This window comes from Kitasatospora sp. NPDC018058, assembly GCF_044327205.1.
Lineage (GTDB): Bacteria > Actinomycetota > Actinomycetes > Streptomycetales > Streptomycetaceae > Kitasatospora.
The window spans coordinates 1-104,936 of sequence record NZ_JBIRFA010000029.1 but is presented as its reverse complement, the minus strand read 5'-3'; the positions used below and the strand labels follow the sequence as shown (position 1 = coordinate 104,936).

At 70.6% G+C, this 104,936-nt stretch carries 100 protein-coding genes and 7 pseudogenes; 53 read left to right on the top strand and 54 right to left on the bottom strand.

Annotated elements, in window-relative coordinates:
- The first annotated feature begins 102 nt into the window (after positions 1-102).
- Complete coding sequence (locus ACH4E7_RS32235) at positions 103-744, top strand: hypothetical protein (protein ID WP_396252698.1); 642 nt, start codon at positions 103-105, stop codon at positions 742-744.
- Between the two features lie 148 nt (positions 745-892).
- On the opposite strand, the gene ACH4E7_RS32230 is transcribed toward ACH4E7_RS32235, so the two are convergent.
- Positions 893-1,402, bottom strand: coding sequence for a hypothetical protein (locus ACH4E7_RS32230; RefSeq protein WP_396252697.1), 510 nt, complete (start codon positions 1,400-1,402; stop codon positions 893-895).
- On the opposite strand from ACH4E7_RS32230, the gene ACH4E7_RS32225 reads away from it, so the two are divergent.
- On the top strand, positions 1,386-1,640 hold the full coding sequence (locus tag ACH4E7_RS32225; protein WP_396252696.1) for a hypothetical protein: 255 nt from the start codon (positions 1,386-1,388) through the stop codon (positions 1,638-1,640). The genes ACH4E7_RS32230 and ACH4E7_RS32225 overlap by 17 nt on opposite strands.
- A 106-nt stretch (positions 1,641-1,746) precedes the next feature.
- On the opposite strand, the gene ACH4E7_RS32220 is transcribed toward ACH4E7_RS32225, so the two are convergent.
- Complete coding sequence (locus ACH4E7_RS32220; RefSeq protein WP_396252695.1) at positions 1,747-2,238, bottom strand: YcxB family protein; 492 nt, start codon at positions 2,236-2,238, stop codon at positions 1,747-1,749.
- 516 nt (positions 2,239-2,754) lie between these two features.
- Here ACH4E7_RS32220 and ACH4E7_RS32215 point away from each other — a divergent pair.
- A complete protein-coding gene (locus ACH4E7_RS32215; RefSeq protein ID WP_396252694.1) occupies positions 2,755-3,849 on the top strand; it encodes a hypothetical protein in 1,095 nt (364 codons plus the stop codon).
- Positions 3,850-4,164: 315 nt separating this feature from the next.
- Here ACH4E7_RS32215 and ACH4E7_RS32210 read toward each other — a convergent pair whose 3' ends face one another.
- From ACH4E7_RS32210 to ACH4E7_RS32180, 7 genes are all read right to left on the bottom strand, one after another.
- Complete coding sequence (locus tag ACH4E7_RS32210) at positions 4,165-4,572, bottom strand: hypothetical protein (protein ID WP_396252693.1); 408 nt, start codon at positions 4,570-4,572, stop codon at positions 4,165-4,167.
- Positions 4,573-4,836: 264 nt separating this feature from the next.
- Positions 4,837-5,079, bottom strand: coding sequence for a hypothetical protein (locus ACH4E7_RS32205; protein ID WP_396252692.1), 243 nt, complete (start codon positions 5,077-5,079; stop codon positions 4,837-4,839).
- Positions 5,080-5,181: 102 nt separating this feature from the next.
- Positions 5,182-5,724, bottom strand: coding sequence for a hypothetical protein (locus tag ACH4E7_RS32200; RefSeq protein WP_396252691.1), 543 nt, complete (start codon positions 5,722-5,724; stop codon positions 5,182-5,184).
- 175 nt (positions 5,725-5,899) lie between these two features.
- On the bottom strand, positions 5,900-6,073 hold the full coding sequence (locus tag ACH4E7_RS32195) for a hypothetical protein (protein WP_396252690.1): 174 nt from the start codon (positions 6,071-6,073) through the stop codon (positions 5,900-5,902).
- 107 nt (positions 6,074-6,180) lie between these two features.
- Entirely contained in the window at positions 6,181-6,366 is a 186-nt protein-coding gene (locus ACH4E7_RS32190; protein ID WP_396252689.1) for a hypothetical protein, read from the bottom strand.
- Positions 6,367-7,053: 687 nt separating this feature from the next.
- Positions 7,054-7,947: a methyltransferase domain-containing protein gene (locus ACH4E7_RS32185; protein WP_396252688.1), complete on the bottom strand. Its 894-nt coding sequence runs from the start codon at positions 7,945-7,947 to the stop codon at positions 7,054-7,056.
- 316 nt (positions 7,948-8,263) lie between these two features.
- Positions 8,264-8,731 (bottom strand): GNAT family N-acetyltransferase, encoded by a 468-nt coding sequence (locus ACH4E7_RS32180; protein WP_396252687.1) that lies wholly within the window; start codon positions 8,729-8,731, stop codon positions 8,264-8,266.
- Between the two features lie 345 nt (positions 8,732-9,076).
- Between ACH4E7_RS32180 and ACH4E7_RS32175 the strand changes: the two genes are divergently transcribed.
- The gene (locus tag ACH4E7_RS32175; protein WP_396252686.1) at positions 9,077-9,838 is read left to right on the top strand and encodes a hypothetical protein; all 762 of its coding nucleotides are present in this window, start codon (positions 9,077-9,079) and stop codon (positions 9,836-9,838) included.
- A gap of 93 nt (positions 9,839-9,931) precedes the next feature.
- Here the strand turns inward: ACH4E7_RS32175 and ACH4E7_RS32170 are convergent, their stop codons facing one another.
- The 7 genes from ACH4E7_RS32170 to ACH4E7_RS32140 form a co-directional block, all read right to left on the bottom strand.
- Positions 9,932-11,098 (bottom strand): EamA family transporter, encoded by a 1,167-nt coding sequence (locus tag ACH4E7_RS32170; RefSeq protein WP_396252685.1) that lies wholly within the window; start codon positions 11,096-11,098, stop codon positions 9,932-9,934.
- Positions 11,099-11,302: 204 nt separating this feature from the next.
- A complete protein-coding gene (locus ACH4E7_RS32165) occupies positions 11,303-11,911 on the bottom strand; it encodes a Fic family protein (RefSeq protein WP_396252684.1) in 609 nt (202 codons plus the stop codon).
- Positions 11,898-12,620, bottom strand: coding sequence for a hypothetical protein (locus tag ACH4E7_RS32160; protein ID WP_396252683.1), 723 nt, complete (start codon positions 12,618-12,620; stop codon positions 11,898-11,900). Before ACH4E7_RS32160 ends, ACH4E7_RS32165 begins: the two co-directional genes overlap by 14 nt.
- 482 nt (positions 12,621-13,102) lie before the next feature.
- Positions 13,103-13,375 carry a hypothetical protein gene (locus ACH4E7_RS32155; protein ID WP_396252701.1) on the bottom strand — a complete coding sequence of 91 codons (273 nt, stop codon included), beginning with the start codon at positions 13,373-13,375 and terminating at the stop codon, positions 13,103-13,105.
- 227 nt (positions 13,376-13,602) lie between these two features.
- Positions 13,603-13,833: a DUF1214 domain-containing protein gene (locus ACH4E7_RS32150; RefSeq protein WP_396252682.1), complete on the bottom strand. Its 231-nt coding sequence runs from the start codon at positions 13,831-13,833 to the stop codon at positions 13,603-13,605.
- A 195-nt stretch (positions 13,834-14,028) separates the two neighbouring features.
- Positions 14,029-16,602, bottom strand: coding sequence for a HEAT repeat domain-containing protein (locus tag ACH4E7_RS32145; protein ID WP_396252681.1), 2,574 nt, complete (start codon positions 16,600-16,602; stop codon positions 14,029-14,031).
- On the bottom strand, positions 16,599-16,835 hold the full coding sequence (locus ACH4E7_RS32140) for a hypothetical protein (protein ID WP_396252680.1): 237 nt from the start codon (positions 16,833-16,835) through the stop codon (positions 16,599-16,601). Before ACH4E7_RS32140 ends, ACH4E7_RS32145 begins: the two co-directional genes overlap by 4 nt.
- A gap of 245 nt (positions 16,836-17,080) precedes the next feature.
- On the opposite strand from ACH4E7_RS32140, the gene ACH4E7_RS32135 reads away from it, so the two are divergent.
- Complete coding sequence (locus ACH4E7_RS32135) at positions 17,081-18,427, top strand: cytochrome P450 (protein WP_396252679.1); 1,347 nt, start codon at positions 17,081-17,083, stop codon at positions 18,425-18,427.
- Here the strand turns inward: ACH4E7_RS32135 and ACH4E7_RS32130 are convergent.
- Positions 18,412-18,627: pseudogene (locus tag ACH4E7_RS32130) on the bottom strand (hypothetical protein); the annotation flags it as partial. The gene ACH4E7_RS32135 and the pseudogene ACH4E7_RS32130 sit on opposite strands and share 16 nt — an antisense overlap.
- Here ACH4E7_RS32130 and ACH4E7_RS32125 point away from each other — a divergent pair.
- A complete protein-coding gene (locus tag ACH4E7_RS32125; protein ID WP_396252703.1) occupies positions 18,571-20,103 on the top strand; it encodes a hypothetical protein in 1,533 nt (510 codons plus the stop codon). The pseudogene ACH4E7_RS32130 and the gene ACH4E7_RS32125 sit on opposite strands and share 57 nt — an antisense overlap.
- Positions 20,104-20,258: 155 nt before the next feature.
- Here the strand turns inward: ACH4E7_RS32125 and ACH4E7_RS32120 are convergent, their stop codons facing one another.
- The 7 genes from ACH4E7_RS32120 to ACH4E7_RS32090 all read right to left on the bottom strand — a co-directional run bounded on the left by ACH4E7_RS32120 (position 20,259) and on the right by ACH4E7_RS32090 (position 24,238).
- Positions 20,259-20,543, bottom strand: coding sequence for a hypothetical protein (locus ACH4E7_RS32120; RefSeq protein ID WP_396252678.1), 285 nt, complete (start codon positions 20,541-20,543; stop codon positions 20,259-20,261).
- A 366-nt stretch (positions 20,544-20,909) separates the two neighbouring features.
- A complete protein-coding gene (locus tag ACH4E7_RS32115; protein ID WP_396252677.1) occupies positions 20,910-21,101 on the bottom strand; it encodes a hypothetical protein in 192 nt (63 codons plus the stop codon).
- A gap of 141 nt (positions 21,102-21,242) precedes the next feature.
- Positions 21,243-21,476, bottom strand: coding sequence for a hypothetical protein (locus ACH4E7_RS32110; RefSeq protein ID WP_396252676.1), 234 nt, complete (start codon positions 21,474-21,476; stop codon positions 21,243-21,245).
- A 23-nt stretch (positions 21,477-21,499) separates the two neighbouring features.
- A complete protein-coding gene (locus ACH4E7_RS32105) occupies positions 21,500-22,786 on the bottom strand; it encodes an MFS transporter (RefSeq protein ID WP_396252675.1) in 1,287 nt (428 codons plus the stop codon).
- Positions 22,783-23,322 (bottom strand): ArsR/SmtB family transcription factor, encoded by a 540-nt coding sequence (locus ACH4E7_RS32100; RefSeq protein ID WP_396252674.1) that lies wholly within the window; start codon positions 23,320-23,322, stop codon positions 22,783-22,785. Before ACH4E7_RS32100 ends, ACH4E7_RS32105 begins: the two co-directional genes overlap by 4 nt.
- Before the next feature lie 190 nt (positions 23,323-23,512).
- Positions 23,513-23,638 (bottom strand): hypothetical protein, encoded by a 126-nt coding sequence (locus tag ACH4E7_RS32095; RefSeq protein ID WP_396252673.1) that lies wholly within the window; start codon positions 23,636-23,638, stop codon positions 23,513-23,515.
- A 225-nt stretch (positions 23,639-23,863) separates the two neighbouring features.
- A complete protein-coding gene (locus ACH4E7_RS32090; protein ID WP_396252672.1) occupies positions 23,864-24,238 on the bottom strand; it encodes a hypothetical protein in 375 nt (124 codons plus the stop codon).
- 379 nt (positions 24,239-24,617) lie between these two features.
- On the opposite strand from ACH4E7_RS32090, the pseudogene ACH4E7_RS32085 reads away from it, so the two are divergent.
- From ACH4E7_RS32085 to ACH4E7_RS32075, 3 genes and pseudogenes are all read left to right on the top strand, one after another.
- A pseudogene (locus ACH4E7_RS32085) lies at positions 24,618-24,758 on the top strand (FAD-dependent oxidoreductase); the annotation flags it as partial.
- 135 nt (positions 24,759-24,893) lie between these two features.
- Positions 24,894-25,898 carry an alpha/beta fold hydrolase gene (locus tag ACH4E7_RS32080; RefSeq protein WP_396252671.1) on the top strand — a complete coding sequence of 335 codons (1,005 nt, stop codon included), beginning with the start codon at positions 24,894-24,896 and terminating at the stop codon, positions 25,896-25,898.
- Between the two features lie 27 nt (positions 25,899-25,925).
- A complete protein-coding gene (locus ACH4E7_RS32075; RefSeq protein WP_396252670.1) occupies positions 25,926-26,396 on the top strand; it encodes a hypothetical protein in 471 nt (156 codons plus the stop codon).
- A 112-nt stretch (positions 26,397-26,508) separates the two neighbouring features.
- Here ACH4E7_RS32075 and ACH4E7_RS32070 read toward each other — a convergent pair whose 3' ends face one another.
- The gene (locus ACH4E7_RS32070) at positions 26,509-27,471 is read right to left on the bottom strand and encodes a phospholipase domain-containing protein (RefSeq protein WP_396252669.1); all 963 of its coding nucleotides are present in this window, start codon (positions 27,469-27,471) and stop codon (positions 26,509-26,511) included.
- Positions 27,472-27,837: 366 nt separating this feature from the next.
- Between ACH4E7_RS32070 and ACH4E7_RS32065 the strand changes: the two genes are divergently transcribed.
- Positions 27,838-28,614 carry a hypothetical protein gene (locus tag ACH4E7_RS32065; protein ID WP_396252668.1) on the top strand — a complete coding sequence of 259 codons (777 nt, stop codon included), beginning with the start codon at positions 27,838-27,840 and terminating at the stop codon, positions 28,612-28,614.
- A gap of 321 nt (positions 28,615-28,935) precedes the next feature.
- On the opposite strand, the gene ACH4E7_RS32060 is transcribed toward ACH4E7_RS32065, so the two are convergent.
- Complete coding sequence (locus ACH4E7_RS32060) at positions 28,936-29,688, bottom strand: hypothetical protein (RefSeq protein WP_396252667.1); 753 nt, start codon at positions 29,686-29,688, stop codon at positions 28,936-28,938.
- A gap of 167 nt (positions 29,689-29,855) precedes the next feature.
- Here ACH4E7_RS32060 and ACH4E7_RS32055 point away from each other — a divergent pair, with 167 nt between their 5' ends.
- The 3 genes from ACH4E7_RS32055 to ACH4E7_RS32045 all read left to right on the top strand — a co-directional run bounded on the left by ACH4E7_RS32055 (position 29,856) and on the right by ACH4E7_RS32045 (position 32,856).
- Entirely contained in the window at positions 29,856-30,179 is a 324-nt protein-coding gene (locus ACH4E7_RS32055; protein ID WP_396252700.1) for a MarR family winged helix-turn-helix transcriptional regulator, read from the top strand.
- An 84-nt stretch (positions 30,180-30,263) separates the two neighbouring features.
- On the top strand, positions 30,264-31,715 hold the full coding sequence (locus ACH4E7_RS32050) for an alcohol dehydrogenase catalytic domain-containing protein (RefSeq protein ID WP_396252666.1): 1,452 nt from the start codon (positions 30,264-30,266) through the stop codon (positions 31,713-31,715).
- 409 nt (positions 31,716-32,124) lie between these two features.
- Entirely contained in the window at positions 32,125-32,856 is a 732-nt protein-coding gene (locus ACH4E7_RS32045; RefSeq protein ID WP_396252665.1) for an SDR family oxidoreductase, read from the top strand.
- 476 nt (positions 32,857-33,332) lie between these two features.
- On the opposite strand, the gene ACH4E7_RS32040 is transcribed toward ACH4E7_RS32045, so the two are convergent.
- The gene (locus ACH4E7_RS32040) at positions 33,333-34,178 is read right to left on the bottom strand and encodes an SDR family NAD(P)-dependent oxidoreductase (protein ID WP_396252664.1); all 846 of its coding nucleotides are present in this window, start codon (positions 34,176-34,178) and stop codon (positions 33,333-33,335) included.
- A gap of 131 nt (positions 34,179-34,309) precedes the next feature.
- On the opposite strand from ACH4E7_RS32040, the gene ACH4E7_RS32035 reads away from it, so the two are divergent.
- Positions 34,310-34,900, top strand: a complete 591-nt coding sequence (locus ACH4E7_RS32035; RefSeq protein WP_396252663.1) for a TetR/AcrR family transcriptional regulator — start codon at positions 34,310-34,312, stop codon at positions 34,898-34,900.
- Positions 34,901-35,445: 545 nt separating this feature from the next.
- On the opposite strand, the gene ACH4E7_RS32030 is transcribed toward ACH4E7_RS32035, so the two are convergent.
- Positions 35,446-36,276 carry a MerR family transcriptional regulator gene (locus ACH4E7_RS32030; RefSeq protein ID WP_396252662.1) on the bottom strand — a complete coding sequence of 277 codons (831 nt, stop codon included), beginning with the start codon at positions 36,274-36,276 and terminating at the stop codon, positions 35,446-35,448.
- A gap of 406 nt (positions 36,277-36,682) precedes the next feature.
- On the opposite strand from ACH4E7_RS32030, the pseudogene ACH4E7_RS32025 reads away from it, so the two are divergent.
- Positions 36,683-36,959 (top strand): annotated as a pseudogene (locus tag ACH4E7_RS32025) (transposase); the annotation flags it as partial.
- Positions 36,960-37,092: 133 nt separating this feature from the next.
- Here ACH4E7_RS32025 and ACH4E7_RS32020 read toward each other — a convergent pair.
- A complete protein-coding gene (locus ACH4E7_RS32020; RefSeq protein ID WP_396252661.1) occupies positions 37,093-37,560 on the bottom strand; it encodes an SRPBCC family protein in 468 nt (155 codons plus the stop codon).
- A gap of 674 nt (positions 37,561-38,234) precedes the next feature.
- Between ACH4E7_RS32020 and ACH4E7_RS32015 the strand changes: the two genes are divergently transcribed.
- Both ACH4E7_RS32015 and ACH4E7_RS32010 read left to right on the top strand, forming a co-directional pair.
- On the top strand, positions 38,235-38,471 hold the full coding sequence (locus tag ACH4E7_RS32015; protein WP_396252660.1) for a hypothetical protein: 237 nt from the start codon (positions 38,235-38,237) through the stop codon (positions 38,469-38,471).
- 107 nt (positions 38,472-38,578) lie between these two features.
- Positions 38,579-38,872, top strand: a complete 294-nt coding sequence (locus ACH4E7_RS32010) for a hypothetical protein (RefSeq protein ID WP_396252659.1) — start codon at positions 38,579-38,581, stop codon at positions 38,870-38,872.
- A 51-nt stretch (positions 38,873-38,923) separates the two neighbouring features.
- Here the strand turns inward: ACH4E7_RS32010 and ACH4E7_RS32005 are convergent, their stop codons facing one another.
- Complete coding sequence (locus ACH4E7_RS32005) at positions 38,924-39,103, bottom strand: hypothetical protein (RefSeq protein WP_396252658.1); 180 nt, start codon at positions 39,101-39,103, stop codon at positions 38,924-38,926.
- Between the two features lie 192 nt (positions 39,104-39,295).
- On the opposite strand from ACH4E7_RS32005, the gene ACH4E7_RS32000 reads away from it, so the two are divergent.
- From ACH4E7_RS32000 to ACH4E7_RS31975, 6 genes are all read left to right on the top strand, one after another.
- Positions 39,296-39,937, top strand: coding sequence for a dihydrofolate reductase family protein (locus ACH4E7_RS32000; protein WP_396252657.1), 642 nt, complete (start codon positions 39,296-39,298; stop codon positions 39,935-39,937).
- 4 nt (positions 39,938-39,941) lie between these two features.
- On the top strand, positions 39,942-40,784 hold the full coding sequence (locus tag ACH4E7_RS31995; protein ID WP_396252656.1) for an alpha/beta fold hydrolase: 843 nt from the start codon (positions 39,942-39,944) through the stop codon (positions 40,782-40,784).
- A 263-nt stretch (positions 40,785-41,047) separates the two neighbouring features.
- Positions 41,048-41,392 (top strand): hypothetical protein, encoded by a 345-nt coding sequence (locus ACH4E7_RS31990; RefSeq protein WP_396252655.1) that lies wholly within the window; start codon positions 41,048-41,050, stop codon positions 41,390-41,392.
- Between the two features lie 316 nt (positions 41,393-41,708).
- Complete coding sequence (locus ACH4E7_RS31985) at positions 41,709-43,916, top strand: MMPL family transporter (RefSeq protein WP_396252654.1); 2,208 nt, start codon at positions 41,709-41,711, stop codon at positions 43,914-43,916.
- Positions 43,917-43,921: 5 nt separating this feature from the next.
- A complete protein-coding gene (locus ACH4E7_RS31980) occupies positions 43,922-45,109 on the top strand; it encodes a sensor histidine kinase (RefSeq protein ID WP_396252653.1) in 1,188 nt (395 codons plus the stop codon).
- A gap of 4 nt (positions 45,110-45,113) precedes the next feature.
- Complete coding sequence (locus ACH4E7_RS31975; protein WP_396252652.1) at positions 45,114-45,764, top strand: response regulator; 651 nt, start codon at positions 45,114-45,116, stop codon at positions 45,762-45,764.
- Between the two features lie 231 nt (positions 45,765-45,995).
- Here the strand turns inward: ACH4E7_RS31975 and ACH4E7_RS31970 are convergent, their stop codons facing one another.
- On the bottom strand, positions 45,996-46,859 hold the full coding sequence (locus ACH4E7_RS31970) for an LLM class flavin-dependent oxidoreductase (protein ID WP_396252651.1): 864 nt from the start codon (positions 46,857-46,859) through the stop codon (positions 45,996-45,998).
- Positions 46,860-47,299: 440 nt separating this feature from the next.
- Here ACH4E7_RS31970 and ACH4E7_RS31965 point away from each other — a divergent pair, with 440 nt between their 5' ends.
- Positions 47,300-48,550, top strand: a complete 1,251-nt coding sequence (locus tag ACH4E7_RS31965; RefSeq protein ID WP_396252650.1) for an alpha/beta hydrolase family protein — start codon at positions 47,300-47,302, stop codon at positions 48,548-48,550.
- Positions 48,551-48,604: 54 nt separating this feature from the next.
- Here the strand turns inward: ACH4E7_RS31965 and ACH4E7_RS31960 are convergent, their stop codons facing one another.
- Together ACH4E7_RS31960 and ACH4E7_RS31955 are read right to left on the bottom strand one after the other, a co-directional pair.
- Positions 48,605-48,793 carry a hypothetical protein gene (locus tag ACH4E7_RS31960; protein WP_396252649.1) on the bottom strand — a complete coding sequence of 63 codons (189 nt, stop codon included), beginning with the start codon at positions 48,791-48,793 and terminating at the stop codon, positions 48,605-48,607.
- A 240-nt stretch (positions 48,794-49,033) separates the two neighbouring features.
- Positions 49,034-49,381 (bottom strand): hypothetical protein, encoded by a 348-nt coding sequence (locus tag ACH4E7_RS31955; protein WP_396252648.1) that lies wholly within the window; start codon positions 49,379-49,381, stop codon positions 49,034-49,036.
- A gap of 33 nt (positions 49,382-49,414) precedes the next feature.
- Between ACH4E7_RS31955 and ACH4E7_RS31950 the strand changes: the two genes are divergently transcribed.
- The 3 genes from ACH4E7_RS31950 to ACH4E7_RS31940 all read left to right on the top strand — a co-directional run bounded on the left by ACH4E7_RS31950 (position 49,415) and on the right by ACH4E7_RS31940 (position 52,333).
- A complete protein-coding gene (locus ACH4E7_RS31950; RefSeq protein WP_396252647.1) occupies positions 49,415-50,326 on the top strand; it encodes a multicopper oxidase family protein in 912 nt (303 codons plus the stop codon).
- 271 nt (positions 50,327-50,597) lie between these two features.
- Positions 50,598-51,683: a peptidoglycan-binding protein gene (locus ACH4E7_RS31945; protein WP_396252646.1), complete on the top strand. Its 1,086-nt coding sequence runs from the start codon at positions 50,598-50,600 to the stop codon at positions 51,681-51,683.
- 464 nt (positions 51,684-52,147) lie between these two features.
- The gene (locus ACH4E7_RS31940) at positions 52,148-52,333 is read left to right on the top strand and encodes a hypothetical protein (RefSeq protein WP_396252645.1); all 186 of its coding nucleotides are present in this window, start codon (positions 52,148-52,150) and stop codon (positions 52,331-52,333) included.
- 28 nt (positions 52,334-52,361) lie between these two features.
- Here ACH4E7_RS31940 and ACH4E7_RS31935 read toward each other — a convergent pair whose 3' ends face one another.
- Positions 52,362-54,326 (bottom strand): glycoside hydrolase family 9 protein, encoded by a 1,965-nt coding sequence (locus tag ACH4E7_RS31935; RefSeq protein WP_396252644.1) that lies wholly within the window; start codon positions 54,324-54,326, stop codon positions 52,362-52,364.
- Between the two features lie 157 nt (positions 54,327-54,483).
- Between ACH4E7_RS31935 and ACH4E7_RS31930 the strand changes: the two genes are divergently transcribed.
- From ACH4E7_RS31930 to ACH4E7_RS31915, 4 genes are all read left to right on the top strand, one after another.
- On the top strand, positions 54,484-55,158 hold the full coding sequence (locus tag ACH4E7_RS31930) for a winged helix-turn-helix domain-containing protein (protein ID WP_396252643.1): 675 nt from the start codon (positions 54,484-54,486) through the stop codon (positions 55,156-55,158).
- The gene (locus tag ACH4E7_RS31925; RefSeq protein WP_396252642.1) at positions 55,158-56,408 is read left to right on the top strand and encodes a sensor histidine kinase; all 1,251 of its coding nucleotides are present in this window, start codon (positions 55,158-55,160) and stop codon (positions 56,406-56,408) included. The genes ACH4E7_RS31930 and ACH4E7_RS31925 overlap by 1 nt, the downstream gene beginning before the upstream one ends.
- Positions 56,409-57,264: 856 nt before the next feature.
- Complete coding sequence (locus ACH4E7_RS31920) at positions 57,265-58,494, top strand: hypothetical protein (protein WP_396252641.1); 1,230 nt, start codon at positions 57,265-57,267, stop codon at positions 58,492-58,494.
- The gene (locus tag ACH4E7_RS31915) at positions 58,478-59,248 is read left to right on the top strand and encodes a hypothetical protein (protein WP_396252640.1); all 771 of its coding nucleotides are present in this window, start codon (positions 58,478-58,480) and stop codon (positions 59,246-59,248) included. Before ACH4E7_RS31920 ends, ACH4E7_RS31915 begins: the two co-directional genes overlap by 17 nt.
- Before the next feature lie 486 nt (positions 59,249-59,734).
- Here ACH4E7_RS31915 and ACH4E7_RS31910 read toward each other — a convergent pair whose 3' ends face one another.
- Positions 59,735-60,646, bottom strand: coding sequence for a LysR family transcriptional regulator (locus tag ACH4E7_RS31910; protein WP_396252639.1), 912 nt, complete (start codon positions 60,644-60,646; stop codon positions 59,735-59,737).
- Positions 60,647-60,754: 108 nt separating this feature from the next.
- Here ACH4E7_RS31910 and ACH4E7_RS31905 point away from each other — a divergent pair, with 108 nt between their 5' ends.
- From ACH4E7_RS31905 to ACH4E7_RS31895, 3 genes are all read left to right on the top strand, one after another.
- On the top strand, positions 60,755-61,798 hold the full coding sequence (locus ACH4E7_RS31905; protein WP_396252638.1) for a zinc-dependent alcohol dehydrogenase family protein: 1,044 nt from the start codon (positions 60,755-60,757) through the stop codon (positions 61,796-61,798).
- A gap of 555 nt (positions 61,799-62,353) precedes the next feature.
- Entirely contained in the window at positions 62,354-62,830 is a 477-nt protein-coding gene (locus tag ACH4E7_RS31900) for a YcxB family protein (protein ID WP_396252637.1), read from the top strand.
- 147 nt (positions 62,831-62,977) lie between these two features.
- Positions 62,978-63,181 carry a hypothetical protein gene (locus ACH4E7_RS31895; protein WP_396252636.1) on the top strand — a complete coding sequence of 68 codons (204 nt, stop codon included), beginning with the start codon at positions 62,978-62,980 and terminating at the stop codon, positions 63,179-63,181.
- 507 nt (positions 63,182-63,688) lie between these two features.
- Here ACH4E7_RS31895 and ACH4E7_RS31890 read toward each other — a convergent pair.
- Complete coding sequence (locus tag ACH4E7_RS31890; protein ID WP_396252635.1) at positions 63,689-64,060, bottom strand: hypothetical protein; 372 nt, start codon at positions 64,058-64,060, stop codon at positions 63,689-63,691.
- A gap of 348 nt (positions 64,061-64,408) precedes the next feature.
- A complete protein-coding gene (locus ACH4E7_RS31885) occupies positions 64,409-64,810 on the bottom strand; it encodes a hypothetical protein (RefSeq protein WP_396252634.1) in 402 nt (133 codons plus the stop codon).
- Positions 64,811-65,464: 654 nt separating this feature from the next.
- On the opposite strand from ACH4E7_RS31885, the gene ACH4E7_RS31880 reads away from it, so the two are divergent.
- Positions 65,465-67,096: an alpha/beta hydrolase gene (locus ACH4E7_RS31880; RefSeq protein WP_396252633.1), complete on the top strand. Its 1,632-nt coding sequence runs from the start codon at positions 65,465-65,467 to the stop codon at positions 67,094-67,096.
- Positions 67,097-67,177: 81 nt separating this feature from the next.
- Here ACH4E7_RS31880 and ACH4E7_RS31875 read toward each other — a convergent pair whose 3' ends face one another.
- The 4 genes from ACH4E7_RS31875 to ACH4E7_RS31860 form a co-directional block, all read right to left on the bottom strand.
- Positions 67,178-70,435, bottom strand: a complete 3,258-nt coding sequence (locus ACH4E7_RS31875) for a BTAD domain-containing putative transcriptional regulator (RefSeq protein ID WP_396252632.1) — start codon at positions 70,433-70,435, stop codon at positions 67,178-67,180.
- A 232-nt stretch (positions 70,436-70,667) separates the two neighbouring features.
- Positions 70,668-71,168, bottom strand: coding sequence for a hypothetical protein (locus tag ACH4E7_RS31870; RefSeq protein WP_396252631.1), 501 nt, complete (start codon positions 71,166-71,168; stop codon positions 70,668-70,670).
- A 23-nt stretch (positions 71,169-71,191) separates the two neighbouring features.
- The gene (locus ACH4E7_RS31865) at positions 71,192-72,442 is read right to left on the bottom strand and encodes a S1 family peptidase (RefSeq protein WP_396252630.1); all 1,251 of its coding nucleotides are present in this window, start codon (positions 72,440-72,442) and stop codon (positions 71,192-71,194) included.
- A 322-nt stretch (positions 72,443-72,764) separates the two neighbouring features.
- Entirely contained in the window at positions 72,765-73,349 is a 585-nt protein-coding gene (locus ACH4E7_RS31860) for a helix-turn-helix domain-containing protein (RefSeq protein ID WP_396252699.1), read from the bottom strand.
- A gap of 179 nt (positions 73,350-73,528) precedes the next feature.
- On the opposite strand from ACH4E7_RS31860, the gene ACH4E7_RS31855 reads away from it, so the two are divergent.
- Positions 73,529-74,518, top strand: coding sequence for an alpha/beta fold hydrolase (locus tag ACH4E7_RS31855; RefSeq protein WP_396252629.1), 990 nt, complete (start codon positions 73,529-73,531; stop codon positions 74,516-74,518).
- A 259-nt stretch (positions 74,519-74,777) separates the two neighbouring features.
- Here ACH4E7_RS31855 and ACH4E7_RS31850 read toward each other — a convergent pair whose 3' ends face one another.
- Entirely contained in the window at positions 74,778-75,416 is a 639-nt protein-coding gene (locus ACH4E7_RS31850) for an MBL fold metallo-hydrolase (RefSeq protein WP_396252628.1), read from the bottom strand.
- 688 nt (positions 75,417-76,104) lie between these two features.
- Between ACH4E7_RS31850 and ACH4E7_RS31845 the strand changes: the two genes are divergently transcribed.
- Complete coding sequence (locus ACH4E7_RS31845) at positions 76,105-77,583, top strand: purine-cytosine permease family protein (RefSeq protein WP_396252627.1); 1,479 nt, start codon at positions 76,105-76,107, stop codon at positions 77,581-77,583.
- A 645-nt stretch (positions 77,584-78,228) separates the two neighbouring features.
- Positions 78,229-78,663 (top strand): hypothetical protein, encoded by a 435-nt coding sequence (locus ACH4E7_RS31840; RefSeq protein ID WP_396252626.1) that lies wholly within the window; start codon positions 78,229-78,231, stop codon positions 78,661-78,663.
- A 359-nt stretch (positions 78,664-79,022) separates the two neighbouring features.
- Here ACH4E7_RS31840 and ACH4E7_RS31835 read toward each other — a convergent pair whose 3' ends face one another.
- Positions 79,023-79,616, bottom strand: a complete 594-nt coding sequence (locus tag ACH4E7_RS31835; protein ID WP_396252625.1) for a hypothetical protein — start codon at positions 79,614-79,616, stop codon at positions 79,023-79,025.
- Positions 79,617-80,872: 1,256 nt separating this feature from the next.
- Here ACH4E7_RS31835 and ACH4E7_RS31830 point away from each other — a divergent pair.
- The 3 genes from ACH4E7_RS31830 (at position 80,873) to ACH4E7_RS31820 (ending at position 84,690) form a co-directional block, all read left to right on the top strand.
- Entirely contained in the window at positions 80,873-81,532 is a 660-nt protein-coding gene (locus ACH4E7_RS31830; protein WP_396252624.1) for a ParA family protein, read from the top strand.
- Positions 81,532-82,722 (top strand): ParB N-terminal domain-containing protein, encoded by a 1,191-nt coding sequence (locus tag ACH4E7_RS31825; protein ID WP_396252623.1) that lies wholly within the window; start codon positions 81,532-81,534, stop codon positions 82,720-82,722. The genes ACH4E7_RS31830 and ACH4E7_RS31825 overlap by 1 nt, the downstream gene beginning before the upstream one ends.
- 330 nt (positions 82,723-83,052) lie before the next feature.
- Positions 83,053-84,690, top strand: a complete 1,638-nt coding sequence (locus ACH4E7_RS31820; protein WP_396252622.1) for a PQQ-binding-like beta-propeller repeat protein — start codon at positions 83,053-83,055, stop codon at positions 84,688-84,690.
- Positions 84,691-85,123: 433 nt separating this feature from the next.
- Here the strand turns inward: ACH4E7_RS31820 and ACH4E7_RS31815 are convergent, their stop codons facing one another.
- On the bottom strand, positions 85,124-85,840 hold the full coding sequence (locus ACH4E7_RS31815) for a hypothetical protein (protein ID WP_396252621.1): 717 nt from the start codon (positions 85,838-85,840) through the stop codon (positions 85,124-85,126).
- 289 nt (positions 85,841-86,129) lie between these two features.
- Between ACH4E7_RS31815 and ACH4E7_RS31810 the strand changes: the two genes are divergently transcribed.
- The 6 genes from ACH4E7_RS31810 to ACH4E7_RS31785 all read left to right on the top strand — a co-directional run bounded on the left by ACH4E7_RS31810 (position 86,130) and on the right by ACH4E7_RS31785 (position 90,565).
- A complete protein-coding gene (locus tag ACH4E7_RS31810) occupies positions 86,130-86,342 on the top strand; it encodes a hypothetical protein (protein ID WP_396252620.1) in 213 nt (70 codons plus the stop codon).
- A gap of 348 nt (positions 86,343-86,690) precedes the next feature.
- Positions 86,691-87,026: a hypothetical protein gene (locus ACH4E7_RS31805; RefSeq protein WP_396252619.1), complete on the top strand. Its 336-nt coding sequence runs from the start codon at positions 86,691-86,693 to the stop codon at positions 87,024-87,026.
- 47 nt (positions 87,027-87,073) lie between these two features.
- The gene (locus ACH4E7_RS31800) at positions 87,074-88,654 is read left to right on the top strand and encodes a peptidoglycan-binding protein (protein ID WP_396252618.1); all 1,581 of its coding nucleotides are present in this window, start codon (positions 87,074-87,076) and stop codon (positions 88,652-88,654) included.
- Positions 88,651-89,106 (top strand): protease inhibitor I42 family protein, encoded by a 456-nt coding sequence (locus ACH4E7_RS31795; RefSeq protein ID WP_396252617.1) that lies wholly within the window; start codon positions 88,651-88,653, stop codon positions 89,104-89,106. Before ACH4E7_RS31800 ends, ACH4E7_RS31795 begins: the two co-directional genes overlap by 4 nt.
- Positions 89,103-89,522, top strand: coding sequence for a hypothetical protein (locus ACH4E7_RS31790; protein ID WP_396252616.1), 420 nt, complete (start codon positions 89,103-89,105; stop codon positions 89,520-89,522). The genes ACH4E7_RS31795 and ACH4E7_RS31790 overlap by 4 nt, the downstream gene beginning before the upstream one ends.
- 125 nt (positions 89,523-89,647) lie before the next feature.
- Positions 89,648-90,565 carry a phosphorothioated DNA-binding restriction endonuclease gene (locus tag ACH4E7_RS31785; RefSeq protein WP_396252615.1) on the top strand — a complete coding sequence of 306 codons (918 nt, stop codon included), beginning with the start codon at positions 89,648-89,650 and terminating at the stop codon, positions 90,563-90,565.
- 278 nt (positions 90,566-90,843) lie between these two features.
- Here the strand turns inward: ACH4E7_RS31785 and ACH4E7_RS31780 are convergent, their stop codons facing one another.
- The 4 genes and pseudogenes from ACH4E7_RS31780 to ACH4E7_RS31765 form a co-directional block, all read right to left on the bottom strand.
- On the bottom strand, positions 90,844-92,139 hold the full coding sequence (locus ACH4E7_RS31780) for a nucleotidyl transferase AbiEii/AbiGii toxin family protein (RefSeq protein WP_396252614.1): 1,296 nt from the start codon (positions 92,137-92,139) through the stop codon (positions 90,844-90,846).
- Positions 92,136-92,606 (bottom strand): hypothetical protein, encoded by a 471-nt coding sequence (locus ACH4E7_RS31775; protein WP_396252702.1) that lies wholly within the window; start codon positions 92,604-92,606, stop codon positions 92,136-92,138. The genes ACH4E7_RS31780 and ACH4E7_RS31775 overlap by 4 nt, the downstream gene beginning before the upstream one ends.
- A gap of 80 nt (positions 92,607-92,686) precedes the next feature.
- Positions 92,687-93,346, bottom strand: a pseudogene (locus ACH4E7_RS31770) (IS3 family transposase); the annotation flags it as partial.
- On the bottom strand, positions 93,343-93,720 hold the full coding sequence (locus tag ACH4E7_RS31765; protein WP_396252613.1) for a transposase: 378 nt from the start codon (positions 93,718-93,720) through the stop codon (positions 93,343-93,345). The gene ACH4E7_RS31765 and the pseudogene ACH4E7_RS31770, both read right to left, overlap by 4 nt.
- A 44-nt stretch (positions 93,721-93,764) precedes the next feature.
- On the opposite strand from ACH4E7_RS31765, the gene ACH4E7_RS31760 reads away from it, so the two are divergent.
- Positions 93,765-93,941, top strand: a complete 177-nt coding sequence (locus tag ACH4E7_RS31760; protein ID WP_396252612.1) for a hypothetical protein — start codon at positions 93,765-93,767, stop codon at positions 93,939-93,941.
- Between the two features lie 63 nt (positions 93,942-94,004).
- On the opposite strand, the gene ACH4E7_RS31755 is transcribed toward ACH4E7_RS31760, so the two are convergent.
- Positions 94,005-94,451: a hypothetical protein gene (locus ACH4E7_RS31755; RefSeq protein ID WP_396252611.1), complete on the bottom strand. Its 447-nt coding sequence runs from the start codon at positions 94,449-94,451 to the stop codon at positions 94,005-94,007.
- A 95-nt stretch (positions 94,452-94,546) separates the two neighbouring features.
- On the opposite strand from ACH4E7_RS31755, the gene ACH4E7_RS31750 reads away from it, so the two are divergent.
- The 5 genes and pseudogenes from ACH4E7_RS31750 (at position 94,547) to ACH4E7_RS31730 (ending at position 98,616) form a co-directional block, all read left to right on the top strand.
- Entirely contained in the window at positions 94,547-94,957 is a 411-nt protein-coding gene (locus ACH4E7_RS31750; RefSeq protein WP_396252610.1) for a hypothetical protein, read from the top strand.
- Positions 94,954-95,379 carry a hypothetical protein gene (locus ACH4E7_RS31745; protein WP_396252609.1) on the top strand — a complete coding sequence of 142 codons (426 nt, stop codon included), beginning with the start codon at positions 94,954-94,956 and terminating at the stop codon, positions 95,377-95,379. Before ACH4E7_RS31750 ends, ACH4E7_RS31745 begins: the two co-directional genes overlap by 4 nt.
- Before the next feature lie 563 nt (positions 95,380-95,942).
- Positions 95,943-96,980, top strand: a complete 1,038-nt coding sequence (locus tag ACH4E7_RS31740; protein WP_396252608.1) for an IS110 family transposase — start codon at positions 95,943-95,945, stop codon at positions 96,978-96,980.
- Positions 96,981-97,007: 27 nt separating this feature from the next.
- Complete coding sequence (locus ACH4E7_RS31735) at positions 97,008-97,271, top strand: hypothetical protein (protein WP_396252607.1); 264 nt, start codon at positions 97,008-97,010, stop codon at positions 97,269-97,271.
- A gap of 92 nt (positions 97,272-97,363) precedes the next feature.
- A pseudogene (locus tag ACH4E7_RS31730) lies at positions 97,364-98,616 on the top strand (IS3 family transposase).
- A 63-nt stretch (positions 98,617-98,679) separates the two neighbouring features.
- On the opposite strand, the gene ACH4E7_RS31725 reads toward ACH4E7_RS31730, so the two are convergent.
- The 5 genes and pseudogenes from ACH4E7_RS31725 to ACH4E7_RS31705 all read right to left on the bottom strand — a co-directional run.
- Positions 98,680-100,032, bottom strand: coding sequence for an EVE domain-containing protein (locus ACH4E7_RS31725; RefSeq protein ID WP_396252606.1), 1,353 nt, complete (start codon positions 100,030-100,032; stop codon positions 98,680-98,682).
- A gap of 211 nt (positions 100,033-100,243) precedes the next feature.
- Entirely contained in the window at positions 100,244-100,642 is a 399-nt protein-coding gene (locus ACH4E7_RS31720) for a hypothetical protein (RefSeq protein WP_396252605.1), read from the bottom strand.
- Positions 100,639-101,490: pseudogene (locus ACH4E7_RS31715) on the bottom strand (IS5 family transposase). Before ACH4E7_RS31715 ends, ACH4E7_RS31720 begins: the two are co-directional and overlap by 4 nt.
- A gap of 43 nt (positions 101,491-101,533) precedes the next feature.
- A complete protein-coding gene (gene ltrA / locus ACH4E7_RS31710; RefSeq protein WP_396252604.1) occupies positions 101,534-103,285 on the bottom strand; it encodes a group II intron reverse transcriptase/maturase in 1,752 nt (583 codons plus the stop codon).
- Positions 103,286-104,576: 1,291 nt separating this feature from the next.
- Positions 104,577-104,936, bottom strand: a pseudogene (locus ACH4E7_RS31705) (ISAzo13 family transposase); the annotation flags it as partial.

Sequence of the window (104,936 nt, the reverse complement as noted above, 5' to 3'; positions counted from 1 at the left end):
AGGCAATCTGGGCCCGGTCACTATCCCAGGACGCGCTGACCAGCACGTTCACCGCGCAACACCTGCCAGAAGGTCGATTTCCTGCGGAACCCCGGTTCCCGGGTGATCGTTTTGCAGCCCGTCCTCGAGATCTACGCCCGGGACAGCTTCACCCTCTGGCCTGTCGCCGAGTCCGAGGCCTATTGCCTTCTGCCGCTCAGCGGCGCGCTCGGCCCGGCCGAGGTCGGCACGGCGGTGATGCGTATCGCCGAGTGCAACGACATCGATCCTGAGGTCGACGGCCGCCCGCCGCGGCCCACCGATCCGCTCGGAGCCTTCCTCCACGGGCTGCTCACTATGGACGGCACGTACGCCTCCGGCGGCCTACAGGTCATCGACACCGCCGCTGGCACCACCCTGCTGCCAGGCTGCTGCAGCGGACTGGCAGAGTGGCGCAACTGGCTTGAGGTCGTCGACGGCAACGGCCGGGCTTCCTTCGGCCACACCCCCACCCCGCTCGCCGAACGCCACGGCTACTGGGTGCGATTGACCATCGACGCCGAGGAGAACGACAGCCCGGCGATCGAGCTGCCCGTCACCGAGCTGCGCGGTCTGCTCGCCGCCGCGGAGCGCGACCTGGCCGACTTCCTCGTGCTGGCCGCGGCCTGGGCCGCCCGAAACCTGCCCGACCACGCCGCCCCCGTCACCGCTGCCCTCGCCGCGGCCCTAGACATGCCCGCGCCGGCCGTGCCGTCGAAGCCGTAGCAACCTCCCCAGAGGCTTCAACGTCAAATGATCCGGGGGAAGGAGCGAGGGCGGGGAGAATCCCGCCCTTCTCAGACGCGGCCAAGAGCAGTGGCCAGGTAGCGGGAAAACCCTGGCCGTCTATGGCGCACAGTCACAAGGCAACCGGTCACAGTTGGCACACAAGGCCGACGGCGTCGATCAGGCTCTGGTCCAGGGCCTGGCGGACGAGCAGGGCCGCGGCGTCGGCGGTGTCGCAGGCGAGCGGGCGGCCGGGGGCCGTGGAGTCGACGAGGAAGGTGCCCGCGACCGGCACGGCCCAGCCGTTCACGCGGCTGGCGCCGTGCTCGATCCAGCCGAGCGCGCGGCCGTCCTTGCGGACGTAGAACAGGCCCAGGGCCCGGCTCCAGCCGACCAGGTCCCCGCCAGGGCCGAGGAGCGTTCCGGCGTGCTGGCAGGGAAGCGCGACCGGCGGAGTTGGCGGGGCCGGTTCGGCGTCGGTCGGCACCGCCGGGACGGGCTGCTCCCGGTCCTCGCCGGCGGCGGTTTCGCCCCGCGAGGCGGAAGTCTCGTCTTGGTCGTCGTCGGCCGGGTCGTCGTCGCCCCCCAGGTCGATCCGCTCGACCAGCCGTCGGCTGACGCGCTCGGAAATCGACGACTTCGTGCAGCGGGTCCGCAACGACAACCTGGTCGGCCACCGCTTCGAGGGCCTGCTGTGCAATGCCATCGGCCCCTGGGGCGAGGACGTCCTGCGCGCCCCCGTCGTCCTCGGCGGCCAACGGATCAACGAGGACGGCTCGGTCCGCCGCAGCGAGGTTCTGGAGTCCAGCGACCCCCTGCTCAGCAAGGTACTGAGCGAGACCTGGCCCGCCGCCTTCGTCCTCGGCGACCGTTTTCCCCGCTCGCCGTCAAGCTGAGGTGCCGGCAGGGGAAGCGGACCCGAGGGCGCGGAGCTCGACCCAGGCTGTCTGAGACCACACAGCGCTCCCCGCCGGTACCGGAGGCGGGCTCGCCGCGGCGGGATCAGGCGAACGGGAGGTACCAAGGGCGCTTCAGCGGCGGCAGCCGGTCGGCGAAGAAGGCCGACACCTGGGCGAGCTGCGCCTCGTCGAAGGCGTGCTGGGGAATGAAGGAGACAGCCTTGTTGGCCTGCTGCAGGTACCAGAAGCCGGACCGCGCTGTCACCTGGCGGTAGGCGCTCCAGGCGACCTCGGCCTGGCTGACGGCGGTGCTGAGGGCGTAGTTGTGCTCGGTGATCCGCACCGTCCAGGGCTCGGCGAGCAGCGGAGCGCTCTTGCGGGCGGCCTGGCGGACGACGACCAGTTCGCCGAACGCCAGGATCGCCGGGCCGAAGATCACCAGCCAGATCCTCGGCTCGGCATCGACGACCAGGGTGAGCAGGCCCAGCAGGAAGAACAGGACACCGAAGACCGAGAGGCCTCGGACCGCCGGGCTGTTGCGTATCGCTTTGCGGAAGTCGGCCTCGGTCAGCCGGAACGTCGCGGTGATGTCCATGAGGAGTCGTCGGTTTCTCTCGGTGTCGCGGTCGGTGGCGAAGGATCGCCCCGGCCCGTCCTGTCGACCACGGCTCTCCGTCGCGCGGGCTGCCCGTCGCGCGGGCTGCCCGTCGCGCAGGCTGTCCGTCGCACGGCCGGGCCGTTGCATGATCTTCAAGATCCCACGCTCGGCGCGAAACCGTCCAACGGCTTTACCCGGCCTCCCTGGACCCGGTGCGTTGAGGACCCGCCGGAGGCCGCGGAGTGCCCGGACTGCGTGGAGACCCGGGAGACCGAGTGCCTCGGACCGCTGCGTCTGTCCGTGCCCACCGGCACGGTCGGGCCCGGGCCCTGGATATGGGGGCGGTGCACCGTGCCGGTACGATCCTGCTCGCCGCGCACGCAGGTGCGAGGGCGGGGGGGTTGGGGCACGGTGCGCCCGCGCTGTCTTCTGTCTTCGTCCGTGCCCGGTGCCCGCTCAGGGACCGCTCGGTACGGGTAAGCGGTCTCTCCCCGTCAGACAGGAAAGCAGTTCGTGGTCTTTTTGTCGCTCGTGGTGCTCGTGGTGCTCGTGGTCGTCGCGGGCAGATTCGTCGTCTCGCGGGTCGCCCGGGAACGACGGAGCCTCCGGGAGACCGAGCTGCGGCGCAGGCTGGTCCCGCGCGAGCAGCTCGTGCTTCGGGGGGACGAGCCGTCCGCGGAGTTGGCGGCCGTGCTCGATGCGGCCGGGAGCGGTGACTGGCGCGCGGTGGCCGAGTACCTGGCCGAAGCCGACAGCGACAGCAAGAGCAACAGCAACAGCAACCGTGACGCGAACCGGCGCTGGATGCGGATGGAGCCGCTGAGCACGGCGGCGGCGAAGGAGGACCACTGGCTGCGGCTGTGGCGCGAGGAGGAGCCGCGCAACGCGGTGGCCGCCCTGCTGCAGACCGACGCGCTGGTCCAGCTCGCCTGGGAGATCCGCAGCGGCAGGTACGCCTCCGAGGTGACCATGGAGCAGGCCCGCGGGTTCCACCGCGTCCTGCGCGAGGCGGAGCAGGCCGCACGGGAGGCCGTTGAGCTGGCACCGTCGGAGGACCCCAACCCCTGGGTGGCGCAGATCGCCGTTGCCATGGGACTGGGCTGGTCGCACGAGGACTTCCGTGAGCTCTGGGCCGAGGTGACGACCCGTGACCCGCACCACCTGCGGGCACACGAGGGCGCGCTGCAGTACTGGTGTGCCAAGTGGCACGGCAGCCACGAGTTGATGCACGCCTTCGTCGACGCCGCACTCGCCGACGCGCCGGCCGGCAGCCTTCTGACCGCCCTGCGGGTGCGGGCGTACTTCGAACAGAACACCCGCGACAACGCAGGGGCGGCCGCCTACCGGACGCCGGAGTTCACCGCAGCAGTGGACGCCCTGCTGGCCGACCTGGAGCAGGCAGATCCGGCGCATCCGCAGCTCCAGGCCGCCCGGGGCTGGGCTGCCTGGTCACTGGTCATGAATGCCCGGGTGGTGCTGGCGTTCGAGCTGTTCCAGGTGATGGGTCATGAGGTGGCCGGCCCCTGGCGTAACTACGACGATCCGCAGACGGCCTTCGACCGAATGCGTGAGATCACCGTGCAGGCGATCGCCCGGGCGATGGTCTGATACACGCCTCGTAGCCGCGCGGTCGGGTGTGGTTCAGTGGTTCACCTGGTGATGTCGCCGTCCGATAGCTCCCGGACGGCGACCTTCTCGCGCTGTCGGCCCAGGAGCTCGGCCACCACGTCACCGATCCCCTTCGTGTCACGCGTCGGCTCGGGGGGCGACCCATCGGTGTGCCGCTCGACGGACTTCTGGAGACAGGGCCGGTCTCGCCGCCGGGGCGTCGCTCCCATGCCCCGCTCGGGCACCACCGATCGGCGGCGAACCGTGGCGTGCGCGGGCGCCCGGCAACGACCGGCAGCGCGACTTCCCGACGCTTCAGCGGGCGGCTCCGTCGGTGATCTCCAGGGCATCGCGGATCGGTCCGCAAGCTATGGTCATCGAGTCGACGAACCGCTCGGCCGAACGCCGAGAAGGGGCCTGACCACATGTCCGCCACCAGGAATCGCGCCGCTTCGCCTCGGCGGCGGCCCGCTCGCGTTCGGCTGCCTCCAGTGCCTTCTGGTCGGCGTCGGCCTGGCGGCAGCCAGCGCACAGCCCGTCGTCGTTCCAGCCCCGTTCCTTCTCGGCCCACCGCTCGTCCGAGAACGACACCTTGCAGCGGCGGCAGACCGGACGGCGCCGCTCCCACTCTGGGGCCGCCCGCTCCTGGCGGGCCTGCACCGGGCAGGGTCTTTTGAGGAGGCCGCCGGAAAACGACACAGCGACGCACCAGGCCCGGGACACCAGAGCAGAGCGTAAGGGGCGGGCCAGGCGCCGTTCAAATCGCCCCCGGCTCAGATGCGTTGGGCGTAGCAGCAAGGCTTCGCGGGAAGGATCGCGACCACCGCACACGATCTCGGGAGGCCACACGCATGTCGTACTACGAGGACGCCGCCGAGATCGCCGCCAGGCAGGCGAAGGAGCGATTCGGCGACGACCGTCAGATGAAGTGAGGTCACCACGGCGTGACTCAACGGCACCCCGGGTCAGCTGCCGTGCCTGCGACCGCTACAGGCCGCTGCGCGCGGCCTTCTTCGCGTCGGCCTTCGCCCGCAATGCCACGGCCTTGGGAGAATCGCCGTACCACCACCACGTGTAACCGGCGATTGCCACGAACAGGGCCACGAACACGAGGCCCAGCGGAGTGACTGCAAGGTGGCCCCCACGGGCGAGGCCCCAGAGCGTTGAGAAACAGAGGGCGATCGCGCCTCTGAGCAGGACCGTAAGCGTCTTCTTGGTGCGGAGATTCATGCCGCGCACTCTAGGGCCCGCAGGAACTCGTGGTCCACGACGCGAACGGCTGGTGGATCACATCTGCGCCGCGGGCGGGGTGGAGACCACAGCCATGTCCACTCAGAGCATCCGCTCGGCCCTCGCCGCCCGTGCCCGCAGCACGTCAGCCTCCTCGTGCTGCCCCCAGGCAACCAGGATCCGGGCCCGGTACTCCATCGCGTATCCGTCACCCAGCTCCTCGGCGCGCAGGAATGCCTGTACGGCGCGCTCCAGGTCGCCGCGTTCCCGGAAGGCCACGCCCAGCGCGGTGATCGGGAACGCCTCGTCCTGCGCGAGGATCACCGGCGCCCAGCGCTCGACACCAGCCGCATCGCCACGGTCGAGCGCCTGCTTGACGAGCCCCAGCATCGCGTCCGGATCGCCGAGCGCCGCGGCTTTCTCCCAGACCACCTGCGCGCGGTTCGCATCACCGGCCACCACGTGCAGCATGCCCAGGTTGAAGCCGGCAACCACGTTCCCGGCCGCCCACGCCCGGCCCCACCAGCGCAGCGCGCCGGCCCGGTCACCCTTCAGATACAGGGCCGTCGCCAGGTTCCCCATCGCCACATCGTCGCCCAGCTCCGCCTCAGCCGTCAGCTCGGCCAGCTCCTCGTCCGGCGGCATCTCGGCGGCCCTGCCAGCCGGCAGCCGTACCGATACCAACTCCTCGTCCGGCTCCGACCGCCGACGGGACCACCAAGCCATCAGCAACCACCCCGGCATGCGGGCAAACAAAGCTCTGTCACACGGCGATCATGCCAGGCCCGCCGCTGAACGCTCAGCTCGCCGACTGACGTACTCAGTCACACCTCATTTCGGCGACAAGGCCGCGGGCGCGGCGGCCGCCGTCCTTGCAGTACTCGTCCCGCAGGGCCTCGGCGAGGATCGCTCCCTGCCGGGCCTGGCTGGCTCCGGCGTCACGGGCCTCGTACAGCCGCCGCGCCACGTCGCCGGGCATCTTCTGGCTGATCATCAGCGCAATGCTCAAGACCTGTGGATCAGTTCCGGGAGGGAGACGCGGGGCGGCGAGGAGCAGCGCGGGCAGTTGGAGGCTCCAGTACTCCAGTGTGATTTCGCGATCTACGCGCTGGAGGGGACGGAGAGTCGCTGCCGGTAGTGGCTGCGACGGGCCGAAGCTTGGTGGCTTCTGCGCCAGTTCGACCAGTGCAGGAGCGCGTCCAGGGAGGTGATCGGCGGGCTGAACAGTGTGCCGATCAAGCGGTGGATCTCCGGGACGGTCAGGTCGCAGACGATTGTCCCGGCCATAGGGGCGCGGTTGGACCGCCCGTCCACGCTCTATCAGTGACACGCTCACGCAGTCGGCGTCACCGGAAACGACAATCGTCTGGCAGCACCCGATGTCATGCGGTAGCAGCACACCACCCGGCCACCACACCCGGACCGGCCTGTCCTGTCGCACATGACCTGGCCCGAAGCCGGGTCCCTGACCTGCGACGACCAGATCGATCGAGACGCGTGGCTACGCGAAGTCTCAGCTGATCCGGTCCGGTGCGTACGGATGCCGCCCAGAGTCTCAATCGATCTGGCCCCCAGCACCGAGCCTCAGCACCATGGATCGACGTCAGCGGCCCCGACTCGTAGCCTCTCGCTGTGATCGACACGACCGAGGCCGATCACGGCTTCAAGAACCGGTGTGCGAACGCGTCGCGCATCCTCGCGCCGTGCGTCGGATGGTCCGTAGGCCCCCGCTGAGCCACCTCTTGACCGCAGGTCCGATCTCATCCGGTCACAAGAGCGGCCGGGATCGGGGATGACGCCTCGGCAGGCACGGCCTTCCACTCGGATCACGGGGCGTCGAGAACTCCGTGATCTTCGAGCCCGTGCGCGGCCTGCCCCCAGCTCCGCTGACGCGCGGCGCGCACCTGCGCAAGCTGCCCGGCCTCCCTCGACGAACAGCGCCGTGGGCAGGCCGGACAACGCCTGGATCCGCACCTAACCGAGTGCCGGAGAGTGCTCGGCTGGACGGCGCCCCCAAGCCGAGATCAGCGGCGCGAGTGTCAGGTCGAGTTCGCCCGCGTGGATGGCGGCCAGGTGCGCGTCGATCTCGGCGTCGTCGGCCAGGCCGGCCGCGAGCAGCTCGCCGCGCACGTGCCGGATGGTCGCCGCCTCCAGCCGGTCGCAGGCCAGCCCGCCGACCGGGAAAGAGCCCGCCGCGGCGACATCCACCAAGCCGGCCTCACGCAATGCCCGCGGCAGTGTCCGGCCGTACCGCAGGTCCGCGCCGCGGCGCTTCAGCAGCTCCCGGACCGCGTCGCGCAGCCGGTTGGCCCGCCGCTGCGCAGGGCCGCTGTCGTCCAGGCATGCCAGTGGCTGCAGAGCGGTATCGGCGTCCTCGACCAGCAGCCAGCCGCCGGGCCGTAGCGCTGCCGCCATCGTGGCCAACGCGCGAGCCCGGTCGGGTACATGGACCAGCACGAGCCGGGCGTGCACCAGATCGAACGTCCCCGACTCCGGGGGCGGATCAGCGGCCACGTCGTGCTGGCGCACCTCGTACCCGTCGCCTGCCTTCAGCCACGACGGGTCGATGTCCGTGGCCAGCACGTGCCCGGTCGGGCCGACGGCCGCCGCGAGCGCCTCCGGGATACCGGGGCCACCGGCTCCCACTTCCCAGCAGCGCGAGCCGGCCCTGACCCCCAGTCGGTCGAAGTGCCCGCGCGTCACACCGTCGAACAGCTCGGCCAGCCAGACGAATCGCTCGCCCGCCTCGGCGCGCGCGTTGTCCAGCAGGTATCCGCGGGCGGGAGCGGACTCTCCCCCGAGCGCGGTAGGACCGTCTATCGTATCCGGTCGGCCACCGACGTGCGGCGGGCGGGGCGAGGAAGTCATGAGTACATGGTCAACCTTCCCCGGCCACCAGCGCCACTACGACGGGAGAGGGATGTCTCACACAGCCGGCGAAACCCCGCACGTCCTACAGCACGGTTCTGCACCGTGACGCGCCGGAAGGGGCAGGCCCGAGGTCGGCGGACCGGACCGCCGCCCGGCGAGCAGCCGGTGCAACACACCCGCTCGGCCCCTCCCAGCCACATAACGCCTGTTCAGAGCGCAACACGGCCCCGTGTTGAACCCCGACGCAACACCGCGTTGCGGCCCTGTTGCACCACCGGACGGCCGTGCCGCAGCACTGCGAGACGAAGGCCGGCTAACGATCAGTTGGCCCCGTGGCCGGTCGATTCACGTCAGGTGCCGGGTTCAAGATCATGAGGTTTTCGGGATGCGGGAAGGGCTCGAAGCCGACCTTCGCGTAGACCTCGTGAGCGTCGAGTGTGGCGAGCAGGACGCGCTTGAGCTTGTAGGGGGCAAGGTGGTCGCGAACAGCCCCAGCCATCCAGGTGCCAAGACCCTTGCCGCGGTGTGCCGGTGCAACGTAGACATCGCACAGCCAGGCGAAGGTTGCCCAGTCCGTGACGACACGCGCGTAAGCGACCTGAGGACCGGCGGCCTCATAGATGGCGAAGTTGAGTGAGCCACGTACCGACTGCTCGACCGTCTCCCGGCCGCGACCCAATGCCCAGAACGCATCAGTCGAGAGCCAGTGGTGCACCAGATCGACGTCCAGACGGTCCGGGTCCGTGGAGAGTTCGTATCCGTCTTCCCTGTTTGTGATCACGGCAAGGCAGCGTAGCGACACTACTCTTGTTTTCCAAGCGACTACTTGGAATGGCCAAGTAGCTGCCCCATCCGTCGGGCCTTCCACGGCCCCCGACCGCCGTGTGGAGCGAGCACCGCGCCGAGGACGGCAGCGACTGCAGACCCCAAAGCACCCGGTTGCCACGTCGTCGAGTGACGCGTTCCGTGACGACTCGGCATATACCAGTGGCCAGGCACGACACGAGGACCTGGAAGCACGCCGACCCCAGGACCGCCAGTGGTGCTGTCAGCAATCCAGCGATTCGGCCTATGGGTGATGCGGATGGGAACTGCCGTGAGCAGGACTGCTGTGAGCAAGTTGCCGATGGTCGGCGCACTGTTCTGGGCGATCAAGATCGTGGCGACCACCCTGGGCGAGTCGGCATCGAACTTCGTGTCGATGACACCGCTGCACCTCGGCTACGCCACCACCGCGGCCATCTTCCTGGTGGCGTTCGGGCTCACCCTGACGATGCAGCTGAAGATCGACCGGTTCCAGCCGGTGGTGTTCTGGTCGGTGATCCTGACCACCAGCATCGCGGGCACCGCGATGTCCGACCTCATGAACCGCACCGCCGGCCTGGGCTACGCCGGCGGCGCGACCGTGCTGACCATCCTGCTGGTTGCCGTGCTCATCGGGTGGCGGCTGACCGGGCAGACCATGGACGTGGAACGGATCGACACCATCCAAGGCGAGATCCTGTACTGGACCGCGACGCTGGTCTCCAACACGCTGGGCACCTCCAGCGGTGACTTCCTGTCGAACGGCCTGGGCCTCGGCTTCCGCGACAGCGCCCTGCTGCTTTCCGGCGCCATGCTGCTGATCCTCGCCGCGCACTATCTCACCCCGATCTCGGGCACCGTACTGTTCTGGGCGGCCTACGTCCTGACCCGGCCACTCGGGGCGGTCGCGGAGAACGCGGTGGAAAAGCCCGTCGCGCAGGGCGGACTCGGGGTGGGAACCACCATCACCTCCAGCGCTCTGCTCGCCGTGCTGGTGACTCTGGTTGGCTACCAGCTGCTCAGCGGCAACGAGCAAACCCGCACGGCGGACACCGCACTCTCGACCAGCAGCGAATACGACTGACACCATCCAGGGAGACCACGGACGGCCCACCAGGCACCCTGCGATCCCGGCGTCCAACTGCTCTTCCGCTTCCCGTTCCAGTCCCCTCATCGGCTACCTGCTGCGATGGCGTTCGCCACTGACGATCGATGCAACAGCGGCCACGATCACTGTGCCGCCAATGACGAGGTTCCAGGTGAGGGGCTCTCGGAGGACGAGGGCACCGAGAACGACCGCGACGACGGGATTGACGTAGGCGTAGGTCGACACGATCGGCAGAGGCGCCGCGTGCAGCAACCACGCGTAGCAGGTGAAGGCCCCGATGGAGCCGAATACGACGAGGTACGCGAGTGCGGCCCAGGACCGGCCCGAAACAGCATGCAGGTGGAATCCTGACGGCTCACCGTGCAGCATCGCCAGGAGCAGACAACCTGTGCCGCCGGCCAGCATCTCGTAGGCACTGGTCGCGAACACATCGCCGGGCAGTGGGAGTCGGGACGAGAGGACGGATCCGAGCGCCCACAGCAGCGTACCGACGACCATCACGACGATCCCGGTCACCGCTGTCTGACCGCTCAGGTCCGGCGCGGTGAGGACGAGCAGTCCCAACACCCCGAGTCCAACGCCGACGAGCGCCATGACGCCGGGCCGGTACCCGCTGCCGACGCGCAGCAACGTCATCCACACCGGCGTGAGCGCCACCAGCAACGCAGTCAAGCCGGAGGGCAACTGCGTCTCCGCGAGGAAGGTCAGGCCGTTGCCACCGGCCAGGAGCAACAGGCCGACAAGCGCCGCAGAGGCGAGCTGACGCGGCGCCACACGCAAGGCTGCGGCACCCCGCCGCCACGCCAGCAAAGCGATGAGCAGGGCGCCCGCGGCGATGAAGCGGGCACCGGCCGACAGCAACGGAGGCAGAGTTTCGACGGCGACCCGGATGCCGAGGTAGGTGGAACCCCACACGATGTAGACGACCGCGAGCGCGAGCCAAGCCATCCCAGACATCGATTGCGGTCGATGGGCAAGTTGCTCAAGGCCCGCCGAAGCCTTCGCGCTTGCCGCCTGTCGCCGCGTGCTCAAGCGTGCTTTCACGTTCTCTCTCGCTTTCTCCTGCACACGGCGAGAAATTAGAGGAGTCAACAGCAAGAAGCCAAGAATCCTGCCCGATATCGGGCAGGAATCCGCAGATCGGAGAGCTTCAGCGCGCAGGTCGGCACTGACGTGCTCGAAGGCGGGCGTGACGACCGCGACGTCCTGGCCATCCTCGTCCCGGCCGCCGGCCACGTCCGTCGTTGCGGGATTTCATGGACTTCCTGCGGTGAACTCCGCTCGGTCGGTCATATCGGTGGCTGCGAGGACCTGGCGGTGGCTCCGGCCCCCCGGGCAAGGGTTCGTTGATCCGTCGGGCTCGCTGGGCGCGGCGCGACCACCGCGACGGCATGAAGCTGCGGGAGATCGCACGTATGTCGTCGATCCCGGCTGAAGGCTTCAGCCTCGGCGGCGGTTGAGTACACCGATGAGAGTGGCCAGGTCGGCGGCGCCCGCCGGGTCGTCCGCATAGCGGGTGGTCTGGAGAGGACCGACCTCCGGAAGGACGATGTCCTCACGGGCCAGGACGTGGGTCAAGGTCAGCAGGGCCGCGCGGGCATTGCCGTCGGCGAAGGGGTGGAAGAACGCCACGTCGAGGTATGCGCGAGCCGCGCGGGCGGCCAGTGCGACCTCTGGGTCGGTCGCTTCACGCAAACGTACGGCGAAGTCAGACTGAGTGTGCGGGGTCAGACCGTAGCGTTCACGGCCGGCCTTCGCATAGGCGTCGTTCTCGCGGAACGGCGCCTCTGTTTCGCCGAGGACCTCGCATTGCCATGCCGCCAGCAGGGCGAAGTCCAGTGGGGCGCGGCGGGCGGCATCGGCGCGGGCTCGGGTATAGGCCAGGTGCAGGCGCTCGGCGCGGCCGGGGTCGCGTCGGCGGACTGGTCCGTCGCACCATGCCCGGAACCCGTCCCGCGCGGGCAGGTTCCGCCGCAGGGCGGGTGCTTGGTGCCAGTCGGTCTCGTGGCGTACGCGCAGCCAGGTCGAGAGGCTGTCAGTGGTGGTCATGGAGATCCTCCAGGGCTTCCCACTCGCGGTGGTCCCGGTAGGGGACATGGCCGGTGAGACCCGCGGCGAGGTCCTCGCCGACGGATTCGATCAGCGTTCGTCCGGGGTAGACCCAGCTCTTGAAGCGGCCGCCGATCGCCCTCTCCACTGCCTGCCCGGCCTCGGCCCGGCCCATACCGGTGGCGGTGAGGAACCAGTTCAGGACCATCGAGGCCTGCCCGTACCAGCCACCCTCCGCTCCCGAGTCCAGCACGTGCGTCACGAGTCGGACGCAGGCTCGCTCCAGGTACCAGCTGCGGTCCCCGGGAGAGGCTTGCGGCGGCGGCGCAAGCTCCGTGAAGCGCTGGGCCAACCGCTCCAACCACTCCCGCCACTCCAGGAGTGCGGCCACGGCCCGCGCCGCGGTCTCGTCAGGGGTCGTCACCGAGCTCGGCCCGCTGACCCAGCTACCAATGGGCCCGCCGTCGCGGTAGCACCAGCTCCACCCCCAGGCCCAGATGCCGTATCGCTCCCGGATGACCGCGTCCACCTGGCTTTCACACCAGCGCTCGCCCTGCCACCAGCCCGCCATACCGGAGAGCACAGGTGGCACCCACTCGCGGACCAGCTCGCAAAGACGGGCTTCCTCATCCTCGTCCCAGGCGAACGGGTGGCGGGCCGGATCGAGGTCATCCCAGTTCCGAATGCCCTCGTAGGTGATAGGAGGCACCCGATTCTCAGGGAAAGGCAAGGTGTCTCGGTTGTACGTCAGTGCGGTCCCACTCCTTCTGTCCGATGTGATCAGCCCACCAGTCTCGGCTCGTGGACCCCAGAGGAGCGAGCGGTTTTCCGGACCACAGGCCGCCCGCCCGGACACCACGCAGGAACCGGCGTCCTGACCATCCGCACGTCATGGCGCCGGAGAACGGGGTCGCATATCGGCAGAACGAACGGGCGGCCTCAGGCGGTGGCGGTGGGCCGAAAGAGCCGGCCCGGCTTGATCCGGGCCGGATGCTCGGAGCGATGCCGGCCAACGCCGGCTCCTGGCCGGCCGTCGCCACGCCGCTGTTCCCGGCCCGGCATGTCGAGGCCGTCCGGCACTGACGCCTGGGGACCGGTCCGCTGCCCGCTCGGGGGTTCGGGAGCGGACCGGTCCTTTCAGTGTGTGCGGGCGGGCGCGGCGGTGCCGCCGGGGTTGGTCCAGGGGTGGTGTCAGCGAGTGTCCCCCTGCCAGTCCCAGCGGCGCGGGTCGGCGGGCCGGGGTTCGTAGTGGGCGCGCCCGCCGGCGCCGTACTTGCCGATCTCGGTGGCCAGTGCGGCGCCGTCGGCGAGCTGGTCGGCGTCCCAGCCGGTGACGTCCAGGAGAAGGCCGTCGAGCGGGCCGCCGACCAGCTCGCGGTACTCGTGCCCCGACCGGGGTCCGGGGTCGGGGTCGTCGTGGTCGGCTCCGTAGACCCGGCCTCGCATCAGCGCCTCGTCGCCCATGACGCCCAGCGTCCCATCCGCCACCGACACCACACGGGACGGATCCGCAGGGCGGTTCGCTACCAGGCCGGTTCGGCGCCGCACGGCCGCCCCCTGGGCGGGGCGCTCGCGGGTCAACGCGCGGTAGGAGGCGCGGGCGCGCCGCCGGGGGCGTCTACGGTCTGCGGTGCCCGGCGGTACCCGGTCACGGGTACCGCCGGGCCTGGGGCAGTGGTTTCCCCGGCGCGTCAGGCCGGTTCTTCGGCCGGGGTGAGGGCGGGCGGCCAGTCGGCGGGGATCTCGTCGGTCTGCGGGGCGTACAGGCGCAGGGTGACGGTGAACTTGCCGCTGGTGGGGATGGGGAGCCAGTTGGCGGTCTGCAGGTCGGGCTCGGCGGGCGGCTCGGCCTGAGTCCCGGCGCTTGGGGACCACCGTCGGCGGGGCAGCTGCCGCGCCGACGGCAACCCGCGCCGTCCCATCGGCCTGACCTGAACAGTCGGCCGACCGGCGTCGCTGTCTGCACCGCGGGGTGTGGCCGCGCGTCAGGGGCGCACCGGTGGGCCCCTGACGCGCGCCGACCAGCCGGCACGAAGTGCCTGCTCTGTCGGGAGTTCGTTGTCCTCGCGGTTCAGGACGGGTGTCTTCGCGGTTCAGGACCGGTGTCATCGGGTCAGTCAGGACAGGCGGCCCAGGACGGTGCGGCAGGTGCGCTGCAGGTCCTCGTCGTTGGCGACGCGCCCGAAGCGGCCGCTGCGGCGGGCCTGTGCCAGTTCCGCCCGGATGCGGGGCAGGGCGGGTGCGGCGGCCGGGCCCATCCGGTCCAGGCAGGCCAGCACGGTGTCGGACGTCGCGTCGTTCTCCGCCCAGGCTGCCAGCACCGTCCGGACGACGACGTCGGCCTCGGCCTCGCCGGCGATGTCCCACAGGGCGGTCGCGGCATGGACACGGGTCCACTCGTACCCGGCGGTCAGCATCGTGCGCAGGCGCGGCAGCGCGGCCGCAGCGGGCGGGCCGATCAGGCCGAGGACGTCGGCCGCGTCGTGCTGTGCGTGGGTGTCGAGCAGGTCGCACAGCCGCGGCACGACGTCGGCCGGGTCACGTTCGAGCGCCCAGAGCGCAGCCGTGGCGGCCGCACGCAGGTTCACGTCCGCGGCGTCGGCCAGCGGGCGGACCACGTCCAGGGCGGACGCGGCCTCGGTGCCGAAGGCGGCGAGTGCCTTCAGCGCGGAGGCCCCGATGCGCGGCTGGTCATGGCGGATGGCGGCGGTGACGGCGTCGGTGAGCGCGGGAACGGCGGCCGCGTCACCCAGTTCGGCCAAGGCGGACATCAGGGCGCCCGTGCCCATGTCGGCCCACGGATTCGACAAGTCGGCGTCGGCCAGGTGCCGGGACAGCCGCGGCACCAGCTCACCGGCTCCCGGGCGCAGCCGGCCGGCGACCTGCACCGCGCGCCAGGCGTCGGTGCCGCCGTCCAGCGCGGTCAGCAGGCAGGGCAGGGCGCGGGGATCACCGAGGCCGGCCAGGGCCATGACGGCCTCCTGGTGCGCGCGTCGCGGAAGCGTCTTCGCGGCGGCCCAGGCGTTCGGCCCGTGGGCGGTGCGGTGCGCGGCGGCGTGGGCGGCGAGCGCCTCGCGGGCGGGCTCGCCGACCGGCCCCAGGGCCCGCAGGCCCTCGGCTGCCGCGGCGGCGGTGTACGGGTCCTCGGGCGTCAGGCAGTCGGCGAGGAGCAGGACGAGGCCGGTGTGCTCGCCCCGCCAGGACGTGATGAGGTCCTGGGCCATGCGGATCGCGTCGTAGCGGACGGCGGGGTCCGGGCTGCGGAGTTGTTCGGTGAGCAGCGCCGTACGCTCGGGCACCCGGGCGTCCAGGACGGTGTGGAAGGTGCGCAGCAGGGACGTGGTGGGGGCGTGCAGCCGGCCGTGCCGGTCGAGGTCCTCGAACGCGGCGGTGACCTGGGGCGGAACGCCGTCCCGGGCGACCGCCTCGGCGTCGCTGTCGGTCTCGTCGTCGGTCCCCGTGTCGGTCTCGCCGTCGCCCTCGCCCTCACGCCCGCTCCCGCACGCGCAGTCTCCGGAGCCGGTTCCTGACCGGCATCCGTCCTCATCGCTCCTGCGCTCCGGTGCGGTCGCGAGCCGGCGCAGCAAGGCGATCGCGGTCGGTACGGCGTCGTCGCGGTCCTCCCCGCAGCGGGCGTGGTGGACGAGGGCGGCGAGCCGGATGTCGGGTTCCGTCGTCGGGTCGTCGGCGAGGGCGGCGAGCCAGGCCGTCGCGGCGGTGCGCGCCGTGGGGAGCCGCAGTGCCAGGGTCGCCGCCGTGTGGACGACGAGCAGCCGTTCCACGATCCCGTCCTCGGCGGGCAGCCGCTCGCGCAGCGCCCCGAACGCCCGGTCGGCGTCCTCGACGAACAGGCCCAGGCCCTCGATGCCCGCCCGGCGCACCCCCGGGTCCGGGTCCTGCGCGTAGGCGAGGAAGGCGCCGGAGCACTCGCGCATCATGGCCACGCTGTCCGCGGCGGCCGTCGACTCGCTGCCGTCCGGCGCGACGATGATGTCGTCGCCGCAGTCGACGGCCTCGCGCCCGATGCTGAGCAGCAGCTGGACGACCGCGCCACGGTCGGGGGTTGCCGTGTCGTCGGCCAGGGCGAACAGGAACGGCAGGCTCGCCGCGGTGCACGGGTACACGTCCCCCTGGTGGTGGGCCGCGCTGTAGTAGTCGTCGAACGCCTTCTCCCGGGTCCCGGCGTCGGCCGATGCCATCGCCCGCAGCCACACCGGTACCTCGTGGGCCGACCCGTACGCATGGCTCATCGACGACCAGTCGACACTTTCAAGATCGTTGATCACGTGGACCACAGTGCCAGCCACCACCGACAACGACGGCCCGCGTCCCTCACTGCAGGAGCGGTCCCGCCGGGTGCGAGGCCGGGCCGTGCCGCCGGCCGGGACGGAACGCCGGGCGCGGGACGGAGCGCCGGGCGCGGGACGGAGCGCCGGGCGCGGGACGGAGCGCCGGGCGCGGGACGGAGCGCCGGGCGCGGGACGGGACGCCGTGGCCCGGCGCGGGCTCCCGGGCCGCTCCTGCGTGTATTCCGCGTGCGGGTGGTCGAAGGAGCCGGGGCAGTGGTAGAGCTGCATGCAGGAGCTCCGCCCGATCGTGATGCCGAGGTCCTGGTCGAGGTCCCGGTCCTCAACGGGGTCCCAGCCGCTCCCGTCGAGGGCGCCGGAGTCGATCGTCAGTGGCGGCCTCATGACGGATCCTCAGGCGGCCGTTCCGGCTTGGCGGCGCACCGGACCGCGTTGCCGGAGTGCGGTGATCGCCGCGACGGCCGTGAACGCGGTGAACACGGTCCGTGCCGCGCGACGGCCGCCGCGGCCAGTTCCCGGGGGTTGACCTCGCCGGCCCGCACGAGGGCGGCCAGCGCCACCGCGTCGTACGCGCCGAGGGCGTCGTCGGTGAACGCGTGGGCGCGCTCGTCGGTCATCCCAACTCCCCACTGCCTACTGACCGGTAGTCCCGCAAGGGCTTCGCAGTCCAGGCGCACTGGGGGCGCCCGTGGATAGCCTGTCGAGCGCCCCCGGTGCGCCCGTTCACGTCAACGACCGGACGGCGCACACACGTTCGGCATACGCTCCCGTGTTCACCCAGCCGCCGGGAGGCGGCCGTTTCGCCGACGATCGCGGCCGGGGAAGCTGCCGATCACCAACCCCCACACTCAAGGTGACGCCCGTGCCCACCCAGTACACTTCGACCACCGCCCCCGGCGCCCTGCCCCTGCTCGGCCACGCCCCCGCCTTCGTCCGGCGCCCGTACGAGTTCGTGGCCGGCCTGCCCGCCCACGGCGACCTCGTCCGGATCCGGCTCGGCCCGCTGGACGCCTACGTCGTCTGCCACCCCGACCTGGCCCGCCGGCTGCTCACCGAGCACCGCGTCTACGACAAGGGCGGGCTGATCTTCGACAAGGCCCGCGAGGTGTTCGGCGACGGCCTCGTCACCTGCCCCGCCTCCGACCACCAGCGCCAACGCCGCCTGCTCCAGCCCGCGTTCCACCGCGAACGGCTGCCCGGCTACGCCGCCATAATGGCCGAGGAGATCGCGGGCGCCATTGCGCCCTGGCGGGACGGCCAGGTGATCGACGTCCCCGCCGCGATGCACCGGCTCACCATCGCCGCCACTGCCCGCTGCCTCTTCGCCGCCCACGAACAGGCCGGCCCGCTGCCCGTCCACGACAGCATGAACATCGTCATCAAGGGCGTCGCCCGGCGGGTCATGATGCCGCTGCCCGGCCTCAACCGGATCCCCACTCCCGGCAACCGTCGCTACCAGCGCGCCCGCGCCGACCTCGCCGAGATCACCAAACGCCTCATCGCCGACTACCGCGCCGCCGGCACCGACCACCACGACCTGCTCTCCATACTGCTCGCCGCCCGCGACGACGACGGACGGGGCCTGTCCGACGAGGAGATCCACGACCAGATGGTCACCTTCCTGCTCGCCGGGATGGAGACCACCGCCGCCACCCTCTCCTGGACCTGGACCCTGCTCGCCACCCACCCGTCCGTCCGCGAGCGGCTGCACGCCGAGCTCGCCACCGTCCTCGACGGCCGCCCCGCCCGGCACGAGGACCTGCCCGCCCTCCCGCTGACCACCCGCATCGTCACCGAGACCCTGCGGCTCTACCCGCCCGCCTGGATACTCAGCCGGGTCGTCGCCGACGGTGACGCGGAGCTCGGCGGCCACCGCATACCGGTCGGCACCACCATCCTCTACAGCCCGTACCTGCTGCACCGCCGCGCCGACCTGTTCCCCGCCCCCGACCGCTTCGACCCGGACCGCTGGCTCGCCGACTCCCGCCCCACGCCCGGCACCTACGCCCCCTTCGGGGCCGGTGCCCGCCGCTGCATCGGCGACGCCTTCGGCACCACCGAGGCCGCCCTCGCCATCGCCACCATCGCCGCCCGCTGGTCGGTCACCCCGACCTCCGGCCGCCCGATCCGCCCGGCCCGCGGCTCCTCGATGAGCCCGCGGCCGTTCACGGCCACCCTGACCCGCCGGGTGCGGTCCGGGCCCTCGTGACCGGCCTCCTCGGCCACCGTCCAGCCGTTCTTGCGCTCCAACGGCGCCAGCAGGCCCCGCATGTAGGCCAGAGCCGACTCCCGCGGCTCGAACGTGTTCAGGTCCCTGTTCGATGTGATCGTGTTTCGTGCGACGATCCCGGCATGGCCAACCTCGCTGCTTCCTCTCCACGGCGCCGTGTGCATACGGATCGGCTGCATGGAGCGGCGCCGGTTCAACGGAATTCCGCGGTCGCCGTGCTGGGGGCGCTGCTGGACCGCTCGCTGGTGCAGATCGCTGACGCTTCCTCGGATGCGCGCGGCTTCGACCGGGAGACCATCCGCGCGGCGGCGGATGTGTGGGACAACAACACCTTTCCACTGTTTCGGGCGGCGACAGCCCGCACGCGAGGCGCGCGCGAGCGTCGTGCGCGGGCGGCCTTGGAGTGGATGGCTGGCCTCGGTGAGGATAGGCGGGCCTGGATGCTGGACCAAGCCTCGGCCGCCGGTCACTCGTTGGACGGGTTGCTTGCACCGGCGAAGCCGTACGTGCCAGGTCGCGACTATCTGGGACGGGTGATGGCCCCGGTGATGGCTGTGACGCCGCAGATCGCAGAGAGCCTCGCCACCGATTACGACCTGCCGTCGGCCGAGGTGCGCTGTCTGCAGGTCGAACGGGTCGGCAGCCGCCTCGTCGGCCATCTCGAACTGGCTGTTGCCCGTTCCTATCCCGTCGACGACGTCGCCACTCCCGAGACCGCCACGCTGGACATACGGCTGCGCGACGTCACCGAGGTCCGCTTCGACTCCCATGACGTCCGGGGCGTCGCCCTTCGAACAGAAGCAGACGGCGTGTCGATCGGCGTCGGAGACTGCGGCACACTCCGTGCGGCAACGGCCGACCTCCGCCCGGACGACCGCTGCTGGCACCTGTCCGCCGCCGGACGCCGGGCCGACGCGACCACACCGCCCCACGACGGCCAACGCGCCTTGCCCGGCTCCCCGCAGGAGGGACACTTGGGCACCAACGCCGCGGCCGCCGCGACCCTCCTCCACCGCGCCATGCTGCACATCCGCATGGTCGGCTCTGCCGAGCACGCCGACCGAGTCCCGGTGCGCGATTTCCAGCGGGCCTTCGCCGGAGCGGGCGAGGCGATCCTCACCGCGGGCAAGCACCGCCTGCCCCACCGCCGTGAAGCCGCCTTCGGCCAACTGATCGAGACCTGGGCCCGGCGCGGTGGCCCGGTTCTCGCCGACTGGTTCGCCACGGTGGTCCCAGAGACGGCCCATCAATCGGACTTCCTCGCCGGCCTCCGTGACCAGGCCCGAGTGCGCACGGCCGCCGACGCGCCACAGCAGCCCACTCCAGACCCCTCGACGGCCCCCGGCCCACCGCAGGCCGAGCTCCGATTGGCCACGTATACCTCGGCTCACACGCGCTACGGCACCCACCACAACGCCTCCGCCCTCCTGCACCTGGCCGTACCGCCCCACCTCGAGAGCGCTGACGACGCCCCCTGGCGCCTGCGCGCCGTGCAAGGTGCCAACCCGGCCCGTTTCCAGTTGCAGACCGAGGCGTTCCAGGGCGTCAGTCATCCCCGCGTCACCGTTGACGACCATGCGGCTCGCCACTTCGTCCTGGGCGATGGAGCCCTCGACATCACGAGAAGGGAGAACCGGAGCGACGATCCGTCGTGAGCACGTTCGCTCGCACGGGCCCGAGCACGTGACGCATACGTGTATGGGGCCTTGGCGAAACGACGACGCCCGCCCCGGCCCGGCAGGCGGGCGGAGCGGGCGGCGCCGATCACGCGGCGATCGTCAGAGGCGATGACCGCCGGAACCAGCGACCGTCAGAAGTGGTGGCTGGTGTCGCCCTCGGCCTTCTCCAGCTGGTCGATCCGGCGCTGCAGCGCGTCGGCCTGGGCGCGGACCCGGCGCGCCGCGTCCCGCTCGCCCTCGTGGTCCAGCCGGTTGGCCTTCTGGCGCAGCTCGTAGACCTGCTGGCGCATCTGCTTGAGGTCAACGGTGATCGAAGCGGCGGCCGCGGGCTGGGCGGTGGCGACCTGGGCGACCGTCGCCAGAGCGCCGCCGGCCAGGGCTGCGGTCAGGACGAGGGCGGACATGCGTCGACGCATGGGTGACTCCTTACGGTGGTGCGCGGTTCTCTGACTGTGCATCAATCGATTACCAGTCAGTAACCATCATGGCACGAGCTTGCGTCGCCCCTTGCCCCCGCCCCGACGCCGGTCAGGACCAGGGCTTGGGCATCTTTCGGAGCTTGTCGGATCGGCACGCGAACCTCCCAACTGCCGAGGGGCTGAGAGGTTTTCGATGTCGTGCGGTGCCACGGCCATGGGGAATGACGGGCTCTGTCGCTGATCTTGTGATGGCTCTACCTGCCCGGAGAGCTTCGGCCCCGGAATCCCCGCCCCGTGGTCAGTAGGTGTAGTGGGGCCAGTGTGGATCGTCCCAGCGGGCGGGCCCGGTGAGGCCGATCAGCCTCAGACGCAGGTCCGCCGGAGGAGGTCAGGATCGAGCTCCGTACCCGGCACCTTGAGGAGCGCGAGCTCTTCTGCGCTGCCCCAGTGGCACTCGCAGTTGTACTCCTCGGGGTGCGCGACCGCCCCGCGGAAGACGACAGCGAGGCCCTCCAGGGCGGCGTCAAGGCGAAGCTGCGCACGTCGAACGTGCATGTCGGTCATCGGTGTTCGCCTTCAGGGACTCCACCGGCCTGCGCCGGGTGAAGATCACTACGCTACCGGTCCATGGGCCGGTGTGAGCAACGGGGCTTCCCTTTTCTCCAGCCGTCTCACGGCGGTTGCCGACAGACGGCGTCACAAGGAGCCGGGCCAGGGCGTGAGGAGTATGCGCTTGCGGAGGAGGTCGAGGTTGGCTCGTCCGAATCCTTGCCTTCTGAGCGGTTTCGCCCTTGCGACCTGTCCCTCGACCTGGCCGGAGCTCCACGCGGTGGAGAGCCCGGCGGTGACGGCGTCGATGTCGCGGCCCAGTCCGTTGACGAGGGAGTGCAGGGCGGGCAGGGCGTCGGAACGCCGAGCTGGGCCCAGCACTCGCTCCACGACCTCGCGGAGTCCTACATGGCACCCGCCTGGACGAGATCCCCGGATTCCGGGTGCTCTGGATCACCGGCCGGAGCGGCGGCACGCAACGCCGCCTCAACCCGGCGGTTGCTCGTCATGGTCGACGTGACGGCGGTCATGGTGAGGAGGAGGCCGGCGGCGGTGTAGAGCGGGGTGCGTACGTCGTAGGTGGTGGCCAGCCAGCCGCCGAGGAAGGCGCCGAACGGGGCGGCGCACATGGCGAGCATGCGGGAGGTGGAGGCGACCCGGCCCATCAGGTGGGCGGGGACGATCGCCTGTCGGAGGGAGGGGCCGAGCACCATCGTGGCGCCCATGCCCGCTCCGCAGACGGCGAGCGCGAGGCCGGCGACGTACGGGTTCGGGGCGGCGGCGAGGCCCAGGATGGCGAGTCCCTCGACGGCGGCCGTGCAGGTCAGTGCGGTACCGGTGCCGAGTCGTCGGCCGAGGAAGGAGGCGATGCCCGCGCCGAGCAGACCGCCGGTGGCCTCCGCCGTGAGGAGCAGGCCGAAGCCGAAGGTGTCGACGCCGAGACGATCGTGCGTGAAGAGGGCGAGGACGGTCTCCACGGCGAGGAAGGCGATGTTCCCGACCGCCGGACGCAGCGCGAGCCCGAGCAGCAACCGGTCCTGGAAAACGTACGAGGCGCCGGTCCGCGCCTGCCGCAGCAGCGACTCACGGACCTGCGGTACGGGCCGGGGCATGGCGGGCAGCGACCGTACGAGCAGGGCGGAGAGCGCGAACGACACCGCGTCGGCGAGCAGCGGAAACGCCCGCCCGAGTGCGAGCAGGGCACTGCCCGCGGGCGGCCCGGCGAAGCCGGACGCGGCGGTCTGGGTGCCGCGCAGGCGGGAGTTGGCGCGCTCCAGGAGCGCGGGGTCGCGGCCGAGCAGATCCGGCAGATAGGCCGTGGCGGCCGTGTCGAAGAAGAGTCCGCCGAGGCCCAGCAGGAAGGCGACGGCCGCGAGCAGTGGAATGCTCAGCACGTCGAGCGCGGCCGCTGCCGCCGGTATCGCGAGTAACACTGCACGCGCCGCGTCCGTGACCCACATCGTGCGCCGACGGTCCCAGCGGTCCACCAGCGCACCGCCGAGCACCCCGAAGAGCAGCCACGGCAGCGTTCCGGCGGCCGTGACGACGGCGAGCGCCATCGGATCCCGCGTCGACGTCAACGCGAGCAGTGGCAGCGCGGCATGCGACACCCCGTCACCGAGCGAGGACACCGTCTGCGCAGTCCACAGCCGCCCGAACCCGGTCGGCAACTTCCGAACGTCCGAGGTCACTTGGCGTCCCCTTCGGCCTGCTCGCGCGCTGCCGGGTGGAACAGTGCGAAGACGAGCGACGCGTCCGGCAGCGACGGATCGGACAGCTCCCGGTACTCGTCCGCCAGTGCCTGCAGCCGCGACCCCAGCTCCGCGAACTGCTCCTCGGTGAGCCGCAGATGCGCCATCCGTACGTGCCGCTCGCCGTCCACCGGCGACGCCTCCAGGTCCGCCACGGCGTGCCGCATCAGCACATCCGGCCCGCCCTCGCCCGGATCCGGCAGCACGATCGCCCGCGCGGCCATCGCGTAGTACCGCTCGTTGACTCCCCGGACCTTCCGCGTTCGTACCACCTTCACCAGGCCGGCCCGTTCGAGCAGCCGTACGTGGTAGCTGGAACTCCCCTTCGCGAGGCCCACTCGCTCGGCGATCTGCGTAATCGTCGCGGGCTCGAAGCGGAGCACGGCCATGATCCGGTGGCGCGTGAGATTGGAGACGGCGCGTAGCTGCTCGTCCGTGGTGACGTGGAACGTCTCGGGAAGATCATCGGTAGGCATGCCCCAATGGTCAACACTTCTTGACCATTAGTCAAGGTGGTTTGGTTCGGGCTTCCGGAATCGGCTGTCCACCACGTCAAGCCTCGGCTCCTGCACTCGCGTACTCGGCCGGAGTAGCGCGGCCGCTGCTTGAGGGGGATCCACAACAGCAGGACGAGAACACCTACGAGTGCGGTCACCGTGCCGAAACTCAGTGAGGTGCGGTGGCGCGGGCGACGGCCGTCCCGTCCGCGCGGTCGATGGCGTCGGAGAACCCGGCGCATGACACTCCGGTGACGCTCACACCGTCCGCGAACTCGGCGATGAGACTGCGCACAGCGGCCCACGCCCTGCGCGATCCCGCTCCCCGGCGACCGCCCCCGCGACCGCCGCTGAACCCGTCGGTCGCCCTTCCGGGCGGGGAGTCACCTTCGGCGGATGTTCCGCCCACGTGGCGTCGGATCGAGAACGGGCGCGGAGGAAAACAGCCCCGGCCCGGGTGGAGGCGAATGCCCGTCGGGGCTTCCTGGTAGCCCTCTGAAGAGTGTCCGGATGAGTGCGGCTATGTCTTCTCCGGCGCGTTGTCGGCGAGCCTGTGGCCTTGGGTGCCGAGCCAGCGCCGGATTGCCTCCGTGTGGCGGATGGCGGTTGCGTGCAGGGCTGGACCGGTCCTCGCGGCGGCGGCCTCGCGACCGATTCGGGCGGCGTCCTGTTCGGCGGCCTCGACGACGGCGCTCGCGACCCAGTCGTCGACGACGCCTTCGTTCTTCCACCGGGCGAGCCGGTTGCGCGCGGCCCGGTATGCGGCCTGGGCTTCGGCCGCCTTCGTCTGTTGAGCGGCCCGCTCCCAGTACCGCGTACGGTTGGTGAGGTAGGCGTCGATGGCGCTGCGGGCCATGGCTTCGTCCCGTTCGGGATCGTGCTGAGGGCTCGTCATGCGGGAAGAATAAGAGAGCGCCGTCGGGACTGGGCCGGGACAGTCCCTGATCTCCTCACCCCGGGCCTCTAGCGGCCCCAACGCCGCCACAGTGGTGCCCGGGCCGAGGCGTGGCGGCGCGGATGGACGAAGCAGAGATGACCTAGGTTACGGTCCCACCGGTGGTGGGCGGCGGCCGTCCACGCATGTCTATCTGCGCCCGGCCGGCGAACCCCGGGCGACCTGCGGTGTCGGTCGTCTGACAGTCGTCTACCGGTGGCCTGCCGGTCGTTCGGCGGGGCCGACGGCCGGATGACGGTGACATGAAGGCGACGCCTGACACCGTACCGGGACGGCCGGCCGGAGCCGATCGGGCGGTCCGATGCCGAAGGAGTCACCCTTGCGCAGACCCGTCACGATCACCGGCGCCGGGCTCGGCGGTCTCACGCTGGCCCGGGTCCTGCACCTCCACGGAATCCCGGTCACGGTCCATGAGGCCGAGCCCTCCCCGTCGGCGCGCACGCAGGGCTGGCCGCTCGACCACGAATCGTAGGCAACGGCCGGGCGAGTCGGCGCAGGGCCGCGGCAGGCCGTGGCCGGTTCCGGGTTCGGTGCCGGACCCCGTCGCGGCCCATGATCGAAAAGCTTCACTCAATACTCAAGGAGGGGGCCGTCAATGGCCGAGGAACAGCACAGTGCCGAGAGTGGCGACGCGAAGGCCGGTGGGACGTCTCGGCGCAGTGCGCTGAAGGCGGCCGTGGCTGGGGCGGGAGCGGTCACCGCGATGGGCGCGGCCGCCTCCATCGCGCACGCGGACGGGCCCAGGCGCGGCGCGCCCACCTTCGTCCTCGTCCACGGCTCGGGGAGCAACTCCTTCTACTGGCAGCCCTTGTCGCGCGAGCTGGGTCTGCGCGGCCACCGCGCGATTGCGGTCGACCTGCCCGGGCACGGACTCGGCGCGTACCTCCCCGAGTCCTACCAGTGCCCGCAGGACCTTGAGCGGCTGCGCACCGAGCCGTCCCCGATGTCCAAGGTGACGCTGGGCGACTTCGCCGCGCATGTCATCGGCGTGGTGCGTCAGGCGCGCCGCAACGGCCCTGTGGTGCTGGTCGGCGGAAGCCTCGGCGGTGCGACCCTCAACGCGGTCGCCAACCAGGTGCCCGAGCTGGTCGCGCACCTGGTGTACGCCTCCGCGTTCTGCCCGACCGAGCACCCCTCGGTGCTGCAGCTGATGATGACCCCCGAGGCGGCCACCAGCTCCATGTCCAAGATCCCCGCGGTCCAGACAGCGCCGGAGCTGGGCGTCAGCCGGGTCAACTGGCGCTCGGGCGACCCTGCGTTCTTCGCGATCGTCAAGGAGGCGATCGCCGCCGACCGGCCGGACGCCGAGGTCCGGGCGCTGATGAACATCCTGGAGCCGGACGAGTCGGCGGCAGTCGGCGCGAGCGAGGACGCCCGCGGGCTGCCGACGAAGTGGGGCCGGGTGCCGCGTACGTTCGTGCGCTACACGCAGGACCGCACCATCCCGCTGCCGCTCCAGGACCTCATGATCCGTGAGGCGGACGACGTCACACCGCACAACCGCTTCCGCGTGCGGTCGCTGAGCGCGCCGCATGCCGGCCCGCGCGACCCGGGGCTACTGGCGCACGAGCTGGAGCTCGTCGCACAGCTGTGCCGCTGAGCGGGTGCCACGGCCCTGCCCACCCCCGTGGTCGGCGACGACGCCGTCGGCGCCGGCAACCCCAGCGGCTCGACCACGAGCTTGCGCGCCGACGTCCTCGCCGTCCTCGGTGTCCTCAAGGTCGCCACGGCCGATCAGCTCCAGCGCCTGCTGCGCCCCGGCGCGACGTCGAACAAGGCGATCCGGCAGGCACTCGGCGATGTCGCGCTGCACGGCCTGGTCGCCTCGGACGGCACCACCGCCGCCTGGCACAAGACGTGGCGGCTGGAGGGCGCGGCCGGGCTGGACGCGGCCGGGCAGGTGCTCGGCATGGTTCGCTCGGAGATGGGCGGCACGGCCCGAGGCGCCGGCCGCACGGGTGCGCCGCACGTGACGGCGATCACCGAGACCGTGCTCGCCTTCGTCCTCGGCGGCACCGTGCCCGGGGCCGTGGGCGGTGTCGGCACTCTCATGCCTCACGAAGAAGATCGGGCGCGCACCGGGGCTGCCCCACAGTAGTCGTGGGTGCGGTGTTCGGGCGCTCACGATGTCGACCTGACTGACCACCGCGCGCCGAACGGGTGACCGCCGGTCTTCGGCGGTCACCCGTTCGTCGGCGAGGCGAGGCGGGTCAGCCGGAGACGCTGGCGCTTCCGGTTTCCAGGTGGCCGCTGAAGCGCTGGGACCAGCTGTCGTCGGAGTCCACGGTGATGGTGAAGTCGTACCAGCCGTTGCAGTAGGCGACCTGGTTGAACCAGTCGTTGACGGACGAGCCCGGCTGGACGGTGTGGGTCCACGGGCCGTCGTGGCGGTAGTAGTTGGTGGTGATGGTGAAGGTCACCGGCGAGTTGCCGTGGTTGGCCAGTGCGAACCACACCGCGAGCTTGCCGGTGTCCGGTGCGGGCGCGTAGGAGGCGGTGACGGCGACCTTGCTACCCGCCTGGGTGGTGTTGCCGATGAAGCGCCGCAGGAAGCGGTTCGGGCCGACCACGCTCAGGTCGTAGGCGCCGTTGCCGTAGAGCCAGCCGCAGTTGAAGAAGTCGCTCACCGGGCTGTCGGGGTCGACGGTGTACTGCCACGGGCCGCCGTCACGGTGGGCGTTGGCGTAGGCGGCGAAGTGCGCGGCACCGTGCGCACCGTCGTTGGACATCTTCAGCCACACCTTGGTGGTGCTGACGCTGTCGTACTCGATGCGGTCCAGGTTGGCGTTGGGCTGGTACGGCAGGGCGCGGGCCGGGCGGGTGCCGGTGCCGGTGCCGCTGTCCGGCCCGGGCCGGGAGGGGTAGGCGAACATGGGCTGGCGCTCGGCGGGTGCCGGTACCGAGTCGATGACCATGCTCAGGTCGGTGGTGAACACCGAGGGGGTCAGCACCAGACCGGTGCTGCCGGGGACCCGGCCCTGGAAGCGGCTGACCAGACTCAGCTGATCGTCGCTCCACAGCACCCGGGGATGCAGGGTGGCCAGCATGCCGGACAGGCCGTGGCGGGCGATGGTCTGCGCCCGGTGGGTGATGTCCGCCTCCATGCGGGTGCGCAGGGCCATCCAGTGCGGGGCGACGGCCGTCTCCCACAGCTGATGCAGCTCCGCGGCCACCCGCTCGGCGAAGTCCCGCTCGCCCCGCGCCAGGGCATCGCGAAGACCACCGGAACCGCCCGGCCGGCCAGACGCTCCTCACTGACCCCCTGGGCCATGGGCCCGTCAGCAGGTTCCCTTGAGCGGGGGAACGGGCGGCACGACCGCCGATCGCCTCTACCGCCGTCCGTCCCACCGACCGGCGGGACGGGCGCACATGCCCAGACCTGCACGGAGAACCGGCCGGTGCCAGTGGTCTGCAGCGGGTGGCGTGATGAGGGCTGCGGGGCCGGCTCATTTCACCCGATCGAGTGAGCTAGCGGCCCTACCCACGGTGTATCGACCGCTACGTTGGGCGCTGACCTGCCGTCGATGAAGGGACTGCCCATGGGCAAGAAGCGGAGTGCAACGAGCACGAAGGCGAAGAAGGTCGTACGCCAGCGCGCTGCCCAGATGGGGCGGGCCCACGCACTGGCACCGGATCCGTTGCTGCCGGAATGGCGGAGGTTCCTGCAGGCCTTCCCGGACGTCCCGGCCGCCGTGGCTGCTGCGTCCGCAGGCCGGGAGGTGTCGATCTTCAGCAGCGAGCACGCGCCGTTCCGACGGCGCGTGGTCATGGCCGCCGACGGCCCAGTGATCGAGGACCGGATCTATCCGCACCAGGACTTGCGGAACCTGGTCGCCACAGCCTGGCTGAACCACCCCTCACCCACAGAAGAGACTGCTGAGGCAGTGAAGAGCTTCCTCCTCTCGATCGTGCCCTCCGGCACGCCGGCCGACGGTCTCACCGTGGTCCAGGAACAGGGAACCGGACCGGTACCGGTCTTCGGCTACCTCTTGGCCGTCCCGGCGGAAGGCCTGACGGCTTGGGAGGAAGCGGATGAACGCAACTCGTTCGGCCCGCTCCACGAAGGGATGAGGTACCTCAGCGACGAGCGGATCGACGCCACCGACGAGATGATTGAGGACCTGCGGTCGCGTGGCCTGCCCGTTCGGCAGTGCTCGCAGTGCCAGGACCTGATCACCAACGGGCACCCGATGTGGCCCGGAGTCTGGGTGGTCCTGCGGGAAGAGACCGGCCCCCTGTGCTACAGCGCGGGAGACGACGGCACCTGGGACGACCTCTACACCATCGCGGTGCACGGGCCCCATCAGGCGGGATAGCTCGTCGCAGTACGGGCCCGCGGCAGGCTCACATCACCATCGCGCTGCCCTCGCCGCGGCCCGTGCGAACCGGCCCGGTGCCGTTCCGCTGCACCCGCCCGCCAGCCAGCCGGAGCCCGCACCCGCCCGCGGTGCCGCGCGGCGCCGCGGTCGTTCGCGAGCATCCGGGCGAGTTCGCCATGGTGGGGCTCGGGGCCGGCGGGGGCAGCGTGGAGGTCTTGGCGGAGCGCACCGGGCCAGCTGGTGCCCGTCGACTCACCGTCGACGCGCCCGGCCCGCGCACCGGTCCGCCGGCCAGCACCGGCTGGGCGCGCTGAGCGCTTATGGATTCGGCGCCTCGTCCGTGCGGGTGCACAGATGTGCCGCGGGGCAAGCGGGGCAGCCGCGAACGTCGACCAGATGGGCGACCGCATCGAAGAGCTCCTGAGCCCGCGCCACGCCGCCGACGCCCTTGAACGTGGCGTATTCCTCCGCCGTGCCGACCGTTCCGTTGGACAGGTGCGCGCGCAGGTACGCGAGCGCGGCGAACTCCTGGGAGTCCATGCTCAGCGGATCGACCGGGATACACGTCTGAGGAACGAGCTCGCTCTCCATGTCCCCGCCGAACAGCCATGGCTCGCCGGGCCGGGACGGCTTGCCGACCACCAGGCGCAGCACGGTTTCGTCCTCGTCGTTCGACTCCAGCAGGATCGCTCCGTTGGCGTGGAGTTCGTGGAGGGTGTCCCGCAGGTCGTGCTCGGCGCGGGGTTCTGCGAGGAGGCCGGCGAGAGCGTCAACGGCGAGTGGGGACAACGACCCGTCCGGGTGGCGCACGGGCAGCACGCCGTGGTCGATGGCCAGGTCGAGGACGAGGGCCTGGGCCGGGATCTTCGGTCCGTACTGAGGGCGGAGCCGGATCGCGCGGCGCATCATGTCGACCGTTTCCGGGCTGATCCGGGGATCGCCGGCGAGCTCGTCCGGGTCGATGTCGGCGGGGACCATCCACTGGTCGTAGCCGGGCGGCTGGAGCTGCTGGAGCGTGTACCGGGCGCTGGAGCGCTTCCGGCGCGGCTTGCCCATCTTCTTGCGTCCCACCTGCTCGCCCTCCGCCATCGCTGGTGCTGGATGGCTCCATTGAACACCTGCGGGGACTCGTGCTGGTGGCCGTCAGCGCGGCCGGCGGTCGAGGAACGCCCGGCCTCGGAGTGGTCGTCTGATGGTCGGCCAGCGGATGCGGGTCCCCTGCCGCATGGCGCGGGCGGCTGTACACGCTCGACGACCAGCCGGGGCTCTCCGCCGCCGCGCTCGCCCGCGCCTGCCTGGTCACCCCGCAGACCATCGCCACCGTGCTCGCCAACCTGGAGGCGAAGGGCCTGATCACCCGCCAGCCGCACCCCTGGCACCGCAAGGTGACCGAGGTACACCTCACCGACGAGGGACGCCGACTGCTCGCACAGGCCGACACCAAGGCCGTCGCCATCGAACGACGGATCGCCGACGGCTTCAGCCCCGAGGAACGCGCCCTGCTGATCGACCTACTGGCCCGCGCATCGAGTCAACTGGCGCTCACACCCCAGCAGGACTGACACCGCGAGCGACCCCTACCGGCGACGGGCGCGCGGGCGCCCGGGCGCCCGGGCAGCCGACCAACTCAACGAGGGAGACAACTGATGAAGGCTGCGCTGTTAAAGGAGTTCGGATCCCCGCTGGCCGTCGAGGAGGTGCCGGATCCCGTCCTGGGCACGGGGGAGGTCGTCGTCGACGTGGTGGCGGCGAGGATGCTGCCGTACGCGAGGGAGGTGTTCAGCGGTGAGCGGGGGTACCTGCTGGACCTTCCGGTGGTGCCCGGGAGCGGGGCGATCGGGCGGATACGGGCAGTTGGGCCGGACGCCACCCACCTCGCCGTCGGTGACTGGGTGTTCTGCGACCCCACGGTGCGGTCGCGGGATGACAGCTGTGCCGGCTCTGTGGGCCGGGTGGCCTGGGTGGTGTGGCCTATCGGCCCGCCGCGAGAGGATGCCGGCATGACGATCACGCCCCGGCTGGTGGCCACGTACCCGATCCCGGACCGGGACGGCGCCCAGAGCTTCCTCGACCCCACCGGCCCCGTTCCCCGTCTGGAGGTCCGCAGCGCCGAGTCGCTGCGCATCTACGAACTGAAGGAACAGGCGGAGCTGACAGCCGAGTTCCCGACCCCGTCGCCCCACCGGTGGCCGAGGGAGTGGGTGGCTCCCGACCTGTCGTTCGCCGTCTTCGCCACCGCGACGGAGTATGTCGCGGTCGCCCGGAACGGCACGAGGTTGTGGAAACAGCCGTACGGCACATGGGAGGTGCGCCGCTGGGGCTACCTCGACTTCTCGACGACTGGAGCCGCATCCCGCCCCGCCGCCGGCGACTCCTCGGCAGGCGCCGATCAGGAACTCCGGATCTGGTTGCGGCTCCCCTCCGGACTGCCCGACAGCACCCTGATCCTCACCCTGGACGCCGAGGGGACAGTGCTGGCGCGGAGCGTACTCCCGTGCGGCGGCTACGAGCGGTTCGTCAGCCTCCTCTGGGACGAGAACGACGAGATCTCCGGCGTGACCGTGTCCGGAGGGCGGGCCGCGGCCACGCACTACGAGGCACGGTGGGAGTCCGGTGCCATCGTCCTGGGCGGGCGGTTGCCGCAGGGCCGGGGCGACCTGCTCCTGAGCGAGCGTGAGTACCTGGGCATGGACTCAACGGATGCCCGCTGCATGACCGTCGACCGAAGGGGACGGGACGTCAGCTGGCACAGCCTCCCCACGTACCAGGCCACTGCCTCGCTCAGCCTGAGCGACTTCCCGGCCCCCGGCACCGGCGACTGCTCGGTGCACAACGACCCGCACATCTCCTCCTCGGGCGGGTTCGTGGACGACGAGACGGCGATGGTGACGCTATACAACTCGTACGACGAGGCCGCGGTGTACATGTTCGGCAGGGACGACTGGAGGGAGCACAGCCACTGGCTCGCCGACCCCGCCACCGGCGCCCTGCACGGCCGCATCGAGTACCCGATGGCGGAGGTCGACAACGTGATGCCGGTCGGCGACGGTACCTGGATCACCGAGGAATGGGACGCCTTCTACCGCTGGCGGCGCTGAGCTCGTCGACGCCGGCCTCGCGACGACGCGCACGGACCACGGCCACGGTGAGGGAGAGGCCCCGTCGGCGGGGAGCGCCACAGCTGCTCCATCGACCGCGGCATGGGCCGGCCCCAGTGGTCCGACGTCGGCATGTATCCGCAGACCGTCATGCTGCTGCTCCGCGCCGAAGGGCCGCACAGCTGCCCGCAGATGGCATGGTCGGTGTACCGCGGGACCGTCACGGAGATCCCGTCGCCTCCCGGGCGGGCCCATCCTCTTCTGCGGCATGTCGATCGGGTTCGAGGACGTCACGGCGGGTTACCCCCGTACGGGCCGGGCAGGGCTCGCCGAGACGGTCACGTTCGTCGAGGGTTGGCACTGCACAAGGCACATATCGGACACCAGTCATCGAAGGAAGGCGCACGCCATGAAGTTCGCGATCATCGGCGGAACCGGGCTGATCGGGTCACGGGTCGTGAAGAACCTGACCGCGGCCGGGCACCAGGCCGTACCGCACTCCCTGTCCACAGGCGTGGACATCATCACGGGCCAAGGGCTGGAGACGGCCGTGACGGGCGCCGACGTCGTCGTCAACCTGACGAATTCCCCGACCTTCGACGACGCCTCGCCCGCCTTCTTCCGGACCTCGATGGACAACCTTCTCGCCGCGAGCCAGAAGGCCGGGGTCGGACACTTCGTCATCCTCTCGATCGTCGGCGTGGACCAGGTGCCCGATCTGGACTACTACCGGGCGAAAGCGCTTCAGGAGGAAATCCTCAAGGCCGGACCGATCCCGTATTCCATCGTCCGCGCCACGCAGTTCATGGAGTTCATGGACGCGACCCTGTCCATGACCGCCGACGGCGACACCATCCGCCTGCCGCGCACGCCGATCCAGCCGATCGCCGCCGCGGACGTCTCCCGCGTGGTCGCCGAAGTCGCCGCAGGCAGCCCCCTGAACGGCATCGTCAACATCGCGGGTCCCGACGTCTACCCCCTCGACGAACTCGGCCGACTCACCCTGACCGCCAAGGGCGACGGGCGCCGTGTCGTCACCGATGAAACCGCCGGCATGTTCGCCGCCGCCCACGGCGACGTCCTCACCGCCCCAAACGATGCCCGCATCGCCCCCACCCACTACACCGACTGGCTCTCCTGAACCAGCCCCTCCAGCGCAACCGCCGAGCCCGGCGCGCCCGGCCCGTTCGGCGCCTGGAGCGGGGAAGGCGACCAGGAGCTGGACGAATCGGACGACTACCCGCGATCACCGGCCGAGCCGTGCGGGGCGGACCAGCCGGCGAGCAGGCGCAGGGCGTAGCCGGAGGGGCTGTCGGGTTCGGCGGCTGCTCTCGCACACCAGCGACGAGCGGATCAAGAGCGACTACGAGGCGTGGAAGCAGTCCGCGGGCGGCGCGCTGGACCCGCAGGTGGTGGCCGAGGCCATCGCCTACGCCTACCGGCAGCCGCGGAACGTCACCATCCGGGAGATCGTCCTGGCCGCCACCGGCCAGGAAGCCTGACCCGGGCCGAACCGGACCGCCGGGGACGGGCGTGCTGCCCGTGCCGGCGGCGAGGGCGCGCGGAGGGTGTCGAGCGCGGTGGGCTCGGTCATGGGCGGTGTTCCTGTTCGGTGGTTCAGCGAACCCAGGTGGCAGTGAGAGCCTGGACGGCGGAGCCGTCGAGGTCCGCGAGGGTGGTGGCGACGAAGTCGCGGGCCCACTGCGAGGTCTGGATCCGGAAGGCGGGGCGCTCGGCGGTCAGGGCGTCGATGATCGGGGCGGCGGCCTCGGCGGGGGTCTGGGCGTTGCCGTAGGACTGCTGGGTGCGGGCGATGTACGCCTGGAGGGCCGAGGTGTAGGGCCCGGCCGCGGCGAGCAGGGCGGGAATGTCCAAACCGATGTTGGCGACGAACTCGCTGGCGACCGCGCCCGGTTCGACGACGGTGACGTCGACGCCGACGGTGGCGGCGACGGGGGCAAGGGACTCCATGAAGCCCTCGACGGCGAACTTGGCCGCGCAGTACGCCTCGTTGAAGGGCTGGCCCACCACGCCGCCGACGCTGGTGACGGTGATCACCCGGCCCTTCGAGGCGCGCAGGTGGGGCAGGGCGGCGCGGGTAGCGGCCACCACGCCGAAGAAGTTGACCTCCATCGCGGCACGGACGTCATCGATGCTCATCAGTTCAAGGGTGCCGACCTGGGCGGCGCCGGCGTTGTTGACCAGCGCGTCGAGGTGGCCGTGCTCGGCGATCACCTCGTCCAGGCAGGCGGCGATGCTGGCGGGGTCGGTCACGTCCAGGCGCTTGAGCTGAATGCGGTCGGCCACGCCCGCCTCGGCGGCGGCCTTCAGCAGCGCCTCGGCCTTGCCGGTGTCGCGCATGGTCGCGATGGCCGTCCAGCCGGCCCGGGCGGCGCCGATGGCGGCGGCCAGGCCGATACCGGAGGACGTGCCGGTGATCAGAACCGTCTTCGAGGAGGTCATGAGGGTCTTCCTTGCCTGTGGAGGGTAACGGGCCACACCTGCAAACGGGGAGTTCCCCGGTTCTCTTCAACCGTAACCGGAGAACTCCCCGGTTGTCCAAGTAGACTGATCTCCAGACGAAAGGAGCAGCCTTGACCACCCAGCCGAGCCCGTTGCGCGCCGATGCCCGCCGCAACCGGGAGCGCATCCTCGAAACCGCCGTACGCGCATTCTCCGAGAAGGGCGCGGACGTCCCGATCGACACGATCGCCAAGGCCGCGGGCGTCGGCTCGGCCACGCTCTACCGCCACTTCCCCACCCGCGAGGCGCTGGTCGAGGCGGCCTACCGCAACGAGCTGGCCCGCGTATGCGACAGCGCCGCCGAGCTGCTGGCCGACAACCCTCCGGACCGGGCGCTGCGCCTGTGGATGGACCGGTTCATCGACTACCTCGCCGCCAAGCACGGCATGGCGGACGCCCTACGGGCCGCGGTCGCCTCCGGCGCGGACCCCTTCGCCGAAACCCTCGACAAACTCGGCACCGCGATCGGCACCCTGCTGCACGCCGGCGCCGAAGCCGGTCTCCTGCGCCCGGACGTCGACCCCCTCGACGTCGGCTTCAGCCTGGCCGGCGTCGCACTGGTCACCAGCGCCCCCGCCCAGCGCGAACGGGCCGACCGCCTCCTCGACCTGCTCCTCGACGGCCTCCGCCACGGAACTGCGGGACCGGCGCCAAGCTCGTGACGGGCGGGTCGGCGCGTGTGGCCGCCGGCGCCGCCCCGGTACGCAACTCCCGCCCCGAGCCCCCGGGCCCGCGCAGCGGGTCGGCTGGTGCGACTTCAGTGGTGGGCTGCTGACCTGCTAATATTCTTCTCGTCGCGAGGGAGATGATTCCTCGTCAGGCGTCAGCGGTGCTACCAGAGCACGTCCTACTTTCAGTAGGGAGAGTCCGTGCAACCCGGGCCTGGCGCTCCACTGTCGGCGAGGTCCGGCACCCACCTGGGTGCCGGACCTCGCCCGCGTTTGCGGGCCCTTTGCGGGTCAGGACGGTGGACGGTCTCCGGCGACCGGTTTCTGGTGCGGGTACGCCCGCGCCTGGACCTCCGTCACGTACTACTACCGCCTCAGCACCGCCCCCACCACTGGTTACCGCACCACCCCAACCGCCGGCCCGTACGGCCGGCACATCTGAACAGCCGAACGCTTCACCGCATCCACGCTCGCCCCCGACGAGCGTGGATGCCGGCATGTCGGGGCCGCTCACTACGGACCGGGTGGCTCGGGGATGCCTACACGCCGGAGCCCGGGCGAAACGGTACGGCGACGTCGACCACGTGCTCGCCCGGCGAGGCGGTCGCCCAGTTCGGGTAGTACACCTCCCGGTTGGAGGCGCTGCGGGCGTGCCCGTGCTCGGCGAGCCATGCGCCGACTGCGTCGTGGGCGGCGGCCGTCGCCAGGTAGTCCGTGTGCCGCTTCGGCAGGGCGGTGTATGCCTCACGGTGCGCGGGCTCGATGCGTACCCCGATCCGCCCGGCCGGTTCGACCGCGTTCTGCGTTGGAGCACAGACCTCGACCAGGCCGTCGCAGTCCTCGCTCACCAAGCCGTCATAGACGGCGAAGACCGGTCCGGACAGGCACGCTCCCGCCTGCCGCAGGTGGCAGAAGAGCAGCTCGCTCGATTCCGCGAGGAAGCCGGGCAGGTCGGCGGCGCGCACATGGCGCCGGGTGAACAGGACCTTCTGCTCGGGCACGTCGCGCTCGGCGATCTCGTACATGGTCGGGTTCCTTCCGGTCAGGACCTCTCGGGCGTAGCCCACCGCGTCCCGGCGGGCCGTGTGCGCGGACTCCTGTTCTCGCCAGTACGCGTCAAGCTGTCGCACCGACTCCTCACCGCTCGAATCGAGCACCGCCGCGATCCGCGCCAGCGGCATACCGGTGGCACGCAGCAGCGCGATGCGGCGGGCCCGTTCGATCTGGGCGAGACCGTAGCGGCGAAACCCGGTCCGTGGATCGACCCGGGCGGGCGGCAGCAGCCCACTGTTCCCGTAGAGCCGCAGGGCCTTGAGGCTGAGCCTGGTCCTGGCGGCGAGCTCTCCGATGGTGATCAAGTCCTCTTGCACGCGGCCACTGTGCCCTCTGCCCCTGGGGAAGGGACAAGCCGGGTCGACGAGCGCGGCCCGCTCCCGGTGGCGGCGGCCCGCCGCCGGCGCCGTCACGCGCCGCCCGCGCGAGGTTCCACGCGGCCGTACGGGACACCCGAGGTGTTGCTGCTCTCTCGGCCGTCCGACAGTCGAGGAGGGCAGTAGTCGGCGTCCGCGCGGCGGGTTGTCCCGTGCGCTGAGCTGCGGCATCAAGGTTTTCGGGGGCTGTCTTGAAGCAACCGCAGAGGCAACCGGTACAGCTGCCGGACGAGGCCGGCGGCGTCGATCAGGCCCTGGTCCAGGGCCCGGCGGACGATCCAGGCGGACGATCCAGGCGGCGTCGGCGGCGGTGTCGCAGGCGAGCGGGTGGTCGAGGGCCTTGGAGCTGCTGGCGTTCTACGGCTTCCCGGCCGAGCACTGGATCCACCCACGGACCACGAACCCCATCGAGTCCACGTTCTCCACCGTCAAGCTCCGCACCACGGTCACCCGCGGCGCCGGCAGCCCGGCCGCCGCCGTCGCCGTGGGTCTTCAAGCTCGTCGAATCCGCCCAGGCCCGCTGGCGTGCGATCACCGGAGCCCACCTCGTCGCCCTCGTGCGCGCGGGAGCCCGCTTCGAACGCGGACAGCCCGTCGAGCGACCCGAGGTTCACGCCGCCTGAACGACCTCACCAGATGCACCGATCCTGGTAATCACCCGCGCCCCCCGCTGGCGGGATGCTCGCGATGAAGGGTGCCAATGGTCGACAGTTCCCGCGACGACGTTGCCTGGCCCGGGTCGCAGCCCGACCCGAGTCAGTCGGCCGCTTCGACGTACGACGCCAGATTGGCCAGCGAGGAGGCGATCCCAGCCTCGTGGATCGCTTGGTCGATGCCAGGTGGGACGTCCGTCGCAGTGACGGTCACCTCGGTTCGGTCACCGGCGGACGCAAGGTGCCAGGTCATCGTCATGGTGCCCGCGTACGAGGGGTCGTCGGCCTCGAACACCGCCCTCTGCACCACGCGTTCCGGTGGCACCAGCTCGGCGAACCTGACGTCGACGACATCCGTCGCATCCGAAGTCTTGCCGGGGCTGTCGACGGGGTCGAGGTAGGTGAGGACCAGCCGGAACCCGCCACCAGGCCGGGGATCCCACCGCTCGACCCGCCCGCGTATGCCGTCCGGCGGCAGCCAGGCCTCAAGGGACTCCCGGTCGAGGAGAGCGCCGTAGACAGTCGCCGGTGGTGCCGCGATGACCCGGCTGGCGCTGTCGGTCCTGCTCATGGCCCGAGTTTAGGACCGAAGTGTGGTCAAGGGCGAGCCCTCGGTGACGCGGACCAGGCGCAACCACGACTCTTGACCATTGCTCGCGGCTCGCGCCCCGGCACTCACCACAAGAGGCCCTCACGCACGCCCGTTCCTGGGCCGACCGGCACGGCCATCGCGCCGTCCCCCGCGCCCACACCACCAACGACGCCTCACGCCGATGGCTCCTCAAACAGCGCTACCGCGCAAAGAACCGCCCGCCCCCACCCCCATCACCCAGGCCCTCACCGCCATCGGCATCACACCCCGACCCGTATAGCCCCGCCTGCCGACAGTCGCTGTCGGAGCTGACTGCGACGATCACCGTCATGACCAACCACGACGAACTGCTCTCCCGCGTCGCAGCACACGCTCGGACGCAATCCCGGACCCTCCCCCTTGGGGTCAGTTCCGAGGACATCACAGACGCGGAGCAGCACGTGGGATTCGAGCTTCCTGTCCTGCTCAGACGTCTGTAAACCGAGGTCGCGAACGGCGGCTTCGGCCCGGACTGCCACCTGTTCCCCCTGATCGGTGAGGGCCGGACCGCAGTCTCCGCGTACCGGGCCGAGTACGGCTCGGACCAAGGCGGGGTCCATCCGTCACCACACTGGCCGCGTGGCGTCCTGCCCATCCTGGACTGGGGCTGCGCGATGTACGCCGCCGTCGACTGCCTTCACCCCGACGCCCCCGTGCTGCTCTTCGAGCCCAACGCCGGACCCGAGGACTGGGCCGAAGCCTGGTACGAGGATTCCCCGTCGCTGGCCGCCTGGCTACAGGCATGGCTTTCCGGCACGGGCTGGTGGGAGGAGGACGTCATGCTCGCGGACGACGCCACCGAACCACAGCCCTGGCCGGACGCCGCCAGGCGCATCGGAGAACACTCCTGACACGCAGGGCCGTCGCTACTCCGCCGTCCGGCCCACCCGGCAACACGCGGCCCCGCCACAACGGCCCGGGGCGCCGCCCTACACGCACACGGCCCAACCACATACCAATGACCGATGAACCTGACCGACACTCACACAAGCTGACCACTCCTGACCAGCCCGCCAGAGGCGGCGACACCACCACCCACACCGCCACCGACCGCGTCATCCGCGGCACCCCGCCGTCGCTGACGATCAGCAAGACCCACACCGGGAACTTCACCCAGGGCCGGCAGGGCACGTACACGATCACCGTAGGGACCGACGGGAACGGGCCGACCGACGGCACCACGGTGACCATGCACGACACTCCCGCCGGAGCTGACCGCGGCCGGCATCAGCGGCCCCGGGTGGACCTGTGACCTGGGCACGGTGAGCTGCACCCGCAGCGACCCCCTGCCCGCCGGGACCAGCTACCCGCCGATCACCCTGACGGTCAGGATCTCCTGCCGCACCCCCACCAGGTCACCAACACCGCCACCGCCACCAGGGGCGGCGACACCACCACCCACACCGCCACCGACCCCACCACCATCAAGCACCACAGAGACGGCGAGAACGAGGGCGAGGGCGAGGGCTGCCACGACGAGCATCGCCTCACCGACCAACCGTAGAAAGCCGATCAAGAGACCGGGTCCCGGCCCCGCCGCGCGAGCGGCGGGGCCGGCCACGTTTCCGACGGCGGTCGGCGGGTACGGAAACCGGGTTCCGGCGCGGCGATGAGTTTTCCGGCCCCGACAGGTCTACATCTCGACGGGGACGACCAACACATCGGGAGCACAGACATGGGCCTCATCCACATCGAGCTGTTCGCGACCCTCGACCTCGTCGGGCAGGCGCCCGGCGGCCCCGACGAGGACCCGATGGGGTTCCCCTTCGGCGGCTGGCAGGCGCCCCTGCTGAACGAGGTCACCGGGGCGCAGATCGCCGCCGCGTACGAGGACACGGACGCCCTCCTGCTCGGCCGGCGCACGTACGAGATCTTCGCCGCCTACTGGCCGCACCAGAAGGACGGCGAGATCGCCGAGCTCTTCAACCGCGTCCCGAAGTACGTGGCCTCCCGCGGCACGCCCGACCTCCCGTGGGCCGGATCCACGCAGCTCGGCCCGGACCTGGCCGCCGCGGTGCGCGAGATCCGTGACCGGCACGAGCACGTGAAGGTCGTCGGAAGCCTGAACCTGGTGCAGACCCTCCTGCGGGAGAAGCTCTTCGACCGTCTCGACCTCTGGGTGCACCCGATCGTGCTCGGCGTCGGGAAGAAGGTGTTCGACGGTGGCGCGGTGCCCACGAACGTCACGCTCCTCGAACCGCCGGTGGCCGGTCCGCAGGGCACCGTGTACCTGCGCTACGGGCTCGCCGACGGCACGCCCAGGACGGGCGACATGAGCGCGCCCGACCGCGGTCTCGCGCACGACGACGTCCGGTGATCCGATGACCACTCTCAACGCCCATGGGATCGCCTTGGGCATCGAGTCGTTCGGTGACGACGACGCGCCACTGGTCCTGCTCGCGGGCGGGACGACGATGCTCTCCTGGTCCGACGCGCTCTGCGAGCGCCTCGCCGCCGGCGGGCGCCGTGTGGTGCGCTACGACCTGCGCGACAGCGGGGAGTCCACGACGACGGATCCGCAGGCACCCGCCTACACCCTGCGCGGCCTCGCCGCCGACGCCGCGGCCCTCGCCGGCGCGCTCGGCGGGGGGCCCGCGCACCTCGCGGGGATCGGCGTCGGCGGGATGGTCGCCCAGGTGGCCGTGCTCGACCATCCGGGCGCGTTCTCCGCGCTCACCCTGGTCGGCACCCGCGCGGTTGCCCCCGGCCCGCCCGACGACGACCTCCCCGACCATGACCAGGCGACGATGAGCCGGCTGTTCGCGCGTCCGATGCCCGATTGGACCGACCGCGAGGCGGTCGCGGATTTCGCCGCCGCCGGCGCGGAGATCCGCGGCGACGACCCCGTCGCCGCGCGCGCCATCGCCGCGCGCATCTGGGACCGCACGCCCGGCACCGCACCCCCGGTCCAGATGGCCAACCAGATGGGCATGGTGTTCGCCAGGCTGGACTGCACACCCCGCTGGCGCGAGCGCCTGCCCGAGATCGAGGTCCCCACGCTCGTCGTCCACGGCCGCCGCGACCCGTTCTTCCCCGTCGGCAACGGCGAGGCGATCGCGCGCGAGATCCCCGGGGCACGGCTGCTCGTCCTCAAGGACGCCGCCACCGCGATCCCCGACACGGCGGTCGGTGAGGTCACCGAGGCGATGCTCACGCTCGGATAGAGGACGGCGGGTGCCACACGGGTCCGGCCTCCGGGCTGGTCGGTGACGAGCAGCCCTCCAGGAGGCCCTCGCCGTCCTGGCGTCGGAAGCGGGCCTGCCCGGGCACTGAGCGGCACGCCCTCGCGGTCCTTCGCCGGGTACCGGGCACCTGACTCTGCCCGCGTACGAAGCCTCAACTGACACAATCGTCGGGGCCCGGACCGATGTCCGGGCCCCGACGGCGCTTTCGACGGGCCGGACGGACGTCTCGATCATGGGGGGCCATGGACGACAACAACGACAGCGACCCGTACCGCCGGCAGGTGCGGGGGTGCTCGGTGGTCCTGGCCGTGCTCGTGCCGATCGCACTGCTGGGGGTGCTCGGGTACCTGGTCGACGTCCATTCGACCACGCACCAGCCCGGGCTCGGGACCGAGGTGCTGATCATCACCGGTGTGGCGGCCGCCGGGGCCGTGGTCGGGGCGGGCTGGTCCTGGCTGGCGTCACGGCACACCGACCGGCTCTGGTTCTCCGCGTGGCTGGGAGCCGCCGTCACCCTGCCCTTCCTCGCCGTCTACGCCTACATTTGCGCATTCCACGCGAGGGGCGGCCTCCACATCACGTTCTAGCCAGGCAGTACGCAGGGCGTCCAGGAGCGCGGTCGACTGCGTACTGGGCCCGCCGTCGGCGCGGGCCCCGCCTGGTTGCGCAGCCAGGCGCCGGGCCGGCATCACCCGGTCGCCGGCTGGAAGGGCGGTGGTCGGCGATGAGCCGCCGGGCCAGGATGGCGATCACGATGTGGGTGACCTGGTCAGGTTGACTGCACTACGGGGGCGATCGAGCCGATAGCGGCGGCTCCGCCCCCGCCGTCCACCGACTGGTGGACCTCAGGTTCAACCGGCCGGGCGTGTCGGGATCCACCCCCGGCCGACCAGGATCTCGGATATGAGTCAACTCCCTGTGCAGATAGCCCGATGGAGCGCCCGGCACGCATGGCGCGCGATCGCCGGCTGGTTCGTGTTCGTCATCCTGTGCCTCGGCATCGCCATCGCGGTCGGCTCCCACGAAGCCACGACCGAGGACTACCGAGTCGGTGAGGCGGGGCGGGCCGAGGCGATCGCAAGCACGGGCGGCATGCAGCAGCGGCCGACCGAGCAGGTCATCATCTACGCCAGGTCCGGACCGCTGGACACCGCCGCCGCCGCTTCGGCGGCGCAGGACCTCACCGAGCAGATGCGGAAGCTTCCCGAGGTGGACAGCGTGGCGGCTCCGGTCCGCTCCAAGGACGGCCAGGTCGTCAGGGTTGCGGTGGTCCTGAACGGCCCCGAGCTGGACGGCAAGAAGAACGTCATCCCGCTCCTCGCACAGACGGCGAAGGTTCGCGACCGCCACCCGGACCTCGTCGTGGAGGAGACCGGCTCCCCCTCCATCAGCAAGGGCGTCAACGACCAGCGCGGGAAGGACCTCACGCTCTCTGAGCGTATCACCCTGCCGATCACGCTCATCACCCTACTGATCGTCTTCGGATCGGTGGTCATGGCCGGTGTGCCGCTGCTGCTCGCGCTCTCCTCGATCACAGCCGCCCTGGGGCTGTCCATGATCGCGTCCCATCTCCTGCCCGACCCCGGTGTCGGGACCAACATGATCCTGCTCATCGGCCTGGCGGTAGGCGTCGACTACACGCTCTTCTACCTCAAGCGCGAACGCGAAGAACGCTCCCGCGCCGGGGGGCGGCTCAGCTCCGAGGCCTTGGTGGAGCTGGCGGCGGCGACCGCGGGCCGGGCCATCGTGGTCTCCGGTCTCGCCGTGATCGTCTCCACCGCGACCCTGTATCTGGCCACGGACGTCATCTTCTCCTCGCTGGCGACGGGCACGATCCTGGTCGTGGCGGTCGCCGTGGCCAGCTCCCTGACCGCACTTCCCGCACTCCTGGTGAAGATCGGCCACCGGACCGAGCTCCGTGCAGCCCGTCGTGCGGCCCGCGGCAAGCCGGTCCGTACGAAGCGGGCCGAGGCCGAGACGGGCCGGGTGTTCGGCGCCCTGCTGCGGCCCGCGCAGCAGCATCCCGCCCTCACGCTGTGCGTGTCGGTGCTGGTCATGCTCGCCCTGGCGGCACCCGCGCTCGGCCTGAAGCTCGTCGACCCGGGCAAGGACACCTTCTCCCGCGACATCCCGGCCATGCAGGCCTACGACCGGTTGAACGCAGCCTTCCCGGAGCTCCTGGTGAAGCATGTGGTTGTCGCCCGCTCCACGCCGGACCGAGCGGCTGAGGTGCAGCATGCTCTGGCGGACCTCGGCCGACGGGCGCAGGCCGACCGGCTGTTCGCCAGGGACGCCGAGCCGAGGGTGCGTACGTCGCCCGACGGCAGGGTCAGCGTGCTGGAGCTGGCCGTCCCGTTCCCCGCACCCTCCCCCGAGGCGATCGAGTCACTCGACCACATCCGTACGGACTATCTGCCCGCCACGGTCGGCAGGCTGTCCGGTGTGGAGACGGGGGTGAGCGGTGACGTGGCCCGAGGCCGCGACTACGTGGCTCACGAGAACGGCAAGCTGCCGCTGGTCATCGGGTTCCTGCTGCTGGCGACCTTCGTGATGACCGTGTGGGCGTTCCGCTCGGTCGTCATCGGCCTGATCGGCGTGGCACTCAATCTGCTGTCCGCCGGCGCCTCGCTCGGCCTGCTGGTCGTGTTCTTCCAGGGGACATGGGCCGAAGACCTACTGGCCTTCCACTCCCTCGGTGCCATCGCGTCCCGGGTACCGCTGTTCCTCTTCGTGATCCTCTTCGGACTGTCGATGGACTATCAGGTGTTCGTGGTCAGCCGGATCCAGGAGGCCATGCGCAACGGGATGTCGGCTCGCGAGGCGGTACTGGACGGCATCAGCCGGTCGGCCAAGGTGGTGACCAGCGCGGCGATCGTGATGGTGACGGTGTTCGGTGCCTTCGTCGCCCTGCACCTCACCGAGATGAAGCAGATGGGCTTCTGCCTGGCGGTGGCCGTGCTGCTGGACGCCGTGGTCATCCGGCTCCTGGTCCTGCCGTCGCTCCTGCTGCTCCTCGGCGAGCGGGCGTGGTGGCCGCGGCGCCCGGTCCGTCCGGCGCGACGGGCGCATGCCGCCGGCCCTCGTCCCGGACTGCCGCAGAACATAGGCTGACGATCATGATTCAACGGCCGCAGCCGGACGACCGGTTTCGCATACGGATCCTTCGCCGGTGGTACGCAGTTTCCTGGGTGCTCCTGGGCGTGTGTCCCCCGGTCATCTCCGTACTGAACCACGGCGGGACGACGAGGTACTGGTCGTTGGCGCTGCTGGCGGTGATAGCCCTCTGCTACGCGACCGTGGCGGCCTTCCCCCGCAATCCCGTGCTGCGCCCCCACACCTTCCTGGGCGTACTCGTCCTCGCTCTGGGCGCGCTGTCCCTCCTGCGTGGCGACGGCGCGGCACTGTTCATCGTGTCACTCCCTCACTTCTGGCTCTTCGCCAGGAGCCCGCGGCACTCGATCGCCTACAGCGGCGCCGCCGCCGCGGCCACCGTTGCCGGCATCATCCGACATCAGAGCTGGCACGTGGAGGACTTCTCCACCGGCAACATCGTCTTCACCCTGATCGGCTACACGGCGAGCGTGCTGCTCGGGCTGGGGGTGGTCCGGATCGTCGAGCAGAGTGACGAGCGCGCCCGCCGTCTCGCCTCCGAGTTGGAGAGCGCCCAACGACGCCTGGCCGAGGCGCACAGGCTCCAAGGCGCCACGGAGGAGCGTGAGCGGCTCGCGCGGGAGATCCACGACACCCTCGCCCAGGGATTCGCCTCCATCATCGTGCTGGCGGAGGCGGCCCGCTCCAGCCTCGACACCGACCCCGGCAGGAGCGCCCGGCAACTGCTCTCGATCGAGAACACCGCACGCGAGAACTTCGTCGAGGCGCGGGTACTCGTCGGCTCCGCCCCGCAGAGCGGTCTCGCCCCCGGCTCGGTCGCCAGGACCCTGCGCCGGACCCTGGACCGGTTCACCGAGGACACGGGGCTCACCGTCACCGCGGACCTGCCGGACGTCGAGTGCGACCAGCCGACCCGGATCGCGCTCCTGCGCTGCACCCAGGAGTCCCTGGCCAACGTCCGCAAGCACGCGGCCGCCTCCGCGGTGGAGATCGTCCTCACTTCGTCTCCGTACGGCGTCGAACTGGAAATAACCGACGACGGCAGGGGTTTCGTGGTCGAGGACTCTCACGGCTTCGGGCTCAACGGCATGCGCAACCGCCTCGCTGAACTCGGCGGCGAACTCACCGTCACCAGCTCCCTCGGCGACGGCACCCGCGTCCTCGCCGCGATTCCCACGAACAGTCAGGTGTGACGACATGACAGCTCGAACAGAACCGGCCGAGCTCCGCATCATCGTGGTCGACGACCACACGGTCATGCGCGCCGGAGTCGTCGCCCTGCTGGCCTCGGAACCCACCATCGACATCGTCGGCGAGGGCGGCGACGGCCGCGCGGCCGTCGAACTCGTCGAGCTCCTGAAGCCGGATGTGGCACTGATCGATCTGCGGATGCCGGTCCTCGACGGAGCGAGCGCCACCGCCGAGATCGTCACCCGCCACCCGGGGACCCGGGTGCTGATCCTGACCACGTACGACACCGACGCGGAGATCGAGCGCGCAGTCGAGGCCGGCGCGATCGGCTACCTGCTCAAGGACACTACGCGTGACCAGCTCGTCGACGCCATTCGATCCGCCTCCCGCGGCGAGACCGTCCTGGCCCCGAGGGTCGCGGAGCGGCTGGTCGCCCGCATGCGGCAGCCCGCTCCGGTGGCTCTGACCACGCGGGAGGTGGACGTCCTGGGCGCGGTCGCCGACGGGTTGTCCAACGTGGAGATCGGCCGGCGGCTGGTCATCGCAGAGGCCACGGTGAAGACCCATCTCCTACGGATCTTCGCCAAGCTCGACGTCAGCGACCGCACCCACGCGGTGGTCGTAGCCCTTGAGCGCGGGCTGCTGAACAGACGTTAACCGGCCTCCGAGCAGCACGTCATCGTTGGCGTGCTGCTCGGAGGCCGAAAGCCGTTCAACACCGCCGGTCAACCGCTCCCCGACGACCGTCGGGGAGCGGTTGACCGGGCCGCGGCATCTCACGCGCCCACCGAGCACAGCGCGATAGGGCCGGACGCTGCAGGGCGCCCGTCATGGCGTGCTGGTGGGTGGGGACGGGAAACGGGCACACCCCTCTTCGAACGTGCGCGGTCAGACGACCGGCGGCCCCGCCTCGATGCGGCGAAGTACGGGGGGCAGGCGGTCCAGGTCGGGACCGGTCTGGACCTGTCGCTCGTCCCACCAGGTAGCACCGGCGTCGTGCAGCGGACCGATCACGTCCTTGGCCTTGGCCGCGTCCGGGGGTGTGGCACCGCCGAGCACGAACTCGAACGGGCGCTCGGCCGCGACCGTACGGTACTTGCGCACATAGCCGACCAGATCCCGCACCTCTGCCACTTCCGGTACATGACCATGCCGGGCCGTCTCGAAGAGCGGCACCGCGCCGTCCCACCGCGCTGCCCGCCGCATGGGCGGACGACGTGGCCAGAACCCGCCGATCCACACCGGCGGACAGGGCCGCTGCACGGTGGCGGGCAGCAACGTCACGTCCCGGACCTCATAGTGCTGGCCGTGGTGGTCCACCGCCTCGCCGGACCAGAAGCGCCTCAACAGCTCCAGTCCCTCGTCCAGCCGCTCGGCCAGGAGACGCGGCTCGGCGGTGTCGCCGAAGCTGCGGTATTCGTCCTCGATCGGACCGCCCAAGCCGGCAGCGAAGATCACCCGGCCGCCGCTGAGACGGTCCAGGGTGGCCACTTGGCGGGCGAGTTGCTGCGGACGGTAACGGGGGACCGGCGTCAGCAGGGTACCCAGTCGGATCCGGGAGGTCGCCAGCGCGGCCGCGGTCAGCAGCATCCAGGGGTCTCCGAACGGACGCCCCTGGAACTGTCGATGCAGTACGTGGTCCCAGACGAACAGCCCGTCCCAGCCGGCCTGTTCGGCGGCAGCGGCCACGGTCGCGACGTTACGGGGGTCGGCGAAGTCACCGAAGTTGGGGATGTTGATGGAGAAGCGCATCTCAGCAGGATGCGCAGCCGGCCCCGAAGGGGCAATACGCGCGCTCCATCAGGACTCCCGAACCGCAGACGAACTGACAGGACTGGCCCGTGGAGCTCCGCATCACGAGCAAGGCCTCCGACTGCTGCTCACAGCCACCACCCGGGGAATGACGGCGCGTCGCTTGCTGTGCCCGGCTCAGCGGCTGAACGTGCGGCGAACGCGGACCGGATGTCACGTCCCGCAGGTGAAGGAAGCGGCGACCGACCTCCCAACGGCGCCGGCCTTTCCATCCAGTCGTCCGATCATCCGGCCATCCGTCGGCCAGGGCCGCAGCGGACCCCGCCCGCGCCCGTTCCGCGTCAGCCCGGGGATGTAAACCCGTGGGCCAATGCGAGGTGACGGAGGATCAATCGGTGGGCTGATGCTGCCCACCCGCCCCGCGTGACAGCGTTCCGCGCATGGACACCACGCCGATGGACACCACGCCGATCGCAGGCCGTACCGGACCGAGCCGCCGCCGCATGCTGGGCGCAGCCCTCGCCCTGGGCGCCGTCGCGCCGCTGGGCCTCGCCCGCACCGCCTCGGCCGCTCCCGCTCCCACCTCCTCCGGCGGCACCGGCTCCCCCGCACGGCTCACCCTGCCCGCTCCCACCGGCCCCTTCCCGGTGGGCATGGTGCCGCTGCACCTGCGCGACGAGTCCCGACTCGACCCGAACGCCAGGCCCGGAAGGTTCCGCGAGCTGATGGCCACCGTCTGGTACCCGGCCCGGGCCGCGGACGCCGACGCGTACCCGCTCGCCCCCTGGATGACCGAGGGCGCCCTGAAGGCCTTCCTCGACGACGTCGGCTTCCCGCTCCCTCTCGCGCTCGTCCCGCTCACCGCCGGCCACCAGGGCGCGCCCGTCCACCGGACCGGCCGGCCGCTGCCCGTCGTCCTCTACTCGCACGGCGCGGGCAGCCACCGCGCCGACCACACCATCATGGTCCAGGAGTTGGCCAGCCACGGCTTCGCCGTCGTCACCGTCGACCACACCCACGACGGCATCACCGAGTTCCCGGACGGGACCGTCGTCACCCGGGACGGCGTCGCCCCGGGGCTGTCCCCGAGGGACTATGCCACCGACCTGCTCTTCCTGCTCGAACGCGTCATCGACCTCGCCAACGGATGCAATCCCGACGTCGACGGCCGCACCCTGCCGGCCGGCCTGCTCGGCGGCCTGGACGCACGGAACATCGGTGTTTCCGGCTGGTCCAAGGGCGGCACCGCCGCCGCCCTCGCCATGGTCGCCGACCAGCGCATCCGCGCCGGCCTCACCCTGGACGGCCGGATGGAGTCGAACCCCGCCATCACCACCGACATCGACCGGCCGTTCATGATGATGACCGCCGCCTACACCCGGGCCGCCAGCCCGTTCGTCGAGACCTTCTGGGGCCACCTGCGCGGCTGGCGCCTCGACGTCCAGGCCACCGGCGCCGTGCACGCCTCGTACGGCGACGACATGACGCTGATCCCCCAGGCGGGCAGGCTGCTCGGCATGACCGAGCAGCAGATCCAGTCCCAGGTCGGCACCCTCGACCCCGACCGCGGTGTCCTCATCCAACAGGCCTACCCGCGCGCCTTCTTCGACCTCCACCTGCGCAACCGGCACTGCGGCAACCTGCTCGACGGACCGTCGAAGGCCTTCCCGGAGGTCGTGTACCACCCGTAGGCCCGGTACGGCGGCGGGCGGCCGCCACGGGGGTGCGGCCGCCCGCCGCTGTGCTCAGGCTGGCCAGACTGGCATCAGCTCCGCGTTGGCGCAGCAGGATGCGTCCTCGCTTTCGACGATCCGTAGGCAGTGCTCGCACATCCAGTCCGGGTCCCCGCGTTCCGGTTCCACCGTGGCAACCGTGTTGTCCCGGACGATCAGCTGCCACTCGTCTCCCTCCTCCTCGCCCACGGCGTCGATCACGCCGTTGAGGACGTGGTCGAAGGTGAAGTGCTCGAACCCGGGATGGCCCTGGGCCGCGGCGCCGGACTTGAGGAAGTGGTCGGATCACCTTAGGGGCCAGTGCCGACAGCCATTGGGGACGCGTGTGGGCCTGGACGAGAAGACCGTGAGGGATGTCTTGGAGGGTGTGATGCCGTGGCTGGCTCCGGCCGGCTCCGGCCGGCTTGGCGCTGACGACGGATCAGGCGCCGGAGGGCGCCCTCAGCCGAAGTTCTGGATCACCACACTGCATGCCAGGCCACACATCACGCTCACGGCGGATGCGACGAAGCGCCATGGAGCCCAGCGCATCCGGGGCGGCAGGACCCAGGCAGCCGCGATGAGCACCAACTGCGCGCCCATCAGGCCGTAGGCGGCGTCGTACTGCAGGCCCCAGTCCCGCCCACAGGCACCCCGTGGCATGCACTGGTCGACCTCGACCGCGCGCACCAGGCCGAAGTACCAGTAGAGGATCTGGCAGAGCGGCAGCAGAACCGTCGCGACGAGCGGAAACTTCCACGCGTCGCGGTCGTACGATGGCGATGCGGATCCGGCCGGGATGTTGTCCATAGACCGATTCCACCGTGCCGAACCGGACCACACATGAGCGCGACTACCCAGTCGAGGCGGTTCAGGTACCCAGGTATCCTTGGCCACCCAGCGCGGCGGCGGCCACGGCTCCGGCCTGGAGCGTGGCCGGATGCCCTACGCCAGCCGGGTCTTGGACACCGCGCTCGGGGCTACCGCTACGCGGGCGTCGCGGCATCGGCGGAGGCACCACAATCCTCTCGCAAGCCGGGCAGCCGGGTGAGACTGCGGCTCATCAACGCCGGCGCCGACACCGCGTTCCTGGTCGCTCTTGGCGACCACCGCATGCAGGTGGTCCAGACGGACGGAACACCCGTCGAGCCCGTGGAGGCGGACTGCGTGCTCCTCGGTATGGGAGAGCGCTACGACGTCATCATCACGCTCAAGGACGGGGTCTTCCCCCTTGTCGCCCTCGCCGAAGGCAAGAGCGACAACGCGTTCGCCGTGGTACGGACCTCGTCCGGCTCGACACCACCGCCCACCACACGCCCCGCGCAGCTCACCGGCACCGTGGTGGGAGGCCGGAACGTGGCGTCCCTGACCGCCGCCCAGGGCCACCGACTCACGGCCCGTACGGTCGACCAGGACATCCCCATCGCCCTCACCGGCTCGATGGCCGGATACCAATGGAGCTTGGACCAGCTGGCGTACAACCCCAAGGTGCCCCTGGCGGTCATGACATCCGGCCAACGCGTGCGGCTGAGCTACACCAACACCACGATGATGTGGCACCCGATGCACTTCCACGGCCACAGCTTCGCCGTCGGAGGCCCGAACGGCCCCCGGAAGGACACCGTCATGGTGCTTCCCGGACAGACGGTCACCTGCGAGTTCGACACGGACAATCCCGGCCAGTGGGTCACCCACTGCCACAACGCCTATCACGAGGAGGCCGGGATGATCGGGGTCCTGGCCTATCGGGCCTGACCTCGACCTGGCCACCGGCCACCGGCCACCACCGCGTCCCCACCCCGCCCGGCACCGCCGACCGCGTGCCGCAGAGCGAGGATCAGGTCCAGTGGTTCCAGACCCTCGTCCACGTGCCGCCGGACGGCATCGTCGGCCCAGCGGCTCGGGGTTGTTCGAGTGGAACGTGCTCCAGCGGACCGTCTGGATCTGCCCGTCGAGCACATCGAGCGCCAGAGGGTGAAGCACCCTGTCCTGTCTGACGAACCATCATGAACCTGGAGAACCTCCTGTGAGTACCCTCCTCCCCACCCGGCGCCGGTTGTCGCTGGGCCTGGCCCTGGCGGCCGTGCTGACGGGCGTCGGCGCGTACGCCGCCGCGGCCGCACCCGCCACGGCCGCGCCGAACCCGATCCCCCTCACCTCCCCGTCGTGCCCGGCCGACCTGCGGCAGGGCGAGGCCGACGGCTGCGTCACCCAGCTCCAGCTGGAGCTCAACCTGACCGGCGCCCGGATCACCGTGGACGGGCAGTTCGGGCCGGCCACCGACACGGCCGTGCGCAACTTCCAGGCCTCGCACGCCCTGACCGCCGACGGCATCGTCGGCCCGGCCACCAAGTCGGCGCTCGACGCGGCGGCATCCGCCGCCTCCGGCACCGTGGACCTGCGCACCCAGTGCGGCGACCTGCGGACCGGCGCCACCGGCCCGTGCGTCAGCACCCTGCAGACGATGCTGAACAAGTTCAACGCGGGCCGCCTCACCGTGGACGGGCAGTTCGGCCCGGCCACCGACACGGCCGTGCGCAACTTCCAGGCCTCACACGGCCTGACCATCGACGGGGTCGTCGGCACGGGCACCAAGAACGCCCTCTACGCCAGCACCCCCACCCCGCTGCCCAGCGGCCCCGTCGACCCCGCCAAGGTCCTGAACGCGGCGAAGTCCTACCTGGGCCTCCCGTACGTGTGGGGCGGCGGCCACTCGCTGCACGGCGAGGGCCCCGGCCCGTCGCTCGGCACCTGCGACGACTACCACGGCTCGACCCAGCCCTGCCCGGCCGACACCACCGTCGGCCTGGACTGTTCGGGCCTGGTCCGGGCGGCCTTCTGGTTCGGCGCCGGCATCGACCTCGCCAACGGCGGTGACACCAGCCGGCAGACCCTGGACCGGCACCTCACGCCGATCGCCGAGTCCCAGCGCCGGCCCGGCGACGTCGAGTACTTCGGGACGGACGCGCACACCACCACGCACGTCGTGCTCTACGCCGGCACGGACCCCGGCACCGGCGCGGACATGATGTACGAGGCCAAGGAGACGGGCACCAACGTCCACTACGTCGGCCTTCGCACCGGCGGCTACTGGTACCACGTCACGGCCTGACCACACCGGCGTCGCGCGGGTGACGGCAGCCGTCACCCGCATGACGTCCCCGTCAGCCGGGGCCCGGGGAACGAGGGGGGAGCGTTCCGCGGGACCCGGCCGTGGGAGGCCGGCCGCGCCGGGGGCACGGCGCGGCTGCGCTGGCCGGCGGCCCGGTGGTGCTGTGGTGGGCCGCCGTGTCGGGAATGCTAGACCCGCGCGTCAACGGTGGCCAGGGCTTTGACCTGCAATCTTTCAGTCGCGAACATGCCATCTGTGGCCGGGGCACCGGCCGGCGCCCGCCCCGCCGCCGGCCTACGGCTCGGGGTGGGGCGGATCCTCGGGAACGACGGCGGCGATCCGTACGGTCGGCAGCCACGCCGGGGCGGGCGTGTGGGCGTGCACGGCGTCGACGGCCGGGCGGCCGGGCGGCCGGTGGCGGGTCGCCCTCTCGGCCGCACGGGCGTGCGACCTACGACGGGCCGGTGTCCGACACCGTTTTCCCCGCTGACCTGCGCGAACTCCAGCACCGCTGGTACACGGCCGTGGCCGACCGGACCGCCGATGCAACCGAGGAGCACGCGCAGGCCAGGATGGCGCGGATCGACGGCAAGCCGCTCGCGGCGGACCCGGCGCAGCTGCGCCGCATCGGCCCTCCGGAGGTGCCGTGACAGGCAGGTTGTTGTGGCCCTGGTGCGGTCAGTTGGGCTTGGTGCCGACGTCCCGGGGTGTGGCGGCGAGGGTGAAGGCGAGCAGGGCGGTGGCGGTGAAGTCGTCGGCGGATTCGACGGTCTGCCAGGCGCCGACGTGGTCCATGAAGCCGCCGCCGCGGCCGTCGAAGACGGCGAAGGGGTTGTCGCCCTGGTTGGTCGGGCACGTGCGCATGGTGGGGAAGGAGTTGAGGTCCTTGAGCTTGTCCGCCGCGTTGGGGCCGTTGACGACGCCGCCGAGGAGGATGTCGCCTTCACCGTTGAGGTCGCCGGCGAGGTTGGCGGCCTGGTGTTCAGGGCAGTGCGGGAAGGTGGTTCCGGCGCCGATGACGAAGGAGGAGCCCCACGCGTTGGCGCCCAGGGCCCAGTTGCGCTGCTGGGTGGCGAACGCGTCGTAGCGGGAGTCCCCGGTCACCCGGTGGTAGAGCTGGGCGGTGGCGGCCAGGCCGAAGGTGTGGGGCACGGAGTCGAAGTCGGTGTAGACGGCGCCGGCCCTGAAGGGGTCGCGGGCCGCGCGGGCGCTGCCGTCGTCGAGCTGGCGCTTGAGGTCGGCGGCGAGTTGCTCGTGCGTCACTTCGGTGCGGGCGGGGCCGTCGTCGAGCAGGCGGGCGAGGTCGGCGTGGGCGAGGGCGCTGACGTCGCCGAGTCCGAGGGTGCCGAGGCTGTCCGAGGTGATGTACTGCTTGGCCCAGTGTCCGGCCTGCCCGGTCCAGTCGGCTGCGCGCTTGTCGTCCAGGGCCTTCGCGGCGAGGGCGAGCTCGGCGGCGCCGAATTCCATGTCGTCCTGCCAGGACGCCTCGGGGTAGAAGCCGTGGGGGAAGGCGGTGACCAGCTGGTCGCCGGGGGCGGTGTCGGCGAGGGCGTAGATGTGCGCGGCCTTCTCGAGTTCCTCGTGGGCCCGTTCGGGGTTCTCGGCGGCGTCCAGCTGGGCGGCCAGGGCGAAGGTGGCGGCGACGCGTCCGGCGAGGTTGGGGCTGATCGGCTTGCCGGGTGGTGCCGCGCGGAAGACCGGCCGGTGCTTGATCAGGTAGTCGGGGTCACCGGGCTTGACGTCGAGGGCGTCGTCGGCCTCCGGCAGGCGCCACACGTCGTGGTCGGACCTGATCTTGCCGCTGCCGTCGGCGGTGTCGCCCTTGCCGAGTCCGACCTGGACGTAGAGGGTGCGCGACTCGTCGTCCCACATCTTGTCGAGCCAGTCCAGCCCGTGGCGTGCCTCGGCGGCCAGCTCCTTCCCGCCGATGGATGTGGTGCGGTGCGCGAGCAGGAGACTCGCGGTGGAGTAGGAGGCGGTGTGGGTGAACTTGAGGAAGTCGCCGGCGTCGTTCCAGCCGCCCGAGACGTCGATCGGGCCCGAGACGCGCTTGAGGGGCGCGGTCAGCACCGTCTCGTCGTCGGCGTAGGCGGGGGTGTCGTAGACCGTGGCCCGGCGGTCCGCCAGGTGGGAGGGCCGGCGGCGCAGTTCCGTGGGGACCACGTCGGCGCCGTCGCGCTGGGCCTGGAAGAAGCGGACGTTGTCCTGGATGAGCTTGCCGAAGAGTTCGTCCGCCGCGGCGATGTGGAACGTCGGGGAGACGGCGGTGACGGGCCCGGACACCTCGACCCGGTAGTCGCCGGGCTCGGTCAGAGGGGACAGGTCCACGGTGTGGACGGCCTTGTACGTGCTGTTCCAGCCGCCGGTAAAGGAGCCGACCTTGCCCTTCAGGATCTCCTTCCCGGAGGCGTCGAGGACCCGGAAGGACGCCTTGGACGCGGAGACGGAGGTCATCAGGTAGGCCTGCTTGGCCTCGCCGGGTGTGTAGCCGACCTGGTCGACGCGCACCACCGCCTGCGGAGCGCCCGCAGCGAGGGAGTCCGCCCCCTGCGCGGACTGGACACAGTAGACCGCGAGAACGGTGGCCGCCATGCCCGCGGCGGTCACGCCGATGACGCGCTTACGCATACGAATCTTTGCCATGCCCGCAGACTGCCAGCGGGTCCATGAGGTGATCATGAGGTAGGCGCGGCACCTCCCGGCGCCGCCCGCACGAGTTCCTTCGCCGCTGCGGGCATAACACCCCCATCACGATCACCCCGGCGTTCGTGTTCTTCTCGACCCAGTAGGCTCGCCCGCCATGCGCGTACTTGTCCTCGAGGACGACCCCGAACTCGGCCCCGTGATCACCCGCGGTCTACGTGAGGCGGGCTTCGCCGTCGACTTCGCCGGCTCTCTCGCCGACGCCGATGTCAAGCTCGCGGTCAACACCTACGACTGCCTGGTCGCCGATCGCACCCTCCCCGACGGGGACGCGCTCACGCTCCTCACCGCCCAACGCAAGGCGGGCTCCACCCTGCCGGTCCTGCTGCTCACCGCCCTCGACGCGGTCAGCGACCGCGTGGCCGGCTTCGAGCACGGCGCCGACGACTACCTCGTCAAGCCCTTCGCCTTCGCCGAGCTCAACGCCCGCGTCCGCACCCTGTGCCGTCGCGGTCAGCCCGCGCGACTGCCCGAACTGCGCGTCGGCGGCCTGGAGCTCGACCTGCCACGCCGCAGGGTGCGGCGCGACGGCGTCCTGCTCACCCTCACCGCGAAGGAGTTCTCGGTCCTGGAGGTCCTGATGCTCCGTTCCGGAGAGGTGGTCACCCGCACCGACCTCATCGAACGCTGCTGGGACGAGCAGACCGAACCGCTCTCCAACGTGGTCGACGTCCTCATAGGCCAGCTGCGCCGCAAGCTGGGCCCACCCGAGCTCATCCTGACCGTGCGCGGCGTCGGCTACCGGCTCGCCGACCCCGCCACGGACCTGTGATGCCGCCCAGTCCCGCCGTCGCACGCCTGCACCGCGTCCGGTGGGCGATGACCCTGCTCTTCGCCGCGACGACCGCCGTCTGCCTGTTGGTCCTCGCTGTCCTCGCCGTCCGCACCGACGCTCGCTCCCGGACGAACGATCTCGACAACGACGTCAGCCACCGGGCGGACGGCCTGGCCCGCACGCTGTACTACGACGGCGGCGTCCTGCACCTCGACGCGCTGTCCGAGGACGACCTGGCCCGTAGCGCCGAAGTGCTCGGCGTCCTCGAGGCACCCGCCCGGGGCCGGCCGCAGATCCGCTACGCCCACACCTCCCCGGCCGCGCTGCCCGACCAGGCCGGGCTGGACGACATCTGGCAGCAGGTCCAGCACGATCAGGAGACCGTCCTGGTCAGCACCGAGGCCGGCGGCCGGGAGATCCAGTGGGCCGCCGCCCCCGTTTGGGACAACGACAGGATCGGCGCCGCCGTGCTGGTCGGAGCCGATCCCATCCGGAGTCAGACGGCCCACAACCGGCTCATCCGCTGGCTGGCCCTGGGCTGCGCGGCCCTGGTGCTGGCCGCCGCCGCCGTGGGACACCTCCTGTCCGGACGGGCCATGCGACCCGCGCTGCGCGGACTCGAACAGCAGGAGCAGTTCCTCGCCGAGGCCGCGCACGAACTCCGCACCCCGCTGGCCACCCTGCGCCTCGTGGTCGAAAGCGGCAGCACCTCGCCCACCCGGGCACCCGCCGCCCTCGACGAAGCGGTCCGCCTCATCGACCGCCTGGGCCGGCTGGTCACCGGGCTGCTGGCCCGGGCCCGGGTCGAGGCCGGCACCCAGGAGGTCGAGCTCACCCTGCTGCGGCTCGACCAGCTGGTCGAGCAGACCGTCGAGGAACTGCCGGACAGCGCCGGCGTCGCCGTCACCACCGAGGCCGCCATCGTCAACGGCGACCCCGAACTGCTCGCCCAGGCGGTCCGCAACCTCGTGGAGAACGCGCTGCGGCACGGCGGCGGCACCCCGGTCGACGTGAACGTCACCGCCGGCCGCATCGCCGTACGAGACCACGGCCCCGGCGTACCCGCCGAGGACCGTACCCGGGTCTTCGAACGCCGCGTCACCGGAACGGCGAGCACCGGCACCGGCACCGGCCTCGCCATCGTCCGCTGGGTGGCCGAACTCCACGGCGGCACCGCCCGGCTCTCCCCCGCCCCCGGCGGCGGCCTGCTCGCAGAACTCCTACTGCCCCCACACACCACTGGCTGACGCACCCCGGCGAAGCTCGCCGCGGGACCACCCGCCCGCGAAGCCGCCGCATCCGATGACCGCACTCGGCGGACGCAGACGGGCAGGTGGCTGTCCGGCACGGAGGGCGAGGAGCCGATCACCTGACGCAGCGGGCCGGCTGGTGCGACTTCAGTGGTGGGCTGCTGACCTGCTAATATTCTTCTCGTCGCGAGGGAGATGATTCCTCGTCAGGCGTCAGCGGTGCTACCAGAGCACGTCCTACTTTCAGTAGGGAGAGTCCGTGCAACCCGGGCCTGGCGCTCCACTGTCGGCGAGGTCCGGCACCCACCTGGGTGCCGGACCTCGCCCGCGTTTGCGGGCCGTTTGCGGGCCTGGCCGGTGTCAGCCTGCGACTTCAACGGGACAAGCCGGTAGTCGAGGCCCCGCGCTCCCTCGACGGCTACGGCCGGGCGAAGTTCCCGCACTGGAAGAAGCGGTTCACGGACTGCGACACCCGCGCCATCCGCACTGCGGGCTCCACTATCGGACCCGCAGCCAAGGGCAGGACGGCAATCTAGCCGAAGGTCATCTGACCGCACCCGCGACCTCCTGCCTGAGGTTTTCGCGCGTCAGGCAGACCACCGGCGTCACCGACTGGTACAGCCCGATCGCCGCAGGCCGCCCGCCCGGCCTCACGACCTCGCCGAGCAGTTCCGCGCACCGCCCCTACGGCAGAACCCGTTGCCCGCCGTCGAGCCCCCATGAGAGCATCAGGGTTCAACGGTCCGCCTCCTTTCGTTCACGCATTCGCAATGCGAATGGAAGAGTGCGGGCCGTTGCCATGTCAACGGTTTTGAGCAATCCACCAAGATCTGCGAATGGCAGGTACCGTTTGATGTACACAACAGAACCAACAGAAGCCCGCATCGAGGACGCGAGCAACATCTTGGTCGCGCCCTCGACGCTGCAAGATCATGACTTGATCAGGGACTTCTTCGGGTCCACGATCACGCCAGGGGATCTTGCTTCCGGTTCGCCCGACCTCGCGCAGAAAACCGTCTACCTGTGTGGCGATATATCCGGGATCAGCGGCCGCCAACTGCATGCGGCTGCCCGGGTATTCGTTATCCGGGAGCTATCACACGGTTACCAGGAGGACGTCGACAACCCTTGGACCCTCGTCGACCTCGGCCGAGTTCCCGTCCGCATGCACGGCGTCGGCGTGTACTACCGCCGCTTTTTCGGACTCGGCGCCGATCACTTCGGACGGATCCGCGCGGAGCACGCGTTCCAGTCCCTGACGGAGTCCACCAAACCTGGAACAGCCCATCGCAGCGGAATCTATCTGACGCCTGTCACGCGAAACGGTGACGAACTACATTTCCACCTGCTCCGCTGCTCCACGAATCTCTCGGGGCCGACCGAGAGCTTCCGCCCGACCGACACGCGCATCGTCGAGGATCTGAACCGCGAGGCCGCCGCCGTCTTCCGGAACCAGGCACCGCTCAATCACGTCCTCGCCCAGATCTACCACAACACCCCTGCCACGGCCGAGCGCAAGCAGTCCAAGGCCAAGATCTCGGCCCATGCCGACAAGACCAAGGACATGCCCGTCAATGGCATCATGGCCTTCTGCACCTTCTACGACCAGCTCGACAAGCTGCAGCCCCTGGCCGATGACGCCTTCGACTATGGCGTGAAGGGTGCCAGCGGTCTGACCAAACTCCACTTCCGCCTCAAGGAGCCGACCGGAGAACGCGACGGGGTCGCGCTCCCCCCGCAGTTCACCATGACCCTCTACCCCGGCTCCGTGTTCTTCATGCCGCTGTCCACCAACCGCCTGTATACGCATGAAATCCGGCCCGCAACGCTGGACGCCGAATTGCTCCCGACCCGCCTGGGATACGTGGTGCGCTGTTCGAGCGCCGAAGCCGTTCACAAGAACGGCCACACGTTCCTCAAGGTGGCCGGAGATCTGGTGAAGCTGGGGCCGCCCACACCGGCCGGCATGGACGAGCTGCGCAGGCTGTACGCCGAGGAGAACAGGACCTCGTCCTTCATTGATTACGGCGACGAATTCCTCTTCAGCATGAACACGGGAGACTACGGTGCCCCCCGAGTCTAGGATCTCGGATGAGATCCTCTCGTGCGCCTTGCCAACCGAGGAGAATCTCTTCGCGGAGCTGTCCGCGTCGGCTCGTTTGGAAGACGTGGGAAAAGGCCGGCGAGGCGCCGTGCTTACCAAGATCGACAAGGCGGGTGGCGCGCCTCTCGTACGCACGACGACTCGATACAGCAGCCCGACGCAACGTTTCCGGGCGGTGCACGAACGGCTGGCGCAGCAGATTCAAGAACGTGCGGCACTTTCGGTCGGCTTCAACAACGCTCTCATCGAGAGCTACACGAACGCCTACACGACCATGGGCAGCCATTCCGACCAAGCCCTCGATCTGGCCGACGAGTCGTTTATCGCCGTCTTCTCCTGCTATCAACATCCCGAAGCGCGCCCACCGAGGAAGCTGATCTTCGAATCAAAGGATTCCGGTGGCGAGAAGTTCGAGATCCCCCTCACCCACAACAGTATCGTCGCGTTTTCCGTCGACTCGAATCGGCGACTCAGGCACAAAATCGTATTGGACACGCCCGTCCGGACGACGGACAATCAATGGCTGGGTGTCACCTTTCGAACATCAAAGACCTTCGTTCGTTTTCACGACGGAAATGCATACCTTCCGCAGGGTCCGCGCCTCATGTCGGCCGACGATGAGCAGAGGCGCGAGTTTTACCAGCTACGGCGCCGTGAGAACAATGAAACGGACTTCATCTACCCCCCGCTGACGTACACCATCAGCGAGAGCGATCTGATGCCACCCATCTGACCTTCAGGGATTTCGAACAACCCTCCTGGATAGGTGGAGAAGCGGGCTGGGCTGCCGGCCGGTCGTCCGGCCGGCAGCCCAGCTGAAGCGACACGGCCACCGTTTCGGGGGCGGAACGGATCTGATCGACCGTGTGAGGGCTCGACGGACTGCGGTGACCTCGTCTTCCGATGCGACCGTGCGACGTTCGAACAGGCCGGCCCGCTCGGCCTGTTCGGCCAGCTCGGCGATCTGGAGCGTGTGGTGGCTCTCCAAGAAGGCCCCGATCACTCCGCCGCCATGAACGTCGGCGCAGGAGGCTGTGCCTACGCCTTCGCCTGCGAGCCCTGCGCCCAGGCGACCCTCCTCTGGCAGTGCTGAACCGCCCGGAGGTCACCGCACCCACCCCGCCCGTCGCGTCGGGCGCGGTGCCGCCCGTCTCCGCACGGAGCCCGGGGCGGCCGCTCACCGTGGCAGCAGGCGCCCCGCTATGCCGTCGGCGACCACTCACGCTGAGCTTTGCAGGAGCGTGCATAGCGTGTTGAGGCAGGCGGCGATCGCGGGTTCGTGTGCCGTGTCGTGGCGAACGGCGATCTCGATCGTGCGGGCGAGGGTGCCGTCGGTCACCGGTCGCGCAATCAGTGCGGGCGGTAGGCGTGTGGCGGCCATGCGGGGGATCAGGGTGGTGTGGCCCGCGCTTTCGGCGAGAGCGATCATGGCTGAGAAGTCGGTGCAGATGTTCCTCACCTGGGGAGTGAACCCGGCTGACCGGCAGGCTTGGAGGACGGCGTCTCCGCACGCGGTCTGCGCCGGGGCGGTGGTCCACAGGGTGTCTGCGAGCTCCCGCAGGGCGATGGGAGAGCGGGCCGACAGGGCTGCGGGGTGGTCGCGGGGCAGGACGGCGACCAAAGGGTCGGTTCGCAGTGTCCGGGTTTCCACACCCGCGGGCGGGGGCGTGGCCAGATTGTCATACCGGTAGACGAGCGCGAGGTCGGCGCGGCGCTGGAGCAGCAGTCGTACGGCAGCCTCGGGTTCGGCCTCGGTGATGTGGAGCTGTACCTCCGGGCAGGTGCCTTCCAGAGCCTTCCCGAGAGGTGCGGCCACCGGTGCGAGGGCACTGGGGAAGCAGGCGAAACGGAGGGGGCCTGCGGGGTTTTCGGCCTCGGCATGCAGGCGGATGCGAGCGCGTTCGAGAGCCGCGAGCACGTGCTCGGTATCCCCGTTCAGCCGACGACCCGAGGCCGTGAGGTGGATGGAACGGCCGGTGCGCTCCAGCAAGCGGGTTCCGGTCTCCTCTTCCAGCAGCCGCAGCTGCTGCGAGACGGCAGAGGGCGTGACGCCATGGAGATCGGCCACGGCGGTCACCGTGCCGTGCACCTCGAGGTCACGGAGCAGAACGAGTCGTCGCACATCGAGCATCAGTCGATCTTAAAGATGAGTTGTAGGAGATGTAGCTGGACACAGGGACACGTACACGACGACCCTGACTGCTCCAGCCCAGGCCCCGAGCAGTGCCAGGAGAGTTCCGTGCGTGCCACCGTGATCCACGGCCCCAACGACATCCGGATCGAGGAGGTGCCCGACCCGGTCGTCCGACACCCCACCGACGCGGTGGTCCGCGTGGTGAACGCCTGCATCTGCGGCAGCGACCTGTGGGCGTACCGCGGTGTGGCGTCCCGCACGGCGGGCCAGCGGATCGGCCACGAGTTCCTCGGCATCGTCGAGGCGGTCGGCTCCGAGGTCCGCGACTTCCGCCCGGGCGACTTCGTGGTCGCCCCCTTCGTCTGGTCCGACGGCAGCTGCGACTTCTGCCGGGAGGGCCTGCACACCTCCTGCCCGCAGGGCGGCTTCTGGGGCGAGGTCGGCTCCGACGGCGGCCAGGGCGAGGCGGTGCGGGTGCCGTTCGCCGACGGCACCCTGGTGCAGCTGCCCAAGGAGACCGCCGGCGAGGAGAAGCTGCTGCCCGGTCTGCTCGCACTCTCCGACGTGATGAGCACCGGCCACCACGCGGCCGTGATGGCCGGCGTGCGTCCGGGCGTCACCGTCGCGGTGGTGGGCGACGGCGCGGTGGGCCTGTGCGGCGTGCTCGCCGCCCAGCGGCTCGGCGCGGGCCGAATCATCGCGCTGGGCCGGCACGAGGCGCGCACCGCCATCGCCCGCGCCTTCGGCGCCACCGACGTGGTCGCCGGGCGCGGCGACGACGCCGTCGAGGCGGTCAAGGAGCTGACCGGCGGTCAGGGCGCGCACACCGTGCTGGAGGCCGTCGGCACCGAGGAGTCGATGCGGACGGCGATCTCGATCGCCCGCGACGGCGGCGCGGTCGGCTACGTGGGCGTGCCGCACGGCGGCAGCGCCGGCGTCGACATCGGCCAGATGTTCGACCGGAACGTGTCGCTGCGCGGCGGCGTCGCGCCGGCTCGCGCCTACATCCCCGAGCTGCTGCCCGACGTCCTCTCCGGCACGATCGACCCCGGCCTGGTCTTCGACCGCACCGTCGACCTCGACGGCGTCCCGGACGGCTACCGGGCGATGGACGACCGCACCGCGCTGAAGGTCCGCATCGTCTTCTGACGTTCCGCCACGCCCATGGCGCCCCGGGGTGATGCCGCACACGCGGCACCACCCCGGGCACCCACCCCACCCGGTCCTCCGTCCCGAGGAGAGTGACATGAAGATCGTGATCGCCGGCGGCCACGGCCGGATCGCCCGGCGCCTGGGCCGGATGCTCGCGTCCCGCGGCGACAGCGTCATCGGAATCGTCCGCGACCCGGACCACAGCCGCGACCTGCTGGCGGACGGCACGCAGCCCGTAGTCTGCGCACGCGGCACCCGCGTCGGCCGGGCCGGCTGGTGGCGTCCAGCACCCGCTGGACGCCACCGGGAACAACAGCCCCGCAGGGAGGTGGCGGGGTTACTGCGGTGGGGGGTCCCACCCCCGGGGATGGACAACCTGGGCGGGCGAACCCACCAGCGCTCCTGGGACAGGACGCACCACCCGACTGTCGAAACCTCCCACCGCAGGTCACGGAGTCGCTGTGTAACAACTGGCGTGACGGGATTGGCGCGTGCTCACGCTCCTGGAAGGATGACGGCACGGGGTAGTGGACGAACCACCGGGGGCGGACTGTGAGCATCCAGGTCACCTACGAGCTGACGGCCGACCAGGCCTACCACGGGGTGCGGCGGGCGAACCGGCGCCGTTTCGCAATCGGTCGGGCCTGCTGCGCGTTGCTCGCGATCTGCGGGATCGTCCTGCTGGTGATGGGTCGTTGGCCGGTCGGCGCGGTGCTGCTGGTGGTTGCGCTGCTGCTGGCCTTCTGGCAGTCGTTCGCCACCAGGCTCGGCGTCGCCCGCCAACGGGCCGACAACCCGGGCCCGCTGACCGTCACCTTCGCCGACAGCGGCTGCGCCTTCACCACGGTGCACGGTCGGCAGGCGTTCGCCTGGTCGCGCTTCAGCCGCCTCGCGGAGGACCAGGACTACCTGTTCCTGCACGCCCGCCGCGAACTCCCGGTGGCCGTCCCGAAGACCGCGTTCCACCCGGCCGAACTGGCGGAACTGATGGCGATGCTGCAGACCAAGCCCAACTTCCGCCCGTCCTGACGCCCATCGTTCGGGCGTCTGTGTGCTGCGCGACGCTGCGCACCGGGTGCGCGTTCACCCGCGACGGCACGTTGACCATGGAGCTCGAATTCTCCGCCGCAACCCTGCGGCCGGGACCTGGACGACGAGAACGACGATGACGGCGGCGTGCCCGCCGACACCGCCTGGGTGCTCGGCGGGCTGGTGCTGGTCCACGAGAGCGGCCTCACCGCCGGCGACCCCGCCCGGCAGCTGCCCGGACTCGCCCACCACCTCAACCAGGCCGTGGCCGCCGGGCGCACCAGCCGCCGAGGTGGAGCGGGCGGCCGCCGAGCCTTGGCGGGACGCACCGGCCGCCGATCCGGTGGCTGACCGGGCGCCCGCACCGCTGCACGGCACAGCCGGGTGGACGGCCGGTTCGCCGTCCGGGCCCGGTCGCAGTCGGCCCGACCCCGGCGACCCCGGCGGCCGGGGCAGCAGCGACCGAAGCGACCGAGGCAGTGGGCATCGGCAAGGCGGCCGAGGACGCCAGGCCGGCCGTCCCCGGACTCTTGCTGGGCGCGGTCTCGCCGGTGAGGCGGCGGACCATGATGCCGATCACTGCCCGGCGGATCACGGTTTCCGATCGGGCAGGGCCGGCTTCGTCGTATCCGAGTGGGGGTCAGCCCGGCCCCGGCGAATTGGGGCGCGGTAGGGGCCGGGCTGGCGTCCCTATGTGCACACCCGGTGCCGTTAGCTCCGAGGTGCGTCCACAAGGACCGTAGTGGGGAACGGTGTGGGGCCGAGATCAGCCGGTGGTGAGGAGGCACCAGCCAGCGCGCGGCGCTCAGCCGCCCGTCATGCCGCCGGGCAGCAGGATGACGATGTCCCCGAGGTGGATCACCGCGAGACGGTCCGGCCGGACTGGACGCCGCTGTTCGTCGGGTACAGGTGCGCCCATGACAGGTTGCACGGGAACTGCCACCACGCGTTGTTCCACTGGGAATCGGTCACGTCGTTCCAGTTCCAACTGTAGGTGTGGCCGCAGGTGTCCCCGGCGGTCAGCCAGAACCGCTCGTCGGTGTTGCCCGCGTTGACGTGCCACCCGACGGTCGGGCCGTTCGCGTAGACCTGGTACCACGCGCCCGCAGTGCTGGTGGCGCTGTCGGAGCCGCTGTCGGAGGCGGACGCGGTGCCGGCGGTTGCGACGCCGACGCCGACCATCGCCGTGGTGGCGACGGCCAGGGCGGCGAGAGTCTTCCTGATTCGCATGCTGCTCTCCCTTGGTAGATGTGTGGTGGTGGCCCGCCCCCGGTGCGTGTCAGGCGTGCTGGCGGACCCCACGCGCGGTCTCCTGGTCTCCCAGGTGTTGATCGGGACTTGCGGGCCGAGGTCGTACTGGAACGCCGCGGTGGCGGCGTCGATGCCGATCTGGACGGCACCCACGTCGGTGTTCCCGTTGCCGGGGTCACGCAGGAGTCGAACCGGACGTCGTGGGTGACCGTCAACGGCGTGGCGGCCGAGGCCGTCGAGGCTGCGGCGAGTGTGGCCGACGCGCAGGCGCTGACGGCGGCCTGCACACCCGGACATGGCGATCAGCGGGTGCGGGCGCAGTGGCTTTCAGCCGAGATAGATCGGGTCGGTGCCGAAGGTCCACGCGTTTCCGGACCTCGCATAGACCTGGATCGCGTCGGCGCCGTAGTCCTCGCCGGAGACGTAGTCGCATTGTCCAGGCGCGAGGTTGGGGGTGATGTGGCCCGGACTGGTGATGTTCTGACCGTTCTGCGCGTCCTTGATCCAGAAGTAGAAGCTGTTCGTCGAGCTCTGGTAGTTGCACAGCCGGGCAGACACCGTCGGGTTGGTGTCCAGCCCGTGCCAGCCCGTGATATCCACGCCGTACGCGGAATTGGAGTCGGATCCGGATGCGGCGGACGCGCTTCCCGACGCGAGCCCCACCCCTGTGACGGCCAGTGCGACCACCGCGACGAGGGACGCGACTCGGCGCCCCGGCTTGGACTGCATGTCTTCCCCTTCGGTCGGTTGGGCCGGTGCGGCATCCATCCTCACCGCAGGACCTGCCGGCCGACCACGACGTTGACCCGACGTTGACCCGACGCTTCCGACGCGGAACGGCAGCGGCGCCTGTCCGTCGATCAGGTGGTCAACGGGCGAGGACGATGGTCAACGTCTCATCCGGGCGGCCAGCCGACAGCCGTTCCGTCGCCGCCAGCTCCCCCACGCGAACAGGCCCGGCTGACCCGCACAACCGTCGCCGCCCCGACCACACCGCAGCCCGGCCACTCCACCTCGGCACGCCTCCGGCGAGACGCGCGCCGACCTCGACAACCCGACGCCGAACCCCCGCTGCCCCACTCCGCGCGCCCTACCGGAACGGCGAAATGTCAGGCGCCGCACGGGGATTGCGGATGCCTCTCACACCCGTTCGCGCGCCGCCCACGCGGTCGCGCGCCAGGCCGCAGCGGAGGCGGAGGCGGCGAGCCAGCAGGCCATGGTGCGGTGGCGCGCCTCCCCCTCGCTGCCGGCCGGCGCCCGAGCCGATGCCAGCGGTCTGCCAGCGGTCTGCCAGCGGGGTGCGGAACCGTCGGACGTGCCGGGGGTACGCCGCGACCGAGGAGCGCGCACGACTGCCCGGCCCGTTGACGAAAGGGCACTCGCGTGACTCGTACCTCCCCTCCCACCGGCCGCGCCGCAGCCCCGCGCCGGCCCAAGGCGTCCCGCACCGCAGCCCGACGCTCGGCGGCCTCGTGGAGGCTGGGCGCGGGCGCCGCCGCGGCAGCGCTGCTGGCCGCGGTGTGTCCGGCGACCGCCGTGGCCGCGCCGGACGCCGCCCCGGTGCCGCGACTCACGTGGGCGACGTGCGGGGACGGCTTCCAGTGCGCGACCGCCCGCGTGCCGCTCGACTACCACGACCCGCGCGGCGCCGGGATCGACCTCTCCGTCATCCGGCACCCGGCGGACGACCACGCGCACCGGATCGGCTCCCTGTTCTACAACCCCGGCGGCCCGGCCGCGGCCGGCACCGTGGCCCTGCCCAAGATGCTCGGCCGGTTCCCCGAGGACGTGCGCAAGCGCTTCGACATCGTCAGCTTCGACCCGCGCGGCGCCGGTGGCAGCGCTCCCGTCCAGTGCTTCGACAAACCGGAGGACGAGCAGGCCCTGCTGGCCGGCACCGCAGCCGGCTACCCCGAGGGCGCGGACCAGCAGAAGGCCTGGAACGACGCCTACCAGCGCCTCGCCCGGCAGTGCGCGGCCCGCAACCCCGCCCTGCTGCCGCACATCTCCACCGCGAACGTGGCCCGGGACATGGACCTGCTCCGCCGAGCGGTCGGCGACCGACGACTCACCTACCTGGGCACCTCGTACGGCACCTACCTCGGCGCCACCTACGCCAACCTGTTCCCCGGACGGGTCCGCGCCATGGTCCTCGACAGCGCCCCGGACCCGGTGGCCTGGTCGACCGGCCGCGGCGGGCAGGCCGCCACCGTGGGCGCCCTGCTGCGCAACGGCAGCGACGTCGCCGCCGGCCGCATCCTCGACGCCTTCCTCGACCAGTGCGCCCAGGTCGGCTCCCAGACCTGCGCCTTCTCCGCCGGGACGGCCACCGCCACCCGGGCCAGGTACGGCGAGCTGCTCCAGCGGCTGCGCACCCGGCCGGTCGTGATGGGCGGCATGACCTTCCCCGCCGGCTCGGCCCTGGAGGTGACGATCCCCTCGCTCTACGCCACCAACCCCGTCCCGGGCATTCCCGACACCGGCTGGAGCCGGCTCGGCACGACGCTCCAGGCGCTGTGGGCCGCCACCGAGGCGCCTGCCGCCCCGACCGCACCACTGCCGCCCGTCTTCCACCAGCCGCCGGACCAGATGCTCGCGGTGGTGTGCTCGGACAGTGCCAACCCGCCGGCCCGGGCCGACTACCCCGCCCTGGCCGCGTTCGCCCGGGCCCGCTCCGGCGAGGCCGGCCCGTACTTCGCCTGGGCCGACGAGCGCTGCGCCGACTGGCCCGCCCGGGACCGCGACCGGTACGACGGCCCGTGGAACCGTCCGACCGCCCGGCCGATCCTGGTCGTCGCGAACACCGGTGACCCGGCCATGCCCTACGAAGGGTCCCGCGCGATGGCCCGCTCGCTCGCCCGCGCGGAGCTGCTGACCGTCGACGGCTACGGCCACACCGTGCTGGCCAACCCCAGTGAGTGTGCTGCCCGGTACGAGGCCCGCTACCTGATCGACGGCGTCCTCCCGGCCCCCGGCACGGTCTGCACACCCACCCAGCCGCCGTTCAGCGACTGATCGCGCATCCGCCCCGCCGCGCCGCCCTCCCCGGGTGGCGCGGCGGGCGCGCCCACCCGGCCGCCGTGCTCCGGAGGGCCGTCAGCCCGCCTCCAGGGCCAGCGACTCCGGCCGCGACAACGCCCGGCCGCGCTCCCAGGCGGCCCGGAAACCGGCCTCCCCGAGGGTCTCGGCGCAGCCGTCCAGGACGGCCCGAAGCTCCGGATCGCCCGCGTCGTGGGCCCCGCGCAGGCCGTACGCCGCGCCCAGCGCCGCCGCGCCGCGCGCCGCCTCGCCGAGCGCGAGGCAGTACTCGGCGAACCCCTCCAGTACGTCCGCCCGCACCGGCTGGTCGCCGCTCCCGGCGGCCAGTTCCAGGGCCCGGCGGTGCAGCGGGCCGGCCGCGTCCGGCGCGCCGCGCCGCTGCTGGGTGCGGGCCAGGCTGGTGTGCAGCAGGGCGAGCAGGTGCAGCCGCGCCGGGGCGCCGGGCCCGCTCCCGGGCAGCCGTTCCAGCCGCCGCAGTGTCTCCTGCTGGCCGTGCAGCGCCGCCTCCACGTCCCCGGCGCGACGCGCGAGTTCACCGAGCGCGTAGCGGGCGGCGGCCTGCAGGTGCGGGTCCCTGGCCCGTTCGGCGGCGGCCAGCGCGCGTTCCAGGTCCACCCGGGCCGCGGCCGGCTCGCCGCAGCGCGCCCGCAGCCGGCCCGACAGCAGCAGTGACAACGGCGCCTCCCCGGAACCGCCCATCTCGGCGTCCCGTTCACCGGCCTCCGCCAGCGCTGCGAGCGCCTCGTCGGCCGCGCCGGTGACGGACAGCAGCGCGGCCAGCGTGACCAGCGCCATGGCCAGCCCCCAACGGTCGCCCAGGGCCCGGAAGCCGTCCACCGCGGTCCGCAGGCAGTGCTCGGCGCACCCGATCCGGCCCGCGCCCAACTCGATCCGGCCGAGCACCAGTTGGGCGGCGGCCCGCATCCACCGGTCGGGGTGCTCGCCGAACCGCTCCGCCGTCGCGCCCACCGCGTCCGGCGGCCCCGCCATGGCGAGCAGCAGCGCGGCGGCCAGGGCGACCGGGTGATCGGCCTGCTGCGCCGTGACCAGCGCCGCGCCCATCGCCTCCGGTGGGATCACGGCGTCACCGGGCTCCCGGAGCGGGGCGGTGAGCTGCGCCAGGATCACGCACAGGGCGTGTGCCTGCTCCAAACCGGACGGCGGGGTGTAGCCGTGGGCCGCGAGGACGGCCGCCGTCCACTCACCGGCCTCACGGCCCTGACCACGCATCAGCCAGGGCCAGGCCCGGGCGGCCGTCAGCCGCAGCGCGTGCTCCGGTGGGCCGACGGCGACCGCCCGGCGCAGCGCCGCGTCCAGGTTGCCCTGCTCCGCGTCGAGCCGGGCCAGCCGGCCGATCTGGCCGCCTGTCCGCAGCCGGGGTTCGGCGTTCTCGGCGAGCTCGACGAAACAGCGCAGGTGGGCGGCGCCGGTCGGGCCGTCCTCGCCGGCCTCGACGAGCCGTTCGGCGGCGTACGCGCGGACCGTCTCCAGCAGCCGGTAGCGCACCGTCCCGGTCTCCCGGCCGACGGTCGCGACCAGGGACTTGTCGACCAGGGAGGCCAGCAGGTCCTCCACGACCGTCGGGTCGGGCGTCGGCCCGCCCGGCCAGTTCCCGGCGCAGACCAGGTGTGCGTCGGGGAGGGTCGCCCCGCCGGCGAACACGGAGAGCCGTCGCAGCAGGACGCGCTCGTCCTCGTCGAGCAGCTCCCAGCTCCAGTCGACCACGGCGCGCAGCGTGCGGTGCCGGTCGGGAGCGGTGCGTGAGCCGCGGTCCAGCAACCGGAGCCGGTCGTGCAGCCGCGCCGCGACCTGCCCGGGGCTCAGGGCCCGCAGCCGGGCCGCCGCCAATTCGAGGGCCAGCGGCAGGCCGTCCAGCTCCCGGCAGATCCGCACGACCGGCTCGACGGTGTCGTGGTCCAGGGTGAATCCGGGGCAGGCTGCGGCAGCCCGCTCCGTGAAGAGGGCGACGGCCGGGTGCGCGAGTGCCTCCTGCGCGGTGCCGCCGGGTTCGGGCACGGCGAGCGGCGACACCGGCCAGAGCGCCTCGCCGGTGACACCGAGCGGTTCACGGCTGGTGGCCAGCACGGTGAGCCGGGGCGCGGCAGCGAGCAGGCGATGGGCCAACCGGGCGGCATCCTCGATCAGGTGCTCGCAGTTGTCCAGGACGAGCAGGACCTCACGGCCCTCCAGGGCCCGGACGATCCGGTCGACGGGATCCCCGGCCGGATCGCCGGCGGGCAGGCCGCCGGCCAGCACCCCGGCGTCCGCCGGGCGGCAGACGGCGGTCAGCACGACCTGGGCCACTCCGTCGGGCCCGTCGACGCCCGCGAGTTCGGCGAGCCGTACGTCCGTTGCGGTCGGGGCGGCGGTCGCGGCCGCGACCGCCAGCCGGGTCTTGCCGACACCGCCCGGCCCGGTCAGCGTCACCAGGCGGGACCGGTGCAGGCGCTCCTGAACCGCCGCCAGTGCCTCGTCGCGGCCGACCAGGCCGGTGAGCCAGGTGGGCAGTGCCGCACGCCGGCCCGGGTTCCCGGTGGACGCGGGGGCCGGCCCCGGCGTAGGCGACGTCGCGCCGGACAGCACCCGCAGGTGGACGTCCCGCAGTTCGGCGGACGGGTCGGCACCCAGTTCCTCGGCCAGGGCCCGCCGGGTACGCTCGAACACCTCCAGCGCCGCCGCCTGTTGCCCGTCCGCGTGGAGTGCGCGCATCAACCTGACGGCGGCACGCTCGCGCAGCGGGTGTGCGACGCAGAGCCCGGTGAGCTCGGCGACCAGGCGCGGCAGCGTGTCGGTCCCGCCGAGCGCGAGGAGAGCGTCGGCCCGATCCTCCACCGTCGACAGCCGCAGTTCCGCCAGCCGGGCCGCCGACGCCGCGATGAACCCGACGCCTTCGGCGTCCGCGAACGGCGTTCCCCGCCAGAGTTCCAGCGCCCCGCCCAGCGAAGCGACCGCCTCGGTGAACCCGCCCGCCGCCAGCGCCGCCCGCCCCGCCGCCACCCGCTGCTCGAAGTCCCAGGCGTCCACGCTCCCCCGGGGCAGGTCGAGCAGGTATCCGGCGGGGTGCGAGCCGATCACCGTCCGGTCGCCCCCCAACGCCCGGCGGAGCCGGGAAACCAGGGACTGCAGGGCGCCGACCGGCTCCTCCGGCGGGGTGTCTCTCCAGAGGTCGTCCACCAGACGCTCACGGGTGACCACGCGCCCGGGGTCGAGAGCCAGCCGGAGCAGCAGCAGCCGAAGCCGCGCCCCGCCGACCTCGAAGGCCGCCCCGTCCCCACCCCGTACGACCTGAAGTGGCCCCAGAACGTTGATCCGCACCCCGCCCGCCCCTCGCCCAGCACCAGCCGACATCCGAGATCATTATCCCGATGTCCCACCGGGTCCGAGCGGCAGGGCACGAGCATGCCGTCGCGGCGGAGTCAGCAGCCGGGGCCGATCGGCGCAGACGCTGTCAGGGCGCTGACGATGCCACCACGTTCCCGAGACGGTTGCACGGGGCGGTCCGCTCGATGCCCACCCGCGTGTTCGCATGAACGCGAAGGCCCTCCGGTCAGAGGGTGTTGCCGTGGACGATCGTGCGACCGGGGTAGTGGGCGTCGAGGTAGGCGCGGGCGGCGGTGAGATCGCCGACGACGCCGACGGTGGTGCGGCCGTCCGGCGCGCTGCCGGTCTTGAAGACCTGGAAGTCGGACTGGTTCAGGGCCTGGAGTTCGCCTTCGAGGGGGTAGTCGTGGCCGCGCCGCCAGACGAGGTCGGAGGTGACGTGCCCGCGCACGACCCGGGTCCGGCCGGGGAAGCGCTGGTCGAGGATGTGGCGGGCTTCGTCGAGGTCGCCGATCACCTCGACGGTCTGCACGGTGTCGCCCGGGTGGGCCGAGACGGTGTCCACGTGCCAGGTGGCCGGGCCGACGCCGGCCTGGTGGATGGCGTGCTGGAGGTCGGCCAGCGCCTGCCCTCGGGGCGGGGCGGTCTGATCGGCGGCGGCCGCGCCGCACGCGACGGCCAGGACTGAGAGGGTGGCCAGGAGCCGGCCGGTGAGTGCGACGTCCACGGGCGTGCCCTCCTTTCACGGTGTCAGGCGATCGAGAGGCCGAACTTGTCGATGACCGGTGCGATCGGGGTGAACAGGACGGTGTCGTAGCAGGTGGTCCTGTCCGCCACCGGACCGCAGACGACCTTGTTGCCGCTGCCGGCGACCATGATGCCTCTGGCCTGCATGTCCTCACCGCCGTTGATGCTGGCGAAGACCGGCCCGCCGCTGTCTCCCTGGGCCACGCTGATGGTCTTGTCGTCGGTGCGCACGGCGCTGTCCATGTCGGTGTGCCAGACATCGTCGACGTTGGCGGCGAAGTCCGTTTTGGTGATCTTCAACCCGCAGTGCACTCCGCTCATCGCGCCGCTGTCGCACACCAGGCCGCCGACGCTGTTGTGCCCCGCGCCGAAGACGCGCTTGGAGTAGCCGGACCCGTTGTCCCACGCTCCGTCGTAGAAGCGACCGCTCGGTGTGCCGTGGATGTTGATCACAGTGATGTCGAGCCCGGTGTCGGCGTCGGCGGCCTTGCCGATCTCGGCGCCGGTACCGGTCCTGTACGTGCCGGAGGTCCCGCAGTGGGCGGCGGTGAGCAGGACGGCGGTCTTGCCGCGCCAGGCACCGAATCCCGAGGTGCAGAAGGCGTTGCCGGGTGCGGTGAGTTCGGCGCCGGCGCTCCAGGGGCTGGCGTCGCTGTGGCGGGTCGCGGTGGCCGTCGGGGCGGCCGCGGGTCCGGCGTCGACCGGGACACCGGCGAGCTCGGCGGCGTGCGCGGCGACCTGCTCGCCGGTGAGCACGCGGTGCCGGCGGGCGCTGTCGGGGGTGTAGTTGACGATCAGCCCGGTACCGTCCGCAGCGGGCCCGGCCGCGTTCCACACCGCGCCCGCGTCCCCGCGTACGGCGGCCTCGACGAGCCGGTCCCGCGCTTCGCGCAGCTGCCGCAGGGTGTAGGGCGCCTGCAGGACGGTCGCGGTGATCCCCGGCGGGGTGTGCGCCAGGAGGCCGGTGATGCGCTCGGGCACGTCGCCGTGCCAGTACAGCGTCAGGAGGCCCTGCTGCGGGTCGATGGTGTGCCCGGCGTAGCCGGGCACCGTCGCGCGGTGCTGCTCGGGCACCCCGGTGATGGCCTCGACGAGCCGGTCGAGCGTCGCCTGCCGTCTGAGCACCTCCGGATCCACGACGCCGTCCGGGCGGTGGACACCGCGCGCCGTCGGCGTCGAGGCCGCGTGGGCGGGCACCGCCGTGAGCAGGGCGAGCATGGCGGCCCCGACGAGAGCCGTCCTCCTGATACGCACCCGCCCAGTACCCCACGGCGCGAACCGCTACCGCCAGCACACGGCCACCCTGTCACCCGCACGGGCGACGACACGGGGGTGGCACGGCGTCGGCCGGTTGCCACCGCCGGCACCTGGCCGGGTTTCCCTCCTCGCGGACGGGATCGAAGTGGCCGCCGTGGTCCCCGGCCAAGTGCCGGGGACCACGGCCGCGTTCAGCCTTCGGACGCCGCCGCGTCGCCCTGGGCGACTGCGGCCGGGCCTGCAACGCCCGAGCAGGATCTCGCCGCCCGGCTCGGCCGGCTGGGCGTCGCTTCGGGGTTGTGGGGTGGTCGATTCGGGCTCATGTGGGGGCCCCGCGGCCGAGGGCTGGGGTGCGCGGTCGTAGGCGCTCTCCCTGCGGTCCGAACATGACCAGGTATTCGACCGGTCCGCCGGGTCCGGCGTTCGCGACTCCGTGGGCGGTGCGGGTGCCGAACTCGGCGACGTCCCCGGCGCTCAGGACGAGGTCCTGCTCGCCGAGCGCCAGCCACAGCCGCCCGTACAGGACGCACAGCCATTCGTACCCGTCGTGGGAGACCTGCCGCGGCCGCGCCGGCGGCGCGTCGACGGCGGGCAGGACGTGCTTGTGGACGTGCAGGCCCCCCACGTACCGGGTCAGCGGCAGCACCGCCTTGTCGTCGCCGGGACGCTGCGGCATCCGGGTGCGCGGTCCGGCCGCGGCGACGGGTGCGACGGGTGCGGTGCCGGCCAGGTCGTCCAGGGAGATGCCGTACGCCTTCGCGAGTTGCAGCAGCACCTCCAGGGTCGGTTTGCGCCGGCCGGTCTCGATCCGCGACAGCGTGCTCAGCGAGATGCCGGTCGCGCGGCTGACGCCGGTGAGTGTGGCGCCGCGCTGCTCGCGCGCGGTCCGCAGCCGGGGGCCCATGGCCGCCAGCGTGTCGGCTATGCCGTCGTCCGTCACCGTCGCCCCGCTCCCTCCGGTCGTGCCGCCTCCACCGCCCTGTCCTGCCAGTTTGCCAGAATGGCAAGGGTGTTCGCATCGGGCGGCCGTCGCGCCGCATGATCGGTGGGTAACCGCGGCCGCCTGTGAACCGAGGAGAAGCGATGCACCAGCCCGCGCCGTCCGCCGACCTGCGCCACCGCACCATCGAGGCACCCGCCGGGCGCCTGCACCTGGTCGAGCAGGGCACCGGACCGATGGTCCTGCTCGTCCACGGCTTCCCCGAGTCCTGGTACTCCTGGCGCCGCCAACTCCCGGCCCTCGCGGCAGCGGGGTACCGGGCCGTGGCGCTCGACGTGCGCGGCTACGGCCGCTCCTCCAAGCCGGCCGCGACGGACGCCTACCGGATGCTCGACCTCGTGGAGGACAACGTCGCCCTGGTGCGCGCCCTGGGCGAGGAGAGGGTGGTGGTCGTCGGGCACGACTGGGGCTCCAACATCGCGGCGGCCTCCGCCCTGCTCCACCCCGAGGTCTTCCGCGCCGTCGGACTGCTGAGCGTCCCGTACGCGCCGCCCGGCGGCCCCCGCCCCACCGACGTCTTCGCGCAGATGGGCGGCGACCAGGAGTTCTACGTCTCGTACTTCCAGGAGCCCGGCCGGGCCGAAGCGGAGATGGAGCCCGACCTCCGGGGCTGGCTCGCGGGCTTCTACGCGGCCCTGTCCGCCGACACCATGCCCGCCCACGGCGAGCCCGACCCGCACTTCGTGGCCCGCACCGGCGGCCGGCTGCGCGACCGCTTCCCCGACGGCAAGCTGCCCGCCTGGCTCACCGAGGACGACCTCGACGCGTACGCCGGGGAGTTCGAGCGCACCGGCATGACCGGGGCCCTCAACCGCTACCGCGCCATGGACCGCGACTGGGAGGACCTCGGCCAGTACGCCGGCGCCCCGATCAAGCAGCCGTCCCTGTTCATCGGCGGCGCCCTGGACGCCTCCACGACCTGGATGGCCGACGCGATCGACGCCTTCCCGGCCACCCTCCCCGGTCTGACCTCCAGCCACATCCTGGACGGTTGCGGGCACTGGATCCAGCAGGAGCGTCCCGAGGAGGTCAACCGCCTGCTGACAGCCTGGCTCGCTTCCCTCCAGGGCTGAATCGTCGGACGTGCCGCGGCAGTACAGCGGCACCGCCGAGCGGATCGAGAACAGCCAGGTCGCCACTCTCTCAAGCGCATAGATCGCACAATCGCACTGGAGTATGAGGGGTGACTACCAGGAGCCGCGCCGCCGGATGTGCGAGAACGCCGCAGCCCGCCAGGCCGCGCTCCACGAAGCCGCCGCCCGGCGCGAGGAGTTCCTGAGTGTCGGTCCCGGGCATATCGCCGACGGCGGCTTCGGATCCGGAAGGTGGGGATCACGGCCGGGAGCCGGGCTCCTTGAGGTCGACCGACTCGCCCGGCGGGATGCGGGCGTAGTCAGTCCCGTCTTCCCCCATCAGCCATCCGTCGAAGTTCTCCATCCCGATGTCACTGAGATTGGCGTCGTGGATGGGGAACGCCCGAGCCGGTCGTACGGCGCGGACGAACTCGATGGCCTCACGGAGCTTCAGCCATGGACCGGACGCCGGCACGAGCAGGGTGTCAACCGGTTCGGCGGGGACGAACAGGGAGTCCCCGGGGTGGTAGACGCCGTCGACGATGAAACCGAGGTGGGGACAGCCGGGCAGGCCGTCGATGATCTCGGCGTGCAAGCCGCCGACGGCGCGCACGGTGAACCCGGCCGCGGTGAAGGTGTCTCCCGCTGCGACGGCGGTCGCGCCGTTGCCGAGGGCTGCGGCGAGGGTGGCATGGGTGTGGACGGTCAGCGCGGGATTGCTCTCCCGGGCTGCGGCGAGCTTGCCGACGTCGATGTGGTCCTCGTGCTCGTGGGTGATGAGCACGGCAGTGGCGCCGGACAGGGCTTCCATTTCAGAAAAGGTGCCCGGGTCGATCACGAGTACCCGGTCGCCGTCCTCGAGGCGTACACAGGCATGGCCATACTTTGTCAAACGCATCTGATCAACCTACCGTCAGAAGCCGGCAAGCGTCGCAGATATACGTCGGGCCACCGTCTCATGACTAGTCCGCGACACTCACGAGATCGACGGGTGGCCGCACCTGTCCCCGTGTCGAATTTCGCCGACGAGATCAAGACCTACAGCTGGAATACCGACTGGGCGTTTTGGTAGCCCTTTTCCTGCATGAGGCTTTAATTCCTATGTACTGCGAGTAGCGATCACCACTGCCCGTCGCCACCGGAAGTGAGTCAGGACCGTTGGCCACACCCAGAGACGGCGGTATGTCCCAGACGGTCCCGGAGCTCACATACGGGGATCCAGGAGTTTTCCGGGCGCGATCGGAAGGTCCCGCACCCGCCGCCCTGTCGCGTCGAACACCGCGTTGGCCATCGACCACGACGCGCTGACGCAGGAGGTTCAGAAGGGCGGGTCGCCAGGGTCCCGGCAGCCGCCCCAGGACAGGCCGGTGACATAGGCACTCGTCGTCGCCGGGCCTCGTCAGTCCGGTGGTGTCGTGGCCTCAGGCGGTCAGGGCATCAAGGTCCTCCCCCTCAGGCGCCGGGCTGAGCCTGGCACCGAAGGGGACAAAGTAGGATGACTCAACTCCCGCGCTACGCGCGAAGAGTTCCATAGATATTCCATTTGCCCGATTCATCTCCCGCTTCACACGCACGGAGCCACCTTCATGGACAACCCGTCCACCGCCGAGACCGACGGCGCGATAGAGACACGCGGTATCGAACCCGTCCCCGACCACGAGCGCGGGGGCAGAGTCCGCGAGCTCTTCCCGACCTGGGTCGCGGCGAACATCAGCGTCCTGCTCCTCACCATGGGCGCCGCCCTGGTGGTGTTCAACGAGTTGAACTTCTGGCAGGTCCTGATCGTCGCGGCGTTCGCCGCGCTCGTCTCGTTCGGCATGGTCGGCGTGCTGTCGGTCTCCGGGAAGTGGGGCGGGGCGCCGGGCGCGACCCTCTCGCGGGCCACCTTCGGGGTGCGCGGGAACCTCTTCCCCGGCGCGATCCTCTGGATCGCCCGGTTCGGCTGGGAGACCATCAACGCCGTCACCGGCGCCTACGCCGTGCTGACCGTCCTCGACCTGCTCTTCGGCGTCAAGAGCAACACCGCGCTGATCGTGATCACGCTCTTCGCCTTCGTCGCCTGCACCTTCCTGGTCTCCGGCATGGGCCGCAAGGCGCTGAACGTCTGCAACACCTGGTCGACGTACCTCTTCGGCGTCTTCAGCGTGCTGGTGCTGGGCTACCTGGTCGCCACCATCCACTGGAGCGAGGTCTTCTCCAAGCCCGCGGGTACCACCGCGATGATGATCGCCGGCATCGGGACCATCGCCGCCGGTGGCATCAGCTGGGTCCCCACCGGCCCGGACTTCGCCCGCTACCTGCCGCACGCCGCCTCCGGCAAGAAGATCGTCGGCGTGACGGTCTCCGGTGCCGGCCTGGTGATGGTGCCGATGGTGCTGATGGGTGCCGTAATGGCGGTGGCCTCGCCCGGCCTGGCCCAGGCCGCGGACCCGGTCTCCTTCCTCGGTGACCTGCTGCCGACCTGGCTGGCCGTGCCCTACCTGCTGACGGCGATCGTGGGCATGCTGCTGATCAACAGCCTCTCCATGTACTCGGCCGGCTTCACCGCGCAGACCATGGGCGTCAGGCTGCCGCGCGCCCTGGCCGTCAGCATCAACGCCGTGATCTCGCTGGTCGGCGGCCTGCTGCTGATGCTGGTCGCCAAGAGCTTCCTGGGCTCCTTCATCACCTTCCTGATCCTGCTCGCCGTCTCCTTCTCGGCGTGGATCGGCGTCTACGCGGTGGACATGTTCCGGCGCCGGTCGCGTGCGGTGCGCTACGACGCCGCCGCTCTGATGGACACCAGCAGGAACAGCCGCTATTGGTACACGGGCGGCTTCTGCTGGCAGGCGATGGTCTCCTGGGTGCTCGCGCTGCTGATCGGGCTCGCCTTCACCAAGTGCGACTGGTTCGCCGGCCCGCTCTCCGGCACTCCCGTCGGCAAGTACGGGCTCGCCTGGGCGGCGACCATCGTGATCTCCGGCGTGATCATGGCCGTGCTCCCCGCACCCCGGGAGAACACCTCCGCCACCGCCGAGCAGCCCACCGACCTCCAGGCGGAGCGGACCGAACGGATCGCCGTCTGACCGCACGACGCGAACCTCCGCACACCCGAACACCCCGGACCGCCCGGGCGCCGGCTCAGCTGAGTCGGTGCCCGGGCGGTCCGGTTTCGATGTCGCGGTCAGGTACTGCTCCGCGAGGTTTCGGCCGACTGTCCTGATGGGCGGGCGTATCCAGGCTCATGCCCGGGCGCGGAAGGCGTCCGTGTCGATGCCGCCGCACGCAACGCGGCCGGAGAGGAGCGCAGGCGCGAATGCCTTTCCCTGCCGGGGATCCTCGGAGACGGGTTCATCGCGTCTCGGCGGATGAACGGAACCCCATCCCGGGGTCCCTCCCATATCCGCGATACCACTCATCACATAATCTCTCGCATATCTGCAATGGTGAACATATTCACCGGAATTGTCAGCAGGGCGTACTCGGTGTCGCGGCATCGGCCACATAGGAATCCGACCGGCGGCAGGCACCGGCCCGCCCGAGAAGAACAGCCCCCAAGAGCAACCCCCACTGACCCGTCGGCCATCCCCCACCGACCCGGCGAAGCCGCTCCCACCTCGGACGACACCGCACGGCCGGTTCCGCCGCGAAACGGACCCTCGACGAGGAGATCCGCCGAATTCGACGCCTCGTCACTTACACTGCTGCCGTCGCACAACGTGAGGGATCATGTGAGCATCGTCAAGGGAATTCCACGAAAGCCGTGGCGGCATTTCATGCTCCGCGGATCACTGATCGCCGCGCTCGTCGTGCAGTCGGCTGCGCTCGTCTCCCAGAAAATGCAGATCGACGATCTGCAAGTGCAGCACATCGGCTATCCGCAGCCAGAGCACGTCGTGCCCGGCCCCTCCGGCCCGCCTGGCCCGCCCGGCCCCCCTGGCCTGCAAGGCAGGGAGGGGAAGGACGGCAAGGACGGAAGGGACGGAAGAGAAGGCAGGGAGGGCAGAGAAGGCAGGGAGGGACAGAACGGCAAGGACGGCAAGGACGGACAGAACGGGCAGAACGCCGCCCCCAAGCCATCGCCGACCGCGTCTCCCGGCCACCATAAGGACCCCGGTGGCAAGGCCCTCCCCGGCGACCCCTCCGGCATCCACAGTTCACGATGACCGCGGGTTCCGCAGTCGAGGGTGGCGCGTGCCGCACCGACTGCGGAACCCGGGCGGCGCCGGGGTCTACCGGCCCGCCGCCGAGCTCGCGTACAGCGCCGGCACCGGCGACGAGCGGCGTGGGCGTGCGCGGCCGGCGCCGTGCTGGCCCTGGGGGCGCCGGCTCTCCTGGCGGCGTCGGGCTCGTTCCGGACGACGGCATAGCCGGGGACGCGTGGGGCCCGCTCCGGCGGAGCAGGCGCCCCAGACGTGGTCACGGTGTGCAGCGGAGACGGGCGAGCCGGCGGAGGCCGTGTCACCGCCCGGAGAATTCCCCTGCGGGTGACACGAATCCGATCTCTCGCTCGCGTCCGAACCGGCTACTGCGACAGGCGAGGGTCAGCGGTCGTCGGCTTCCTTCGCTCACCCTCCGGGGTGAAGGTGAACGATCGGCGGAACGAGCCCGTGCCGAAGCGCACCGCGAGAAGGAGGGGTTGCTCGTGCTCGGGCGGCCATGACACGGCCCCTGGATCGCTGCCGTTCCACAGGTGGAAGACCACCATCGGCTGCTGCGGGTCCTCGCCGAGGTAGCCGAGCGCCTTTCCATACAGAGGATTGTTTCCTCCGAACGTCACAGAGGGAGGGCCGAACTCGGACGTCACGTCCGCCCAGGTACGATCCACCGTGGCCCACTGCCGGACACAACCCGTGAGGGCCGCGTACGCGTCCTCCGCGAGAACGCTGTCCGGCTTGAGCCAGCCACGTTGCTGCGCGAACTCCGCGTACACCGAGGCAGTGTCGTGCTCGTCGTCGTGCTCGGGGAGCAAGTCCTGGAAGACACCGGCGACGCCGGTAGCAGTCCAGACCCCGCGCCCTTTCCAGGCCCGCTGCTGCCGGGCGAACGCTTCGGGCTGGCGTTCAACGAACAGCAGGTGGTCGAACAGGAGCCGAAGAGCCGTCTCGCCCCCGTACATCCCGGGCCGACGGAGCGCAGGTTGAGCTGATCGACAAGGTGAGCGTGAATCTCTTCAGCAGCGGCGAGCGGTTCGGGAAGGGCCACGCGCACAGTCTTCCGCATGAGGATCGCTGCGGACCGTGCACTCGGATAACGATCACGACGGCTTCGGGCGGCGTCGGTGGCCATGTCGGCGGGCGGGCCGTTGGTGACGGTGTCCTGGGGATGCGCCCGGCCCGGGTCCAGGTCGGTGAGCGGGCGCTCAGCCTTGGCGGTCGGGACGTCCGGGTGCTTGGCTCCCGTGATCCGGATGACCTGGTCCGTCGTCAGGATGCCGTCGAGCAGCTTCACCAACGTCCACCGCCAGCCGCCGGGGTCGGGCAGGATGCTCGTGAGGTCCGGCAGGAAACCGCTTGCAGAGAGGGGTGTTCGTTGTGACTGGTGTCCTTTCCGATCTGGATGAGCGGCTGGCCGGCTGGGCGGAGTTGGTGCCGGGCGGGGAGCTGGTGCCCGCGGTGGACGAGGTGACGGGGCGGCTGCGCGATCTGGCCAGGCGGGAGCCGGGGTTGTGCCGGATGCGGCGGATCGGCACGTCACGAGCGGGGTCACGTCCGGCAGCCAGGCACCCGATCGCCTCGGCCAGTGCGTCCTGGTAGCGGCGGACCGTGCGGACGGCTGCCCCCTCCGCAGGTTCGGGGAGGAGAGTCAGCCCCAACTCCGTGGACAGGCCGTACACCTGCCCCCTCCGCAGGTGCGGGGAGGAGACTTCCTGGCGTGCGGCGATGTAACGCCTTTGCAACTTCTTGGCCGTACCGGGTGGCCCAGATGTCAGCCGCTGCCGGACCGACCTGCCGAGCCGTCAAGCAACACCGGACATCGTGCCACGCTTCCTCGCGTCACGGCGTCGAGCACCTCAAGCTCCGCATACAGAGAACCCCCCGCCCCAAACGGACCAGCCGACTTCACAAGAGCCTCGCCGCCCAAAACCACAATCTCAAGCAATCACCCTCGCAGATTCCGTTCCCCCCTCCGCCACCTCGACAACACCACACCCCGGAAACCGAAAGCCGGGCGGACGGCCAGAGGAACAGTCGGGTTTCCCGGAAACCCCAGACCCCGCGAGCCCGCCGTTGTGCCCCATCACACGCGGGTCGTGTCAGGTTCCGAGTCGATCATCTGGAATGCTGTTCCCGTCCGCCGCCCACGGCTTTGAGTGGCGGGCATCCGCAGTACCGGGCGCACCGCCCGGGAAGCCCACGGAGAGAACGGAACATCATGAAGCCATCTGTGCTTGTCGTGTCCACCGACCCCCAGGGGTCCGCGGTCGTCTGGGCCGAGCGGGTAGGGGACAACCTGCCCTTCGACTTCATGGCGGCGCACGACCAAGCCGACCAGCTGGTCCACCTCAAGAAGACCGGCGCGAAGATCCACGTCATCGCCAACCAGAAGGGCGGCGTCGGCAAGACCACCACCACGGTCAACCTCGCCGCGTGCACCTTCGACGTCCTCGGCGCGAAGGACGAGTACGAACACATCTTCATCGACACGCCGGGCACCCTGGCCGACGAGGAGATCCTTCGCCGGGCACTGGAGATCGCGGACGACGTCCTGGTCCCGATGATCACCGAGCCGCTGTGTTTCGACCCGACGGCCCGGACCATCCAGAAGGTCATCGAGCCGATGGACATCCCCTACCGGGTCGTCATCAACAACTGGGACCCCCGGGACGGCCGTGCCGACCTCGAGGACACCGAGGCGTACATCGCCGCGAGGGGATGGCCCCGCGCCAAGACCGTCCTGCGCCGGTACAAGATCCACTCCCGGGCGGTGGCCGAGGGAACGGTCGTCACCCAGTACAAGGAGAGCGGTACCGCCTACCGGGCCCGCGAGGACTTCTTCCGTCTGTCCCTCGAGCTCGGGTACGGGGGTCGCTGATGGCAGGCCGTCGCGTCTCCTTCGCCTCGATGGCCGCGGACCCGGTCGTCGACGCCCCGGGGGTGGAGAGCACCAAGGAGAGCGCCAAGGACAGCCCGGCCCGGTGGGTCCCCACCGCCAACTGCCTGCCCAACCCGCGCAACCCGCGTGACGAACTGGGGGACCTCTCCGACCTGGCGAGCATCAAGGACCGCCAGCTGCAGAGCTGCCTCGCCGTCACCCCGGCCGCCTACCTCCGCCTCTGGCCGGAGGACCGGCAGACGCTGGGCGCGGGAGCGAAGGACGTGGTCATCGTCAACGGCAACCGCCGGCGGGCCGCAGCGCAGCTGTACGGGCGCGAGCAGCTGCTGGTCGTCGTCGACGACTCGGTGGCGGAGTCCAAGGCGACCCTGCTGCGGGCGGCGCTCGACGAGAACATGGCGCGCAAGGACTTCGACCCGATCGAGGAGGCCAACGCCGTCCTGCTCATCGTGGCGCAGTACCCGACCGCCAAGGAGGCCGCCGAAGCGGAGGGCTGGTCCCAGAGCTGGATCTCGCACCGCAAGAACCTGCTGAAGCTCCACCCGGAGCTGCAGCGCCAGGTGCGGGCCAAGGCGCGCGGCGAGGAGGGTGTCTCCATCAACGTCGCGCGTCGGCTGGGTTCGGTGAAGGGCATCGAGGAGATGTCCCTGGCCGAGCAGACGTCGGAGCTGGAGCAGCTGCTCCAGGCCGACGCCGACGCCGTCGCGGCCAAGCGCGCGGCGAGGGTGGAGGCCAAGGCCACGGCCAAGGCGCCTGCTGCCGCACCGGCTCCGCAGCCGGCTATGGTGCAGCAGCCGGCTACGGTGCAGCAACCCGCTGCGCCCGTGGCTCGACCGGCCGCTGACGTGGTGCCGTCGCCGACGGAGCCGCCGGCTCCCGTCGCCACCGCGTCGGAGCCCGCTCCCCGCAGCCCGCTTCCGAGCCCTGAACCCGCTCCGAGCGCCGACCGATTTTCCGCGGAAAATTCCGAGGCCCTCCCGATGCCGGAGCAGCGGGCCGTGGCCCCGTCGGACGAACAGCCGGCGGCCGCCCCGCAGGCGGAGCTCGGTAACGTCGACTGGCACAACGTCGAGGAGCTGGCAGACGCCATCTGTCGCACCCTCTCGGCCGACGAGGCCTACCGCCTCGCGGACGCGCTGGCCAACCGTCTGCTGACGCCCAACGGCTGACACGCCCTCGGTGCCCCTCCCCGCCGGGCAGGCGGGGAGGGGCACTGGCATGTCGACGCGAAGGGAAGCGCGAACCGCAGGTCGTACCGTGTGGGCCTACCGGGACGCGGCCGTGTGTCGGCCGATCTTCCGTCTCTGTCCGGCGATGGCGCCCATCGGGTAGCGGGCGTCACCCTCCTGGTGGCGCGGGTCCGGCCAGGCCGCGGGCAGCGCCCCCTCCGAGCATGTTCCCGCCGAGTGCCGTCCAGCCGTCCGGCCGTCCGACCGCCGCCGACCTGGTTCCCGTTGTGACGTGGGATCATTTGTCGACGATCTACCCGGAGGCCCCCGATGTCTGAGCCCCTGCACATCCGCCGCGTCCTCGGCAGCGGCCCGTTCGCCGAGATCGGCCAGCCCCGGGTCGCCGCACGGGACGACGTGCGAGGGCTGGTCGCCATCGGTGGCAGTGTCGGCAGCCTGTACTGGCACGGCCGGTCCCTCGATCGCTGGCGTGGCTACCGCGTCGGCGTCTACGGGCTCGACGACCTCGACTGCCGACGACTGGTCCCCAGCCACTGGCCGGTGCTCGACGTCGCCTTCCACCCGGACCTCCCGCTGCTCGCCGTCGGCACCGGTGCGTACGACGGCGGCTACCAGTACGAGGGGGAGCTGCTGCTCATCGATCTGGAGAAGGACACGGTCGTCTCCGCTCTGAAGCACTGCCGAGAGGTCCGCCGGGTTCGCTGGCGGGAGGACGGCTGCGCGCTGGAGCTGGTCGTGGCCCCGTGCGACGACGACTCGGACGACTCACCCGAGACCCACGGCTTCGCCGCCGTCGTCGAGCGCGACGACTGGCGCTCCGTCATACGTCGCGGCATCCCCTCCAACGAACTCCTCGGTCCGCGCGTCGAGGCCGTACGCCGCCCCGCCGATGTCAACCGGGTCGCCCGGGAGACGGTCGCCGGGCTCGCCGAAGCTCGGGGGACGTCGTGGTCGCTGCGGCGGCAGGTGCGGGCGGTGGAGCAGCTGGACGACGGCCGGGTGCTGGGCGTGCTCGACGGCACGAAGCTGGAGAGCTGGCTGCCCTCGGGCGGGGCGGAGTGGTCGCTCCCCGATCCCGACGGGGCGCGTGAACTCCACGTCCATCCCGACCGGAAGTCGGCCTGGGTCGGCATGCACGGCCCGAACCGTTGGGTCGACGGCACCGGTTGGGAGGATGTTCCCAGCGTCGTCGAACGGCTCTCCCTCGCCGACGGCGCCACCCTCGACACCGTCGAGGCCACGTTCCCCGCTGCCCTGACCGCCGCCCGCGACGGCCGGATCGCCCTGCGCAACACCCGCCATGACAGGCCGAACACCCCGACGGTCCTGCTGACTCCGGAGGGCACGCGGTCCGCCGGGCCCGCGCTGGGCGGCTACGACTGCGTCAACACGTTTTTCGCGGTCCGGCGCAGTCCCGAACTCCTTTTCCTCCAGGGAGGGAAGAAGAAGTACTGGGAGGACAAGTGGGTCGTCGCCGTCGACCCTGTGACAGACGGCAGCGGCAAGCCGGCGGTCAGACGGCTGTTTCCGCTCGCGTGGGACGCGGTGCGCTCCGGTCACGTGCTCGGCGGCCCGGCCGTGCGCCTGGTGGGCGGCGACGGCACAGGCGGCGCCTTGGTCCACGCCGGCGAGATCCACCACTCGCACGGGCCGCAGCCCGACCGTACGTTCGTCGCCCGCCGTGGTTTTCCGGACGGCCTGCCGCAGTGGGTGTTCACCGCCGACCATCCCGTGACGGCGCTCGACTCGGACGGGGAGACCGTCTTCGCCGCCTTCACCTCGGGCGAGGTCGTCGCCCTCGACGCGACCGACGGCACGCTGCGCTGGCGCACCGACGTCACGGTCGACGGGATTCCGACGACGGTCCTCGCCCTCACCGCGTCCGCCCCCGGCCGGCTCCTCCTCGGTACGGTCGACGGCCGGATCCTCGTCGGCGAGTCGTCCTAGGGTCTCGCCGTGGGACAGCCGGGCCGAGACACCGGCCGGGGCTCTGCGTGATCGCTCGCAGAGGAGGGCACCACGGGCGCTCTGACGGGTGGTGTGTCGCGGACGTCCCCATGGCGTCTTTCCCGCGTCTGCGGGGGTCAGCCTGCCCGTCGGATGCCCGTGATCGGGGACGACTGGTTCTCCCCTACCTGCGGGGTCAGCCGCCGAGGTGGCTTGCCCGGCTCCTTCCGGGGAGCCCGCTTCGCCGCACCCGCCGGGGTCAGTGCCTGACGCTGTCGGGGATCCTGGAAACGTGCCGGGCCGGCAGACCGGACAGGCGCAGCGGGACACCGCGGCGGCCGGCCACCCGCTCGACGCCGGGGCGGGCTCCGGGAACCTCTCGCGAGCGGGTGTGGCACGCGAGACCGGCTCGCGCGCCACACCGGCGGTATCGTCAGCTCGCCTTCCAGGCGAGCGGTGTGCCGCTCTTGTCGATCCACAGCAGGTACGTCAGCGGCTTGTCGGCCGGCGCCAGGTAGATCGCGCACTCGTGCTCGCTCTGGCCCTTGACGAAGTCCTTGCCGCCTTGCGGGACGTCGCTCTCGCACTTCGGGAAGGCGCTGAGCAGGTCGACCTTGCGCGCCTGATCGGTGTCGCTGACCATCGCCCGCAGTTGCAGGTTGAAGTAGGGCTCGAAGATCCCGTTGCCACCGGTGTGGGTGTAGGTGACGTTCACGTAGTACGGCGTCTTCCCGGCCAGGTCCTCCGGCTTGAGGAACTTGGCCAGGTCGGCGCTGTCGCCCTTGACCACGCCCGTCATGGCGATGCCGACCGAGATGTCGCCCTTCTCATGGTCGGCGAACGTGCCCTGGGCCTTGGCGCCCACGGCCAGTGCGTCCGGGAAGCGGCTGCCCGTGGTGGCGCCCGGACTCGATCCGGCCTGGGTGGGGACGGAGGTGGAAGCCGTGATGGTCGGCGCACTCGTGCTGGTGTCCGTCCGGCCGCCGAAGCCGGTGCCAGGACTGGAGGCCGCGCTCGCGCTGGCCGGGGCCGAGGACGGCGTGGTGCCGGCGGCGTCGCCGCCGCTCTGGTCCGGCCCGCAGGCGGTCAGCATCAGGGCGAGCGCTGCGGTCGTCGGCAGGGCCGCACGCAGCGGAAAGGTGGTACGCATGAAGTAATCCCCGTGGAAGTGAGTGTGACGGCGTGAAACTCTAGCGAAGCGGGCTGCCGTGGTTGATGGCGGATGCGCGCGGTGACCTCGTCCTGGAGCTGCTGCGACGTGAGCCGGCCCGGAAAGCGGGCGCGACGGCGGTGATGTCGATCCTCCGGGTCGCTGCTGGGCGAATGCCCCCATGCTCCGACAGCCACGGCCGGGCCGGCCTGAGTACGGGTACTCAGACCGGCCCGACCTACTACTCGATCGCGTCTGCGCAGGTGGACGGGGAGAGGAGCACAACGCCGTGACCATCCTCGAAGAGATCGCCACCCGCGAGGACCTGGTGACCCGGGTCCGTGTCCTGACCGGGGAGGACGCCGACGCGGCCCGCCGCGCCGACCAGACCCCCATCGCCAAGTCCGACTGCACCTACTACTGCCCCGACGCGGCCACCGCCGAGCGGTGCATCCAGTCCCTGCGCGAGTCCGACGAGCGCCTGCGCAACCGCCCCGAGTGAGCGGACTCCCGGAACAGTGCCGTGCCCTACGGGTCCGATGGGTTCGCAGGCGGGAACAGCGGCTTCACCACGGCTTGCAGGACGTGGAGGGATCTGCGCTGCCCGCCGGTCGGGGCAGACGGATCGACGACGGCCAAGCGCAGGCAGCCGGCCACGCCCGGTGGTAGTCGAGGGTTCGGGCCAACCGGCGCCAACCGGCTCTCACTCTCAGCGGACGGTCTGTCATGAGTCTGCAACAGCAAGCGGATTCAGAAGTCGCAGGCATTGATCCGACCTCGAACCGGTCCGTAGGGTGCTCGAACGTCGTCACACGGACGGCGTAGGAGAAGCACACGCGGGGTGGGAGCCATGGCGGACGGTTCGGGCTACGCGATCCAGGCCGGGGGAGTTGAGGGGCAGGCGAAGGCGCTGGACAAGGCCGCCGACGATCAGCACAAGATCACCGCGGCGGCCGTCGACCCGGTCTGCTACAGCGCGGACGCGCTCGGCGGTGAGGACGTCGAACCGGCCTACCGGGACTTCAACTTCGCATGGAAGGTCCAGACCGGGGTCATCGGGAGCGCGCTGAGGGAGCTGGCGGGCAAGGTGCGCGAGTCCTCGGGCAACTACGGCAAGGCCGAGAGCGCGGCGGTGGCGGGCCTACGGGAGGCGGCCTCGGGCGGCGACTACCGCCCCTTCGGCTGAGCACGGCACCACGACGGGGAACGCGACCAGGGGGCTGACGAACCGGCATGGCGAAGGAATCCACCGCTCAGCGCTCCAAGGCGCTGGACGACCGGCTGAAGGACGTCCGCGAGGCGGACTCCAAGAACGACCTCATCGATGCGATCAAGGGCGCGCTCGCCGTCCGCGCGCCGCTCGGTGACCCGACCACCATCGACGCCGTCGGCAGCCGCTACAAGGCCATGGCCGCCGACTCGGGCCACCTTCACCAGGACGTCGTGACGATCTCCGGCTCCGGCCTGCCGGACGTCTGGACCGGCAGCACCGGTGCGAAGGCCGCCGAGGTGGTGGCCGCCGCAGCCCGCGCCGTCGACGAGCAGACCACGGCGCTCCACAACGCCGGGACGGCCCTCCACACCCTCGCGGACGCGCTGCGCGCCGTCCAGGGCCAGGACAGCACCGCACGTAACGGGCTCCAGCAGGTGCTGAACCAGCTGGGCGGGAAGGAGGGCTGGTTCGACGAGTGGTTCGAGGGCGATGACGACGAGGAGAAGCGCAAGAAGGCGCAGCAGGCCGCCATACCGTTCGTCGAGTCGATGCTGGAGGCCGCCAGGAAGGCGGACTCGGCGTCCCGGACGGCGGTCCGTGACCTGAACAAGCAGTCGTCCCAGGCCCGGGCCGGCAAGCTGCACGGTATGAACGGGGTCTACAACTCGGACAAGCTGGTGCTGGCCGAGACCTCGGGCCCGGACGGCCCGACCGAGCTGAACGAGCTGTTGACGGCGAACGATCTGAAGCGGACCGGCGAGTACCTGGACAAGATGAGCGAAGCGGACCGGGGGTCCTTCGACCTGATGCTCGCCAACTCCTCGTCCCCCCAGGAGCGCGCCTATCTGGCGAAGGCGCTGGCGGCCGGTCACAGCCTGGAGGAGATCCGTGCCTTCCAGAGCAAGATCCACGGCAAGGACCCGGAGTGGCTGCGCACGCACCTGACGCCCGTCTACGCCAAGAGCGAGGACAGGTCCGACGGCGGGGTCAACGACAACGGCTCCAACCGGAACACCGACATCGTGAACTTCGGCACCGCCATGTGGCAGCAGAAGGGTGATGAGGGGACCTGTGTCGCCTCCTCCACCGTCACCGCCCGGGCGATGGTCGATCCGCTGTACACGTTGGACCTGACCGGCGGCCCGTCCGGCCAGGAGAACGATCCGGCGGCATTCCAGAAGCGGCTGCTGGACGAGCAGCACCGCGTGCACACGGAGGGCCACGGCGGCAAGGACTGGGACGGCATGTCACCGGACAACAAGGGGAAGGTGCTGGAGAAGGAGGTCAGCCCGCACACCGGCGCCGACTTCGACTACAAGGAGATGCCGGACAACAACGCCCGGCGTGAGCTCCTGCCGGACATCGAGAAGGCGGTCGCCGACGGCAAGCCGGTGCCGATCGGGATCGAGGGCTACAACGAGAAGGGCGAACGCTCGGGCCACGCCGTGCTGATCGTCGGGCAGGAGGGTGACAAGCTGCAGGTCTACAACCCGTGGGGCACCACCACCTGGATCAGCGAGGACGACTTCGTCAACGGCCGGATGGAGCGGGTCTCGGACAATCGGATGCACACCGCCTACGCCGTCCACCTGCCGAAGTGACCGAGCCGGTGAAGGCGCTCGCAAGGACGCCGCTGCGGGCGGTGACGCTGTCGACCCTCCTGGCGGCCGCACTGGTGGGCTGCGGGTCCGACGGGCCCGACCGCGGCCGGGTGCTCGGCTTGCAGGAACGCTCGGTGAGCCTCGCCGTCGGCGGGCGCTTCTCGATCGCCGTACGGGACAACGCCTCGGCCGGCGACTACTGGAGCATCGTGGACCCGAAGTCGGACACCGCGGTGGTGGCCAAGGTCGACGAGGCGCTCGACCTCCCGGAGGAATCGAAGACCTCGGACGGTGTCGGCGGCACCCGCTTCTACACCTTCGAGGCCAAGGGCCGCGGGACCACCGCCGTCACGCTCCTCAACTGCTACCGCGGTTACTGCAATCTCCCGACCATCAGCGACGAGAACAGGAAACTGGTCGTGCGCAACACGTACACGGTGACGGTCCGATGAGCACCCCCGACGACCGCTTCCGCCCCAAGACGGACGACGAGCTGCGACAGCTCGACGTACCCGCCATGCTCCGCTACGGCCTGGCCTTCGCCGGCCCCCACCGGGCCGCCCTCTTCGGCGAGGGCGCGATCGCCGCGGCCCTGGCCGCCGAGCGCCTGGGGGTGGTCCCCCGCTCCCTCGCCTTCCTCGCCGAGGTCGTCCGCAGCGGCGGCGCCCGCTACGCCGCCGACCTGCCCGAACCCCTGCCCGGCCCGGAACCGGCCAGCCTCGCCCGCGACTGGCTGACCTCGGCGGCCACCACGGTCACCACCGTCGACGGCGATCAGCTCCTCGCCCGCTGGCTCGACGCCGTCGCCGAGATCCTGGGCCTGCGCCGGACCGTCCGCTCCACCGACGGCCCCGCCCGCAGGCTGTGACGCACGGCAGCCCGCGAACGCCGAAGTCCCGGGTGTGCACCGCCGACGGATCGACGACTGCCCCAGGTGCCGGTGCCACGGCCCTACTTGATCCCTCCGCAGCCGTGCGAACTACTGTGACGGTCATGGATTGGCTCGATCGGGTGGCGAGACTGAGGCGCTGGACGAGCAACGGCGTCCGTGCTCCGCACAAGCCGTTGCTGCTGCTGTACGCCCTCGGCAGGTACCAGCAGAGCGCCGACGGCGAACTGCGCTACAGCGCGGTCGAGGAGGAACTGAAGCGGCTGCTCGCCGAATACGGGCCGTCACACCCGACGACGCCCGCCTACCCGTTCCACCACCTGGTCAGCGACGGTGTGTGGGAGGTCAGGACCGACCGGGGCCCGGGAAGCCCCGGAAGCGGCGTCGGGATCCTCCGCACGAGCGGCGCCACCGGCAGGCTCGCACCCGGGCTGCGGGCCGCGCTCGGCGACGAGCCTCCCCTGCTGGGCCGGATGGCCAGGGTGCTGCTGGACACCCATTTCCCGACATCCCTGCACGCCGACCTCTGCGAAGCCGTCGGCCTCGACCTGGAGCGAGCCGAGACCGGCACCGTGAACGGAGCCGACACCGCGGCCCGGAGACAGCGGGATCGTCGGATGCGTGACCTCATACTCACCGCCTACGAGTTCCAGTGCGCGTTCTGCGGCTACGACGGAGCCCTCGGCGCGAGCACGGTCGGACTGGAGGCCGCGCACGTCCGCTGGTGGTCGCACGACGGGCCGGACGAGGTCGACAACGGCCTGTGCCTGTGCTCGCTGCACCACAAGCTCTTCGACAAGGGCGTCCTGGGCCTGGGCGAGGACCACCGCATCCTCGTCTCCCAACGCTTCGTCGGCCGCAGCGAAGCCAGCCGCCAGCACGTGCTCGCGCTCGCCGGACGTCCCGTCATCGGCCCACAGCCGGGGCTCGCACCGGTCGCCGCCCGGCACCGGGAGTGGCATGTGCGGCAGGTGTTCCACGGCGCTCCCCGCCAGCCCGTGGACCGGACGCACGTCGGGTGACGGGCCGTCGACTTCGGGCGGACGGGACGCCCGCTCGACACGGCTGGCCCTCCTCGCCGCATCGGCCTGGTGCAGCCGCCGACCGTCCGCATACCGCCGAAACTCGAACGCGTACCGCTACCGACAGTCGCGTGGTCCGACAGGGACGATCTCCGCGCCTGCGGAGGTCAGCCAGTCAGCAGCTTCGGGCAGGCGGCGAAGGCCCCGGGGCGGCAGCTCGCCCGCCCCGGGGATCGGCGGCTCTGTCGGGACGATCGACGGTGCGGCCTGGCTCGAACTCAGCCGTCGGCGACGCCCGCAGAGCGGCCGCCCGCAAGCTCTGTGGCGTAGCGCGCGGCGGCTTCCGCCAGCTTGCAGTTCGTCCGGTTCGACTGGGTGCCGAGGTGGTCGGCGACGGTCCGGCGGGCGTCGTCGAGGTCGCCGCCCGACAGTTCGCGGGTGATCACCAGGGTGTTGTCCGGGGCCATGTGGCGTCGGGACATCCGTTGTTGGACCTCGTCCATGCCCTCGCTCGCCAGCACGTCCCGTAGTTCCTCGATCAGCGGGGCCAGCCACTGGGCGCGCAGTGCGTACTCATCTCGGCAGGCGAACGTCGGGTGGAGCGCGGCGAGCAGTTGGGCCGGATACTCCTCGACGGGTTCGGCGAACTGCGGGTAGTCCTTGGCGAACTCGTCCCAGTCGACCTCGAGCCGGCTGATCTGCTCCGGGAGGACCGGCCAACGCGACCAGCTCTCGTCGGATTGGGTGAAGACCTGTCGTAGCAGGTCGTAGGGCACCTCGGCGGTGCGCGAGAGCAGGATCGCGTCGTAGAGGTCCTTGCCCTGCGGGTGGTTGTCCGAGACCAGCCACAGGATCTTCCAGGCGAGGGAGAGCTGCGGCGTGGCGGCCAGCAACGGGCCGGTGACGCCGGGGAGCCGGTAGGGCCGGGGTGGGACGGGCAGGTGCTCGGTGAAGACGAAGTCGAGTTGGACGGTCCCGCCCGGGACGCCCGGTGCCGACCAGGGCAGGACGAGCCTGCGCCCGGGGATCCTGCTGTACGTCCAGATCTCGTCGCTGACCGCCTGGTCGGCGTGCAGCCGCACCGTGCCCGAGAGGCGTTCGGCCTCGGCGGCGAGCTCCTCCAGCATGCGGTCCGTGCGCTCGTCCTCCAGCTCCCATTCCACCGGGCGGACCACGAAGTCCAGGTCGCCCGGCTTCCGCGCCTGCTCGCCGTACCAGGCTCGCAGCAGGACGCTTCCGCGCAGGACCAGGTGCTCGGCCCACTGCGAGCCGGCGACGGCGGACAGTGCGGTGTTCAGCGCCTCGCGCCGGGCGGCGAGCCAGCGTTCGGCGAGTCGCGGGTCGGTGAAGGCGGGTTCGCTGGGGCGAAGGGCCCGGCTGTACCCGGCGAGGGCGGGGTCGAAGACCGGCTGCTGGCTGACCGCCTCGTCGTCGATCGGCAGGACGCTCCTGGGCAGGTCCCGGTCCTCGCGGACGTCCTCCGGCGGCGGCTGCTTGGGCAGCAGGACGCCCTGCCACGGCCCGTACCGCAGTTCCTCCCACGCCACGGGCGACTGGGACTGATCCTCGGTCATCTCGGCTCTCCCTCTCCGTACGGCCCGGCACTGTGCTCGTGCTCGGTGATCCACCCCGTGTCCAGGGCCTCGTCGCTGTCCACGACGACGAACTCGCGCTCCACCGACGCCACCTCGTGGCCGGCGGCGGCGAGGTCCCGCAGCAGCGCCTCCAGCCGGCGGCCCGCGGTGTTCAGGCCGACCAGGCGGCACCGCTGGGTCACGAACCACTCACGCTGGCCGTCCTCGCGCACCCGGCGCGGGTTGCGCGACAGGTGCGCGCCGTGCCGGACGGCCAGCTCTGTGAGCTCGGCGAGGCGGGCGGGGCCGGCTGCGGGAGCCGGGGCCGGGAGCAGCAGTTTGACGTGGTGCTCGAAGTACCGGCCGGGCCCGTGCGGCACGGCGTCCTCGTCCGAGGCCGGGACACCATCGGCCCACGGCGTGGCCTCGATCTTCGCCCGCAGGACGGTGAACCCGGCCTGTCCCAACCGGCTTCTGATCCGGGACCCTCGGTCTTGATCAGCATCCACAGGTTCTCGGCGAGGGCGTTGTCGTAGGAGTCCCCGATCGATCCCATGGATGCGTGGATTCCCGCTCGTAGTAGGCGTGTTGTGAGCTTGATAGACGTGTACTGACAGCCGTGGTCGGCGTGGTGCACGAGCTGGCCGGGAGCGACCTCACGGCTGGCCAGCGCGTACTCCAGCGAGGTGAGGACCAGGTCGGCGTCCGCGTGGGCGGAGGTCTCCCAGGCCACGACCCGCCGGGAGAAGGCGTCCCGGATCGCGGAGAGCCACAGTGGCCCGTCGACGGTGGGGACCATGGTCAGGTCGGTGACCCACAGCCGGTTCGGTGCGGGTGCGGTGAAGTCGCGCCGCACCAGGTCCGGGGCCGACTGGGCGTCCGGGTCACGGCGGGTGAATCCCTTGCCCGCCCGGCGGGGACTGACGCCAGCCAGGCCGGCATCGCGCATCAGCCGCTCCACCCTCTTGCGACCGACGTGGACACCCTCGCGTTTGAGGGTGGCGTGGACGCGCGGCGAGCCGTAGATTCCGCCGGAGTCGGTGTGGATCCGCGTGATCTCCTCTGCCAGCTCCGCATCGCGGCGGCGGCGTTCACACGGTTCCCGCTCGGCACGGCGCCACCGGTAGTAGGTGGAGGAGGCGATGCCGAGTTCCCGGAGTACGCACTCGACCTCCAGGTGAGGGTGCTCGTCGAGGAGCGCCGTCACCTGGGCCGGGTCGGGTCGAGTTGCGCCGCGAAAAACGCTGACGCCGTCCGCAGGACCTCGTTCGCCCGCTTGAGCTGGGCGTTCTCCTTGCGCAGGGCAGCGAGCTCCTCCCGCTCGGCGGTGGTGAGCCGATCGTCGCGCTCGCCGGCATCCGCCTCGGCCTGACGGATCCAGTTGCGCAGGGCCTCGGGGTGAACACCGAGATCCTCGGCCATCCGGCGGATGACGGGCTTCGGGTCGGCGGCGCGGTACATCCGCACCGCACGCTCACGCAATTCCTGCGGGTACTTCTTCGGGCGGCCATGGCCTCGGGTCCTCTCATGAGACCCATCTGAACTGCTGTCACCATCCGCCGCATCCCGGGGGAACCTCAAACCTCCTCCTCACCTCCGCCCAGGTCCGTCAGACCCTGCCACGCGTGGAGCGGGCCCTCACCTTCACCCAGGACGAACGCTCCGCTGCGGACGCCCAGGACTGGCTGTACTACTACTCACCCGAAAAGGAGTGCATCCTCGACGGCCCGCTGCGGATGTGGCGCGCCGCCGCTGAGAACGGGCTCGGCTTGTGCGGGCTGCGGGCCCGGGTGCGCGAGTGATCCGGTTGTTGTCGCGCCGGTAGGGCTGGCCCGACCCCCGGTGCGGGCTCGACACATTCCTTATCAGTGACCACTCCGCAGACCGTCCAGTCCTTCCTGGAAGACCGGAAGTACATACTGCTCTGTACCGCGTCCCGGCATTTCGAGCTTCTTGAGTTGCCCGCCGACGATGTGGGACACCAGCGGCACGGACAGGGCGTCCGGCCAGAGGCCGGTGCGCTTGCCCTCGGAGAGCACGCGCCGGAAGGCGCCGGTGGAGCCCCGCAGGTTTCGGCCGTTCGCCCTCAACTCATCGGCGGCGCACTCGCCTTCGCCTTCGACGACTTGGAGCAGGATCTGCTGTGCCCGGGGCGGGAGGCGATCGTAGTACGACCGGGCCCGCTCCGGTGTCCAGCGATCGTCGGGCACTGCGGTCACGACGGCGGCCGGCATGGCGGCGAGGGCGAGCAGCTTCTCGAGCGCCTCGGGGGTCGGGTTCTCCACGGTAATCGTGATCTTCATGGTGCACACCCTTGCAGCACAGGGTTCTGAACACAAATAAATGCGGTAGACGTCTTGCAAACGAGAGGGGCGTCGCGGGCGTCGTCTATGTATCAATTTATGTATTGCGTCCTCTACAGGCGCCCTCGGAGCTCGCAGTCGGCAGGGTCGACCCGAACGAGACGCTGACCGAAGACGCGGCCGACGACCTCGCCACCGCCCAGCCGGCGCGCACCAGTCAGACCCACGCCGAGAGCGGCGCTACTTTGCCCGCGGGTGTGCCGACAACGGCCGCCACCCAGGGCCGCGCACCAGCGAGGCGAACATGCTCTCCTGCCTCTCGCACCTGCGCCGCCGCGGCAGACACGACGGGCTACGGCACCCGCGTCCGCCGCTCCGAACAGGCGGTCTACCGCATCGACTCCATCGTCTCCAAGCACCTGGAGGACGGCACCGAGCAGATGGTGGTCGGCAAGCGCACCAGCAAGAACGACCACTGGTCCGCCGCCGCGAGTACGGCGTCCGCGATCCAGTGACGATCTCCATCCTCCGCGCCTCTCTCGCACTGCTCGCTGAACTCGACCAGGCAGAACCGCAGTTGCCACCGCTCCGCGGCATCACCCGGTGGGGCCAGCTCATGCCCGCCTCCGGCACCGGCATGACCAGCCACGCAGTGAACCGCGTCTTCAAGCGGATGGTCTCCCGCGTTCCCGACTTCGACGCCCGGGAGGCCACCAGCCACGTCCTGCGTGCCAGCATCCCTGCCGACCTCGCCGCCCAGGGCTACAGTGCTGCGGAGATCATGGTCATCACCGAAGACAGGAAATCCAGCATTGGCGCACATGGGTGCGGCGATGCTTCTCCTCCCGGCAGAATCGAGCCAAGTGATAAGAACAGGCACGGGGTGGCATTTTCCGCCCCTCGTACGTCCTGCCTAAAGGGATGGACATACGTATGAGGAGTCAAGTTTGCGAGGAACGAGAGTGCCGACTCGCTGTTCGATCTCCGCGTCCGAGAGCTCCCCTCCGATGGCATGCCATCGCGAGAGGCGCTTCGCATCCATCAACGACATATCAAATGCGTCGTGCATGCACCCCACCACGCCGAAGGCGATAGCCCCGAGCTCATCTCTCGGGCCGATTTCTGCGAGCAGAAGGTGCAGGACTCCCGTGATCGATCCATCGCGCTCCCATCGCTCCTGAAGGCTTCGAGCCACTTCCTCCTTCTTTGCTTGATACTCCTCTTGGTTCATGCTGAACCGCCCTGGGTTCAGTGGAGACTCGATTTCGTGTAAGTCCATTTGTCCCCGAGCGACGCCCTGCGTGCGTGAAAATCGGGGGTGGCGGCCGTCTGCTGACGTCGGCAAACCCTTGGGCCGGTGAGCCCGCGTGTAAGTCTGACGCCGGAGCCGGCCTGAGGGGCCACGCACTGTTGCCACGAGCACGCCGTTCAGACTCCCGTTCTCCCCTCCCGCTCCCGGACGGCCGCCGCCTGCCCGAGGGCTGCCGCGAAGGGGTGGATGTGGAAACCGAAGAGATCGAGGCGATCGAGGGGCTGGTCGAGCGGGTCGCTGCCATCGATGTGGCGAAGGCCTCGGGGATGGTGCGCATGCGCTTGCCACATCAGAGTCGGGAAGGCCGGCGAGTCCAGGAAGTCTGGAATGTCGCCGCGACTACGAGTGCCGTCCTCGAACTGGGAGACCGACTGCTGTGCCAGGGCGTGACGCGGGTCGTGATGGAGGCCACCGGCTCGTACTGGAAGGTGTTCTTCTTCCTCCTGGAGGCCCGGGGCCTGGAGTGCTGGCTGGTCAATGCCCGCGAGGTCAAGAACGTCCCCGGCCGACCCAAGACGGACAAGCTCGACGCGGTCCGGCTTGCCAAGCTCGCCGAGCGCGGCATGCTGCGGCCGTCGTTCGTTCCGCCGAAGCCGGTGCGCCGGCTGCGGGATCTCACCCGGACCCGCACCGTGCTGACCGAGGAGCGCTCCAGGCACAAGTGGCGCGTCGAGAAGGTTCTGGAGGATGCCCAGGTCAAGCTGTCGACGGTTGCCACCGACATCTTCGGCGTCTCCGGACGGGCGATGATGGAGGCGATGATCGCTGGCGAACGCAACCCGCGCGTCCTGGCCCAGATGGCCAAGGGCCGGATGGCCGCCAAGACGGATGCTCTCGCATTGGCGCTGACCGGGCAGTTCGAAGAACACCATGCCTTCCTCTGCCGCACTTTGCTCGACAGCATCGACCACCTGACCACCCAGATCGACAAGCTCTCCGAGCGGATTGCCCGCGCCATCGAGGACCTGACCGCGCACGACGCCGGGACCACAGGCGACGACCGGACCCCAGTCGGTGACCGCACCCGGTCGACACTGGTCGACAGGCTCGACGCCATCCCCGGCATCGGGCCGACCACCGCCCAGGTCCTGCTGGCCGAACTCGGCCCGGACATGAGCGTCTTCCCCACTCCTGACCACCTGGCGTCATGGGCGAAGCTGTGTCCGCGCACCATCCAGTCGGGCACCAAGACCGCCACCGGACGGACCGGCAAAGGCAACCCATGACTCAAGGGCGTACTCGGCGAAGCGGCGATGGCCGCCTCGCGCACCGATACCTTTCTCGGCGCCCGCTACCGACGCATCGTCAAACGCCGAGGCCATAAGAAGACCCTGGTCGCGGTCGCCCGCACGATGCTGGTCATCGTCTGGCACCTCATCAACGACCCCGCCACCGAATACACGGACCTCGGTCCTGACTACCATCAGCGCCTGATCGACCCGACCCGCCGAACCCGTGACCTGGTCCGTCAGCTGGCAGCCCTCGGACACCAAGTCACCCTCACTCCCGCAGCCTGACCGCAGCTCTTGCAGCCTCCGGGCCGGCCGACGCCGTCCGGGCGATGACGCCTGCTCCGCTGACCTTGAATTTTCCGTTCAGGATTCGAGTCATGGCACGTCCTTCCTCCTACCCGCCTGAGCTGCGCCGTCGTGCGGTGCGCATGGTTGCCGAGGTCCTCGGTGACTACCCGAACGAGTCGGCGGCGCTGCGGGCCGTCGCGGAGAAACTGGGCATCGGCTCCGCCGAGACCCTGCGCAACTGGGTGCGACGCGACCAGGTCGACTCCGGGCAGCGCCCGGGCACGACCACGGAGGAGTCCGCGCAGATCAAGGCGATGAAGAAGGAGATCGCCGAACTCAAGCGCGCCAACGAGATCCTCAAGGCCGCGGCGAGTTTCTTCGCGGCCGAGCTCGACCGGCCACACCAGCGCTCGTAGCGTTCATCGACGAGCACCGGGGCCGCTTCGGCGGCGTCGAGCCGATCTGCCGTGTGCTCACCGAGCACGGCTGCAGCATCGCCCCCTCCACCTACTACGCCCACCACCAGCGCGTGGCCTCGCCCTCCGCCCGCACCGCGCGCGACCAGGAACTCAAGGAGCTGATCAAGGACGTTCACGACGCCAACTACCGTGTCTACGGGGCCCGGAAAGTCTGGCGGGAGCTGGGCCGACAAGGCCACACAGTGGCACGCTGCACCGTCGAGCGCCTGATGCGCGAACTCGGCATCACCGGCGCTGTACGCGGCAAGAAGGTCATCACCACCATGGCCGACCCGGCCGCCGAACGCGCCCCGGACCTGGTCGACCGCGACTTCGTCGCCGGCGCGCCGAACCGCTGCTGGGTCGCCGACTTCACGCACATCGCCACCTGGGCCGGAGTCGTCTACGTCGCCTTCGTCGTGGACACCTTCTCCCGCCGCATCGTCGGCTGGTCGGCCGCGACCTCCAAGGAGACCCGCCTTGTTCTGGACGCACTGGACATGGCGCTGTAGCAGCGCGACCGTGACGGATTCCCCCACCAACGAGGCGAGTTGATACATCACTCGGACGCCGGGTCGCAGTACACGAGTTTCCGGCTCGCCGAACACCTGAACGCCGCCGGCATCGCAGCCTCGATCGGATCCGTCGGCGACGCCTACGACAACGCCCTCATGGAGTCCACGATCGGCCTGTTCAAGACCGAGCTGATCAAGCCCCGGCGGCCCTGGCGCACCCTCTCGCAGGTCGAACTCGCCACCGCCGAATGGGTCGACTGGTACAACCACCGCCGGCTCCACGGTGAGATAGGCCACGTCCCGCCAGTCGAGTACGAGACCGACTACTACCTCACCACCACAAAACCGCAGGTCACAACCACAACCTGAGATCTCTATCGAACCCGGGGCGGTTCACCAGGTAGCTCGCCACAGCTAGTGACATGCGGACTGCTATTCCCACACCTTGGCATCTTCACCAGGCCAAGCGAGCACTACCCCGGCCCGTTCACAGATGCCCAACCAGCGCTCTTCCAGCGGTGTGCGTTCCAGCCATAGAACTCCACGAACCTGCGTCGCCCGCGCACTGAGTTGGTCTACATAGTCAAGCAACTGTCCTATTCCAGTTCGCAGTTGATGAGACTCGTTCTCAGGTCGCAAGGACTTCACCTCGGTCACCGTCAGCGTGTCCCCGTCATGCCATGCGATGTCAAAGGCTGGGTCAGCTGGTGTCGGCGACAACGGCTCCATTCCACGGGCGCGAACCTGCTCGGCGAGCTGATTCTGGAGTTGCCGGTGCTTGGTGAGGTTCCGACCCATCAGTGCTGGGTCCGGAGCGCTTGGGGTAGCCGGCGCTGGAACCGTGGTCTCATCCTCGACCCGATAGGCACTGCCTACAGGAACGCCGGGGGCGGTGACTGCGGCTCCTACCCGGATCAGGTGGAAGTGGATGACCTTTCGTTCTGGCCCACCGTTGGTGGACTTGGCGCGCCCCCATGAGTACGGCTCTTGGGGATCGAGGATCCATTCACCCGCGTAGCGGACCGTGCCGCGACTGCCGATGAAGAGGCGAAGACTCCGTCCGTCCTTGAGGTGGTCTCGGATGGCCTTGTTGCCTTTGGTGAAGACCTGATCGCCGGTCTGTCCTTCACCCGTGTACCGGAAGTGGTCGTCAGACTCCCAAACGTCGTCATAGCCGTGCTGTTCGCCTGTGCTGGCGTCCGTGAAGAACAGGACATTCTTTGACTGCACCGACGGGCTGATGCCTCCCTGGCGGCTGCCCCCGTACCGATCGTGGAGTTCGACTCGGCGAATCTCCTCGCCAGGTTGGAGGTGCCATTCATCGTCTGCCGGCATTCGACCGCCCAGTTCTGCGGGCACGGTTTGCGCAGCCCTGTCGGCCAGGGTCTCCCACTGTTCGTCCGTGAGGCGATGGGGATTTCCAGCGAACGGCTGGGACAGGATCCCAGCGTTGGCGAAGGCTTCATGATCCGTGAACCACGTCCGCGGGATCGGTGACTCAAGCCACTGGGTAACCCTCAGCGGCACAGCGTGCCGGGGCCCGGGTGGCTCTGCCCAGTACTGATGATCCGTTTCCTCGCTATCGTTCCAGTACGGTTCGCCCGTGAACTCGCCAAGCGCGACGACACCACCGTCTGGGCCGCTGATCCATAGTGCGAACTGATCGCCTTTGTGTATCTCATTCAGGTAGCGCCGGACCGTCCACGAGTCCAGCTCACCACCGTCCGCTCGAAGGTCCTCGAGACGGAACCTAGTCGGGTTGCACACCAGCACCCACGCTGTCATAGCGCCCTCCCCTTCCCCCACTGCCGTAGAGCCACAGCGTAACCACGCGACAGAGACGGGCCCGTCGATGGGTCCGGGCTCAGCGGTACCAGGTGCGGATCATCTCTGCGGTCTCACGGACGTCGGCATTGCCGGCGCGGATGCGGGCGGCGAGGTCGGCGGCTTGCTTGGGTTCAGCGGTGATGGTGACGCCGGAGGCACTGAGTGGACGTTAAGTCCGTTTCTGGTAGCGGCCTCGTCCGGGTTGGGTGAGGAAGCCTTGGCGAGTGAGGCGTCCGAGGCGGCTGCGGGTGATGTTGACGGACGCCTCGTCGGTGGGCATGCCGAGGAGTTCGTGCAGCTCGCGTGCCCGGAATGCCTGGTCGGGGTGCTGGTTGAAGGCGTTCACGATGGCCTGGTAGGTGGTGTTCGTCTCGGGCGGTTCGGATTCGGTTCCTGCCGGCGTGACCTCCGCGATGATCTTTCGGGTGGTGGCCAGGTCCGTGAGCCGCGCTTCGGTCTCGGTCAGGTCGGCGGCGAGCTCTTCGATCCGGGCGCGTAGATCTGCGGCCCGGGCGGTGGCCTCGTCCTGCCGGCTCTGGAGGTCTGCCAGGAGTTCGGCGACGTTCATGCCGCCAGTCCGAGGGTGTCGCGCCAGGCCGGGGCCGGTGTGGTGAGGCGGCGGGTCATGTTCGCGGTGGAGGCCCAGTAGACGCGTGAGGCGGAGGTGTCGGGCCTGTGGTCGTACTCGCGAGCGAGGCGCCGATGCAGCATCAAGGTGCCGTTCGTCTGCTCCACCACCCACCGTTTCGGCTGCGGGACGAAGCCCTTGCCCTGGTCGGCCGGGTTGCGGCGGACGACCTCGACGTCGATATCCAGCAAAGCACCGTGGATGACGACCTCGTCCTTGAAGCCCTGGTCCACCAGGGCCTTCTCCAGACGCATCCCGCACCGCTCGGCGACCTGGTCGAGCAGGGCGGTGCCGGCGGCATTGTCGTGGGCGGAGGCGGCCAGGACGACGACACCGATGATCAGCCCCATGACGTCCACGGCCAGTCCCCGCTTGCGCCCCGACACCTTCTTGTTCGCGTCCAGCCCCGTCGTGGTCTTCGGGACACCGGCGGCCGCGCGGACGGACTGGGTGTCGATGATCACGAGGGACGGGTCCTCTCATCGGCGGGCTCTCTCCCGTACCTGGCAGCGCAGGAGTTCCTGGATCCGCTGGTCGAGCCCGTCCTGGCGCCACAGGCCGAAGTAGTAGAACACCGCCGACCAGGACGGCAGGTCATGGGGCAGGTAGCGCCACTGACAGCCCGTCCGATTCTGGTAGAAGATCGCATTCACGATCTCCCGCAGATCACAGGACCCCGGATCCCCGGTCGCCGATCGCGCCACCCGGTCCTGCTTCCAGGCCGTGATCATCGGCTGTCGGGTAGCGGGGACGCATCGCTGCGTCCCCGCCCCCTCAGAACCGGGCATGCCTGTTTTCCAGGCACCACGGCTCAAGCAAGCCCCGAGGGCTTCACGGTGATGCAGAAACTGCGGACCTCCTGCGTGTTCTGACTCGGAGACCACGATGGCAAGAGGCGTGTATCAGGAGAGTCTGCGGTCCGTCCGGCGTGCCGCGCCGCCCGTGGTGAGTGAGGTAGCTGGCGGCTACCGCTCTGCGGACGGTGTTCAGCCACCAGCGTTCCCATTCGTGCGGGGACTGCGGTGGTTGGTTGGCGGTGAGGATGTAGTCCCCGCAGAGTGGACAGCGGCCTTCCTGCTTGGCGAGCAGGTTCAGGTTGTAGTTGTCCAGTGGGGGTTTGACCTCCTTCCGTCTTTTGGCCCAGTAGTCCTGCAGGCCGGGGTCGTCGGGTGACGCCCCGCCCGTGACTAGCTGGTGCCGGACGATATTCGTCCAGGAGAATTTGACCACGTGGAAGGTGCCGCCGCTTTCGCTGGTACAGCCGCGATCGCCAAACACCCAGTAGTCGTTCCTGTACTTGTTGAACTTGCCGTAGTAGCGGCGCACGATCCACTTCTTCGGCTTGTTCGGGTGGGAGTGCTTGGCCCACTTGTATGTGAGCCGCCACATATGAGAGTCCAGATCCGAGAAGACCCGGCTGGACACCACCCCACGGTAGTAGGCCACCCAACCCCGAATGATCGGATTGAGTTTAGCGATGACCGCCACCACATTCGATCCGCGAAGATTTCGCATCTCGTCCGCGAGCCTTTCCCGTATCCGCATGATCGCCTTCTTGCTTGGCTTGATGATCAGCTCGGACCCGTGAAACTGGCGGAGAGTGAATCCCAGGAAGTCGAAACCTTCGGAGAGATGCACAATGCGCGTCTTCTCCTCGTTGAAGGTCAGGCCCCTGGGGGCCAGCCACGCTGCAAGCCGTGCCTTGACCTGCTCTGCTTGCTGCCGGGAGTGACAGCAGGCGACCATATCGTCGGCGTATCGCACCAGCACCGGAGCTCCTCGCGTCGTTTCTCCGGAAGTACGTCCGGATGCGAGATAGCGGACTCCGGCAGCTTCCTCCAGGCCGTGGAGTGCAACGTTCATCAGCAGCGGGCTGATTACACCTCCTTGAGGCGATCCCTCTTCGGTCGGTGCGAGCAGGCCGCCCTCGACCACTCCCGCTTTCAGCCACCCCCGGATCATTTCCCTGGCCGGGAAGGACCCGATCACTTTGAGCAGTTGTTCGTGGTTGATTCTGTCGAACGCGGCGGACAGGTCAGCATCCAGAATCCACAGCCTCTTGGCCCGGGAGCCTTTCAGTGTGGAGTAGAGGGCGCCAATCGCGTCCGCACAACTGCGGCCCGGCCGGAACCCATACGATTTCGACTCGAAGCGCGCTTCCCACTCGGGCTCCAGTGCGTTACGGACGCGCGCCTGATGGCATCGGTCCATAATCACGGGGATATCGAGCGGCCGTTGTTTTCCATTGGCCTTTGGAATGTACACGCGTCGGACCGGCAGCGGATTCCAGGACGAGCGCGTATGGTGCACACGCAAAGCCACGTCCATCCTGGCCTCGGGTGACAGGGCGGTCTCCCCGTCGATCCCGGCCGTCCGACGTCCAGTGTTGCGCTGAGTCACCTGCCGCACGCTGGTCAGCGTGTTCGACCATGATCTCAGCATCAGTTTCTGCAAGGACCGGACCAGGGCCCAGTCCTCTTCCCGCGTCGCCTTGAAGATCCTCTGCCTCAGCCTCACTACGTTGTCCTCGTGGTGACGCCATGCGACGTCGTCCCATTCGGCAACGTCCTTGGGTCCGTTCACCGCGGTGTCCAACTTGCCCCTCGGTTCGGGAGGCCCCGGGCCTCGGTCGTCAAAGGCTCACCAGCCCACGTCAGCTCCCCTTTCGGGATCCGGCCGCCAGGACCGGCATCCGGCCGGTTCCCCGAGACAGCCGCCTGGAGAGGCAACCACATGTCCCGAGTCCCGCTGCCTTTCGGCCGCCGGCATCCGCTTCTTAGGCTTCCTTTCCCGCCGAGGAGTTCCACCCCTCTTGCGATCGGCCTACCGAGCCAAAGGCCCGGACCCCGACGGGGTTTCCACGTTCCGCGCACACGAGACACGGCCGGGGTGGGCGCCCCCTACACCCCGGGGCCAGCGGTGTTCCCACGACCGGTTGATCGTCCCCGGCCGCCGCTTGCCGCCTCTTCCAGCGGCCAGGCCCTTGCACCCTGGTCCTCGTCCCGTCACCCAAGGCTTGGGCTGACGAGGCATCATCGGGGGTTCACTTGCGTTCGCCCGTCCGGCCTTCCCCTCGCCCGGTTGCTCCCCCGGACGGAGCGAGGGCCCTTGAGCTTCTTCCCTGGGCTTCGCACCCTCACAAGCGGGACCTTTGAACGCGCGCCAGGGCGGGGACTGTTCTCGAACACTGATCAGGAACTACGCATCCGGTCTATAACCGGCCTTCGATCTGCGAGTTCACTCGAAATGCGCGACTTCGTGTCGCACCGATCAACACCCACTGCTCATCCGATAAGTCGCTCGGATACGCCCGTCTGTCCATGCGCCGCAGAACATCACCCGAACCCCGACTGGCACGCCAGTACGTCCGACGTTCACACGAACGAGCGATCACGAACCGAGAGAAAAGGGACTTAACGTCCACTGACGTCTACACGGTGGGATCGTCGATGAATTAGTGGTGCGTGTCGCGTCAATCCTCGGTTGATGTCGTGCTCATGATGTAGCGGGTGAGGTCGCTGGGGTCGATGAGGCGGGCCGGGATCGGTTCGCTGTGGTGGCCGTGTTGCTGCAGGAGGGGCAGGGCCTGCTGAATGAGGGCGCGGATCTGGTTCTCGCCGACGCGGAAGAGGTGGGCGGTCAGGGAGCGGGACAGGCCGCGCTGGTCCAGGACGGCGGCCCAGATGATGTTCTCGGTGGTCAACTTGCGGTGGCGGGGCCGCTGTTCGGGCGGGAGCGTGTCGATGGCCAGGCGGATCTGTGCGGTGAGGTGGCCGAGTTCGTAGCGGGTGAGGCCGGTCAGGGCGGTGTCGAAGGTGTGGGCGGCGCGGGGGTGGGAGCGGCGTCCGGCCGGCTGCCGCGGCACTGCCGGGGCGCCGGGCTGCGGCGGGATGCTGTAGTTCCAATCCCCGTGGAATGCATGGTGATTGACGGTGAGGGCGGCGACGTGGCGGGCGCCGATCTCGATGCCGGTGGGGTAGCTCCCGGTGTCGAGATGGGCGGTGACGCGCAGGCCGGTCGCGGTGGTCGTCGAGGTGATGAGGTTAAGGGCGACTTCGTAGCTGGCCAGGGGCCGGGCTCGCCAGTTCATGGAGATGAAGGAGAACAGGCGGTGTTCGACCTTGTTCCATTTTGACGTCCCCGGCCAATGCCGTTGCTTGAATTCGAGAACAACTGCCGCGGAACGGGTGACGGTGTCGGGGCGGGGGGCGTTGGTCCGGTTGTGCATCCGTGG

Coding starts and splice junctions, on each gene's coding strand:
- ACH4E7_RS32220 (WP_396252695.1), bottom strand. CDS start 2,238: ATGGACATCACCGCGACGTTCCGGCTGACCGAGGCCGACTTCCGCAAA.
- ACH4E7_RS32205 (WP_396252692.1), bottom strand. CDS start 5,079: ATGAATCTCCGCACCAAGAAGACGCTTACGGTCCTGCTCAGAGGCGCG.
- ACH4E7_RS32200 (WP_396252691.1), bottom strand. CDS start 5,724: ATGCCGCCGGACGAGGAGCTGGCCGAGCTGACGGCTGAGGCGGAGCTG.
- ACH4E7_RS32195 (WP_396252690.1), bottom strand. CDS start 6,073: ATGATCAGCCAGAAGATGCCCGGCGACGTGGCGCGGCGGCTGTACGAG.
- ACH4E7_RS32190 (WP_396252689.1), bottom strand. CDS start 6,366: ATGGCCGGGACAATCGTCTGCGACCTGACCGTCCCGGAGATCCACCGC.
- ACH4E7_RS32185 (WP_396252688.1), bottom strand. CDS start 7,947: ATGACTTCCTCGCCCCGCCCGCCGCACGTCGGTGGCCGACCGGATACG.
- ACH4E7_RS32175 (WP_396252686.1), top strand. CDS start 9,077: ATGGTCGGCGCACTGTTCTGGGCGATCAAGATCGTGGCGACCACCCTG.
- ACH4E7_RS32165 (WP_396252684.1), bottom strand. CDS start 11,911: ATGACCACCACTGACAGCCTCTCGACCTGGCTGCGCGTACGCCACGAG.
- ACH4E7_RS32155 (WP_396252701.1), bottom strand. CDS start 13,375: ATGGGCGACGAGGCGCTGATGCGAGGCCGGGTCTACGGAGCCGACCAC.
- ACH4E7_RS32150 (WP_396252682.1), bottom strand. CDS start 13,833: ATGGGACGGCGCGGGTTGCCGTCGGCGCGGCAGCTGCCCCGCCGACGG.
- ACH4E7_RS32145 (WP_396252681.1), bottom strand. CDS start 16,602: ATGAGGCCGCCACTGACGATCGACTCCGGCGCCCTCGACGGGAGCGGC.
- ACH4E7_RS32140 (WP_396252680.1), bottom strand. CDS start 16,835: ATGACCGACGAGCGCGCCCACGCGTTCACCGACGACGCCCTCGGCGCG.
- ACH4E7_RS32125 (WP_396252703.1), top strand. CDS start 18,571: ATGGCCAACCTCGCTGCTTCCTCTCCACGGCGCCGTGTGCATACGGAT.
- ACH4E7_RS32120 (WP_396252678.1), bottom strand. CDS start 20,543: ATGCGTCGACGCATGTCCGCCCTCGTCCTGACCGCAGCCCTGGCCGGC.
- ACH4E7_RS32115 (WP_396252677.1), bottom strand. CDS start 21,101: ATGCACGTTCGACGTGCGCAGCTTCGCCTTGACGCCGCCCTGGAGGGC.
- ACH4E7_RS32100 (WP_396252674.1), bottom strand. CDS start 23,322: ATGCCTACCGATGATCTTCCCGAGACGTTCCACGTCACCACGGACGAG.
- ACH4E7_RS32090 (WP_396252672.1), bottom strand. CDS start 24,238: ATGACGAGCCCTCAGCACGATCCCGAACGGGACGAAGCCATGGCCCGC.
- ACH4E7_RS32080 (WP_396252671.1), top strand. CDS start 24,894: ATGGCCGAGGAACAGCACAGTGCCGAGAGTGGCGACGCGAAGGCCGGT.
- ACH4E7_RS32065 (WP_396252668.1), top strand. CDS start 27,838: ATGGGCAAGAAGCGGAGTGCAACGAGCACGAAGGCGAAGAAGGTCGTA.
- ACH4E7_RS32050 (WP_396252666.1), top strand. CDS start 30,264: ATGAAGGCTGCGCTGTTAAAGGAGTTCGGATCCCCGCTGGCCGTCGAG.
- ACH4E7_RS32045 (WP_396252665.1), top strand. CDS start 32,125: ATGAAGTTCGCGATCATCGGCGGAACCGGGCTGATCGGGTCACGGGTC.
- ACH4E7_RS32040 (WP_396252664.1), bottom strand. CDS start 34,178: ATGACCTCCTCGAAGACGGTTCTGATCACCGGCACGTCCTCCGGTATC.
- ACH4E7_RS32020 (WP_396252661.1), bottom strand. CDS start 37,560: ATGAGCAGGACCGACAGCGCCAGCCGGGTCATCGCGGCACCACCGGCG.
- ACH4E7_RS32015 (WP_396252660.1), top strand. CDS start 38,235: ATGTACGCCGCCGTCGACTGCCTTCACCCCGACGCCCCCGTGCTGCTC.
- ACH4E7_RS32010 (WP_396252659.1), top strand. CDS start 38,579: ATGACCGATGAACCTGACCGACACTCACACAAGCTGACCACTCCTGAC.
- ACH4E7_RS32005 (WP_396252658.1), bottom strand. CDS start 39,103: ATGCTCGTCGTGGCAGCCCTCGCCCTCGCCCTCGTTCTCGCCGTCTCT.
- ACH4E7_RS32000 (WP_396252657.1), top strand. CDS start 39,296: ATGGGCCTCATCCACATCGAGCTGTTCGCGACCCTCGACCTCGTCGGG.
- ACH4E7_RS31995 (WP_396252656.1), top strand. CDS start 39,942: ATGACCACTCTCAACGCCCATGGGATCGCCTTGGGCATCGAGTCGTTC.
- ACH4E7_RS31990 (WP_396252655.1), top strand. CDS start 41,048: ATGGACGACAACAACGACAGCGACCCGTACCGCCGGCAGGTGCGGGGG.
- ACH4E7_RS31985 (WP_396252654.1), top strand. CDS start 41,709: ATGAGTCAACTCCCTGTGCAGATAGCCCGATGGAGCGCCCGGCACGCA.
- ACH4E7_RS31980 (WP_396252653.1), top strand. CDS start 43,922: ATGATTCAACGGCCGCAGCCGGACGACCGGTTTCGCATACGGATCCTT.
- ACH4E7_RS31975 (WP_396252652.1), top strand. CDS start 45,114: ATGACAGCTCGAACAGAACCGGCCGAGCTCCGCATCATCGTGGTCGAC.
- ACH4E7_RS31970 (WP_396252651.1), bottom strand. CDS start 46,859: ATGCGCTTCTCCATCAACATCCCCAACTTCGGTGACTTCGCCGACCCC.
- ACH4E7_RS31965 (WP_396252650.1), top strand. CDS start 47,300: ATGGACACCACGCCGATGGACACCACGCCGATCGCAGGCCGTACCGGA.
- ACH4E7_RS31955 (WP_396252648.1), bottom strand. CDS start 49,381: ATGGACAACATCCCGGCCGGATCCGCATCGCCATCGTACGACCGCGAC.
- ACH4E7_RS31950 (WP_396252647.1), top strand. CDS start 49,415: ATGAGCGCGACTACCCAGTCGAGGCGGTTCAGGTACCCAGGTATCCTT.
- ACH4E7_RS31935 (WP_396252644.1), bottom strand. CDS start 54,326: ATGGCAAAGATTCGTATGCGTAAGCGCGTCATCGGCGTGACCGCCGCG.
- ACH4E7_RS31930 (WP_396252643.1), top strand. CDS start 54,484: ATGCGCGTACTTGTCCTCGAGGACGACCCCGAACTCGGCCCCGTGATC.
- ACH4E7_RS31925 (WP_396252642.1), top strand. CDS start 55,158: ATGCCGCCCAGTCCCGCCGTCGCACGCCTGCACCGCGTCCGGTGGGCG.
- ACH4E7_RS31920 (WP_396252641.1), top strand. CDS start 57,265: ATGTACACAACAGAACCAACAGAAGCCCGCATCGAGGACGCGAGCAAC.
- ACH4E7_RS31910 (WP_396252639.1), bottom strand. CDS start 60,646: ATGCTCGATGTGCGACGACTCGTTCTGCTCCGTGACCTCGAGGTGCAC.
- ACH4E7_RS31890 (WP_396252635.1), bottom strand. CDS start 64,060: ATGCGAATCAGGAAGACTCTCGCCGCCCTGGCCGTCGCCACCACGGCG.
- ACH4E7_RS31885 (WP_396252634.1), bottom strand. CDS start 64,810: ATGCAGTCCAAGCCGGGGCGCCGAGTCGCGTCCCTCGTCGCGGTGGTC.
- ACH4E7_RS31860 (WP_396252699.1), bottom strand. CDS start 73,349: ATGGGCCCCCGGCTGCGGACCGCGCGCGAGCAGCGCGGCGCCACACTC.
- ACH4E7_RS31855 (WP_396252629.1), top strand. CDS start 73,529: ATGCACCAGCCCGCGCCGTCCGCCGACCTGCGCCACCGCACCATCGAG.
- ACH4E7_RS31850 (WP_396252628.1), bottom strand. CDS start 75,416: ATGCGTTTGACAAAGTATGGCCATGCCTGTGTACGCCTCGAGGACGGC.
- ACH4E7_RS31845 (WP_396252627.1), top strand. CDS start 76,105: ATGGACAACCCGTCCACCGCCGAGACCGACGGCGCGATAGAGACACGC.
- ACH4E7_RS31835 (WP_396252625.1), bottom strand. CDS start 79,616: ATGTACGGGGGCGAGACGGCTCTTCGGCTCCTGTTCGACCACCTGCTG.
- ACH4E7_RS31830 (WP_396252624.1), top strand. CDS start 80,873: ATGAAGCCATCTGTGCTTGTCGTGTCCACCGACCCCCAGGGGTCCGCG.
- ACH4E7_RS31825 (WP_396252623.1), top strand. CDS start 81,532: ATGGCAGGCCGTCGCGTCTCCTTCGCCTCGATGGCCGCGGACCCGGTC.
- ACH4E7_RS31820 (WP_396252622.1), top strand. CDS start 83,053: ATGTCTGAGCCCCTGCACATCCGCCGCGTCCTCGGCAGCGGCCCGTTC.
- ACH4E7_RS31815 (WP_396252621.1), bottom strand. CDS start 85,840: ATGCGTACCACCTTTCCGCTGCGTGCGGCCCTGCCGACGACCGCAGCG.
- ACH4E7_RS31805 (WP_396252619.1), top strand. CDS start 86,691: ATGGCGGACGGTTCGGGCTACGCGATCCAGGCCGGGGGAGTTGAGGGG.
- ACH4E7_RS31800 (WP_396252618.1), top strand. CDS start 87,074: ATGGCGAAGGAATCCACCGCTCAGCGCTCCAAGGCGCTGGACGACCGG.
- ACH4E7_RS31790 (WP_396252616.1), top strand. CDS start 89,103: ATGAGCACCCCCGACGACCGCTTCCGCCCCAAGACGGACGACGAGCTG.
- ACH4E7_RS31785 (WP_396252615.1), top strand. CDS start 89,648: ATGGATTGGCTCGATCGGGTGGCGAGACTGAGGCGCTGGACGAGCAAC.
- ACH4E7_RS31780 (WP_396252614.1), bottom strand. CDS start 92,139: ATGACCGAGGATCAGTCCCAGTCGCCCGTGGCGTGGGAGGAACTGCGG.
- ACH4E7_RS31735 (WP_396252607.1), top strand. CDS start 97,008: ATGGCCGCCTCGCGCACCGATACCTTTCTCGGCGCCCGCTACCGACGC.
- ACH4E7_RS31725 (WP_396252606.1), bottom strand. CDS start 100,032: ATGACAGCGTGGGTGCTGGTGTGCAACCCGACTAGGTTCCGTCTCGAG.
- ACH4E7_RS31720 (WP_396252605.1), bottom strand. CDS start 100,642: ATGAACGTCGCCGAACTCCTGGCAGACCTCCAGAGCCGGCAGGACGAG.